103 protein-coding genes and 2 riboswitches (1 of these 105 only partly in view) are annotated in these 115,029 nt (G+C 71.1%); of the genes, 64 read left to right on the forward strand and 39 right to left on the reverse strand.

Features of this window, described 5'->3' with window-relative positions; genetic code table 11:
- Window positions 1–399: hypothetical protein (locus ABZT17_RS08745; RefSeq protein ID WP_356345503.1), on the reverse strand; the 399-nt coding region annotated here is incomplete at its 3' end.
- A gap of 145 nt (window positions 400–544) precedes the next feature.
- On the opposite strand from ABZT17_RS08745, the gene ABZT17_RS08750 reads away from it, so the two are divergent.
- The 7 genes from ABZT17_RS08750 (at window position 545) to ABZT17_RS08780 (ending at window position 9,971) form a co-directional block, all read left to right on the forward strand.
- Window positions 545–1,165 carry a heme-copper oxidase subunit III gene (locus tag ABZT17_RS08750; RefSeq protein ID WP_356345505.1) on the forward strand — a complete coding sequence of 207 codons (621 nt, stop codon included), beginning with the start codon at window positions 545–547 and terminating at the stop codon, window positions 1,163–1,165.
- 80 nt (window positions 1,166–1,245) lie between these two features.
- Complete coding sequence (locus ABZT17_RS08755) at window positions 1,246–2,055, forward strand: c-type cytochrome (RefSeq protein WP_356345508.1); 810 nt, start codon at window positions 1,246–1,248, stop codon at window positions 2,053–2,055.
- Window positions 2,052–3,107, forward strand: coding sequence for a Rieske 2Fe-2S domain-containing protein (locus ABZT17_RS08760; protein ID WP_356345511.1), 1,056 nt, complete (start codon window positions 2,052–2,054; stop codon window positions 3,105–3,107). Before ABZT17_RS08755 ends, ABZT17_RS08760 begins: the two co-directional genes overlap by 4 nt.
- Window positions 3,104–4,738, forward strand: a complete 1,635-nt coding sequence (locus ABZT17_RS08765; RefSeq protein WP_356345514.1) for a cytochrome bc complex cytochrome b subunit — start codon at window positions 3,104–3,106, stop codon at window positions 4,736–4,738. The genes ABZT17_RS08760 and ABZT17_RS08765 overlap by 4 nt, the downstream gene beginning before the upstream one ends.
- Before the next feature lie 138 nt (window positions 4,739–4,876).
- Window positions 4,877–5,941 (forward strand): anthranilate phosphoribosyltransferase, encoded by a 1,065-nt coding sequence (trpD, locus tag ABZT17_RS08770; protein WP_356345516.1) that lies wholly within the window; start codon window positions 4,877–4,879, stop codon window positions 5,939–5,941.
- Window positions 5,942–6,015: 74 nt separating this feature from the next.
- A riboswitch (SAM riboswitch) is annotated at window positions 6,016–6,132 on the forward strand.
- A 127-nt stretch (window positions 6,133–6,259) separates the two neighbouring features.
- A complete protein-coding gene (locus ABZT17_RS08775; RefSeq protein WP_356345518.1) occupies window positions 6,260–7,621 on the forward strand; it encodes an aminotransferase class V-fold PLP-dependent enzyme in 1,362 nt (453 codons plus the stop codon).
- 67 nt (window positions 7,622–7,688) lie between these two features.
- A complete protein-coding gene (locus ABZT17_RS08780) occupies window positions 7,689–9,971 on the forward strand; it encodes a serine/threonine-protein kinase (protein ID WP_356345520.1) in 2,283 nt (760 codons plus the stop codon).
- Between the two features lie 7 nt (window positions 9,972–9,978).
- Here the strand turns inward: ABZT17_RS08780 and ABZT17_RS08785 are convergent, their stop codons facing one another.
- Both ABZT17_RS08785 and ABZT17_RS08790 read right to left on the reverse strand, forming a co-directional pair.
- Window positions 9,979–10,260 (reverse strand): Lrp/AsnC ligand binding domain-containing protein, encoded by a 282-nt coding sequence (locus ABZT17_RS08785; protein ID WP_020137395.1) that lies wholly within the window; start codon window positions 10,258–10,260, stop codon window positions 9,979–9,981.
- Window positions 10,257–10,991, reverse strand: a complete 735-nt coding sequence (locus ABZT17_RS08790) for a rhomboid family intramembrane serine protease (protein ID WP_356345523.1) — start codon at window positions 10,989–10,991, stop codon at window positions 10,257–10,259. The genes ABZT17_RS08785 and ABZT17_RS08790 overlap by 4 nt, the downstream gene beginning before the upstream one ends.
- Window positions 10,992–11,147: 156 nt before the next feature.
- Here ABZT17_RS08790 and ABZT17_RS08795 point away from each other — a divergent pair, with 156 nt between their 5' ends.
- The 5 genes from ABZT17_RS08795 to ABZT17_RS08815 all read left to right on the forward strand — a co-directional run bounded on the left by ABZT17_RS08795 (window position 11,148) and on the right by ABZT17_RS08815 (window position 16,660).
- Complete coding sequence (locus ABZT17_RS08795) at window positions 11,148–11,387, forward strand: hypothetical protein (protein ID WP_356345526.1); 240 nt, start codon at window positions 11,148–11,150, stop codon at window positions 11,385–11,387.
- 36 nt (window positions 11,388–11,423) lie between these two features.
- Window positions 11,424–12,767 carry an NYN domain-containing protein gene (locus tag ABZT17_RS08800; protein WP_356345529.1) on the forward strand — a complete coding sequence of 448 codons (1,344 nt, stop codon included), beginning with the start codon at window positions 11,424–11,426 and terminating at the stop codon, window positions 12,765–12,767.
- A gap of 210 nt (window positions 12,768–12,977) precedes the next feature.
- Entirely contained in the window at window positions 12,978–14,012 is a 1,035-nt protein-coding gene (locus tag ABZT17_RS08805; RefSeq protein WP_356345532.1) for an NlpC/P60 family protein, read from the forward strand.
- Window positions 14,013–14,426: 414 nt separating this feature from the next.
- Window positions 14,427–15,434, forward strand: a complete 1,008-nt coding sequence (locus ABZT17_RS08810; RefSeq protein WP_356345534.1) for an NlpC/P60 family protein — start codon at window positions 14,427–14,429, stop codon at window positions 15,432–15,434.
- Window positions 15,435–15,466: 32 nt separating this feature from the next.
- A complete protein-coding gene (locus ABZT17_RS08815; protein WP_356345536.1) occupies window positions 15,467–16,660 on the forward strand; it encodes a hypothetical protein in 1,194 nt (397 codons plus the stop codon).
- Here ABZT17_RS08815 and ABZT17_RS08820 read toward each other — a convergent pair.
- A complete protein-coding gene (locus ABZT17_RS08820; protein ID WP_356345538.1) occupies window positions 16,648–17,178 on the reverse strand; it encodes a PadR family transcriptional regulator in 531 nt (176 codons plus the stop codon). The two genes, ABZT17_RS08815 and ABZT17_RS08820, sit on opposite strands and share 13 nt — an antisense overlap.
- Window positions 17,179–17,284: 106 nt before the next feature.
- Between ABZT17_RS08820 and ABZT17_RS08825 the strand changes: the two genes are divergently transcribed.
- Window positions 17,285–18,643 carry an MATE family efflux transporter gene (locus ABZT17_RS08825; protein WP_356345542.1) on the forward strand — a complete coding sequence of 453 codons (1,359 nt, stop codon included), beginning with the start codon at window positions 17,285–17,287 and terminating at the stop codon, window positions 18,641–18,643.
- Here the strand turns inward: ABZT17_RS08825 and ABZT17_RS08830 are convergent.
- Window positions 18,604–19,839 (reverse strand): glycosyltransferase 87 family protein, encoded by a 1,236-nt coding sequence (locus tag ABZT17_RS08830; RefSeq protein ID WP_356345545.1) that lies wholly within the window; start codon window positions 19,837–19,839, stop codon window positions 18,604–18,606. The two genes, ABZT17_RS08825 and ABZT17_RS08830, sit on opposite strands and share 40 nt — an antisense overlap.
- Window positions 19,840–19,991: 152 nt before the next feature.
- Here ABZT17_RS08830 and ABZT17_RS08835 point away from each other — a divergent pair, with 152 nt between their 5' ends.
- Together ABZT17_RS08835 and ABZT17_RS08840 are read left to right on the forward strand one after the other, a co-directional pair.
- Entirely contained in the window at window positions 19,992–21,134 is a 1,143-nt protein-coding gene (locus ABZT17_RS08835) for a glycosyltransferase family 4 protein (RefSeq protein WP_356345548.1), read from the forward strand.
- Window positions 21,135–21,217: 83 nt separating this feature from the next.
- Window positions 21,218–22,801, forward strand: a complete 1,584-nt coding sequence (locus tag ABZT17_RS08840; RefSeq protein ID WP_356345551.1) for a GMC oxidoreductase — start codon at window positions 21,218–21,220, stop codon at window positions 22,799–22,801.
- Between the two features lie 13 nt (window positions 22,802–22,814).
- Here the strand turns inward: ABZT17_RS08840 and ABZT17_RS08845 are convergent, their stop codons facing one another.
- The gene (locus ABZT17_RS08845) at window positions 22,815–24,611 is read right to left on the reverse strand and encodes an AMP-dependent synthetase/ligase (RefSeq protein WP_356345553.1); all 1,797 of its coding nucleotides are present in this window, start codon (window positions 24,609–24,611) and stop codon (window positions 22,815–22,817) included.
- 295 nt (window positions 24,612–24,906) lie between these two features.
- Here ABZT17_RS08845 and ABZT17_RS08850 point away from each other — a divergent pair, with 295 nt between their 5' ends.
- From ABZT17_RS08850 to ABZT17_RS08875, 6 genes are all read left to right on the forward strand, one after another.
- Window positions 24,907–25,725: a metallophosphoesterase gene (locus ABZT17_RS08850; protein WP_356345555.1), complete on the forward strand. Its 819-nt coding sequence runs from the start codon at window positions 24,907–24,909 to the stop codon at window positions 25,723–25,725.
- 92 nt (window positions 25,726–25,817) lie between these two features.
- Window positions 25,818–26,258 carry an SRPBCC family protein gene (locus ABZT17_RS08855; RefSeq protein ID WP_356345558.1) on the forward strand — a complete coding sequence of 147 codons (441 nt, stop codon included), beginning with the start codon at window positions 25,818–25,820 and terminating at the stop codon, window positions 26,256–26,258.
- Window positions 26,259–26,364: 106 nt separating this feature from the next.
- On the forward strand, window positions 26,365–27,534 hold the full coding sequence (locus ABZT17_RS08860; RefSeq protein ID WP_356345560.1) for an ArsA-related P-loop ATPase: 1,170 nt from the start codon (window positions 26,365–26,367) through the stop codon (window positions 27,532–27,534).
- 57 nt (window positions 27,535–27,591) lie between these two features.
- Window positions 27,592–28,095: a DUF5304 domain-containing protein gene (locus tag ABZT17_RS08865; protein WP_356345563.1), complete on the forward strand. Its 504-nt coding sequence runs from the start codon at window positions 27,592–27,594 to the stop codon at window positions 28,093–28,095.
- A gap of 108 nt (window positions 28,096–28,203) precedes the next feature.
- Window positions 28,204–29,157, forward strand: coding sequence for an ROK family glucokinase (locus ABZT17_RS08870; protein ID WP_356345565.1), 954 nt, complete (start codon window positions 28,204–28,206; stop codon window positions 29,155–29,157).
- Window positions 29,158–29,308: 151 nt separating this feature from the next.
- Window positions 29,309–30,031, forward strand: a complete 723-nt coding sequence (locus tag ABZT17_RS08875) for an endonuclease/exonuclease/phosphatase family protein (protein WP_356345568.1) — start codon at window positions 29,309–29,311, stop codon at window positions 30,029–30,031.
- On the opposite strand, the gene ABZT17_RS08880 is transcribed toward ABZT17_RS08875, so the two are convergent.
- The 4 genes from ABZT17_RS08880 to ABZT17_RS08895 all read right to left on the reverse strand — a co-directional run bounded on the left by ABZT17_RS08880 (window position 30,028) and on the right by ABZT17_RS08895 (window position 33,180).
- On the reverse strand, window positions 30,028–31,023 hold the full coding sequence (locus tag ABZT17_RS08880; protein WP_356345571.1) for a CU044_5270 family protein: 996 nt from the start codon (window positions 31,021–31,023) through the stop codon (window positions 30,028–30,030). The two genes, ABZT17_RS08875 and ABZT17_RS08880, sit on opposite strands and share 4 nt — an antisense overlap.
- Window positions 31,016–31,636 carry an RNA polymerase sigma factor gene (locus ABZT17_RS08885; RefSeq protein WP_356345573.1) on the reverse strand — a complete coding sequence of 207 codons (621 nt, stop codon included), beginning with the start codon at window positions 31,634–31,636 and terminating at the stop codon, window positions 31,016–31,018. Before ABZT17_RS08885 ends, ABZT17_RS08880 begins: the two co-directional genes overlap by 8 nt.
- A 193-nt stretch (window positions 31,637–31,829) precedes the next feature.
- Window positions 31,830–32,408 (reverse strand): hypothetical protein, encoded by a 579-nt coding sequence (locus ABZT17_RS08890; protein WP_356345577.1) that lies wholly within the window; start codon window positions 32,406–32,408, stop codon window positions 31,830–31,832.
- Window positions 32,401–33,180 (reverse strand): alpha/beta fold hydrolase, encoded by a 780-nt coding sequence (locus tag ABZT17_RS08895; RefSeq protein ID WP_356345855.1) that lies wholly within the window; start codon window positions 33,178–33,180, stop codon window positions 32,401–32,403. The genes ABZT17_RS08890 and ABZT17_RS08895 overlap by 8 nt, the downstream gene beginning before the upstream one ends.
- Window positions 33,181–33,371: 191 nt before the next feature.
- Between ABZT17_RS08895 and ABZT17_RS08900 the strand changes: the two genes are divergently transcribed.
- The 4 genes from ABZT17_RS08900 to ABZT17_RS08915 all read left to right on the forward strand — a co-directional run bounded on the left by ABZT17_RS08900 (window position 33,372) and on the right by ABZT17_RS08915 (window position 37,211).
- On the forward strand, window positions 33,372–34,136 hold the full coding sequence (locus ABZT17_RS08900) for a 1-acyl-sn-glycerol-3-phosphate acyltransferase (RefSeq protein WP_356345579.1): 765 nt from the start codon (window positions 33,372–33,374) through the stop codon (window positions 34,134–34,136).
- Window positions 34,137–34,184: 48 nt separating this feature from the next.
- The gene (locus tag ABZT17_RS08905) at window positions 34,185–35,399 is read left to right on the forward strand and encodes a DUF5931 domain-containing protein (protein ID WP_356345582.1); all 1,215 of its coding nucleotides are present in this window, start codon (window positions 34,185–34,187) and stop codon (window positions 35,397–35,399) included.
- On the forward strand, window positions 35,396–36,073 hold the full coding sequence (locus tag ABZT17_RS08910) for a response regulator transcription factor (protein ID WP_356345584.1): 678 nt from the start codon (window positions 35,396–35,398) through the stop codon (window positions 36,071–36,073). The genes ABZT17_RS08905 and ABZT17_RS08910 overlap by 4 nt, the downstream gene beginning before the upstream one ends.
- Window positions 36,074–36,182: 109 nt before the next feature.
- Complete coding sequence (locus tag ABZT17_RS08915; protein WP_356345587.1) at window positions 36,183–37,211, forward strand: 6-phosphofructokinase; 1,029 nt, start codon at window positions 36,183–36,185, stop codon at window positions 37,209–37,211.
- 34 nt (window positions 37,212–37,245) lie between these two features.
- Here the strand turns inward: ABZT17_RS08915 and ABZT17_RS08920 are convergent, their stop codons facing one another.
- Both ABZT17_RS08920 and ABZT17_RS08925 read right to left on the reverse strand, forming a co-directional pair.
- Window positions 37,246–39,102: an anthranilate synthase family protein gene (locus ABZT17_RS08920; protein WP_356345589.1), complete on the reverse strand. Its 1,857-nt coding sequence runs from the start codon at window positions 39,100–39,102 to the stop codon at window positions 37,246–37,248.
- Window positions 39,103–39,213: 111 nt separating this feature from the next.
- Window positions 39,214–39,270 (reverse strand): trp operon leader peptide, encoded by a 57-nt coding sequence (locus tag ABZT17_RS08925; protein WP_071528813.1) that lies wholly within the window; start codon window positions 39,268–39,270, stop codon window positions 39,214–39,216.
- Between the two features lie 96 nt (window positions 39,271–39,366).
- Between ABZT17_RS08925 and ABZT17_RS08930 the strand changes: the two genes are divergently transcribed.
- Together ABZT17_RS08930 and ABZT17_RS08935 are read left to right on the forward strand one after the other, a co-directional pair.
- Entirely contained in the window at window positions 39,367–40,719 is a 1,353-nt protein-coding gene (locus ABZT17_RS08930; RefSeq protein WP_356345591.1) for a class II 3-deoxy-7-phosphoheptulonate synthase, read from the forward strand.
- Between the two features lie 134 nt (window positions 40,720–40,853).
- Window positions 40,854–41,096 (forward strand): (2Fe-2S)-binding protein, encoded by a 243-nt coding sequence (locus tag ABZT17_RS08935; protein ID WP_356345594.1) that lies wholly within the window; start codon window positions 40,854–40,856, stop codon window positions 41,094–41,096.
- Here ABZT17_RS08935 and bfr read toward each other — a convergent pair.
- Window positions 41,093–41,572: a bacterioferritin gene (gene bfr, locus ABZT17_RS08940; RefSeq protein WP_356345596.1), complete on the reverse strand. Its 480-nt coding sequence runs from the start codon at window positions 41,570–41,572 to the stop codon at window positions 41,093–41,095. The genes ABZT17_RS08935 and bfr overlap by 4 nt on opposite strands.
- A 174-nt stretch (window positions 41,573–41,746) precedes the next feature.
- On the opposite strand from bfr, the gene ABZT17_RS08945 reads away from it, so the two are divergent.
- Window positions 41,747–42,394, forward strand: coding sequence for a sulfite oxidase-like oxidoreductase (locus tag ABZT17_RS08945; RefSeq protein WP_356345599.1), 648 nt, complete (start codon window positions 41,747–41,749; stop codon window positions 42,392–42,394).
- A gap of 41 nt (window positions 42,395–42,435) precedes the next feature.
- Here ABZT17_RS08945 and ABZT17_RS08950 read toward each other — a convergent pair whose 3' ends face one another.
- The 6 genes from ABZT17_RS08950 to thiO form a co-directional block, all read right to left on the reverse strand.
- On the reverse strand, window positions 42,436–42,939 hold the full coding sequence (locus ABZT17_RS08950) for a DUF4396 domain-containing protein (protein WP_356345601.1): 504 nt from the start codon (window positions 42,937–42,939) through the stop codon (window positions 42,436–42,438).
- A gap of 76 nt (window positions 42,940–43,015) precedes the next feature.
- Window positions 43,016–43,894, reverse strand: coding sequence for a deoxyribonuclease IV (locus ABZT17_RS08955; RefSeq protein ID WP_356345603.1), 879 nt, complete (start codon window positions 43,892–43,894; stop codon window positions 43,016–43,018).
- 54 nt (window positions 43,895–43,948) lie between these two features.
- Window positions 43,949–45,880 (reverse strand): Stk1 family PASTA domain-containing Ser/Thr kinase, encoded by a 1,932-nt coding sequence (pknB, locus tag ABZT17_RS08960; RefSeq protein WP_356345605.1) that lies wholly within the window; start codon window positions 45,878–45,880, stop codon window positions 43,949–43,951.
- A gap of 118 nt (window positions 45,881–45,998) precedes the next feature.
- Window positions 45,999–46,793: a thiazole synthase gene (locus tag ABZT17_RS08965; RefSeq protein ID WP_356345608.1), complete on the reverse strand. Its 795-nt coding sequence runs from the start codon at window positions 46,791–46,793 to the stop codon at window positions 45,999–46,001.
- A gap of 3 nt (window positions 46,794–46,796) precedes the next feature.
- Window positions 46,797–46,997 carry a sulfur carrier protein ThiS gene (gene thiS / locus ABZT17_RS08970; protein ID WP_356345611.1) on the reverse strand — a complete coding sequence of 67 codons (201 nt, stop codon included), beginning with the start codon at window positions 46,995–46,997 and terminating at the stop codon, window positions 46,797–46,799.
- Complete coding sequence (gene thiO, locus ABZT17_RS08975) at window positions 46,994–48,148, reverse strand: glycine oxidase ThiO (RefSeq protein WP_356345614.1); 1,155 nt, start codon at window positions 48,146–48,148, stop codon at window positions 46,994–46,996. The genes thiS and thiO overlap by 4 nt, the downstream gene beginning before the upstream one ends.
- Window positions 48,146–48,257, reverse strand: a riboswitch (TPP riboswitch). (Overlaps the previous gene by 3 nt.)
- 168 nt (window positions 48,258–48,425) lie before the next feature.
- Here thiO and ABZT17_RS08980 point away from each other — a divergent pair.
- From ABZT17_RS08980 to ABZT17_RS09000, 5 genes are all read left to right on the forward strand, one after another.
- Window positions 48,426–49,622, forward strand: coding sequence for an FAD-dependent oxidoreductase (locus tag ABZT17_RS08980; RefSeq protein ID WP_356345857.1), 1,197 nt, complete (start codon window positions 48,426–48,428; stop codon window positions 49,620–49,622).
- 64 nt (window positions 49,623–49,686) lie between these two features.
- Window positions 49,687–50,058 (forward strand): Rv2175c family DNA-binding protein, encoded by a 372-nt coding sequence (locus tag ABZT17_RS08985; RefSeq protein ID WP_356345617.1) that lies wholly within the window; start codon window positions 49,687–49,689, stop codon window positions 50,056–50,058.
- Window positions 50,059–50,227: 169 nt separating this feature from the next.
- Complete coding sequence (gene thiE, locus ABZT17_RS08990) at window positions 50,228–50,881, forward strand: thiamine phosphate synthase (protein ID WP_356345620.1); 654 nt, start codon at window positions 50,228–50,230, stop codon at window positions 50,879–50,881.
- Window positions 50,882–50,998: 117 nt separating this feature from the next.
- Window positions 50,999–51,922 carry a methylenetetrahydrofolate reductase [NAD(P)H] gene (gene metF, locus ABZT17_RS08995; protein WP_356345622.1) on the forward strand — a complete coding sequence of 308 codons (924 nt, stop codon included), beginning with the start codon at window positions 50,999–51,001 and terminating at the stop codon, window positions 51,920–51,922.
- Between the two features lie 56 nt (window positions 51,923–51,978).
- Entirely contained in the window at window positions 51,979–52,974 is a 996-nt protein-coding gene (locus ABZT17_RS09000) for a hypothetical protein (RefSeq protein WP_356345625.1), read from the forward strand.
- Window positions 52,975–53,000: 26 nt separating this feature from the next.
- Here the strand turns inward: ABZT17_RS09000 and ABZT17_RS09005 are convergent, their stop codons facing one another.
- From ABZT17_RS09005 to ABZT17_RS09025, 5 genes are all read right to left on the reverse strand, one after another.
- Complete coding sequence (locus ABZT17_RS09005) at window positions 53,001–54,509, reverse strand: NAD(P)/FAD-dependent oxidoreductase (protein WP_356345628.1); 1,509 nt, start codon at window positions 54,507–54,509, stop codon at window positions 53,001–53,003.
- Between the two features lie 35 nt (window positions 54,510–54,544).
- A complete protein-coding gene (locus ABZT17_RS09010) occupies window positions 54,545–55,165 on the reverse strand; it encodes a DUF4126 domain-containing protein (protein ID WP_356345630.1) in 621 nt (206 codons plus the stop codon).
- A 412-nt stretch (window positions 55,166–55,577) separates the two neighbouring features.
- Window positions 55,578–56,207 (reverse strand): TetR/AcrR family transcriptional regulator, encoded by a 630-nt coding sequence (locus ABZT17_RS09015; RefSeq protein WP_356345633.1) that lies wholly within the window; start codon window positions 56,205–56,207, stop codon window positions 55,578–55,580.
- A 47-nt stretch (window positions 56,208–56,254) separates the two neighbouring features.
- Entirely contained in the window at window positions 56,255–58,339 is a 2,085-nt protein-coding gene (locus ABZT17_RS09020) for a YhgE/Pip domain-containing protein (protein WP_356345635.1), read from the reverse strand.
- Window positions 58,311–59,045, reverse strand: a complete 735-nt coding sequence (locus tag ABZT17_RS09025) for an ATP-binding cassette domain-containing protein (RefSeq protein WP_356345638.1) — start codon at window positions 59,043–59,045, stop codon at window positions 58,311–58,313. Before ABZT17_RS09025 ends, ABZT17_RS09020 begins: the two co-directional genes overlap by 29 nt.
- A 180-nt stretch (window positions 59,046–59,225) precedes the next feature.
- Here ABZT17_RS09025 and ABZT17_RS09030 point away from each other — a divergent pair, with 180 nt between their 5' ends.
- The 3 genes from ABZT17_RS09030 to ABZT17_RS09040 all read left to right on the forward strand — a co-directional run bounded on the left by ABZT17_RS09030 (window position 59,226) and on the right by ABZT17_RS09040 (window position 61,492).
- Entirely contained in the window at window positions 59,226–59,792 is a 567-nt protein-coding gene (locus tag ABZT17_RS09030; protein WP_356345640.1) for an SAV_6107 family HEPN domain-containing protein, read from the forward strand.
- A 260-nt stretch (window positions 59,793–60,052) separates the two neighbouring features.
- Window positions 60,053–60,823, forward strand: coding sequence for a methyltransferase (locus ABZT17_RS09035; protein ID WP_356345643.1), 771 nt, complete (start codon window positions 60,053–60,055; stop codon window positions 60,821–60,823).
- 276 nt (window positions 60,824–61,099) lie between these two features.
- Window positions 61,100–61,492, forward strand: a complete 393-nt coding sequence (locus ABZT17_RS09040; RefSeq protein ID WP_356345645.1) for a DUF3040 domain-containing protein — start codon at window positions 61,100–61,102, stop codon at window positions 61,490–61,492.
- A gap of 95 nt (window positions 61,493–61,587) precedes the next feature.
- Here ABZT17_RS09040 and ABZT17_RS09045 read toward each other — a convergent pair whose 3' ends face one another.
- From ABZT17_RS09045 to ABZT17_RS09060, 4 genes are all read right to left on the reverse strand, one after another.
- Entirely contained in the window at window positions 61,588–64,095 is a 2,508-nt protein-coding gene (locus ABZT17_RS09045) for a DUF3488 and transglutaminase-like domain-containing protein (RefSeq protein WP_356345648.1), read from the reverse strand.
- Complete coding sequence (locus ABZT17_RS09050) at window positions 64,092–65,474, reverse strand: DUF58 domain-containing protein (RefSeq protein WP_356345651.1); 1,383 nt, start codon at window positions 65,472–65,474, stop codon at window positions 64,092–64,094. Before ABZT17_RS09050 ends, ABZT17_RS09045 begins: the two co-directional genes overlap by 4 nt.
- Window positions 65,474–66,514, reverse strand: coding sequence for a MoxR family ATPase (locus ABZT17_RS09055; protein ID WP_356345654.1), 1,041 nt, complete (start codon window positions 66,512–66,514; stop codon window positions 65,474–65,476). Before ABZT17_RS09055 ends, ABZT17_RS09050 begins: the two co-directional genes overlap by 1 nt.
- Before the next feature lie 257 nt (window positions 66,515–66,771).
- Window positions 66,772–67,317, reverse strand: a complete 546-nt coding sequence (locus tag ABZT17_RS09060; RefSeq protein WP_356345656.1) for a carbonic anhydrase — start codon at window positions 67,315–67,317, stop codon at window positions 66,772–66,774.
- 419 nt (window positions 67,318–67,736) lie between these two features.
- Between ABZT17_RS09060 and rsmH the strand changes: the two genes are divergently transcribed.
- The 16 genes from rsmH (at window position 67,737) to ABZT17_RS09140 (ending at window position 85,556) form a co-directional block, all read left to right on the forward strand.
- Entirely contained in the window at window positions 67,737–68,693 is a 957-nt protein-coding gene (gene rsmH / locus ABZT17_RS09065; protein WP_356345658.1) for a 16S rRNA (cytosine(1402)-N(4))-methyltransferase RsmH, read from the forward strand.
- A gap of 75 nt (window positions 68,694–68,768) precedes the next feature.
- Window positions 68,769–69,317 carry a septum formation initiator family protein gene (locus ABZT17_RS09070; RefSeq protein ID WP_356345661.1) on the forward strand — a complete coding sequence of 183 codons (549 nt, stop codon included), beginning with the start codon at window positions 68,769–68,771 and terminating at the stop codon, window positions 69,315–69,317.
- A gap of 5 nt (window positions 69,318–69,322) precedes the next feature.
- Complete coding sequence (locus ABZT17_RS09075) at window positions 69,323–71,275, forward strand: penicillin-binding protein 2 (RefSeq protein WP_356345663.1); 1,953 nt, start codon at window positions 69,323–69,325, stop codon at window positions 71,273–71,275.
- Window positions 71,276–71,436: 161 nt separating this feature from the next.
- The gene (locus ABZT17_RS09080; protein ID WP_356345665.1) at window positions 71,437–72,966 is read left to right on the forward strand and encodes a UDP-N-acetylmuramoyl-L-alanyl-D-glutamate--2,6-diaminopimelate ligase; all 1,530 of its coding nucleotides are present in this window, start codon (window positions 71,437–71,439) and stop codon (window positions 72,964–72,966) included.
- Window positions 72,967–72,970: 4 nt separating this feature from the next.
- Entirely contained in the window at window positions 72,971–74,386 is a 1,416-nt protein-coding gene (gene murF, locus ABZT17_RS09085) for a UDP-N-acetylmuramoyl-tripeptide--D-alanyl-D-alanine ligase (RefSeq protein ID WP_356345667.1), read from the forward strand.
- The gene (mraY, locus tag ABZT17_RS09090) at window positions 74,383–75,456 is read left to right on the forward strand and encodes a phospho-N-acetylmuramoyl-pentapeptide-transferase (RefSeq protein ID WP_356345670.1); all 1,074 of its coding nucleotides are present in this window, start codon (window positions 74,383–74,385) and stop codon (window positions 75,454–75,456) included. The genes murF and mraY overlap by 4 nt, the downstream gene beginning before the upstream one ends.
- Window positions 75,438–76,871, forward strand: coding sequence for a UDP-N-acetylmuramoyl-L-alanine--D-glutamate ligase (gene murD, locus ABZT17_RS09095; protein ID WP_356345673.1), 1,434 nt, complete (start codon window positions 75,438–75,440; stop codon window positions 76,869–76,871). Before mraY ends, murD begins: the two co-directional genes overlap by 19 nt.
- Before the next feature lie 20 nt (window positions 76,872–76,891).
- The gene (gene ftsW, locus ABZT17_RS09100) at window positions 76,892–78,253 is read left to right on the forward strand and encodes a putative lipid II flippase FtsW (protein ID WP_356345675.1); all 1,362 of its coding nucleotides are present in this window, start codon (window positions 76,892–76,894) and stop codon (window positions 78,251–78,253) included.
- A 6-nt stretch (window positions 78,254–78,259) separates the two neighbouring features.
- Complete coding sequence (gene murG / locus ABZT17_RS09105; protein ID WP_356345678.1) at window positions 78,260–79,357, forward strand: undecaprenyldiphospho-muramoylpentapeptide beta-N-acetylglucosaminyltransferase; 1,098 nt, start codon at window positions 78,260–78,262, stop codon at window positions 79,355–79,357.
- A gap of 35 nt (window positions 79,358–79,392) precedes the next feature.
- Window positions 79,393–80,202: an FtsQ-type POTRA domain-containing protein gene (locus tag ABZT17_RS09110; protein ID WP_356345680.1), complete on the forward strand. Its 810-nt coding sequence runs from the start codon at window positions 79,393–79,395 to the stop codon at window positions 80,200–80,202.
- Window positions 80,203–80,479: 277 nt separating this feature from the next.
- Window positions 80,480–81,676, forward strand: coding sequence for a cell division protein FtsZ (gene ftsZ, locus ABZT17_RS09115; protein WP_356345683.1), 1,197 nt, complete (start codon window positions 80,480–80,482; stop codon window positions 81,674–81,676).
- The gene (gene pgeF / locus ABZT17_RS09120) at window positions 81,673–82,401 is read left to right on the forward strand and encodes a peptidoglycan editing factor PgeF (protein WP_356345686.1); all 729 of its coding nucleotides are present in this window, start codon (window positions 81,673–81,675) and stop codon (window positions 82,399–82,401) included. The genes ftsZ and pgeF overlap by 4 nt, the downstream gene beginning before the upstream one ends.
- Before the next feature lie 4 nt (window positions 82,402–82,405).
- Window positions 82,406–83,125: a YggS family pyridoxal phosphate-dependent enzyme gene (locus tag ABZT17_RS09125; RefSeq protein WP_356345689.1), complete on the forward strand. Its 720-nt coding sequence runs from the start codon at window positions 82,406–82,408 to the stop codon at window positions 83,123–83,125.
- A 128-nt stretch (window positions 83,126–83,253) separates the two neighbouring features.
- Entirely contained in the window at window positions 83,254–83,895 is a 642-nt protein-coding gene (sepF, locus tag ABZT17_RS09130; RefSeq protein WP_356345691.1) for a cell division protein SepF, read from the forward strand.
- Window positions 83,896–83,944: 49 nt separating this feature from the next.
- Window positions 83,945–84,235 carry a YggT family protein gene (locus ABZT17_RS09135; RefSeq protein WP_356345693.1) on the forward strand — a complete coding sequence of 97 codons (291 nt, stop codon included), beginning with the start codon at window positions 83,945–83,947 and terminating at the stop codon, window positions 84,233–84,235.
- Window positions 84,236–84,287: 52 nt separating this feature from the next.
- Window positions 84,288–85,556, forward strand: coding sequence for a DivIVA domain-containing protein (locus ABZT17_RS09140; RefSeq protein WP_356345696.1), 1,269 nt, complete (start codon window positions 84,288–84,290; stop codon window positions 85,554–85,556).
- A gap of 195 nt (window positions 85,557–85,751) precedes the next feature.
- Here the strand turns inward: ABZT17_RS09140 and ileS are convergent, their stop codons facing one another.
- Window positions 85,752–88,889, reverse strand: a complete 3,138-nt coding sequence (ileS, locus tag ABZT17_RS09145; protein ID WP_356345699.1) for an isoleucine--tRNA ligase — start codon at window positions 88,887–88,889, stop codon at window positions 85,752–85,754.
- 591 nt (window positions 88,890–89,480) lie between these two features.
- On the opposite strand from ileS, the gene ABZT17_RS09150 reads away from it, so the two are divergent.
- From ABZT17_RS09150 to ABZT17_RS09175, 6 genes are all read left to right on the forward strand, one after another.
- Complete coding sequence (locus ABZT17_RS09150; protein ID WP_356345700.1) at window positions 89,481–91,568, forward strand: TraR/DksA family transcriptional regulator; 2,088 nt, start codon at window positions 89,481–89,483, stop codon at window positions 91,566–91,568.
- A gap of 61 nt (window positions 91,569–91,629) precedes the next feature.
- The gene (gene lspA / locus ABZT17_RS09155) at window positions 91,630–92,205 is read left to right on the forward strand and encodes a signal peptidase II (RefSeq protein WP_356345703.1); all 576 of its coding nucleotides are present in this window, start codon (window positions 91,630–91,632) and stop codon (window positions 92,203–92,205) included.
- 74 nt (window positions 92,206–92,279) lie between these two features.
- Complete coding sequence (locus ABZT17_RS09160) at window positions 92,280–93,224, forward strand: RluA family pseudouridine synthase (protein ID WP_356345705.1); 945 nt, start codon at window positions 92,280–92,282, stop codon at window positions 93,222–93,224.
- A complete protein-coding gene (locus ABZT17_RS09165; protein ID WP_356345707.1) occupies window positions 93,221–93,694 on the forward strand; it encodes a GNAT family N-acetyltransferase in 474 nt (157 codons plus the stop codon). The genes ABZT17_RS09160 and ABZT17_RS09165 overlap by 4 nt, the downstream gene beginning before the upstream one ends.
- 109 nt (window positions 93,695–93,803) lie before the next feature.
- The gene (locus ABZT17_RS09170) at window positions 93,804–95,390 is read left to right on the forward strand and encodes a Na+/H+ antiporter (protein ID WP_356345710.1); all 1,587 of its coding nucleotides are present in this window, start codon (window positions 93,804–93,806) and stop codon (window positions 95,388–95,390) included.
- Between the two features lie 57 nt (window positions 95,391–95,447).
- Entirely contained in the window at window positions 95,448–96,188 is a 741-nt protein-coding gene (locus ABZT17_RS09175; protein ID WP_356345713.1) for an SDR family oxidoreductase, read from the forward strand.
- 4 nt (window positions 96,189–96,192) lie between these two features.
- On the opposite strand, the gene ABZT17_RS09180 is transcribed toward ABZT17_RS09175, so the two are convergent.
- On the reverse strand, window positions 96,193–97,308 hold the full coding sequence (locus tag ABZT17_RS09180) for a mechanosensitive ion channel domain-containing protein (protein WP_356345717.1): 1,116 nt from the start codon (window positions 97,306–97,308) through the stop codon (window positions 96,193–96,195).
- Window positions 97,309–97,415: 107 nt separating this feature from the next.
- On the opposite strand from ABZT17_RS09180, the gene ABZT17_RS09185 reads away from it, so the two are divergent.
- Window positions 97,416–97,985, forward strand: a complete 570-nt coding sequence (locus tag ABZT17_RS09185) for a dienelactone hydrolase family protein (RefSeq protein ID WP_356345719.1) — start codon at window positions 97,416–97,418, stop codon at window positions 97,983–97,985.
- Window positions 97,986–97,991: 6 nt separating this feature from the next.
- On the opposite strand, the gene ABZT17_RS09190 is transcribed toward ABZT17_RS09185, so the two are convergent.
- The 4 genes from ABZT17_RS09190 to ABZT17_RS09205 all read right to left on the reverse strand — a co-directional run bounded on the left by ABZT17_RS09190 (window position 97,992) and on the right by ABZT17_RS09205 (window position 102,776).
- The gene (locus ABZT17_RS09190; protein WP_356345722.1) at window positions 97,992–99,653 is read right to left on the reverse strand and encodes an alkaline phosphatase D family protein; all 1,662 of its coding nucleotides are present in this window, start codon (window positions 99,651–99,653) and stop codon (window positions 97,992–97,994) included.
- Window positions 99,654–99,733: 80 nt separating this feature from the next.
- Window positions 99,734–100,576, reverse strand: coding sequence for a thioredoxin domain-containing protein (locus ABZT17_RS09195; protein WP_356345725.1), 843 nt, complete (start codon window positions 100,574–100,576; stop codon window positions 99,734–99,736).
- Between the two features lie 114 nt (window positions 100,577–100,690).
- The gene (locus ABZT17_RS09200; RefSeq protein WP_356345727.1) at window positions 100,691–101,383 is read right to left on the reverse strand and encodes a hypothetical protein; all 693 of its coding nucleotides are present in this window, start codon (window positions 101,381–101,383) and stop codon (window positions 100,691–100,693) included.
- Between the two features lie 67 nt (window positions 101,384–101,450).
- Window positions 101,451–102,776: a DUF2252 domain-containing protein gene (locus ABZT17_RS09205; RefSeq protein WP_356345730.1), complete on the reverse strand. Its 1,326-nt coding sequence runs from the start codon at window positions 102,774–102,776 to the stop codon at window positions 101,451–101,453.
- A gap of 205 nt (window positions 102,777–102,981) precedes the next feature.
- Between ABZT17_RS09205 and dnaE the strand changes: the two genes are divergently transcribed.
- A complete protein-coding gene (dnaE, locus tag ABZT17_RS09210) occupies window positions 102,982–106,521 on the forward strand; it encodes a DNA polymerase III subunit alpha (protein WP_356345732.1) in 3,540 nt (1,179 codons plus the stop codon).
- A 91-nt stretch (window positions 106,522–106,612) separates the two neighbouring features.
- On the opposite strand, the gene ABZT17_RS09215 is transcribed toward dnaE, so the two are convergent.
- Complete coding sequence (locus tag ABZT17_RS09215) at window positions 106,613–106,777, reverse strand: hypothetical protein (protein ID WP_356345736.1); 165 nt, start codon at window positions 106,775–106,777, stop codon at window positions 106,613–106,615.
- Window positions 106,778–107,013: 236 nt separating this feature from the next.
- On the opposite strand from ABZT17_RS09215, the gene ABZT17_RS09220 reads away from it, so the two are divergent.
- The 4 genes from ABZT17_RS09220 (at window position 107,014) to ABZT17_RS09235 (ending at window position 111,037) form a co-directional block, all read left to right on the forward strand.
- Window positions 107,014–108,228 carry an NYN domain-containing protein gene (locus tag ABZT17_RS09220; RefSeq protein ID WP_356345738.1) on the forward strand — a complete coding sequence of 405 codons (1,215 nt, stop codon included), beginning with the start codon at window positions 107,014–107,016 and terminating at the stop codon, window positions 108,226–108,228.
- 122 nt (window positions 108,229–108,350) lie between these two features.
- Window positions 108,351–109,322 carry an ABC transporter ATP-binding protein gene (locus tag ABZT17_RS09225; protein ID WP_356345859.1) on the forward strand — a complete coding sequence of 324 codons (972 nt, stop codon included), beginning with the start codon at window positions 108,351–108,353 and terminating at the stop codon, window positions 109,320–109,322.
- 163 nt (window positions 109,323–109,485) lie between these two features.
- Window positions 109,486–110,310, forward strand: coding sequence for an ABC transporter permease (locus ABZT17_RS09230; RefSeq protein WP_356345741.1), 825 nt, complete (start codon window positions 109,486–109,488; stop codon window positions 110,308–110,310).
- A 34-nt stretch (window positions 110,311–110,344) separates the two neighbouring features.
- Window positions 110,345–111,037: an AAA family ATPase gene (locus tag ABZT17_RS09235; protein ID WP_356345743.1), complete on the forward strand. Its 693-nt coding sequence runs from the start codon at window positions 110,345–110,347 to the stop codon at window positions 111,035–111,037.
- 324 nt (window positions 111,038–111,361) lie between these two features.
- Here the strand turns inward: ABZT17_RS09235 and ybaK are convergent, their stop codons facing one another.
- From ybaK to ABZT17_RS09255, 4 genes are all read right to left on the reverse strand, one after another.
- Entirely contained in the window at window positions 111,362–111,862 is a 501-nt protein-coding gene (gene ybaK / locus ABZT17_RS09240; RefSeq protein WP_356345747.1) for a Cys-tRNA(Pro) deacylase, read from the reverse strand.
- Window positions 111,863–111,882: 20 nt separating this feature from the next.
- Complete coding sequence (locus tag ABZT17_RS09245; RefSeq protein WP_356345750.1) at window positions 111,883–112,623, reverse strand: LON peptidase substrate-binding domain-containing protein; 741 nt, start codon at window positions 112,621–112,623, stop codon at window positions 111,883–111,885.
- 11 nt (window positions 112,624–112,634) lie between these two features.
- On the reverse strand, window positions 112,635–113,699 hold the full coding sequence (locus tag ABZT17_RS09250) for a hypothetical protein (RefSeq protein ID WP_356345752.1): 1,065 nt from the start codon (window positions 113,697–113,699) through the stop codon (window positions 112,635–112,637).
- 146 nt (window positions 113,700–113,845) lie between these two features.
- A protein-coding gene (locus ABZT17_RS09255; RefSeq protein ID WP_356345754.1) for an oxidoreductase crosses the window boundary here: on the reverse strand, window positions 113,846–115,029 show its 3' portion. It continues 406 nt past the right edge of the window; 1,184 of the gene's 1,590 nt are visible here — the last part of the coding sequence; its start codon lies beyond the right edge, outside the window; the stop codon is at window positions 113,846–113,848.

Consider the following 115,029-nt stretch of genomic DNA (forward strand, 5'->3'; position numbering starts at 1 on the left):
GCTCTGCTGGAGGCTCTTCTTGCGCAGCAGGGAGGCCAGTGCCGAGGCGAACTCCACCGGGTCCACCGGGTGCGTCACCGCCGCGTCCGCACGGCTCCAGGTCGCCAGCCACGCGTCCTGGGGCCGCCCGATCAGCAGCAGCACCGGCGGGCAGTTGAAGACCTCGTCCTTGATCTGGCGGCAGACCCCCATGCCGCCCATCGGCACGGCCTCGCCGTCCAGGACGCAGACATCGATGCCGCCCTTGTCCAGCTCCGTCAGGACGGCGGCGGGTGTCGCGCACTCCACGAACTCCACCACCGGCGTGTCCGGGGCGGGCCTGCGCCCGGTGGCCAGCCGAACCTGCTCGCGAGTGTTGGAGTCGTCGCTGTAGACCAGCACCGTGGCGGTCGGCTGCATTGTTCCTCCGAGACGTCAGCGTCGTACGGAAAGGCTTGTTGCGCCGGATGTTACTCCGTTCAACACCACGTCAACACCGGTATGGACGGGAGCAACACTCCGAACGGCACCCCCCGGAGTGAGGGCGGGATAAGCGACCGACATAATGTCGGTCGTGGCGACAGCAACGACAGTAGAAACCGGGCACGCGCACCCGTCGGTCAACCGGCCGAACCTCACCAGCGTCGGAACCATCATCTGGCTGAGTTCCGAGCTGATGTTCTTCGCGGCCCTCTTCGCGATGTACTTCACCCTGCGATCGGTGACCGGTCCGGATCACTGGAAGGAGATGGCGAGCCATCTCAACCTTCCGTTCTCCGCGACCAACACCACGATCCTGGTGCTCTCCTCCCTCACCTGCCAGCTCGGCGTGTTCGCCGCCGAGCGCGGGGACGTGAAGAAGCTCCGGGGCTGGTTCATCGTCACGTTCGTGATGGGTGCGATCTTCATCGGCGGTCAGATCTACGAGTACACGGAGCTGGTGAAGAAGGACGGGCTGTCCCTGTCCTCCGACCCGTACGGCTCGGTGTTCTACCTGACCACCGGGTTCCACGGCATGCACGTGACGGGCGGCCTCATCGCCTTCCTGTTCGTCCTCGGCCGCACCTACGCGGCGAAGAGGTTCACCCACGAACAGGCGACCGCGGCCATCGTCGTGTCCTACTACTGGCACTTCGTCGACGTCGTGTGGATCGGCCTCTTCGCCACGATCTACCTGATCAAGTAGCCGGGCCTGGTCCCGCGTGCGCCCTCGGGGCGCACAACCCACAAGCATCGACGCAGAAGATCCTGACACCGGGGTAATCCGTGAAAAAGCTCTCCGCACGACGACGCCATCCGCTGGCGGCGGTCGTCGTCCTACTCCTCGCGCTGGCGGCCACCGGGGGGCTGTACACCGCGTTCGCGCCCGCGAGCAAGGCGCAGGCCGATGACACCGCCCAGTCTCTCGCCATCACCGAGGGCAAGAAGCTCTACTCCGTGGGCTGCGCCAGCTGCCACGGAACCGGCGGTCAGGGCACCACCGACGGTCCGAGCCTCGTCGGCGTGGGCGCCGCGGCCGTCGACTTCCAGGTCGGCACCGGCCGTATGCCGGCCCAGCAGCCGGGTGCGCAGATCCCGCGCAAGAAGGTCATCTACTCGCAGGCCGAGATCGACCAGCTCGCCGCGTACATCTCCTCTCTGGGTGCCGGCCCGTCCGTCCCGACGAAGGCGCAGTACGGCCCCGACGGTGCCGACATCGCCAAGGGCGGCGAGCTGTTCCGCACCAACTGCGCGCAGTGCCACAATTTCACCGGCAAGGGTGGCGCGCTGACGCACGGCAAGTTCGCGCCGAGCCTCGAGGGCGTCGACCCCAAGCACATCTACGAGGCCATGCAGACCGGCCCGCAGAACATGCCGTCGTTCCCCGACACCACGCTGTCGGAGCAGAACAAGAAGGACATCATCGCGTACCTGAACGCGGTCAACGGTGACGACACCGAGAGCCCCGGCGGCCTTGAGCTGGGCGGACTCGGCCCGGTCTCCGAGGGCCTGTTCGCCTGGATCTTCGGACTCGGCGCGCTGATCGCGGTCGCCGTCTGGGTCGCCGCTCGGACCGCAAAGGCCAAGAAGTCATGAGTAGCCAAGACATTCCAGAAGAGAACCTGCCCGCAGAGCAGGACGCGCACGGCGCGGTCGGCGTCGCGGACGAGAAGAACCCGTTCGCCGACCCTGGACTGCCGCCGCACGAGCACCGGGTGCAGGACATCGACGAGCGGGCCGCCCGGCGGTCCGAGCGCACGGTGGCCATGCTGTTCACGGTGTCGATGCTGGCCACGGTCGGCTTCATCGCCTCCTACGTGGGGATCCCGCACGACAAGGCGATCTTCGTCTTCCCGATCGGGCACATCAACGCGCTGAACTTCGCGCTCGGCCTGACCCTGGGTCTCGCCCTGTTCGCGATCGGCGCGGGCGCGGTCCACTGGGCCCGCACCCTGATGTCCGACGTGGAGATCGCCGACGAGCGTCACCCGATCGAGGCGTCGCCCGAGGTCAAGGCCAAGGTCATGGCCGACTTCAAGCAGGGCGCCAAGGAGTCCGCGCTCGGCCGCCGCAAGCTGATCCGCAACACGATGTTCGGCGCGCTGGCCCTGTTCCCGCTCTCCGGCGTCATGCTGCTGCGCGACCTCGGCCCGCTGCCGGGGACCAAGCTCCGCCACACGCTGTGGTCCAAGGGCAAGCTGCTCGTCAACATGAACACGAACCTGCCGCTGCGTCCCTCGGACGTCGCGGTCGGCTCGCTCACCTTCGCCAAGCCCGAGGGCCTGGAGGAGCACGACGAGAACTTCCAGACCGAGATCGCCAAGGCGGCCCTGATGATCGTCCGGCTGCAGCCGGACAACATCAAGGACAAGCGCGAGCTCGAGTGGTCGCATGAGGGCATCGTCGCGTTCTCCAAGATCTGCACCCACGTCGGTTGCCCGATCTCGCTGTACGAGCAGCAGACGCACCACGTGCTGTGCCCCTGCCACCAGTCCACCTTCGACCTCTCCGACGGTGCCCGAGTGATCTTCGGCCCCGCCGGTCACGCTCTGCCGCAGCTGCGGATCAGCGTGAACGACGAGGGCTACCTCGAGGCGCTCGGCGACTTCGAAGAGCCCGTCGGTCCTGCATTCTGGGAGCGCGGATGAGTACCAACACCGAAACCGAGGCACGGCGCGGCAAAGCGCCGGCCGGCGAGCGCGTCGCCGACTGGGCCGACGGCCGGCTGGGGATCTACGGCCTGGCCAAGTCCAACATGCGCAAGATCTTCCCCGACCACTGGTCGTTCATGTTGGGCGAGGTCTGCCTCTACAGCTTCATCATCATCATCCTCACGGGTGTGTATCTGACGTTGTTCTTCCACCCGTCGATGAACGAGGTGGTGTACCACGGCAGCTACATCCCGCTGCAGGGCCAGATGATGTCCGAGGCGTTCAACTCGACCCTGCACATCTCCTTCGACGTGCGCGGTGGTCTGCTGATCCGGCAGATCCACCACTGGGCCGCGCTGATCTTCCTGGCGGGCATGTTCGTGCACATGATGCGCGTGTTCTTCACGGGCGCGTTCCGCAAGCCGCGTGAGGTCAACTGGATCTTCGGCTTCCTGCTGTTCGTCCTGGGCATGTTCACCGGCTTCACCGGTTACTCGCTCCCGGACGACCTGCTCTCCGGCACCGGTGTCCGTTTCATGGAGGGCGCGATCCTGTCCGTGCCGGTGGTCGGCACGTACCTGTCGTTCTTCCTCTTCGGCGGCGAGTTCCCGGGCGGCGACTTCGTGGCCCGCTTCTACTCGGTCCACATCCTGCTGCTGCCGGGCATCATGCTCGGCCTGCTGGTCGGCCACCTGATCCTGGTCTTCTACCACAAGCACACGCAGTTCGCCGGCCCCGGAAAGACGAACAACAACGTCGTCGGCATGCCCCTGCTGCCCGTGTACATGGCGAAGGCGGGCGGCTTCTTCTTCCTGGTCTTCGGCGTCATCGCGGCCATCGCGGCGATCGCCTCGATCAACCCGATCTGGGCCATGGGCCCGTACCGACCGGACATGGTGTCCACCGGCGCCCAGCCCGACTGGTACATGGGCTTCTCCGAGGGCCTGATCCGTGTCATGCCGGGCTGGGAGATCAACCTCTGGGGTCACACGCTCGTCCTGGGCGTGTTCATCCCGCTGATGATCTTCCCGCTGGTCCTGGTCGCGATCGCGGTCTACCCGTTCATCGAGTCCTGGGTCACCGGCGACAGGCGGGAGCACCACATCCTGGACCGCCCGCGCAACGCCCCGACGCGTACCGCGTTCGGTGCCGCGTGGATCTCCTGGTACTTCGTGCTCCTGGTCGGTGGCGGCAACGACATCTGGGCCACGCACTTCCACCTGTCGATCAACGCGATCACCTGGTTCGTCCGGGTCGCCTTCTTCGTCGTGCCGGTGCTGGTGTTCGTCGCCACCAAGCGGATCTGCCTCGGTCTGCAGCGCCGCGACAAGGACAAGGTGCTGCACGGCCGTGAGTCGGGCATCATCAAGCGCCTGCCGCACGGTGAGTTCATCGAGGTCCACGAGCCGCTCAGCCAGGAGGCCCTGCACACCCTCACGGCGCACGAGCAGTACAAGCCGGCCGAGATCGGCCCGACGGTCGACGAGAACGGCGTCGAGCGCAAGGTCAAGGGCTCCGAGAAGCTGCGCGCCAAGCTCAGCGAGGCGTACTACGGCGAGGAGTCCCAGATTCCGAAGCCGACCGTCGAGGAGTACAAGGAGATCACGAGCGGCCACGGCCACCACTGATCGCTGCGCTCGCCACAGCGCACCACAAGGGCCCCGTCCGGTGTTCGGACGGGGCCCTTGCCCGTGCCCTGAGCTGGATAGGGTGGGGACGCGCACACGGGATGCGCATTCTCTTCTACGACACCCAGGAGCGGCCGTATGAGCGCTGTGACCCCCGCTGGAGGCGACACCGCGGCGGCCCGTTCCTGGCCCGGGCTGCTGAACGGCCTGCTCGACGGCCGTGACCTCAGTGCCGACGACACGGCCTGGGCGATGGACCTGATCATGCGCGGCGAGGCGACCGACGCGCAGATCGCCGGCTTCGCGGTGGCCCTCAGGGCCAAGGGCGAGACGGTCGAGGAGATCACCGGTCTGGTCCGGACGATGTACGAGCACGCCAATGTGATCGAGGTGCCCGGCCGGACCGTCGACATCGTCGGCACGGGCGGTGACGGCGCCAAGACCGTCAACATCTCCACGATGTCGTCGATCGTCATCGCCGGCACCGGCGCGAAGGTCGTCAAGCACGGCAACCGGGCCGCGTCCTCCGCCTCCGGCGCCTCGGACGTGCTGGAGAAGCTCGGGGTCAATCTGAACCTCACGCCCCAGCGGGTCGCGGAGGTCGCCGAGGAAGCCGGCATCACCTTCTGCTTCGCCATCAAGTTCCATCCGGCGCTGCGTCATGTGGCCGCCGCCCGCGGCCAGTTGGGCATCCGCACCACCTTCAACGCGCTCGGCCCGCTCACCAACCCCGCCAGGGTGAAGGCGCAGGCGGTGGGCGTCGCCGATCCACGCCTGGCACCGCTCATCGCCGGTGTCCTGGCCGAGCGCGGCAACTCCTCCCTCGTCTTCCGCGGCGACGACGGCTTCGACGAGCTGACGACCACCGCCACGTCCCGGGTGTGGATCGTCCGCGACGGCAAGGTCACCGAGGAGTCCTTCGACCCGCGGGACGTCGGCATCGAGCTGGTGCCGGTGGAGGCGCTGCGGGGCGCCGACCCCTCGTACAACGCGGAGGTCGCGCTGCGTCTGCTGGACGGCGAGAGGGGCCCGGTCCGTGACGCCGTACTCCTGAACTCGGCGGCGGCTCTCGTGGCCCTCGACCCGGGGACCGGGACGCTGGCCGAGCAGCTCGGGGCCGGTATGGCGAAGGCGGCCGAGTCGATCGACTCCGGGGCGGCCAAGCGGGCGCTGGAGCGCTGGGTGGCGGCCAGCAACAAGTAGCCGTCGGTGGCCGCGGTCCCGTAATCCGGACACGAGTTGCGGGACCGCGATCACTTCACGTACGTTCCTTGTCAGGTCATGAGTGACAGTCATGAGGCCCCGGCCGACTGTCCGGCAACCCTCCGTCCGTGGCGGGGTGCCCCGGGTGAAGACCAGGCCGTAGGCAGCGAGGTCTACGGCAAGCGCGGGCCCCTCTCGAAACCAGGGGTCCTGGTCGTTCGAGGGAGTCTTCCGTGAGCAAGCGAATGCGATAGGGCCGCCGAGCCCCGCCTCTGCGTACCCCTTCTCACCCTCTTTCTTGCCGTACGGGAGTTCCCCATGTCTGTCTCCACCGCTGCCTCCACCCGCACCATTTGTTCCCCGCTGCCCGTTCTGGGCCGGGATGTCACCGTCCCGCTCGTCACGGGCGGCGAAGTCACCTACGCGGCCCTCGACTACGCGGCCAGCGCCCCCGCCCTGCAGCGCGTCTGGGACGACGTGGCCGCGTACGCCCCGTACTACGGCAGCGTCCACCGCGGCGCCGGCTACCTCTCCCAGCTCTCCACCGACCTGTTCGAGAACGCCCGCAGGACGGTCACCGAGTTCCTCGACTGCCGCCCCGACGACCAGCTGGTCTTCACCCGGTCGACCACCGACTCGCTGAACCTCCTCGCCGCCGCGCTCCCGGCCGGCTGCCAGGTCTTCGTCTTCGAGACCGAGCACCACGCCTCCCTGCTGCCCTGGAAGGACGCCCGGGTCACCTACCTCGACGCCCCGCGCACCCCGGAGCAGGCCGTCGAGACCCTGGAGCAGGCACTCGCCGCCCGTGACCCGCACGGCCCCGCCCTGGTCTGTGTCACCGGCGCCTCCAACGTCACCGGCGAGCTGTGGCCGGTGCGCGAGCTGGCCGCCGCCGCCCACGCGCACGGCGCCCGGATCGTCCTGGACGCCGCCCAGCTGGCCCCGCACCACCCCGTCTCCGTCCGTGACCTGGACGTCGACTGGGTCGCCTTCTCCGGCCACAAGCTGTACGCGCCCTTCGGCTCCGGTGTCCTGGCCGGCCGCGCCGACTGGCTGCGCGCGGCCGACCCCTACCTCGCGGGCGGCGGCGCCAGCCGCAAGGTCACCCGGCGCGAGGACGGGGGAGTGGACGTGGAGTGGCACGAGAGCGCGGCCCGCCACGAGGCCGGCTCCCCGAACGTCATCGGTGCCTACTCCATCGCCTCGGCCTGCAAGGCCCTCACCGAGGCCGGCTTCGACACGCTCGTCGCCCGCGAGCGGCATCTGATCCAGAAGGTGCGGGCGGGCCTGGCCGAGGTCCCGGAGGTGCGCGTCCTGTCCCTCTTCGGCGACGACGCCCCGCGCGTCGGTGTGATCTCCTTCGTCGTCGAGGGCTGGAACAGCTCGCACTTCGCCGCCGCCCTCTCCGCCGAGTACGGCATCGGCGTCCGCGACGGCCTCTTCTGCGCCCACCCGCTGGTCAGGACCCTGCTGGGCTCCGACCCGCAGACCCAGGGCGAGTGCGGTGCCCCCGAGGCGGCGCCCGGCGAGAAGTCCCTCAACGCCATCCGCGTGAGCTTCGGCGCCGGCACCCCCGACGAGCACGTGGAGCGGTTCGTGAACGCCGTCAAGGAGCTGGTGGCGGATGGCGCGAAGTGGCGCTACCGGACCGAGGACGGCCGCTGCGTCCCGGCGGTCTGACCCGCCGTACGTCTTCTGACGTATACGCTCCCCCTCGGCAGCCGGACGCTTGACAGGGGGAGCACGGGTGGAGGCGCTGCGCGCGAGGGATCCGCGGCGGATCGGACCGTACGAGGTACTGGGCAGACTCGGTGCGGGCGGCATGGGCGAGGTGTACCTCGCCGAGGCGCGGGGAGGTCCCCGGCTGGCCGTGAAGGTGGTGCGGGCCGAGCACGCGGAGGACCGCACCTTCCGGGCCAGGTTCCGCCAGGAGGTACGGGCCGCGCAGTCCATCGGCGGGGCGGGCACCTACACCGCCCGGGTCGTCGACGCAGACACCGAGGCCGAACGGCCGTGGATGGCGACGGAGTTCGTCGACGGGCCGAACCTGCGGGACGCCGTCCTCGACCACGGCGCCCTGCCCGAGCGGGCGGTACGGCTGCTCGCCGGCGCCCTCGGCGAGGCACTCGCCGCGATCCACGCCAAGGGGATGATCCACCGGGACCTGAAGCCCTCCAACATCCTGCTGGCACCGGACGGCCCACGGGTCATCGACTTCGGGATCGTACGGGCCCTGGAGGCGACCGCGCTGACCAACACCGGGGCGGTCGTCGGCTCGGTCGGCTATGTCTCGCCCGAGCAGATCCGCAACGGCGCCGAGGTCGGCCCGCCCAGCGACGTCTTCTCCCTCGGCGCGGTGCTCGCCTACGCCGCCGCGGGCCGCGAGCCCTTCGGCGAGGGCCAGGACTCGGTGATCCTGCTCCGCATCCTGACCCGCGACTTCGACCTGTCGGGCGTCCCGGAGAGCGTCCGCGGACTGGCCGAGGCCTGTCTGCGGGAAGACCCCGCCGACCGGCCGACCCCGGCCGGGGTGGCCGAGTCCGCCGGCCACACCGCGGCCGCCCTGCGCGAGAACCTGCTCCCGGGCTGGTACACCACGCCCGCGCCACCCGCGCCGGACCCCGCCGAGGACACCACGGCGACGCCCGCGCCGGGCCCCGCGCCGGCCACCGAGCGCTGGCTCCCGGAGCACCGCTCGACCGAGCGCCACAGCCGGGTCGAATACCCCGCCCCGACGACCGTCACCGACGCGGCGGCTCCCCGCCCCGCGGCGGACGGCCCGGCCCCGATCACCGTGACGGACCTGGCGGACGGCGGCGCCCCGGACGTCGGAACTCCCTCGCGCCGGGGCCTGTTGAGGCTCCTGGTGGGGGGTGCCGTCGTGGGCGCGGGGGTCGGGACCGGGGGGTGGCTGTGGCTGCGGGACCAGAACGGCGGGGCACGGTCGGGGTCGGCCGGTGATCCGCCCGGGACGTCCGTGTCGACGTCCCGCTCGCCCTCCGCGTCACTGCCCGCCGGGGTGAGCTGGACGTATGGCGTGGGCGGGCTCGGTGGGCGCGCGGGCGGGCGGCACGGGGCGTGTGTGGCGCTGTCGCCCGCCGGAGACCTGGTGTACATCGGGGGCGCGGACGGTTCGCTGCACGCCGTGACGCCCGCCGGGAAGAAGCTGTGGTCCGTCGACCTGGGCGGCCCGGTGATGCCGCCGCTGGCCACCGCCGACGGGGCGTACTGCCTGCTGGAGAACGGGGGCGAGGCGGCGTCGAAGCTGTGCGCGGTCGGACCGGACGGAAAGGTCCGCTGGACCAGGAAGATCACCGGATCCGGCGGCAGCCAGTTCCCCGTGGCCGCGGGTGACCTGGTGCTGGTCGCGAGCGGTACGGCGGACGCGGGCGCCGTACGGGCCTACACCGCCGGGGGCGACGTCCGCTGGTCGGCGCAGACGACCTTCGGGCCCACCAGCGAGCCGACGGTGGCGGGCGGTGTGGCGTACGTCGGCACGTTCGGCAACGTCGTCGACGCCCTCGACGTGAAGGACGGTAACCGGCTCTGGTCGGCTCCGGTCGGCGGCGACGCCGGCCGTCCGACCCTGGTCGGCCGCATCCTGCTGGTGGGGGCGAGCGGCGAGATCCCCCTGCACGGCGTCAACCTCAGCGGGACGACCGTCTGGAACGCCGACAACGAGGACGCGGGCGGCCGGCGGTACTTCACCTGTGTCCGCCTCGGTGATCTCGCGGTCACCACCGACCAGGGCCGGCTCGCCGCGATCGACCCCTCGAACGGGAGGACGAGGTGGGCCTTCGACGGCTCACCGGCCGGATCGGACCACAGCGACCCCGCCGTCGCCGGGAACCACGTCTACGTCCGCCTGGGCGGCGCCCTCCACGTGCTGGACCAGACCGGCAAGCAGCGCCACAGGCTCGCCCTGGGCGACCTCGGCTCCGAGGACGGCGTCCACAGCCCCGTGGTCCACGGCGAGCGCGTCTACATGGCGACCGCCGAGGGGATCGCCGCCCTGGACGTGAGCGGCTAGGGCAGCCCTAGCTGTCCAGGCCGATCGCGAACGCTGCCTCCAGGTCGTGCTGGGAGTACGTGCGGAAGGCGACGTGTGTGTCCGTGGCCTCGACGCCCGGGATCTTGCTGATGCTGCCCGGGATGACCTCCGCGAGGTCCTCGTGCTGCTTCACCCGGACCATGGCGATCAGGTCGTAGGTCCCCGTGACGGAGAAGACCTCGCTGACGGACTCCAGCGCGGCGATGCGCTCCGCGATCTCGGGGATCCGGTCCACGCTGGTCTTGATGAGGACGATCGCGGTGATCACGGCTGGTTCTCTCCCTCGGGGGCCGGAGCTGGGGCGGGCCTCACTCTAGTCGTACGGCGGAGACGGGCCCACGCGAAGGCGAAGCCCAGGCCGAAGCCCACCAGGTGGGCCAGATAGGCCACGCCGGGGCCCTGGGGCGCCCGCCCGGCCGCCAGCCACTGCAGGGACGCCCAGAACGGCAGCACCACCCACGCGGGGAACCGCAGCGGGAGGAAGAAGAGGAACGGGAGCAGGCTTGTCACCCTGGCCCCGGGGAAAAGGTAGAGAAAGGCGCCCAGGACCCCGGAGATCGCCCCGGAGGCGCCGACCAGCGACTGCTCGGAGGCGGAGTTGGCGGCCGCGTACCCCAGCAGGGCCAGGTAGCCGCAGCCGACGTAGAAGAGGGTGAACCGGACGCGGCCCATCCGTTCCTCGGTCATCACGCCGAAGACATAGAGGAAGAGCATGTTGCCCAGCAGGTGCACCCAGCTGCCGTGCACGAAGAGGGCCGTGAGGGGGGTCAGTGCGGCACCGGGGGAGCCCTCGAAGAGCTCGGCGGGGACCACGCCCCAGCGGTGGAAGTACGCGCGCTGGGCGGCGAGGAGCGCGTCTTTGGAGCCGTAGGCCGGGTTCAGGCCGGCGGCGGGGCCGACGACGAAGATCAGACAGCACAGGGCGATCAGTGCGTAGGTCACGGGCGCCGAGGGGCGCCGGATCGCGTTGCCGAGGGTCACGCTCCAGTTGCCGATCATGAACACAGAGCATGACGTAACAGGACGCAAGCGAACAGACCGCCTCGCCGCCATGGACGGACGGGCGGCGAGTCACCGCCAGGCCGTAGGGTTACGGCCACACGCTCCAGGGAAGCTGGCGCGTCACGGACACTGGATGGAAAGAGCACAGTCACGATGACGGTTCCCCTGCCGACCGACACGACGCGCTGGCGCTGCACGCTCTGCGGCAACCTCACGCGTTTCGACGTGACGCGCTCCTCGAAGGTCGTCGAGTACGTCCACCTCGACCTGGCCGGAGAGCCGAAGGTGGAGGAGCGCGAGGTGGTCAGTGAGACCATCGAGTCGGTGCGCTGCCGCTGGTGCAACGCGGTCGATCAGGTGGAACTCGTGGACAGGCCGGGCGCCGACTCCTGACAGGGGCGGCCCCGCACAGGTGATGGGGTGTGACGGATGGTGGAGACACAAGGCGGGGGGCCGGGCGACGGCGCCGCCGAGGTCCTCGACCGTCCGCTGCCCGACGGCGTGCGCAGACGGGTCGTGCAGATCGTCTCCGACGGTTTCGGCGGGCTGACCGTCGCCGAACTGCCCGCACAGCTCAGGCAGTACGCCCGCTTCGCCCCCAACCGGCGGGCCAAGTTCGCCGGGAACGCGATGGCTTCGGCGTTGGAGAGCGATCCGCTGTTCCGGCAGCGCATCGGGGAGAAGCTGAGAGAGGCCCAGCCGGAACTCGCCGGCGCCCTCGACTCCGGCTCGCCGCCCCCGGCCGCGGATCCGCTCGACGTGGCGGCCGCGGCCTATGTGCTGCGGCCCACCGGCTGGGTGAAGCTCGTGACCGCGGCCGGCGAGGAGGCCCAGCGGGCCGACGCCGAGCGGGCCGACGAGGAGAGCCGGGCCGAGCTGGAGCGGCTGCGCGAGGAGCTCACCGCCGCCCGGGACCAGACACGCGCCGAGACCGAGCGGCTGCGGCTGGAGCTGGAGTCCGCGAAGAAGGAAGCCGAATCGCTTCACCGCAAGCTGCGCGCGGCCCTCAGTGACGTCAAGCGGGGCGAGGCCGCCCTGCGCAAGATCCAGGGCGAGATCGAGGCCGTGCGTGCCGAGGGGCAGGCGCAGGTGTCCGCCGCGGAGAGCGAGACCCGGCGGCTCAAGGGGCGGCTCGGGGAGGCCGAGGCCGCCCTGGAGGCCACGCGCAAAGCAGCGCGGGAGGGGCGCAGTGTCGAGGACATGCGCGTCCGTCTGCTTCTGGACACCGTTCTTGACGCGGCGCAGGGGCTGAGGCGTGAACTCGCCCTGCCGCCGGTGTCCGTGCGGCCCGCGGAAACCGTGGACGCGGTCGAACCGGGACGAATGACCCCGAAGGACATCGCCGCGCGGGCGCTCTCCGAGCACGACCCCGCCGTCCTCGACCAGCTGCTCGCCCTGCCCCAGGCCCACTTGGTGGTCGACGGCTACAACGTCACCAAGACCGGCTATCCCCAGATGCCCCTGGAGAAGCAGCGCCTGAGGCTCCTCGGCCAGCTCTCGCAGCTCGCCGCGCAGACCGGCGCCGAGGTCACCTGTGTCTTCGACGGGGCCGAGCTGGCCGCGCCGGTGCTGCTGGCGCCGCCGCGGGGCGTGCGGGTGCTGTTCTCCAAACCGGGCGTCACCGCCGACGAGTTGATCCGTCAGCTGGTGCGGGCCGAGCCGCCGGGACGGCCGGTCATCGTCGCCTCGACCGACCGTGAGGTGGCCGACGGGGTGGCCCGGGCGGGCGCCCGCCCGGTCGCGTCTGCCATGCTTCTCAAGCGGCTGTCCTGAAGAGCGAAGTTGCGGGTTGAATGCCCGAATTGCTGGGATCGTCACGCAACGTAGTGTCAATCGCGCATCACTGCATGTGAGTTGTGTGTAAAGAATGCATGGTGTGACGAGATTTTGCTCCTGAGGATTTGAACTGATCACGAGTAGGTCACTAGGGTCTGGGCTCGAACCTCCGAGCGGGTGATCACTCAAAAGAAGGAGTTCACCTCCGTGGCGTCCCACCGTCGACCCAAGCAGCCGAGCCGTACGCGCGTGACCGTGCTGACCACCGCCGCTGCTGCCGCCGTTGCCTTCAGTGCCCAGGCCGCCAACGCGGCGCCGAGCGAGAAGCCCTCCAAGGACGAGGTCAAGGCGAAGGTCGACGCCCTCTACGAGCAGGCCGAGCAGGCCACCGAGAAGCTCGACGGCGCCAAGTCGAAGCAGGAGAAGCTCCAGAAGGAGATCTCCACCATCCAGGACAACGTGGCCCGCGGTCAGCAGGACCTGAACGAGCTGCGTGACTCCATAGGCCTCGCGGCCGCCGCCCAGTACCGCACCGGCAACATCGACTCCTCCGTCCAGCTGTTCCTGTCGTCGAACCCCGACGACTACCTGGACAAGGCGTCCACCATGGACCAGCTCAGCGCCCAGCAGGTCGAGGCGCTGAAGAAGATCCAGGAGAAGCAGCGCGAACTGGCCCAGGAGCGCGCCGAGGCCGCCGACAAGCTCAGCGACCTCTCCGCCACCCGCGCCGAACTCGCCAAGCAGAAGCAGGCCGTCCAGGCCAAGCTCGCCTCCGCGCAGAAGCTGCTCAACTCCCTGACCGCCGCCGAGCGGGCCGCCCTCGCCGCCGCCGACGCCCGCGCCAGCCGCGGTGCCAGTGCGCGCGTGGACCTGGGCGACGTCCCCGCCGCCTCCAGCCGGGCCGCCGCCGCCTTCGCCTGGGCGCAGAACCAGCTCGGCAAGCCGTACAGCTTCGGCGCCTCCGGCCCCAACTCCTTCGACTGCTCCGGCCTCACCTCGAAGGCCTACGCGGCGGCCGGTGTCACCATCCCGCGCACCTCCGAGGCCCAGGCCAACGCCGGCACCCGCATCTACAGCGAGAGCGACCTCAAGGTCGGCGACCTCGTCCTCTTCTACGGCGACCTGCACCACGTCGGCCTCTACGCGGGCAACGGCATGATCCTGCACGCCCCCCGCACCGGCACCGTCGTGCGCTACGAGTCGATCAACAACATGCCGTTCCAGTTCGGCGTGCGGATCTGACCCCGTACCCTCCGCGACGCGCCACCGCACGACGCCCGAACGGGCGAATCACGACAACTCCAGCTGACCCCGCGCCCCGCCGATGACCTGCGTCAGAGGCGGGGCGTCACGTTTCCGCGGCGGTGGAGGTCTTTGGCGGTCGCCCGGTCGTATGGCTAGCATCACCGCGTTCGGTGACCGAGTCGTCGGACCTACCGCCGGACGGGCGGGAAGTCACGCCTGCGGAGGCCGCGTAGGACCAGCCCACACGGGTTGGCGGCGGCCTGTGAAACAGGAACCCGTGGTGGCACCGCCGTGCGGTGCGGACCGGAATCCTCCGTCTTCGGGCGGGGGAGGGCGTCAATGGCTGGCGCGTTTCCCCCTGCGCCCGGGGGAGACCGTCGGCGTCCGACAACGGAAGGGGTGCCGTTTCCTGTGGGGTCTCATCGCCGTCTCGCACCGTCCGGGTTCAACCGGGGCGCCGGCACCGCCCTGGGCGTCCTGTCCGCCGCGGTCGCCGCCCTCGGCGCCGTACCGGCGCACGCCGAGCCGCACACCGACACCAAGGCCGAGGTGGACCGTCTCTACGAGGAGGCCGAGAACGCGACGGAGGCCTACGACAAGGCCGACGAGACCGCCTCCGCCCTGCGCCGCCAGATCGGTGACGCCCAGGACCACATCGCCCGCCAGCAGCAGCGCGTCAACTCCATGCGCAAGTCACTCGGTTCGCTGGCCGGCGCCCAGTACCGCGCGGGCGGTATCGACCCGACCATCGCGCTGCTGTTCTCCGACGACCCCGCCGACTACCTCGACAAGGCCTCCGTCCTGGACCGCATCACCGCCCACCAGGCCGACGAGCTCCACGACCTCCAGTCCGCGATGCGCGAACTCGCCCAGGAGCGCGCGGAGGCCACCGGCAAGCTCACCGAGCTGGAGCGGAGCCGCGAGGCGGTCGAGAGTCACAAGAGGACGGTCGAGAAGAAGCTCGCCAGGGCACGGCAGCTGCTCAACTCCATGCCGTTCGCGGAGCGCGCCGCCTACGACCGTGCCTCCCGCTCCGGCGACCTCCCCGACCTCACCGGCGTCGTCCCGCCCGACGCCCGCGCGGCCGCCGCCATCGCCGCCGCCCGCTCCGCGCTGGGCAAGCCGTACGTGTGGGGCGCCACCGGCCCCTCCGGCTTCGACTGCTCCGGCCTGATGCAGTGGTCGTACGCCCATGCCGGCGTCCATCTCCCGCGCACCTCGCAGGAGCAGCGCTACGCCGGCCACCAGGTCCCGCTCTCCCAGGCCCAGCCCGGCGACCTGGTCGTCTACCGGTCCGACGCCAGCCATGTCGCCATGTACGTGGGCAACGGTCAGGTGATCCACGCGCCCTACCCGGGCGCCCCGGTGCGCTACGACCCGGTCGGCATGATGCCGGTCTCGTCCGTCACCCGCCCCTGACCGGACGGGCATATCGGCCTTACGATCGGGAAGTGGCTGGTCGCGGGCGGGTGTCGGGGTGCCGGGTGGTGGCGCTCGTCGTGCTGCTCCTGGCTGCCCTGGTCTCCTGCGGCGGCAGGTCCGCGACCGCCACCGGCCGGGCCGATCTGCAGCGCCTGCTCGACCGGCGCTCCACCGCCGTGCTCGACCGCGACCGGGCGTCCTTCGTGCGGACGGGCGCGCTCAGCTGGTTCGAGAACCTGCGCGGAGTGCCCCTCGCCGCCTGGTCCTACCGTGTCACCGCCCTGCACCGCACCGGCGACGGGGCCACCGCCGACGCCGAGTTGCGCTACCGCCTCCAGGGCTACGACCGCGCGCCCGTCACCGTGGGCCGCACGCTCGCCCTGTCGTGGAACGCCGACGGGCGGTGGTACGTCGACTCGGACACACCGGCCAGGAAGTCCGCCCAACAGCTGTGGGACCAGGGCGAGGTGACCGTCGTCCGCGGAAAGCACAGCCTGGTCCTCGGCACCGGCCAGTCCAGCGAGGAACTGCACATGTACGCCGACCTCGCGGACCGCGCCGTGCCGGCCGTGTCGGGCGCCTGGGGCAGCGACTGGGCCCGGCATGTCGTCGTCCAGGTGCCGAGGACGCTGGAGGGCATGGCGGGACTGCTCGGCTCACCCGCCTCCCAGTACCGGGGCATCGCGGCCGTCACCACGGGCGAGGTCGGCGGCCCGGCCGACGCGCCCGCCGACCGGATCATCGTCAACCCGGACGCCTACGCGGTCCTCGGCACCCTCGGCAAACAGGTCGTCCTCACCCACGAGACGACGCATGTGGCCACCCGCGCCCACACCACCCCGGCCACCCCGCTCTGGCTCTCCGAGGGCTACGCCGACTGGATCGGCTATCTCGGCACCGGCCGCACCCCCGCCCAGGCCGCCCCGGAACTGGCCCGCGCGGTCACCGCGGGACGCGCCCCCACCGCCCTCCCCACCGACCAGGACTTCGGGTTCAGCGGCGACGCGACGAAGCTGGCGCAGGCCTACGAGGGCGGCTGGCTGGCCTGCCGGCTGATCGCCGACCGCTGGGGCGAGGCACGGCTCGGGGAGTTCTACCGGGCCGTCGGCGACCACAGGACCCGGGCCGGGTCGGTGGAGAACGCGATGTCGAAGGTGCTCGGGACGACACCGGAGAAGTTCACCGAGCAGTGGCGGGAGTACCTCCAGGCTCAACTGGGCTGATCCAGAAGCGCGATGGCCTCCCGCAGCCACGCCCGCTCCGCCTCGCCGGTCGCCCGCGCCACCCGCAGCATGCCCTCCCGGAAGATGTCCTCGGCCGCCTCCGCGCTGACGGGCTTCTCGCCGTCGTAGAAGAAGCTCGACGGGGTCTGGAGGAACTCCAGCCGGCGGCGCAGCACGGCCGCCTGTTCCCGTCGGTCGGGGAGGTGCCGCAGGAAGGCCAGGACCGTGTTGAAGCGGACCTGGTCGGTGATCTCCGCCTGCTTGGGGTGGCGCAGACGGGACAGCAGATCCTCGCGGCCCAGGTCGGTGAGGGAGAGGATGCGGCGCGGGGCGGCGCTCGCGCCGGGCTCGGTGTGCTGGTCGAGCTTGCCGGCGGAGATCAGACGAGTGATCGCCGGGTAGAGGGCGCCGTCGCTGACCGGGCGGACATGGCCGCTGAGGGCCTTGATGCGCTCCTTCAACTCGTAGCCGTGCAGGGGCTGTTCGGCGAGGAAGCCGAGGATCGAGAGCTCCAGCAACGTTCTCTCCCTTGTGGGTGCGGTCCTCCCATGGTACCTCTTATCGAGCTACCTCTATTCGAGGTAGCCCGTATTGAGGTAACTCGTATCGAGGGAGTCGGTTCTCGTGCACGCTCATCGCCGGCAGCTGATCGCGCTCGCCCGCCCCGTCTACTTCTCGCTCCTGGCCACCGTCGCGGCCGGGATCATCAACACGGTCTGGGTCTCCCGGCTCGGCGGCGCGGCCGTGGCCGCCGTGGCGGTCGCGACCAACGCCGAGAACGTCCTGCTCGGCGTCTCGCTGGTCTTCGCCTCCGGTACGACGGTGCTGGTCGCGCACGCCAGGGGCGCGCGAGATCCCGGAGCGGTGCGGGCGGCCGTGCGCGGGGGGTGGGCGCTGTACGGGGTCGTGACGCCCGTGGTCGTCTTGGCCGGGTCGGCGCTGCGCGAGCCGCTGGCGCGACTGGTGCTGGGCGCGGACGACGGGCCGGCCGTTCCGCTCGCCGTCGCCTACTTCACGATCTCCCTTCCCGGTATCGCCGTCTTCTTCGCCCAGAATCTCGTCGACGGCATCCTCAAGGGCGCCGGCGACACCAGGACCCCGATGCGGCTGGCGCTGCTGGCGAACGGGCTGATCCTGGTCTGCGACCCGTTCCTGATCCAGGTGTACGGGGTGCGGGGCGCCGCCGTCTCGACGGTGCTGTGCCGGTGCGTGGCCCTGGCGGCGGGGATCGTCGTCCTGAGGCGGAACACCTTGCTGCGTACGGCGGTCGCGGTCCGGGCGAGCGAGAGCACCGGCCGGGCCCTGCGGCGGACGCTGACGACCGGGCTGCCCATGTCGGCCGACTTCACCGTGCGGCAGGGCGGGGCGCTCGTGCTGGTCGCCGTGGTGGCGCGGCTGGGGGTGACGGCGGTGGCCGCGTACTCGATCGCGTACAAGGTCATGTACGTGGCCACCATGGCGTTCTACTCGGTACGGCAGGCCGCCTCTATCCACACCGCGCACACCCGGGGCGCGGGGAGACGGGGATCCCCGGCGTCGGCCGAAGCGGGAAGCGGGGGAGAGCTGCGGGCGATCGGGCGGCAGGCGGTGCTGGTGTCCGGGGCGGCCGGGGTGGTGGCCGTGGTGCTGCTGGGGGTGACGGCGCCCTGGGTGATGGACGCCTTCGGCGCCGGGCCCGAGGTCGCCCACGCGGGTGTGGTGTTCCTGCGCTGTGTGGGGCCGTATCTGCTGCTGATGGCCTGCTTCATCGCGCTGGGCGGGGTCTTCGAGGGGAGCCGGGGAGCGCCGGTGCTGCTGCGGGTGACCGTCCTCGGCACGGCCGTCCAACTGCCGCTCGCCCACCTGCTGTCGGGGCTCGGTCTGCCCGGGGTGTGTCTGGCGCTGGCGCTCGCCATGGCAGTGCAGTGCGCCGCCCTGGGGGTGCTGTTCCGGCGGGCGGGGCGTCAGGAGGAGGCCGAGGTCTCCTTGGCGCGGGTCGCCTGAGCGGGGACCGTGGGGACCGGTTCGCGGGAGACCGTGGACCGCCAGAGCTCCACGGCGCCGAGCACGGCGGCGAGGACCAGGAAGCCGTTGCGCAGGGTCAGGAGGGTGATGCCGAGGGTGTCGCTCGCGACGACGTCCGCGAAGTAGACCGGGAACTCCAGCACCGTCAGGAAGCAGGCCAGTACGACCAGCGCGGCCGGCAGTCTCATCCGGCTGCCGCGGAAGCACAGGCAGACGGCGGCCGTGCCGACCAGCCACACCATGTACTGGGGACTGATCACCCGGCTGGTGACGGTGAACATCAGGACGGCGACGAAGGCCGCGTCCGCGAGGGTGTTCGGCAGGAAGCGGGTCGCCATCAGCCGCCACAGCAGCAGCCAGCCGAAGGCGACGCCGGTGAGGAACAGCGCGGCGGAGCTGATGACGCTCACCCAGGGACCGAGGAACTCGATCGAGCCGTAGTTCAGCAGCACCTGTCCCTGCCAGCCGAACCGGCGGGCCGTGTGGATGACCAGCGCGCCCAGCGACTCGACCTCGGTGCCCCGGTGGCGCTGGAACGTCAGGAACTCGAAGGCGCCCGGCATGAACAGCGCGAACAGCACCGCGACCCCGGCGGCGGTCCCCGCGGCCCAGCCCCAGGCGCCCCGCTTCCGGGCGCCGAGCAGCAGCAGCGCCGGCCACACCTTCAGCATCGCCCCGAAGCCGACCAGGACCCCCATCACCCGCGGATGCCGGGCGCCGGCGAGCAGCGCGGCCACGGCCACTGCGGTCACCATCAGGTCGTACCGCGCGTACACCGTCGGCCCGAGCAGTGGGACCGCCACCACCCACACCCAGGCCCCGCGCAGTGTCTTGCCGGGGCGCAGGCCCGCGTACCCGAGGAGGGAGAGGACCACCAGGTCGGCGACGCACGCCAGCACGTAGAAGGCCGACGGGTAGGACAGGAACCCCAGCAGCGCCGGCGAGAGGATCGCGAGGGCGGCGGCGGGCGGGTACTGCCAGGTGACGTCCCCGACGGGGAAGGTGCCGGTGCGCAGCACCTCGTACCAGCCCTGGTAGATGATCGAGACGTCGGTCGTCACGTCCGGGCCCGGGAAGACCCACACCTTGAAGACGAACAGCAGCAGCACGAGCCTGGTCAGGCCCCAGGTCACCAGCAGCCCCGCGAGAGACCGCCTCGCACCCGCAATGTCCACCTGAGCCCCTGCCTGCCGCTGTCTGGCTTTCGGTCTTGAGGGGAACATGATGTCCTGCCCAGCTGTGTATCTGCCATAAACGTGGCCGGTCGCACGTGTGCGGACGGGGCGCACGGGCCCGGGGACCCGCCCTTTGGATAGGGTCGGCGGCGATGCACAAGACCCTGATCGTGACGAACGACTTCCCGCCCCGCCCCGGCGGTATCCAGGCGTTCCTGCACAATATGGCGCTGCGGCTCGACCCCGAGCGGCTCGTCGTCTACGCGTCGACCTGGAAGCGGGGCAAGGAGGGCGTCGAGGCGACCGCCGCCTTCGACGCCGAGCAGCCCTTCACGGTCGTACGCGACCGTACGACGATGCTGCTGCCCACGCCGGCGGCCACGCGTACGGCGGTCGGGCTGCTGCGGGAGCACGGCTGTACGTCGGTGTGGTTCGGGGCGGCGGCCCCGCTCGGTCTGATGGCGCCCGCGCTGCGGAGGGCCGGCGCCGAGCGGCTGGTGGCCACGACCCACGGTCATGAGGCCGGGTGGGCCCAGCTGCCCGCCGCGCGGCAGCTGCTGCGGCGGATCGGGGAGTCCACGGACACGATCACCTACCTCGGCGAGTACACCCGCTCGCGGATCGCCGCCGCCCTGACGCCTCGGGCCGCCGAGCGGATGGTGCAACTGCCGCCGGGCGTGGACGAGAAGACCTTCCACCCCGGGTCGGGCGGCGACGGGATCCGGGCGCGGCTCGGGCTGACGGACCGGCCGGTGGTCGTGTGCGTGTCCCGGCTGGTGCCGCGCAAGGGGCAGGACACCCTCATCCTCGCGATGCCCCGCGTGCTGGCCGCCGAGCCGGAGGCGGTGCTGCTGATCGTCGGCGGCGGGCCCTACGAGGGCGAACTGCGCAAGCTGGCGCGCGAGACCGGTGTCGCCGACTCCGTGCGCTTCACCGGCGCCGTCCCCTGGTCCGAGCTGCCCGCCCACTACGGCGCCGGAGACGTGTTCGCCATGCCCTGCCGGACCCGCCGGGGCGGGCTCGACGTCGAGGGCCTCGGCATCGTCTATCTGGAGGCGTCGGCGACGGGCCTGCCGGTCGTGGCCGGCGACTCCGGCGGCGCCCCCGACGCCGTCCTGGACGGCGAGACCGGCTGGGTGGTCCGCGGCGGCTCCCCCGAGGAGACGGCCGAACGGATCACGGTCCTCCTCGCCGACCCTGAACTCAGGCGACGCATGGGGGAGCGGGGACGCGAGTGGGTGGAAGAGAAGTGGCGCTGGGACTTGTTGGCGGAAAAGTTGAAGACGTTGCTATAGCCGGAGGCCGATAATCCGCCGATGCTGCGCGCATGACAGTGAAACTGACGCAGCATCAGCTGACGAGACGTCAAATACTGGGCATGATCGCCCTGCAGAGCGCGGCGGCGGCCGGGCTCACCCGGATCGGTCTGCAGTCGGCTCAGGCGGCGGAGGAAGCGGCCTCCGTCGACAACGCGCCCGCCATCGTGATCGGTTCGGGGTACGGCGGTGCCGTCGCCGCCCTCCGGCTCGGTCAGGCCGGCATCCGCACGCTCGTCCTGGAGATGGGGCAGCTGTGGAACACCCCCGGCGCCGACGGCAAGATCTTCTGCAACACCGCCAACCCCGACCAGCGCTCCATGTGGTTCAAGTCCCGCACCGAGGCCCCGCTGGCCACCTTCATGTGGCTGGACGTCGTCAACAAGAACATCACCCCCTACCCGGGCGTCCTGGACCGCGTGCACTACGCCAACATGTCCGTGTACGTCGGACGCGGGGTCGGCGGCGGCTCCCTGGTCAACGGCGGTATGGCGGTCACCCCGCTCCAGTCGTACTTCACCGAGCAGTTCCCGACCGTGGACGCCACCGAGATGTACAACACGTACTTCCCGCGCGCCCGCGCCATGCTCGGCGTCAACACCATCGACCCGGCCTGGTTCGAGTCGACCGAGTGGTACCAGTTCGCCCGCACGTCACGGAAGGCCGCCGACAACACCGGCCTCAAGACGACCTTCGTGCCGAACGTCTACGACTTCGGCTACATGCAGCGCGAGGCGGCCGGCACCGCCACCAAGTCGGCGCTCGCGCAGGAGGTCATCTACGGCAACAACTACGGCAAGAAGAGCCTCGACAAGACCTATCTGGCGTCCGCGCTCGGCACCGGGAACGTCACCATCAACACGATGGAGCGGGTCAGGGCCATCAGACAGGCGAGCGACGGGAGCTGGCTGCTGACAGCCGACCGGATCGACGTCACCGGCGCGGTCGTGGCGACCAAGACGTACAGCTGCACGTACCTGTTCCTCGGCGGCGGCAGCCTCGGCACCACCGAACTCCTCGTCCGGGCCAGGGACACGGGCGCGCTGCCCGCCCTCAACGCCAGTGTCGGCGCCGGCTGGGGCCCCAACGGCAACACCATGCTGGGCCGCGCCAACCACATCTGGGACACCACCGGCGCCAACCAGTCGACCATGCCGGTCATGGGCATCGACGACTGGGCCAACGCCGACAACCCGGTCTTCGCCGAGATCGCCCCGCTGCCCATCGGCTTCGAGACCTGGGTGAGCCTGTACCTGGCGATCACCAAGAACCCCGAACGGGCCGCCTTCACCTACGACTCCGCGAGCGACGGGGTGAAACTGGGCTGGACCGCGGCCCAGAGCGCGGTCTCGGTCGCCATGGCCAAGAAGCTGTTCGACCGGATCAACTCGGCGAACTCCACCATCTACCGCTACGACCTGTTCGGCTCGTCCAGCAAGGTCTTCGCCGACGACTTCTGCTACCACCCGCTCGGCGGCTGTGTGCTGGGCAAGGCGACCGACAACTACGGCCGGGTGAAGGGGTATTCGAAGCTCTATGTCACCGACGGCTCACTGGTGCCGGGCAACATCGGCGTGAACCCGTTCGTCACCATCACCGCGCTCGCCGAGCGCACGATGACCCGGGTTCTCGCCGAGGACACCTGACCCAAGTGCCGTTCTACTTCTGGTAGATGGCCTCGATCTCGTCCGCGTAGTCCTTCGCCACCACATTGCGCTTGAGCTTCAGCGACGGCGTCAGGTGGCCCGACTCCTCCGTGAACTGGGAGGACAGAATGCGGAACTTCCGCACCGATTCCGCTTTCGACACCGCGGCGTTGCCGTCGTCGACCGCGTCCTGGATCGCAGCGAGCAGATCCGGGTCCTGGCGCAGCGACGCCGCGGTGACACCCGCGGGCTTGCCGTGCTCGGCGGCCCAGCGGCCCAGGAACTCCTCGTCGATGGTGACCAGCGCGCCCACGAACGGCCGCCCGTCGCCCACCACCATGCACTCCGCGACCAGCGCGTGCGCGCGGATGCGGTCCTCGATCACGGCCGGGGCGACGTTCTTGCCGCCCGCGGTGACGATGATCTCCTTCTTGCGGCCGGTGATCCTGAGATAGCCGTCCTCGTCGAGGGTGCCGATGTCACCGGTGTGGAACCAGCCGTCCCGCAGCGCCTCCGCCGTGGCGGCCTCGTTGTTCCAGTAGCCCTTGAACAGGTGCTCGCCGTGCAGCAGCACCTCGCCGTCGTCCGCGATCCGGATCACCGAGCCCGGCAGCGGCTGCCCGACCGTGCCGATCTTGGTCCGGTCCCAGGGGTTGAAGGCGGTCGCCGCACAGGACTCCGTCAGGCCGTAGCCCTCCAGGACCGTGAAGCCGATGCCGCGGAAGAAGTGACCCAGCCGCTCGCCCAGCGGCGCGCCGCCGGAGATGGCGTACTCGCCCCGGCCGCCCAGCACCGCGCGCAGCTTGCTGTAGACCAGCTTGTCGAAGGTCCGGTACTTGAGCTTCAGGCCGAGCGACGGGCCCGAGGGCGAGTCCAGCGCCCTGCTGTACGCGATCGCGGTGTCCGCGGCCTTGTCGAAGATCTTGCCCTTGCCGTCCGCCTGCGCCTTCGCGCGCGCCGAGTTGTAGACCTTCTCGAAGACCCGCGGGACGCCCAGGATCAGCGTCGGCCGGAAGGACGCCAGCTCGTCGGTGAGGTTCTTGATGTCCGGGACCATGCCCAGCTTGATCGGCGCCATCATCGGCGCGATCTGCACGAGCCGGCCGAAGACGTGCGCGAGCGGCAGGAAGAGCAGGACCGAGCAGTCACCGGTGCGGAACAGGGGACGCAGCCGCTCCACGATGTTGCCGCACTCGGCGAAGAAGCTGCGGTGGGTGAGCACACAGCCCTTGGGGCGGCCGGTGGTGCCCGAGGTGTAGACGATCGTCGCCGGGTCGTCGGCCCTCGCCTGCGAGCTGCGCTCGTCGACGGTCGCGTCGGAGACGTCCTTGCCGAGGCGCCCGAGCTCCTCGACCCCGCCACCCTCGATCTGCCACACGTGCTTGAGCTGCGGCAGCCGGTCACGCACCGACTCCACGGCGGCCGCATGGGTGTCCAGCTCCACGACGATCGCACGGGCACCGGAGTCCGCGAGGATCCACTCCACCTGCTCCGGCGAGCTGGTCTCGTACACCGGCACGGTCACCGCGCCCGCGCTCCAGATCGCGAAGTCCAGCAGCGTCCACTCGTAGCGCGTCCGGGACATCAGGCCCACCCGGTCGCCCGGCTGGACACCGGAGGCGATGAGACCCTTGGCCGCCGCGTGCACCTCGGCCAGGAAGGCCGTGGCCGTCACGTCCTGCCAGGAACCGCCCACCTTGCGGGCGATGACGGCCACATCGGGATGCTGCGCGGCGTTTCTACGGACGATGTCGGTGAGATTGCCGTCCGCAGGGACCTCGTACAAAGCCGGAAGGCTGAACTCGCGCAAGACTGCTGCTCCTCATAGGGCGCCGGCGCCACGACGTTGTGTGATGCGACGGTCGGTCCAAGGCTCGGGCAGGTACTCAGGCAATCGGTCGTTGAATTCCTGAGCACGACTGGACTGCCCGGACGTTACCCGCCGGTATGGCTTCTTCGACAGGGGGTCCCGGCGAGATGTTCGCTGCGTCACACAGATTGGTGTTCCTCGCCGTACCGTAGTCCACCCACTAACTGACTGGCCAGTAACCGCAGGTCCGTCCGGCACTGTTCACGTACACCGCACACGCTTACCCTTGATCGTCATGGCATCCACACCACCCGGTAACCGCACCACGCGCGTCCACGTGGTCAGCGACGTCCACGGCAACGCCCGTGACCTGGCCCGTGCCGGCGAGGGTGCCGATGCCCTGATCTGCCTGGGTGACCTGGTCCTTTTCCTCGACTACGCCGACCACTCGCGCGGCATCTTCCCCGATCTGTTCGGCGCGGCGAACGCCGACCGGCTTGTCGAACTGCGCACCGCCCGCCGCTTCGAGGAGGCCCGCGACTTCGGCGCCGAACTGTGGGCGGGCATCGGCGGCGACCGCCGCGCGGCCATCGAGAAGGCGGTGCGCAGACAGTACGCAGAGATGTTCGCGGCCTTTCCGACACCGACGTACGCGACCTACGGCAATGTCGATATGCCGCCACTCTGGCCCGAGTACGCCGGCCCCGGCACGACCGTGCTGGACGGCGAGCGGGTGGAGATCGGTGGCTGGGTCTTCGGCTTCGTGGGCGGCGGCCTGCGGACCCCGATGCGCACGCCGTACGAGATCAGCGACGAGGAGTACGCGGCGAAGATCGAGGCCGTGGGCGAGGTCGACGTGCTGTGCACCCACATCCCCCCGGAGGTGCCCGAGCTGGTCTACGACACCGTCGCGCGCCGCTTCGAACGGGGCAGCGTGGCCCTGCTGGAGGCGATCCGGCGGACCCGGCCCCGGTACGCGCTGTTCGGCCATGTCCACCAGCCGCTGGTACGGCGGATGCGGATCGGGGCCACCGAGTGTGTGAACGTGGGGCACTTCGCGGGGTCCGGCAAACCCTGGGCGCTGGAATGGGCGGTGAACGCCGGTAGGGGGTGAAGTCGGGCGCCGACGTGCGCGGTAGCCTTCACGCTGCACGCACGTGCGCACGACGACCCCTGTACCGGCCCGCATCTGGAGGAGCCACGGCGATGGCGGAACACACCAGCTCGAGCATCACCATCGAGGCGGCACCGGCCGATGTCATGGGGGTGATCGCCGACTTCGCGCGCTACCCGGACTGGACCGGGGAGGTGAAGGAGGCGGAGGTTCTCCAGACCGACGGCCAGGGTCGCGCCGAGCAGGTCCGTCTGGTGATGGACGCGGGTGCGATCAAGGACGACCAGGTGCTGGCGTACACCTGGACCGGGGAGAACGAGGTCTCCTGGACGCTGGTGAAGTCGCAGATGCTGCGGTCGCTGGACGGGGCGTACATCCTGAAGGCGGTGGGGGACGGGGCGACCGAGGTCGTCTACCAGCTCACCGTGGACGTCAAGATCCCGATGCTGGGGATGATCAAGCGCAAGGCCGAGAAGGTCATCATCGACCGGGCGCTGGCCGGGTTGAAGAAGCGGGTCGAGGCGGGGGAGTAGGGGTTCGTCGCCGGACGCGGGTGCGTCGGGGCCGGTCACGTCCCACGGCGCAGCCGCTCGGTCACCGCCCGCGCCCCTCGGCCGGTGTGAGTTACCGTTCACCGTCATGCGCACCATCCTGATCATCGGGCCCGGCGGCAGTGGTCGTACCACCGTCGCCGCCGCCACCGCCCTGGACGCCGCCCGTGCGGGCACCCGCACCCTGGTGCTCAGTGCCGATCGCACCGACACCCTCGGTGCGGCGCTCGGTGCGGCCACCGGCCCGGCGCCCGTCGCGGTCGCCCCGAACCTGACCGCCTGGCGGCCGGACGCCGCCGCCGGTTTCCGGGACGATCTCACCGCCTTCCAGGAACGCGCGGCGAACGTCCTCGACCTCCTCGGTGCCTCCCGGCTGGACGCCGAAGAGGTCACTCCGCTCCCCGGGGCCGAGGAGCTGACCCTCCTGCGTGCGCTGCGGGACGCCGCTCTCGCCGAGTCGCACGAGCTGCTGGTCGTTGATCTGCCGCCCACCTCTCAGGCCCTCGCGCTGCTCTCGCTGCCCGAGGAACTGCGCCGGTATCTGCGCCGGTTGCTGCCCCCTGAGCGGCAGGCCGCCCGCGCGCTGCGGCCCGTTCTCGGGCGCCTGGCCGGGGTGCCCATGCCGTCCGAGTGGCTCTACGAGACCGCCGCCCGGTGGGACTTGGAGCTGGGGGCCGTGGAAGCGGTGCTCGCCGATCGGGGCACCGTGGTGCGGCTGGTCGCGGAGCCGGGCCCCGCCGGGGCCGACGCCGTACGCGACGCCACGCTCGGCCTCGCCCTGCGGGGGCTGCGGACCGATGTCCTCGTCGCCAACCGGGTGCTGCCCGAGTCGGCCGCCGACGGATGGCTCGCGGGGCCCGTCGCCCAGCAGCGCAAGGTGCTGGAGGAGTGGCAGGAGTCGTACGCCATACGGCCTCTGCACCACCTCGGGCGTGATCCGCGAGGTGCGGACGACCTCGCCGTCCTTCCCGTCCCCGGCGTCAACGACATGACGTCCACCGTCGAGTGGCCGGTCCTCGACAGGCTCGCCGAGGACGGGGTACTCGTCTGGAACCTCCCGCTGCCCGGCGCGATACGCGATGACCTCGACCTGATCCGGCGCGGGGACGAGCTCGTCGTCTCGGTCGGTGCCTTCCGGCGGATCGTCGGCCTCCCCTCGGTCCTGCGCCGGTGCACGGTGGAAGGGGCCGCCCTGCGCGACGGGGTGCTGCGGATCCGGTTCGCGCCGGACCGGGACCTCTGGCCGGAGAGGCGGTGAACGACGTACGCCCATTCGGGTAACGTCGTAGGGACGAACCGTAGTCAGGAGTCCGTCATGAGCGAAGAGCTCCGTCCGTCGGATGCCGGTGAGAACGAAGCCGTCGGCGAGGAGCGGGCCACCGACGCCGACGCCTGGGCGACGGCCGCCGCCGAGGACCTCGCCGCGGAGAAGGCCCGCCGTCGCGCCCAGTACGGCCCGCCCAAGGGTTCGGCCGCCGAGGAGCTGCGCAAGCTGGTCGACGCCGTCTCGGAGAAGCTGTCGACGATCCAGTCGCCACTGCTCGGCGCGGTCGCCGGGCCGGCCGCGCAGCAGGTGGTGAGACAGGTCGTCCAGCAGGCGAAGGCGGCGGTCGAGCCGGTCGTGGAACGCAACCCGGATGTCTTCGACCACCTGGCGGCCGCGGGCAACGAACTGCTCGCCGCCTACCGCTCCGCCGTCCAGGCCCAGGAACAGCGCTGGACGAGCCGCCCGACCGACCTGCACAAGGATCTCGACGAGAGCCAGGACCGCGACCGCGGCGAGGGCACCGGGCCCGGGCAGCGCATCGATCTGGACTGACGTCCCAGGTGGCGGCCGGGCCCGTCCGCCGTACGGACGACGGGAACCCGGCCCCAGGGCCTCGGGTACGGTTGGCCGTAGCGGGGCTCGACCGAAACTGAGGGATTCATGGGACTCACCATCGGCGTCGACATCGGCGGTACCAAGATCGCGGCCGGTGTGGTCGACGAGGAAGGCAAGATCCTCTCGACCCACAAGGTGCCGACCCCGGGTACGCCCGAGGCGATCGTGGACGCCATCGCCTCCGCCGTGGAGGGCGCGCGCGCCGGGCACGAGATCGTCGGCGTGGGCATCGGCGCCGCCGGTTATGTGAACCGGCAGCGTTCGGAGGTCTACTTCGCGCCCAACATCGACTGGCGCAACGAACCGCTCCAGGAGAAGGTCCAGGCCCGCGTCGGCCTCCCAGTCGTCGTGGAGAACGACGCCAACGCGGCCGCATGGGGCGAGTACCGGTTCGGCGCCGGCAAGGGCCACCGCAACGTCATCTGCATCACCCTCGGCACCGGCCTCGGCGGCGGCATCATCATCGGCAACAAGCTGCGCCGCGGCCACTTCGGCGTCGCCGCCGAGTTCGGCCACATCCGTATGGTCCCGGACGGGCTGCTCTGCGGCTGCGGCTCGCAGGGCTGCTGGGAGCAGTACGCCTCCGGGCGCGCCCTGGTCAGATACGCCAAGCAGCGTGCCAACGCGACCCCCGAGAACGCCGAGATCCTGCTCGGCCTCGGTGACGGCAGCCCCGAGGGCATCGAGGGCAAGCACATCTCCATGGCCGCCCGTCAGGGCGACCCGGTAGCCGTCGACTCCTACCGCGAACTCGCCCGCTGGGCCGGCGCCGGCCTCGCCGACCTCGCCTCGCTCTTCGACCCCTCCGCCTTCATCGTCGGCGGCGGCCTCTCCGACGAGGGTGAACTGGTCCTCGACCCCATCCGCAAGTCCTACAAGCGCTGGCTGGTGGGCGGTAACTGGCGCCCGGTGGCCGACGTCATCGCCGCCCAGCTGGGCAACAAGGCGGGTCTCGTCGGAGCGGCGGACCTGGCGCGAGAGCCCGATCCGATCATGTGACGGCCCTTTTCGGGACACGGTGACCCGCACGCCCTGAAGGGGCGCGGGGCTGTGACATCAGCGGCTCCGCCGCGGGGCGCGACCGGCTGTACACGACCGCCGGTCGCGCACTCGCCTCGCGCCCCCGCCCATGGGGCGTACATTGATCCACATGGAGCCCGACGACCCCGCTCTCGTCCGAGTCCTCAGCTACAACATCCGCTCGATGCGAGACGACACCGATGCGCTCGCCCGGGTCATCCGCGCCTGCGAACCGGACCTGGTCCTGATCCAGGAAGCACCCCGTTTCTTCCGCTGGCGCAAGAAACTCGCCCGTCTCGCCCACGCCGCCGACCTGGTGATCCTCACCGGCGGCGGTACGGCGGCGGGCCCCGCCATCCTCTGCGATCTGCGCACCACGGTCGAACGCACCGAGGACGTCCTTCTCCCCCTCACCCCGGGCCAACACCGCCGAGGCTTCGCGACCGCGGTCGTCCGCTTCGGCAGCGCCCGCCTCGGCGTCCTCAGCTGCCATCTCTCCCTCGACGAGGACGAGCGCTACGAGCAGTCCGGCATGCTCCTCGACCGTCTCGCCGGCTTCGGCCTGGACCACGCGGTCGCCGGCGGTGACCTCAACGACCGCCCGGACGGCCGCAGTTTCCGCCGGCTGGCCGAGAACCTCCAGGACTGCTGGGCCACCCGGCCGCAGGGCGCCGAGCACACCTGGATCCGGGACGCCCCGCACCGCCGTATCGACGCGATCTTCGCCACCAAGGGCATCGAGGTGCTCGGCTGCGGGGTCCCCACCGACCTGCCCGGCGTCACCGACGCGGACCTGAGGGCGGCCACGGACCACCTCCCGGTCCTGGCCACCCTCAGGATCCCCGCCGCCTAGCTCTCGGTGGACGGTCGGACCTTCACCTTGTCGACGATCGCCCAGCTGTCCAGGTACGACAGCTGGATGTACGTCTTCATCGCCTTGCCGTCGCCGGAGGTGCGCGTGTTCCTGAAGCCGAGGAACGCGTAGGTCTTCGGGTCGAAGATCATCGTGCCGAGGCTCGGCCGTCCGCTGTAGGTGACGCCGATGCCCACCCGGCCGCGGGCGTCCTTCACGTGCGGCGTCACCATGTTCCCGGGGATCTTCCCCAGCGCCTCGTACGCGGCCGCCCGCAGCCCGGGCGGCATGACCGGGACGCGGTACAGCAGCCCTTCGAGGAAGAAGTTGATCATGGGCCAGGCGTCGTCCGTGATGGGCGTGGAGTCGTCCGTCGACGGATGGGTCGGGTTGCGCATGGCCAGGAGCAGCTTGTCGGGGTCCGTGGGCAGCTTCGACAGCCGCGACCAGTCCTGCGTCGGCCACACGCTCTCGTTCTTCTTCGGCGGGGGCGACCACCACCCCTTGCCGATCTCCATCACCCAGGACGGCTTCGACTGGTCGACCGACACCCAGTTCTCGTCCACATACGACCTGGTGACGCCGGTGCCCACCTCCGTCTCCTTGATGATCTCCCTGGTGTAGATGTACTGGTCGGCGCGCGGGGCGACCTGCCGCTCGTGCGCCCGCTGGTAGGCGGCCGCCTTCGTCAGCACGGTCCGCGCGCTCATGTTCCGCATGGCGGGCGCGCTGCCGGCGGGCGGCGTCGCCACCCTCCTCGTGGACTCGTCGTCGTGCACGGCGACCACGACGGTCCCGGCGACCGCGGCGGCCACCAGACCGGTCAGCGCGATACGGAGAACCGGGCGTCGGCGTCGTACCGCCACCGGCGTCGCCTCCTTCTGCGCCGCCCGCAGCAGCCGGGCCCTGACCCGGGCACGGGTCCTCTCGTCGAGCGGGGGTGCCCCCGCGTCGAAGTCCCTCAGTTCGCGCAGTTCGTCGATGTCACGCATGGGCGTCCGCCTCTCGGAAAGCTGTCGGATCGGTGCCGCCCAGTGCTTCGCGCAGTCTGCTGCGGGCCCGGTGCAACCGCGATCTGACCGTGCCGACCGGCACCCCCAGCGCCAGGGCCGCCTCCTCGTAGTCGAGGCCGGCCCAGGCCACCAGGAGCACCACATCGCGCTGCCGGGCGGACAGCCCGGCCAACGCGGCCGCCAGGTCCCGGCGCACCCCCACGGCACCGGCCCTGGCGACCGCGCGCTCGGCGACCGGTTCCTCGTGCTCGACCGGTGCCGGGACCCTGGCGAGCGCCTTGAAGCGGCGTGCCTCGGCCCGGCGGTGCCGGCCCACGAGGTTGGTCGCGATGCCGAACAGCCACGGACGGGCGTCGGCACGCGTGAGGTCGTAGGTCTCGCGTCTCTGGAAGGCGGTGACGAAGGTCTCCGCCATCAGGTCCTCCGCCGCCTCCGGACCGAGCCGTCGCGCCGCGTACCGGTGCACGGCGTCGGCGTGGCGGTCGTAGAGCGCGGCGAACGCCTCGGGCTCCTCCCGGGACCGCTCGATCACGCGGGCGTCACTCTCCCCGCGATCCTCCGCGCGGGTGCCGACGCCCGGTCCGACGGTCATCGGGGCTCCTCTCGTTCGTCCGAACGCCTCGAAGGCTTGGGCTTGTCGCTGCTTGTCACCCGTCCTTCGCCGCAACCGCCGATCGAGTTCCATCCCGTCCCGTCCGGGGCCCGTCCGCTCCGGACGCACGAGGGCCCGCCCGGGTGTTCCGGGCGGGCCCTCGGGAGGTGTCCGGTGAGGTGCCGAGGCGGCGTCAGACCACCGCGCCCCGACCCGGGTCGCCGTCCTCGTCCTCGTCCGTGCGCATCCGCATCACCAGCGTGGCGAAGCCGCCGAGGAAGCCGCCGACGCCGAGCGTGGCCAGCCACCAGGTCATGTCCCAGCCGAGGACCACGGCCAGCAGCAGCAGGATCGGGCCGCCGACCACGCCCAGCCAGGCGAACTTCGCGGTGGTGTCGGCGGCGGGCAGCGGGGGCGGCTCCGGCGGTTCGAAGTGGCCCTCGTCGTCCTCGTCGTAGTCGTCCTCGGAGGGCTCGGGGGTCGAGTAGTCGCGCGGTCCGCCGACGCCCGGGGCGAAGGAGACCGAGCCCCCCAGGGGCTTCGCCGGCTTCTCCTCCCGGGGTTTTTCCTCCTTCGGCGCCGGCTGCTCGTCGTTGGTCTCGGGCTCCAGCAGCGCCAGGTCCTCCACCGACTTGAACGGCTTCGTGCCCGGTGGGTCCGCCGGCTCCTCGCCGTACCCGGCGACGATCGCCGCCCACGCGGCGTCCTCGTCGAAGGGGACGCCCTGCTCCTCCGGTTCGCGGTCCTCGCGATCCGAACCGTGCTCAGCCACCTGCGGCCGTCCCTTCCTTGCCGACACCGGTTGCGAGCCGGCCGATGAACGAGAGGCTCTCCTCGAAGATCCGGTCCGCGTCGTGGTCCAACGTCGCGACGTGGTAGCTCTGTTCCAGCAGGATCTCGCGGACGTCCCGGGACGAGACCCGGCCCAGGATGCGCGCCGAGTCGACCGGCGGCACCACATGGTCCTGCGGGCTGTGCAGAAGCAGCAGCGGCTGGGTGACCTGGGGCAGCTCGCGGTCGACGATCCGGAAGAAGGTCCGCAGGGAGTGCGCCGCGTGCAGGGGCACCTTGTCGTAGCCCACCTCGACGCCGCCCTCCTTCGCGATGTCGCTGGCGATGCCGGGCGCCGTCCGCACGAAGTGGCGGGCCACCGGAAGGGCGTACGCGGACAGGCCGTGCACCTTGTTCGCCGGGTTGACGACCACGACACCGCTGATCGCGTCCCCGTGCTTGGCGGCCAGCCGCAGGGCGAGGGCGCCGCCCATGGACAGACCGGCCACGAAGACCCGCTCGCAGCGGTCGACGAGCGCGCGCAGCTCCCGGTCCACCTCCGCGTACCAGTCCTGCCAGCCGGTGAGCTGCATGTCCTCCCAGCGGGTGCCGTGGCCCGGCAGCAGGGGCAGCGAGACCGTCAGGCCGCGCTCGGCGAGGTACTCCGCCCAGGGGCGCAGCGACTGGGGCGAACCGGTGAAGCCGTGGCAGAGGAGGACACCGGTCTCCCCGCCCTCGTGGCGGAACGGCTCGGCTCCAGGAAGGACCGGCACCATCGGTCTCCTGTTCATGAGAGTGGCGGTTCATGAGCGGGACTCCACGAGCGCACGCGACTTCATGAGCGTGACGTGAAGTCCAGGTTGTGCTTCACCGTACGCGACGGCACTGACACCGACCAGGGTCGTCGGCTCCTTTGACAGCGGGCCGGGTTAAGGTCTGATCGACGGAAACTGGAGGCACACGGGTGTTGTACGGCGCGATGAAGGTCGCTATCGGCGGACCGCTGAAGGTCACCTTCAGGCCCTGGGTGGAGGGCCTCGAGAACATTCCCGCCGAGGGCGCCGCGATCCTGGCGAGCAACCACCTCTCCTTCTCGGACTCGTTCTTCCTGCCCGCGGTCCTGGACCGCAAGGTGACATTCATCGCCAAGGCGGAGTACTTCACCACGCCCGGGGTGAAGGGCCGGCTGACGGCCGCGTTCTTCAAGGGCGTCGGCCAGCTCCCGGTGGACCGCTCCGGCGCGCGCGGCGCGGGTGAGGCGGCGATCAAGAGCGGCCTGGAGGTCCTGGAGCGCGGCGAGCTGTTCGGCATCTACCCCGAGGGCACCCGCTCGCCCGACGGGCGCCTCTACCGGGGCAAGCCCGGCGGACTCGCGCGCGTGGCGCTCGCCTCCGGCGCGCCGGTCATCCCGGTCGCCATGATCGACACGGAGAAGATCCAGCCGCCGGGCAAGGTGATGCCCAAGCTCATGCGGCCCGGCATCCGCATCGGCAAGGCCCTGGATTTCAGCCGCTACCAGGGCATGGAGCACGACCGCTTCGTGCTGCGCGCGGTGACCGACGAGGTCATGTACGAGATCATGAAGCTCTCCGGCCAGGAGTACGTCGACATGTACGCGACCGCCGCCAAGCGGAGGATCGCGGACGCGGCGAAGGCCGAGAAGGAACAGGCCAAGGAACAGGCCAAGGAGCAGGCGGAACAGGCCAAGAAGGAGAACTCCGGGGCCTAGGCTGTCGGTTCGAGGGGGCGAGGGGCCGGAAGCTGGGGGGTGGGGTACGTGCCGAAGCGTGAGCGCGTCATCCGTATGTCGGTCGAGCAGCCGCTGTGGCGTGCGCTGTCCGCGTACCGGGTGCTCACCATGCTGTACGCGGTCGGCCTGTTCGCCACCGCCTACGACGAGTACGACCACGCGAGCGTGGCCATCGGCTACTACGGCGTCCTGTTCGTCTGGACGCTCGCCACCCTGCCCCGCGTCCAGAGCGCGGCAGCCTGCACCAAGCGCTTCCTCACCGCCGACCTCGCCATCGCGCTCACCGGCATCCTCCTGACCCCGCTCGCCGCCAACGAGCAGCACATCCAGAGCGGCGGCCCGACCCTGCCGTCGATATGGACCGCCGGCTCGGTCCTCGCCTTCGCCATCAAGGGCGGCTGGCGCTGGGCCGCCTTCGCCTCCACCCCGGTCGCCGCCGCCAACCTCATCGAGCGCGGCGCCCCGGCCCGCGACACCGTCCACAACGTCATCCTGGTCTGGGTCGCCTCCATCGCCATCGGCTACGTCGTCGAGGTCGCCCGCGCCTCCGAGCGCACCCTCGCCCGCGCCCTGGAGATCGAGGCCGCGACCAGGGAGCGGGAGCGGCTCGCCCGGGACATCCACGACGGGGTGCTGCAGGTGCTGGCCATGGTGCAGCGCCGGGGCGCGGTCATCGGTGGTGAGGCGGGCGAGCTGGGCCGTATGGCCGGGGAGCAGGAGGTCGCCCTGCGCACACTGGTCTCCGGCGGTCTGGTGCCCGTCTCACGGGCCTCGGAGGACGCGTCCGAGGGCGCGGTCGTCCGGGCCGTCGACGAGCCCTCGTACGACGAGGACGCGCCCGTGGACCTGCGGGCGCTGCTCGCGCCCCACGCCGCCGCGAAGGTCAGCTTCGCCGAGCCCGGTGCGCCCGTGCTGCTGTCCGCGCCCGCCGCGAAGGAGCTGGCCGCGGCCGTCGGCGCCGCCCTGGACAACGTGCGCAGACACGCCGGCGACGACGCGCGCGCGTGGATCCTCGTCGAGGACGAGCCCGGCGAGGTCGTGGTGACCGTACGGGACGACGGCCCCGGCATCCCCGAGGGGCGGCTCGCCCAGGCCGAGGGGGAGGGGCGGCTCGGCGTGGCCCTCTCCATCCGGGGCCGGCTGCGGGACCTCGGCGGCAGCGCCGAGCTGATCTCGGTGCCCGGGCAGGGCACGGAGGTCGAACTGAAGGTACCGAAGGACGCGAAGGCGGGGCATCGATGAGTGAGCAGCAGGGCCCGATCAAGGTCATGGTGGTCGACGACCACCCCATGTGGCGCGACGCGGTCGCCCGTGACCTGACCGAGTCCGGCTTCGACGTGGTCGCCACCGCGGGCGACGGCGACCAGGCCGTACGCCGCGCCAGGGCCGCGGGCCCCGACGTCCTCGTCCTCGACCTGAACCTGCCGCTGAAGCCCGGCGTCCAGGTCTGCAAGGAACTGGTCGGCCACAACCCGGCGTTGAGGGTCCTGGTGCTGTCCGCGAGCGGCGAGCACGCGGATGTGCTGGAGGCCGTGAAGTCGGGCGCGACCGGCTATCTGCTGAAGTCGGCGTCGACCGAGGAGCTGCTGGACGCGGTGCGCCGCACGGCCGTCGGCGACCCGGTGTTCACGCCGGGCCTGGCCGGGCTGGTCCTCGGTGAGTACCGCCGTCTCGCCTCCGAGCCCGCGCCCGCCGCCGGTACCGACGAGCCGGGGGCCCCGCAGCTCACCGACCGTGAGACCGAGGTGCTGCGCCTGGTCGCCAAGGGCCTGAGCTACAAGCAGATCGCCGAACGCCTGGTCATCTCCCACCGGACGGTCCAGAACCACGTCCAGAACACCCTCGGCAAGCTCCAGCTGCACAACCGGGTGGAACTCGTTCGGTACGCCATAGAGCGCGGGCTTGACGACGAGTAAACCAACGTCCCGATGATTCACCGGAATTGCCCTTCCCGCCCATCCCTCTGTGACCTGGATCACCATTAGCGTGGCTGCAACCAGGCAAACGCGGCGAAGGGACATTTCCATGCGGGTCGGAGTACTGACCGGAGGCGGCGACTGCCCCGGACTCAACGCCGTCATCCGGGGCATCGTCCGCAAGGGCGTGCAGGAGTACGGCTACGACTTCGTCGGCTACCGGGACGGCTGGCGCGGACCGCTCGACGGCGACACCGTCCGCCTCGACATCCCCGCGGTGCGCGGCATCCTGCCCCGCGGCGGCACCATCCTCGGCTCCTCGCGCACCAATCCGCTCAAGCAGGAGAACGGCATCCGCCGCATCAAGGAGAACCTCGCCAAGCAGGAGGTCGACGCGCTCATCGCGATCGGCGGCGAGGACACCCTGGGCGTGGCGGCGCGCCTCACCGACGAGTACGGCGTGCCCGTCGTCGGTGTACCGAAGACGATCGACAACGACCTCTCCGCCACCGACTACACCTTCGGCTTCGACACCGCGGTCGGCATCGCCACCGAGGCCATCGACCGGCTGCACACCACCGCCGAGTCCCATATGCGGGTCCTGGTCTGCGAGGTGATGGGCCGTCACGCCGGCTGGATCGCCCTGCACTCCGGGCTCGCGGGCGGCGCCAACGTCATCCTCATCCCGGAACAGCGCTTCGACCTCGACCAGGTGTGCGCCTGGATCACCTCCCGCTTCAAGGCGTCGTACGCCCCCATCGTGGTCGTCGCCGAGGGCGCCATGCCGAAGGACGGCGATGTGGTCCTCAAGGACGAGTCGCTGGACTCCTTCGGGCATGTGCGCCTCTCCGGAGTCGGCGAGTGGCTGGCCAAGGAGATCGAGAAGCGCACCGGCAAGGAGGCCCGCACCACCGTCCTCGGGCACATCCAGCGGGGCGGCACCCCGAGCGCCTTCGACCGGTGGCTCGCCACCCGCTTCGGTCTGCACGCCATCGACGCCGTCCGCGAGGGCGACTTCGGCAAGATGGTCGCCCTGCGCGGCACGGACATCGTCCGCGTGCCGATCTCGGAGGCCACGTCCAAGCTGAAGACGGTGGACCCGGAGCTGTACGCGGAGGTCGGGGTCTTCTTCGGCTGATCCAAACCGAGCCGAAGCCGATCCGAAAAGGCGCCTAGACGGTCGTGTTCCGCAGCTGTCCGATCAGCTCCCGCACGACCGTGGCGCCGTCCAGCGTCAGGACCGACTCCGGGTGGAACTGCACACCGGCGAACCCGGGGCCTCGCAGGGCGTGCACCTCACCGTTGCCGGCCCGGCTCAACTCGATGCCGTGGGCGGCGAGTTCGGTGCGCGACTCGTCGTCGCAGCGGGCCACGAAACTGTTGTAGAAACCGACGGTCTCGGGCCGTCCGAACAGGTCGATCGTCGTCTGCGCGCCCTGGTAGGGCACTTCCTTCCGTACGATCTCCAGGCCCAGCTCGGCCGCGATCAGCTCGTGCCCGAGGCAGACGCCCAGCACACCGTGCCGGTGGCCCCGGACCACCTCGGCGGTCAGCTCCCGCAGGAACCGCATCTTCGGGTCGTCCAGGTCGGACGGGTCACCGGGACCGGGGCCGAGCACCAGGGGCCCCTCGTGGGCGAGGGCGGCCTCCCGCAGCCCCGGCTCGTCATAGCGCCGGACGGTGACCTCCAGCCCGCCCGAGCGCAGCACATGCGCGAGCATCGAGGTGAAGGTGTCCTCCCCGTCGACCACCAGGGCATGCCCCTGGAGTTCGTACGACCGCTCCTGCATTCGCAGCCAGAACGGCGCGAGCGAGGCCCGGCGCCCGTCGAGCGCGGCACGCACGCGTGGGTCGTCGGCGAGCCGTACGCGCGCGTGCGTGCCGCGCGGCCGGGACGGCCGTACGCCCAGAGCCGCCAGCACACCGGCCGCCTTCGCGTGGGTCTCGGCCACCTCGCTCGCCGGGTCGCTGCCCCGCACCAGCGTCGCGCCGACCGGCACCCGCAGATGTCCCTCGGCGGAGATGTCGGCGGTGCGGATCAGGATGGGGGAGTCGAGGGTCTGCGCCCCGCCGCCGTCGCGGCCGAGCAGGGCGAGCGCGCCCGCGTAGTAGCCCCGTCCGCCGACCTCGTGCCGCTCGATGACCCGGCAGGCGTTCTGCACGGGCGAGCCGGTGACGGTCGCCGCGAACATGGTCTCCTTCAGGACCTCGCGCACGTCCAGGGACGACTTCCCGCGCAACTCGTACTCGGTGTGCGCGAGATGGGCCATCTCCATCAGCCGCGGGCCGATCACCACCCCGCCCATGTCGCCGACCGTGCACATCATCTTGAGCTCCTCGTCGACGACCATCGACAGCTCCTCGATCTCCTTGCCGTCGGCGAGGAAGTCGAGCAGGTGCTCGGGGGTGGGCCCTTCGGCGGGATATCGGTAGGTCCCGCTGATCGGGTTCATGACGACCGTGCCGCCGGACATCCGCACATGCACCTCGGGGCTCGCCCCGACCAGCGTCCGCTCCCCGGTGTGCACCACGAACGTCCAGTACGCGCCCCGCTCACCCTCCAGCAGCCGCCGGAACAGCGCGAGGGCGTCCGCGCGGGAGAACCCCGGGATCTCACCCTCGTACGTCCGCCGGATCACGAAGTTGGCGCCCTCGCCCCGCCCGATCTCCTCGCGCAGCACCCGGCCGACGATCTCGCCGTACTCCTCGTCCTCGACGTCGAAGCCGCCGTTCTCGACGCGGACGTCATGGGCGGGGAGCTGTCCGAGGACCTCGTCCAGGGGCAGCGTGCGGGTCTCCTGCGGGGTCAGCACCATGAGCGGCGTCCCGTCGTCCCGGACGTCGAAACCGCGCTCGCGGATCTGCCGGAACGGGATGAGCGCGAGGCCCTCGTCGGGGAGGTCGGCGAGGCGCTCGCAGGTGGAGACCGGGCCGATCAGCAGCTCGACCGTGCGCTCGTCGTGGCCCGGCGAGCGGCGGCGGAGCAGGGCGAAGGGGCGATCGTCGTGCAGGAGCTGGGTGAGATCCATGGGTCCTCTTCCGTCGGTGTCGAGCGATGTCGATGCCGGACGAGGAACGGACCCCGGAAACGCCGAAGGCCGCCCTCGGGCGGCCTTCGCGAAGTCCTGTGTGCGCGCGAGTCAGTGGGCCGCCGGATGAGCGGTCCACCACCAGTTCTGGGTCGAATGCGCGAACATGGCGGGCACTCTACCCCATGTCCGTCCGCTGATCGCGCCGTCTCACCAGTCGAGCCGGGCGAAAATCGGGCGACACGACCCCGTAATGTTTACGGGGTGACCGTGAACGCTAAGACCAGCGCGAGCGCTGGCAACACCTGGCGAGACCTGCCCGCGGCGCAGCAGCCCGAGTACCCCGACACCGAGGCTCTGCGCGCAGTCGTTGCGGACCTCGAGTCGTATCCGCCGCTCGTCTTCGCGGGCGAGTGCGACCAGCTGCGCGCCCGGATGGCGGCCGTCGCCAAGGGAGAGGCGTTCCTCCTCCAGGGTGGCGACTGCGCCGAGGCCTTCGACGCCGTGTCGGCCGACCATATCCGCAACAAGCTGAAGACGCTGCTCCAGATGGGCGCCGTGCTGACGTACGCCGCGTCCGTCCCCGTGGTGAAGGTCGGCCGGATCGCCGGCCAGTACTCCAAGCCGCGTTCCAAGCCGACCGAGACCCGCGACGGCGTGACACTGCCGACCTACCGCGGCGACTCCGTCAACGGTTTCGACTTCACCGAAGAGGCCCGTATCCCGGACCCCGAGCGGCTGAAGCGGATGTACCACGCCTCCGCCTCCACGCTGAACCTGGTGCGCGCCTTCACCACCGGCGGCTACGCCGACCTGCGCCAGGTGCACGCCTGGAACCAGGACTTCGTGAAGTCGTCCCCGTCCGGCCAGCGCTACGAGCAGCTGGCCCGCGAGATCGACAACGCGCTGAACTTCATGCGGGCCTGCGGCACCGACCCGGAGGAGTTCAAGACCGTCGAGTTCTACTCCTCGCACGAGGCACTGCTGCTCGACTACGAGTCCGCCCTGACCAGGGTCGACTCCCGCACGGGCAAGCTGTACGACGTCTCCGGGCACATGGTGTGGATCGGCGAGCGCACCCGGCAGCTGGACCACGCGCACATCGAGTTCGCCTCGAAGATCCGCAACCCGATCGGCATCAAGCTCGGCCCGTCGACCACGGCCGAGGAAGCGCTGCAGTACATCGAGCGCCTCGACCCCGACCGTGAGCCGGGGCGGCTGACCTTCATCGTCCGCATGGGCGCCGACAAGGTCCGCGACAAGCTGCCCGAGCTGGTCGAGAAGGTCACCGCGTCCGGTGCGACGGTGGCCTGGGTGACCGACCCGATGCACGGCAACACCTTCGAGGCGGCCTCGGGCCACAAGACCCGCCGCTTCGACGACGTGCTCGACGAGGTCAAGGGCTTCTTCGAGGTCCACAAGGGCCTCGGCACCCACCCGGGCGGCATCCATGTCGAGCTCACCGGTGACGATGTCACCGAGTGCGTGGGCGGCGGCGACGAGATCTTCGTCGACGATCTGCACCAGCGCTACGAGACGGCCTGCGACCCGCGCCTGAACCGCAGCCAGTCCCTCGACCTGGCGTTCCTCGTCGCGGAGATGTACAGGGACCAGTAAGGGTTTCGGCTGTTACAGGGACATGCGGTGGGGCGCGGATCACATGCGATCCGCGCCCCACCGCACTTTTGCGGGCACCGAGTGCCGGGTAAGGTTAGGTTAGCCTTATTGATCTCGGCGGGAGGTGAGTCCGCGTGTACGTCTGCAGCTGCTTCGGTGTGACCGAGGCGCAGATCCAGCAGCACGCGGACGACGGCGCCTGCACACCCCGCCAGGTCGCCTCCGCCTGCAAGGCCGGCACGGACTGCGGCTCGTGCGTCCGTCGTATCCAGGCGATCCTCGGCCGTGGGAACTGCCCGCGCCGGGAGCTCGCCGACCAGGGCCGACCGGTTCTGTCCGCGCTGGACGGCATGGAGGGCCTGGACGAGGCCGCCTAGCTCTCCGGCTGCTCGATCAGCTGGGCGATGTACAGCGCCTCACCGAGCTTCTCCAGCAGCTCCAGCTGGGTGTCGAGATAGTCGATGTGGTGCTCCTCGTCCGCGAGGATCGACTCGAAGATGTTCGCGGACGTGATGTCGCCCTTGCCGCGCATGACCTCGACGCCCCGCCTGAGGCGGTCGATCGCCTCGACCTCGATCTGCCGGTCGGCCTCGAACATCTCCTTGACGGTCTGCCCCACGCGCACATGGAAGAGGCGCTGGTAGTTCGGCAGGCCCTCCAGGAAGAGGATCCGGTCGGTGAGCACCTCCGCGTGCTTCATCTCGTCGAACGACTCGTGGCGGGTGTACTTCGCGAGCTTGGTCCAGCCGAAGTTCTCCTGCATCTTCGCGTGCAGGAAGTACTGGTTGATCGCGGTCAGCTCGCCGGTGAGCTGCTCGTTGAGGAATTCGATGACCTCGGGGTCGCCCTGCATCGCAGAGGCTCCTTCCGACCGGGGGAACGGGCAGGTTGCGCCGCATGATTGCATCGGGGAGGAAGATCGTCCAGTAAGTCTTCACTTAGTAAGTAAGTGCATGCTCAGTCGCAATTGCCCTGGTTTGGGTGGCGCGGGTGAGGTGCACCGGTCCGGGTCTGTCAGGATGGAGTCATGGGTCAGCCGAGGGAAGGTGAATCGGGAGAACGCGATTCGACAGGAGCGGCTCAGCCCGGGCTTCCGCCAGGTCAGCGGCTCCAGCGCGGCTGGCCGGTGACGCATTACGGACCCGTCCCCAAGTTCCGCCCCGAGCGCTGGGAGTTCCGGGTCTTCGGCGCCACCGCGGACGGCGAGAAGCGCTGCTGGAACCACGAGGAGTTCACCGCGCTGCCGTACACCTCCGTCGTCGCCGATCTGCACTGCGTCACCAAGTTCAGCATGCTCGGCGCCGAGTGGGGCGGTATCCCGGCCCGTACGATCCTGGAGATCGTGCCGCCCGCGCCCGCCGTCACCCATGTGATGGTCTGGGCGGAGTACGGATTCAGCTCGAACCTCCGCCTCTCGGACTTCGCCTCCGAGCGCACCCTCTTCGCCACCCACAAGGACGGCGAACTGCTCACCGCGGAGCACGGCTTCCCGCTGCGCCTGGTCGTCCCTCATCTGTATGCCTGGAAGGGCCCCAAATGGGTCCGTGGCATCGAGTACATGACCGCCGACCGCCGAGGCTTCTGGGAGGAGCGCGGCTACCACAACATCGGCGACCCCTGGAAGGAGCAGCGCTACTCCTACCAGGAGGGGCCCGGGGAGGGCCCCGAGCTCTGACCCCCGCTCCGGCCCTGCCCCCTGGCCCTCGGCCCCGGCCCTCAGTGGTACTCGTGCACCACGGCATGTCCCTTGCCGCGGCCGATCATCCACTTGTTGACGGGGGTCGTGACCACGAAGGCGATCACCAGTGAGATCGCGAGCGAGCCCCAGAACAGCAGGTCGCCGAGCTGGGCGTCCATCGCGTCGGGCCACAGCACGATCACGCCGTTGTCGATCAGCTCCATCACCGCGATGGACAGCGTGTCCGCGGCCAGCGCCACCCGGAACGCGGCACGGAAGCCGACGCCGGCCCTCAGTACGCCGCGCAGGGTGAGCGAGTACCCGAAGAAGAAGGCCAGCACGATCGCCAGGACGGTCGTCGCGAGGTTGCCCCAGCCGAACGCGGTGCCGATCACCATGCCCAGCACCTCGCCGATGGCGCAGCCGGTGAGGCAGTGCAGGGTGGCCTGGGCGGCCATGGCCCAGCTCGCGCCGGCCTGATGGTGGCCATGGTGTGCGTGTGCTTCGTGAGCCGTGTGTGTTTCGTGCGCCTCGTGCTGCATGAGTGCCCCCAACGTCAGGTAACGGTTGCTGCACCGAGCAGAAACCGTATACCCCCTGGGGGTATTCCGGAACAGGTCAGGAATCGCGCAGTTTCTTCAGCCGCTCCACGTCCGCCGCATGCCCCTCCTTGCCGCCGGGCGTCTCGATGACCAGCGGTACGCCCTCCGTCGCGGGGTGGGTCATCAGCGCCCGGAACGGGTCCTCGCCGATGTGACCGGAGCCGATGTTCTCGTGCCGGTCCTTGTGCGCGCCGACCACGTCCTTGGAGTCGTTGGCGTGGATCAGCCTCAGCCGTCCCGCACCGACCGTGTCCACCAGGAGGTCGAGGGTCTGGTGCATGCCGCTGGGCCCGGTCAGATCGTGCCCGGCGGCGAAGATGTGGCAGGTGTCCAGGCAGACCCCGAGCATCGGGTGGGCGTCCAGCGCCTCGAAGTACGGCCCGAAGTCCCAGGTCCGCGAGCAGAGCGAGGCGCCCTGGCCGGCCGTCGACTCCAGCAGCAGGAACGGGTCGTCGTCGTGGGTGAGTTCGTCCAGCAGCGGCAGCATGTGCTCGCGCACCTGCTTCAGCGCCACGGCACGCTCCCGGCCGCCGGTCGCGCTGCCCGTGTGCACGACCACGCCGAGCGCCCCGATCTCCCGCCCCCGGCGCAGCGAGTGCCGCAGCGACTCCACCGACCTCTCCACGGTCGCCTCGGTGTGCGAGCCGAAGTTGATCAGATACGGCGCGTGCACATACACCGGGATCGACTCGGCCGCGCACGCCGCCCGGAACTCCTCGTCCTGCCGCGGATTCCCCGCCGGTGTGGCCCAGCCGCGCGGGTTGGCGACGAAGACCTGCACGGTCTCGGCCCGCAGCTCGCGGGCGTAGGTCAGACCGACGGAGTTCAGCCCGCCGGCCACGGGGACATGACCGCCGACGGGATTGCGCGAGGGGAACGGGTGCTGGCTCTTCACCCGTTCAGGGTGTCATGCGTCCCGACCCGCTCCGGCACCGTGCCCGGGGGCCCCTCAGCGGATCTTGATCGTGATCGTCGATCCCTCGGGCGCCGTCCGGCCGCCCTTCACGGACTGGCTCCTGACGGTGTCGCCGAAGAGCCCGAGCAGGCCGCGGTCCTCTTCGACCTTGAAGCCGGCGCCCTCCAGCGCCGTGTGCGCGTCCTCCACGCTGTCGCCGGTGACGTCCGGGACCTCCACCATGACCGGGCCCTTGGAGAGCGTCAGCGTCACCGTGTCGCCCTCGGCGGCCCGGCCGTGGCCCTGCGGGGTCTGCGCGGCGACCTGGCCCTCGTCGTACGGGGAGTTGACCCGGGTGGCGGCGATCTCCACCGTGAGACCCGCGCCCTCCAGGTCGGACCTCGCGGCCGACAGGTCCTCGCCGGTGACGTCCGGGACGTCCACCGCGCTGCCCTTGCTGACGGTCAGCGCGATCGCCGAGCCCGCGTGCCGTTCGGTGCCCGCCCCCGGGGCCGTCGACAGGACCGAGCCCTTGGGCACCTCGTCGCTGAACTCCCGGGTGACCATGCCCGGTTCGAGGCCGCTCTTCTTCAGCCGGTCCCGCGCCTCGGCCAGCGTCCGGCCCGTCAGGTCGGGCACCTGTACGGTCTCGGGACCGTCGGAGAGGGTGATCGACACGCGCGCGTTGTCCCGGATACGGGTGCCGGGTTCGGGGTCGGAGCTGATGACCGTGCCCCGCGCGACCGTGTCGCTGTAGGCGTGCCTGACCGTGCCGAGGTCGAGACCGGCCTCGCCCAGCTGCTTCTTCGCCTGCGCCTGGGTCTTCGCCAGGACCGGCGGGACCTTGGTGAACTGGCCGGAGTTGATGTACCACACGCCGGTGCCGACGCCGAGGATCAGCAGGACGGCGACGACGATCGCGAGCGGGCCGCGCCGGGCACGCGCGCCACGCCGGCGCGGCGGCAGGGGCGGGGGGCTCTCCAGGCGGCTGGTGCGCAGCACCTCGGCCGGTCCGGCACCGCCGACCGGCACCCCGCGCGGCACCGTCAAGGAGCGCGGGATGACGCTCGTGCGGTCCTCGGAGATGCTCCGCCGGTCCGCCCCGAGCGCCTGCGGCGGCTCGGCGTCCAGCTGGTCCGGGCTGAGGGCGGAGTGCACCTCGCGGGCGTGCGCGAGGAGGGCCACCGCGTCGTACGGGCGGATGGCGGGGTTGCGGGCGGTGGCCGAGGCGACCAGCTCGTCCAGCTCGTACGGCAGCCCCGGGACGACCGCGGACGGGGGTGGGACGTCCTCGTGCAGGTGCTTGTAGAGCACCACGGCCGGGGAGTCCCCGTCATGCGGACGGTCACCGGTCAGCATCTCGTACAGGACGACACCGCACGCGTACACGTCGACACGGGCGTCGGCGGCGCCGGGCTGCTCGATCTGCTCGGGGGCGAGATAGGAGACCGTGCCGAGAACGGCCCCGGTGGTGCTGGTGACGGTGTCCACGGAGCGCACCAGCCCGAAGTCGGCGACCTTCACCCGGCCGTCGTCCCCTATCAGCACGTTCTCCGGCTTCATGTCCCGGTGCACGAACCCGGCCCGGTGGGCGGCGCCCAGCGCGGCGAGCACCGGCTCCAGGATGTCCAGGGCGGCGCGCGGCTGCAGCGCCCCGCGCTCGCGCAGCACGTCACGCAGGGTGCACCCGGCGATGTACTCCATGGCGAGATAGACGTACGACCCGTCGGTGCCCTGGTCGAAGACCTGTACCACGTTCGGGTGCGCCAGGCGGGCGACGGACTTCGCCTCCCGGATGAACCGGTCGACGAAGGTGGCGTCGGCGGCGAGCCCGGGGTGCATCACCTTCAGGGCGAGCACACGGTCGAGGCGGGTGTCCAGGGCCCGGTAGACCGTGGCCATGCCGCCGACCGCGATCCGCGCGTCCACGCGATAGCGGCCGTCGAGCACCTGCCCGACCAGGGGGTCCTGAAGGGTCGTATCCACGCAGGTGAGTGTACGAGCCGTGACTGACAGGGCTGCCGGTTCGGGTGAGATCGGGGCGGGACTGCAGCCGAGCTGTGACGGACCTCGCATCCGCGGCCGGATCTCGTCGAACGCGCGTTCAGAACGCCGGGCGCTCCGGATCCAGGTGGGCACGCCCCTTGTGCGGCGAGGACGCCTCGGCGAAATGCCGGCGCGGAATCCGTCCCGCCCGGTAGGCCAGCCGTCCCGCCTCCACGGCGTGCCTCATCGCCTCCGCCATCAGCTGCGGCTGCTGCGCCCGGGTGACCGCCGAGGCGAGCATCACACCCGCGCACCCCAGCTCCATCGCGAGCGCCGCGTCCGACGCCGTGCCGGCGCCCGCGTCCAGGATCACCGGCACGCGCGCGTGCTCGGTGATCAGCTGGAAGTTGTGCGGATTGCGGATGCCGAGCCCGGACCCGATGGGTGAGCCCAGCGGCATGATCGCCGCGCAGCCCACGTCCTCCAGCTTCCGGGCCAGCACCGGGTCGTCGTTCGTGTACGGCAGCACCGTGAAACCGTCGTCGACCAGGGTCTCGGCGGCGTCCAGCAGCTCGATCGGGTCGGGCAGCAGGGTGCGCTCGTCGGCGATGACCTCCAGCTTGACCAGATCGGTGCCCAGCGCCTCCCGCGCGAGACGGGCGGTGAGGACGGCCTCGCCGGCGGTGAAGCAGCCGGCCGTGTTCGGCAGCACCCGGATGCCGAGCCGGTCGAGGACGGACAGCACGGAACCGTGCACCGACGGGTCCACCCGGCGCATGGCGACCGTGGTCAGCTCGGTGCCGGACTCGACGAGCGCCCGCTCCAGCACCTCCAGGCTGGGGGCGCCGCCGGTGCCCATGATCAGGCGGGACGTGAAGGACGTACCGCCGAGGACGAAGGGGTCGTCGGCCATGGGTCAGCCTCCTTGGACGGCGGTCAGGACCTCGACGCGGTCCCCCTCGGAGAGGGGTGTCGCGGGCCACTGGGCGCGCGGGACGACGGTCTCGTTCAGGGCGGCGGCCACTCCGGAGGGAGCCGGGGTCAGGGCGCGCACGACGGTGTCGAGGGCCGTGCCGGGGGCGAACTCCCGCGCCTGACCGTTGACGGAGATGTTCATGCCGGCTGCTCCACGCGGGTGAAGCGCCTCGGGGTGAACGGGCGGGCCACCTCCGGGAGGTCACCGGTGGCCAGGGCGTGCGCCAGGGCGTCGCCGGTGACCGGGGTGAGCAGCACGCCGTTGCGGTAGTGGCCGGTGGCCAGCAGCAGGCCGTCCAGCCCGCTCGGGCCGAGCAGGGGCGCGTTGTCGGGGGAGCCCGGGCGCAGCCCGGCCCGGGTCTCCGTCAGGGGCAGCTCGGTGATGCCAGGGACCAGCTCGTGCGCGTCGCGCAGCAGCTCGTACACCCCGCCCGCGGTGACCGTGGTGTCCCAGCCCAGCTCCTCGCTGGTCGCGCCGATCACCAGCTCGCCGTTCTCGCGCGGCACCAGGTAGACATGGCTGCCCCGGACCACCGCGCGCACGGTACGGCTCAGGAAGGGCGCGTGGCGCTTCGGCACGGTCAGCCGCAGCACCTGCCCCTTCACGGGCCGTACGGGCGGCAGGACGTCGTCCGGGACGCCCGGCAGCCGCCCGCTGAGGCTCCCCGCGGCCAGTACCACCTGGCCCGCGCCCAGCTCGGTGCCGTCGGCCGTGGTGACACCCGCGGCCCGGTCCCGTACGACCTCGAAACGCTCGGCCCACACCCGGTGGAAGACGACCCCCGCCCGTTCGCACGCGGCCACGAGCGCGCCCGCCAGGCGCCGCGGGTCGATCTGGTGGTCGCCGTCGGCCCTGAGCCCCCCGCGCACGCCCGGCGCGAGCATCGGCTCCAGGCGCCGGCAGTCGCGCCCGGACAACCACTCGGACTCCAGCCCCGACTGCCGCTGCAGCGCGTGCAGTTCGCGCAGATGGGCGCGGTCGTCGGCGTCCAGGGCGACGGCGAGGGTGCCGCACCGCCGGTAGCCGAGGTCGTGGCCGGTGGCGTCGGTGAGCTCGGCCGCGAAGTCGGGGTAGCGACGGGCCGAGGCGAGGTTCAGACCGAGCAGGGTCTGCTCGCCGTAGTGCAGCTCCGTGACGGCGGCGAGCATCCCGGCGGCCACCCGGGCGGCCCCGCCGCCCGGCTCCGGGTCCACGACGGCGGTGGCGAACCCGCGCTGCGCGGCCCGCCACGCCGTGACCAGGCCGATGATCCCGCCCCCGACGACGAGGACGTCTGACGTACGTGACGACATGGGCGTCCAGCCCCTCCCTTCGCCGGCATGACCCGGATCAGGTTCGTACGGTCGGAGGCCGCCAGCCTCCCTCTCAGCCCGGTGCGTCCGGGCTCCCGCGAGTGCTTGTACGTCGGCCACCCTAGCCCGAGCCCCGACGCTCGGTAAGGGAGCCTCCGGCCGCCTCGTCGCTCACCGGCGGTGTGCAACAGCTCACGGAGCACGACCCCTGACTGACAATTTGTCAGTTGTCTATGGTGATCAGGTGAGCGAGCAGACGACGCAGTCTCAGCGGCGGGTGGTCGTGGTCGGCGCGGGCATGGCCGGCGTACAGACCGCGGTGGCCCTGCGCGAACAGGGCTTCCAGGGCACCGTCACCCTGATCGGCGCCGAGCCCCACCAGCCGTACGACCGGCCACCGCTGTCCAAGGCCGTCCTGCTCGGCAAGTCGGAGGGCTCCGCCTTCGACGTCGACTTCGAGGCGCTCGGCATCGAACTGCGGCTGGGGCGCGAGGTGCTGGGCGTGCGCCCCGGCGAGCACGAACTGGACACCGAGGCCGGACCGGTCCCGTACGAGGTCCTGGTCCTCGCCACCGGCGCCGAACCCATCATGCTGCCCGGCGCCGAGGGGGTGCCCGGCGTCCATCTGCTGCGCACCCTGGACGACGCCGAGCGGCTGCGGCCCGTGCTCGCCCGGCAGCACGACATCGTGGTCGTCGGCGCGGGCTGGATCGGCGCCGAGTTCGCCACCGCCGCGCGCGAGGCGGGCTGCGCGGTGACCGTGGTGGAGGCCGCCGACCGGCCGCTTGCGGGCGCCCTGCCCGCCGAGGTGGCCGCGCCCATGGCCGCCTGGTACGACGACGCGGGCGCCGTGCTGCGCACCCGCGCGCGCGTGGAGCGCGTCGAACCCGGCGCGGTCGTCCTCGACGACGGCACGCGCGTGCCCGCGGGCGCCGTGGTGGTCGGCATCGGCGCCCGCCCCGCGACCGCCTGGCTGGCCGGTTCCGGCATCGCCCTCGGGGCCCACCGCGAGGTCGTGGCCGACGACCGTCTGCGCACCTCGGCACCGGACGTCTACGCGGTCGGCGACTGCGCCTCCTTCCCCTCGGGCCGGTACGGCGAGCGGCTGCTGGTCCACCACTGGGACAACGCCCTCCAGGGCCCGCGCACGGTCGCGGCGAACATCATCGGCGAGGCCACGGGGGAGCTCCCGGTGGTCTACGACCCCGTCCCGTACTTCTGGTCCGAGCAGTTCGGCCGCTTCGTCCAGTACGCCGGCCACCACGCGTCCGCCGACCGGACCGTCTGGCGCGGTGAGCCGTCCGGACCCGCCTGGTCGGTCTGCTGGCTGCGCGAGAACCGCCTGGTCGCTCTGCTGGCGGTGGGCCGGCCGCGCGACCTGGCCCAGGGACGGCGGCTGATCGAGGCCGGCACCGCGATGGACGCGGAACTGCTGGCGGACCCGGCGAGGCCTCTGAAATCGGTCACGGCGTGACACTTCCCCCCTGGTCGGACGGTCCCGACTTCCGACTGTCAGTGCCGGATGGCAGGCTTGTCCCGTGACCGAGATTGACGCAAAGATCGATGCTCTCGTCCCCGCCTGGCTCACCGTGCCCGACATCGCCGAGCTGCTCGGCATCGACGTGGTGCGTGTGCGGCAGCTGATCAAGGAGGGTCAGCTCATCGCCGTACGCCGTGGTGAGAACCGCGCGCTGCACGTCCCCGCCGCCTTCATCGACGGGGCCGAGCAGAAGGTCGTCAAGGGCCTGACCGGCACCCTGACGCTCCTGCGGGACGACGGCTTCACCGACGAAGAGATGCTGGAATGGCTCTTCACCCCCGACGAGAGCCTGCCCGGCACCCCCGCCCAGGCCCTCAGCGAGAATCGCGGCACGGAGGTGAAGCGCCGGGCCCAGGCGCTCGCCGTCTGATCGCAGCGGCCTGATCCGAACACCGTCCGGAGTACGGGCCGTGGCCGGCGCCGCCACGGCCGCGGTCGACCGCGGCCCGCCGAGCCACGCCCGTGGTTCACCACGGCCCGGTCGCGGCCGACCGCACCGGTCCGCGGCCCGTACACCACCGACACCGGGGGACACCCGTATGCCCGCCACCACCGACGCCCGCGCGCGGCTCGCCGACGCCCGGCTCTATCTCTGCACGGACGCCCGCAGGAGCCGGGGCGACCTGCCGGAGTTCCTGGACGCCGTCCTGGCGGGCGGTGTCGACATCGTGCAGCTGCGCGACAAGGGCATGGAGGCGGCCGAGGAGCTGGAGCACCTGAAGGTCCTCGCCGACGCCTGCGCCCGCCACGGCAGGCTGCTCGCCGTCAACGACCGCGCGGACGTCGCCCACGCGGCCGGCGCCGACGTACTCCACCTGGGCCAGGGCGACCTGCCGGTCCCCGCGGCCCGCGCGATCCTCGGCGACGACGTCCTGATAGGCCGCTCCACCCATGCGGAGGCGGAGGCCGCCGAGGCCGCCGCCCAGCAGGGCGTGGACTACTTCTGCACCGGTCCCTGCTGGCCCACCCCCACCAAGCCCGGCCGTCACGCACCTGGTCTCGACCTGGTCCGCTTCACCGCCGCCCTGGGCACCGGCCGCCCCTGGTTCGCCATCGGCGGCATCGACCTCGGCAACCTCGACGAGGTGCTGGAGGCCGGCGCCCGCCGCGTCGTGGTCGTCCGCGCGATCACCGAGGCGGCCGACCCGGGCGGGGCGGCCGCGGAGTTCGCGAAGCGGCTGCGGGGCGCATAGCGGCCCCGCGAGCGCATAACGGGCACGGTTGTCCGATGGGTGGACAACAGCTCGACAAATCGGGCAAATTTCCAGAGTCCGGTTGGGGGACCGCCAGCCCCTGACTAACCTGCGGGTATGGCCCTAGGAACCGCATCCACCAGGACTGATCGCGCACGCACCGTGCGCGACATGCTCACCACGGGCAAGACGACGTACTCCTTCGAGTTCTCGGCACCGAAAACCCCCAAGGGCGAGCGGAACCTGTGGAGCGCCCTGCGCAGGGTCGAGGCGGTCGCCCCCGACTTCGTCTCCGTGACCTACGGCGCCGGCGGCTCCACCCGCGCGGGCACGGTCAAGGAGACCCAGCAGATCGTCGCGGACACCACGCTGACGCCGGTCGCCCACCTCACGGCGGTCAACCACTCCATCGCCGAACTCCGCAACATCATCGGCCAGTACGCGGACGCCGGTATCCGCAACATCCTCGCCGTGCGCGGCGACCCGCCCGGCGACCCCATGGGCGAGTGGGTGGCCCACCCCAAGGGACTGACCTATGCCGCCGAGCTCGTGCGGCTCATCAAGGAGTCGGGGGACTTCTGCGTCGGCGTCGCGGCCTTCCCGGAGATGCACCCGCGCTCCGACGAATGGGACGCGGACGTCGCCCACTTCGTCGACAAGTGCCGGGCCGGCGCCGACTACGCCATCACCCAGATGTTCTTCCAGCCGGAGTCGTACCTGCGCCTGCGCGACCGGGTGGCCGCCGCCGCGTGCGAGACCCCGGTCATCCCCGAGGTGATGCCGGTCACCAGTGTGCGGATGCTGGAGCGGTTGCCGCAGCTCAGCAACGCGCGGATCCCGTCCGTCCTGAAAGAGCGGATCCTCACAGCAAAAGACGATCCGGCCGCTGTACGCTCCATTGGCATCGAATTCGCCACGGAGTTCTGCGCACGGCTGCTGGCCGAGGGAGTGCCCGGACTGCACTTCATCACGCTCAACAACTCCACGGCTACGCTGGAAATCTACGAGAACCTGGGCCTGCACCACCCGCCGCAGGCCTAGACCGGCCGCACGGATATACGACACACTGCGTAGCGGCGACTGGGAGAGGGGCGTACATGGGCTGGACGGTCCTCTACATCGCGTTCGGCATCGTCGCGCTGTGGCTGCTCGGCGAGGTGCTGTTGCAGTACAAGGCGCGACTGCGCTGGCGGCTGCTGGCCTTCGTCGGCTTCCTCGGCGTGGTGCTGGGCGTCCTCATTCCCTCGGTGATCGTCATCGGCCTGGGCGCGGCGGCGTTCGCCGTCGGGCAGACGTACGTCACCCTGTCGTTCCGCCGCGGCTTCTCGGCGGGCTGGGCGGTCAAGCGCCCCGAGGGCGAGGGCATCGGCGGCCTGGGTCTGGGCGTCGGCGGCAAGAGCCGCCGCGGCAGGGCGGAGCACCAGGACCCGAGCCTGGAGGTCTCCGACCTGGAGACCGCGGGCCCGGACGCCGACTACGGCGACGAGCGGCCCTTCGGCCAGGACAGGGTGTCCTACGGCGCGGACGACGACTACGACCGCGACGACGTCTTCACCCCCTCCCGTCCGGGCCAGGCCACGGCGGCCGAGACCACCTCGGTCTACGAGCCGCAGCCCATGCCCGACGACACCGGCTCCTACGGCATATACAGCGACACCTCGTACAACGCCGCGGCCGACCCGTCCTACGCGGGCGCGGGCCAGCCCCAGGACCAGTACGCGACGGCCGCCCAGGGCGCCGACCAGACGTACGGCTACGACTACTCCGGCTACAACCAGCAGCAGTACGGCTACGACGCCACCGGCCAGCAGCAGTACGCCGCCTACTCCGACCCGTACATCGGCACCCAGACCTACGGCGGCGGCTACGACGCCTACGGTCAGTACGGCCAGCAGGGTTACGGCCAGGACCAGTACGGCACCGGCACCTACGGCGGCGAGACCCCGGCCGGCGGGGTCTGGGTCCCGCAGCAGCGTACCGACGAGACCTACGGCGGCGAACTCCCGCAGGAGCAGCAGTACCCGTACCAGGACAACGGCCAGGGACAGAACCAGGGCCACGGGTACGACGAGCAGCAGCAGTACCGCTTCTGAGGGCCGGCGGCCTCAGCGCCCGTTTCTCACCGGGAGCCCCTGAACTCCGGCCCTTCCACGATCAGTCCGGTCACCAGCGCGCCCGACATGCCGGCGTGCGGGAGACCGCCGCCGGGGTGCGACCAGCCGCCGGCGGTGAAGAGGCCGGGGAGCGCGGTGCGGTTGGACGGGTGCAGGGTGCCCTCCGGGCCGGCCAGCGAAGGCGAGGGGACGGCACCGCCGAGGGCGCCGGTCTCCAGCTCCGTGTGCAGGGGAGTGCGCACCTCCCGCCACAGCGTCCGCTCGCGCAGCCCGGGCACCGCACGCTCGGCCGCGGTCACCATCCGGTCCGCGAAGGCGTCGGCGGCGCCGGGAGCGGCCCAGTCGTGATCCGTCCCGGAGGCCACCGTCGCCGTCAGCACCATGGACTCGTGCTCGGCGTCGGGGCGCAGGGCCGGGTCGTCCGGGCGGTCGACGCGGACCGTGGGCCGGTCGGGGGTGTGCCCGTGCCGGAACAGGTCGAGTTCACCCTCGGCGTCGTCGGAGTGCACCACCGTGCGGTGCACCGCCCCCGCCTCCCGGGCGCCGCGCAGCGCGAGGCACACCACGACCCGGCCCGGGTGCCGGTCCTCGACGTCGGGCGCGAGGTCCTTCGGCCCGTACAACTCCCGTCCGGGCACGAGCCCGCGCAGCCGCCAGGGGCCCGCGCCGACGACCGTGTCGGCCTCCTGGGAGGTGCCCCCAGCCAGTTCCAGCCCCGCCGCGCGCCCGTCCTTCTCCAGGACCCCGGTGACCTCCGCCCCGAAGACGAACTCCACCCTCCGCGCCAGGCACCGCTCGTACACCGCCCGCGCCAGCTCCCGGATCCCGCCCCGCACATACCAGGTGCCGAAGGCGTGCTCCATGTACGCCAGCACCGCCGCGCTCGCCGGAGCGACGCCGGGGTCCACGCCGTGCGCGAGGGCGTACCCGTCCAGCAGGGCCGCCAGCCTGGGGTCGCGCAGCTCCCAGGCACCGATCTCGTGCAGCGTCACCGCTCTCCGTGTGCGCAGCAGCCGCTTCATCGGCACCGCGGGGTACGGGTCCCGATCCGCCAGCTCCGACCAGTTCGGCCACAGGGGCTCCTCCAGCAGGGGGCGGCGGGTGCGGTCCCAGGCCTCGCGGGCCCGGACCAGGAAGTCGCCCCAGCGCTCGCCCGCGCCTGCCCCCAGCGCCTCCTCCAGGGCGGCGACGACGCCCGCGCGCGAGGCGTTCGGCAGCGCCACCTCGGTGCCGTCCGCGAGGACATGCCGTGAGGACGGGTCGACCTGGACCAGCTCGACGCACTCCTCCAGGGGCTGCTTGCCGGTCTTGAGGAACAGATCGCGCCAGACCGCGGGCAGGGTCAGCAGCCCGGGACCGGTGTCGAAGCCGAACCCGTCCCGCTCGAACCGGCGCACGGCACCGCCGTAGGTCTCCGTACGCTCGTACACCGTCACCCGGTGGCCCGCGACGGCCAGCCGGGCGGCAGCCGCCATGGCGCCCATCCCGGCGCCGATCACCGCAATCCGTCCCATGCCCGCGACCTTATCGACCGCCACTGACAGTCACGTCAGGGGAGGCCCGCGGGCGGCTGTCCGATCCGTGTGGCGAGCCGGCGTTCCGCACGCCGTTCGGCCCTGCGCCGCAGGAACCGTCTGATCCGGGAGACCAGGAAGACCAGCACCACCAGCCCGGTCACCAGCAGCGCGCCCGCGATCGCGGCGGCCGCACCGGGGTGGAACATCGCGAACGTCACGATCCCACCGACGCCCAGGTCCTCGGCGAAGTTGATGATCACATTGCTGAACGGTTCCGGGGAGGTGTTCACCGCCATCCGCGTCCCGGCCTTGACGGCATGGCTGGCCAGCGCCGTCGAACCGCCGACCAGCCCCGCGACCACGTCGTTGAGCGAGCCGCTGTGACCGGCGAGCAGCGCGCCGACCCAGGCGCCCGCGACCGGCCGGACCACCGTGTGCACCGAGTCCCACACGGAGTCCACGTACGGGATCTTGTCCGCGACCGCCTCGCACAGGTACAGGACGCCCGCGACGACGAGGACCTCGGGGCGCTGCAGCGCGGACGGGACGTCGTCGCTCACCCCGGTCGCGCCGAAGACACCGAGGAGCAGCACCACCGCGTACGCGTTGACGCCGCTGGCCCAGCCACTGGTGCTGTGCCTTCTGGGGGACAAACCCCCAGACCCCCGGCAAGAGGGAGTACCGACACGGAGGCGATGGTAACCACCCGGCAACGGAGCGGTCTGGGGGTGAGTGCCCAGAGCTGAGTATCCGTACCTAGGGAGTGAGTTGAGTACGCGCGCGGATGGGGGGCGACCTGCGCGAACGGGAGAGTGGTCACACGGAAAGGGGCACGGCTCCGGCACCGGCGACACGGGGCGCCGGAACGGAGCCGCCCGCGATCCGCTCCTTCCGCCGGCCGCGGTCGGCGGGAGCGAGGCACGGGGGAACCCGGGGGAACGACCGAGAACGGGGGTCCCGACGGGGGGACACGGGGGAAGCAACAACGGGGGAGCACGAGAAGGCGCCGGTTCGAGGTGGCCCGCGGGGGACGCGGCCACGACGGACCGGCGCTTTCGTGTGCGCTCAGCGGTCGCCGCTCACCCGCCCCTGGAGCAGCCGGGACAGGGCCGCGTGGACGTCGTCCAGGGAGCGCTCGGGCTGGAAGGACTGCCAGTCCAGGGCGGCCACCAGGACCATGCCGACCAGTGCGGAGGCGGTCAGCGGGACATCGATCTCGTCGCTGAACTCGCCGTTGTCCACGCCCTCCCGCAGTACGCCCTCGACGACCGCGACGGCCTGCTGCCTGACCACCATCAGCGTGGACTGCCAGGCCCGGTTGGTGCGCCACAGCTCGGCCACGTAGAGCTGGGTGAAGGCCGGATAGCGGTCGATGAAGACGAGGCCGGCCCGGATCATCGCGTCCAGGGCGTCGACCTTGCCGCCGCCGTCCCGCTCCGTCTGCTCGGCCGCCTCCCTCAAGGAGGCGGTGAGGAGCCCCACACCGTGCCGCAGCAGCTCCTCGAAGAGGACGGACTTGCTCGCGAAGTTGTAGTAGACCGTGCCCTTGGCGACTCCGGCCCGCTCGGCGATCTCGTCCACCGTGGTGGCGGAGAAGCCCTGCTCGGCGATGAGCGTGACGGCGGCCTCGTAGAGCTTCTGCCGGGTGGCCTCGCGGCGGGTGCCGCCGCCCGGCGTGGTGCTGCTGCTTTCCATGGTCCTGATTCTCACAGGAGCCGTCCCTTCGGAAGTCACCCTCGCGCTCACAGGCTCAGCTCCGGGTGGAGCCGGTCCAGCGTCCACACCTGGCGTCGGCGGGCCGCCACCGCGGTCAGCGCCAGGGCGCCCGCGGTGAAGGCGACGAGCACCACGCACGCGTGCCACACCGGGCCGAGCCCGCCGCCCGTGATGAGCCTTCTGAGGGCCTCCACGATGTAGCTCATCGGCAGGAAGGGATGGATCGCGTTGAAGAACTCCGGGCTGGTCTGCACGGGGTAGGTGCCGCCCGCGGACGTCAACTGGAGCATCAGGAGGGCGAGTACGAGGATGCGGCCCGCCGCTCCGAAGCGCGCGTTGAGCCATTGGACGATGGCCGCGAAGCACGCCGCCACCAGGAACAGGAAGCCGATCGTGCCCGCCGCCCGGGTCATCTGGAGACCGATCGCCCAGTGCAGCACCGACATCAGGGCCACCGTCTGCAGGACGCCGACGGCCACCACCGGCAGCCAGCCCGCGAGCGCGATCCGCCAGGCCGGGGCGCTCGTGGCGAGCGCGCGCCGGTTCATCGGCGTGATCAGCATGTACGCCACCATCGCGCCCACCCACAGGGACAGCGGGATGAAGTACGGGGCGAAGCCGGTGCCGTAGTTGGGCGCCTTGTGCAGGTCCCTGGAGACCAGCTGGACCGGGTCGGCCATCACCTGGGTGCGCCGGTCGCGGTCCTGCTTGTCGTAGTCGGGGATCTTGCCCGCTCCGTCGTGCAGCCCGCCCGCCAGCTTCCCGGAGCCGTCGGCGAGCTTGTACATGCCGCCGTTCAGGGTCTCCGCTCCGGTCGTCAGCTTGCCGACGCCCGTGTTCAGGGCCGACGCGCCGCCACTGGCCGTGTCGAGGCCCGAGTGGAGCTTCACGGCTCCCGCGGCGACCTTCCCGGCACCGTCGTTCAACTTGTTGATCTTGGCGACGGCGTCGGCGAGGTCCTCGGAGAGGTGCGGCGCGTGGTCGGCGAGCGCCTGGGCCTGCGTCTGGAGGGTCGCGAGACTGGCGTCGAGCTTCTTCAGATCGCCGTGCTGGTCGGCGATCAGCCTGTTGAGGTCGTCGGCGATCGTCGCCACGTCGGCCGCGGCGGTCCTGGCCTTCTTCAGGTCGGCGCAGGCCGCGTCCGGCAGCGGCGCGTTCTCGCAGCGCGCCCGGTAGATCGCGTTCAGGGCGTCGGAGGCGGCGTGCGCGCCCTTGGCGGCGGCCGGCGCGGTCTTCACCAGGGTGTCGAGGTTGCCGCGGATGCCCTTGGCGGAGTCGGCGACCAGCCGGGCGGTGTCCCCGATGGTCTTCTCGTTGTCCTTGAGGAAGGGGCCGGCCTTCTTGTCGAGCGCGTTGACCTTGTCCGCGAGCGCCCGGGTGCCGTCGGCGACCTGCTGGGAACCGTCCGCGAGGTCGCCGGCGCCCTTGTCGAGCCTCGCCACCCCCTTGGCCAGTCTGCCGCTGCCGCTCCGGGCCTGCTTCAGCCCGTCGGCGAGGTCCGCGGAGCCCTTCTTCGCCTTGCCGATGCCGCCCTTGAGCTGGTCGGCGCCGTTCGCGGCCCGCACGGTCGCCCCGTGGATGTCGGAGAAGGAGATGAAGATCCTGTCCAGGAAGGACCGCGAGGCCTTGGTGGACGCGGCCGTGCGGACCTCGTTGAAGACCGTCCGCGAGATCTGGCCGACGATGTAGTTGTTCGCGTCGTTCGTACGCACCTGGAGCGCGCCGGTCTCGGGGGAGTCGCCGGAGCTGGAGGCGATCTTCTCGCTGAAGTCGGCCGGCATGGTGAGCGACAGGTAGTACGTGCCGTCCTCCACGCCCGCGCGTGCCTGTGCGGCACTCACCTCGTGCCAGTCGAAGGTGTCGCTCCTGCGCAGCGCCTCGGTGAGGTCGTCGCCCGCCGAGAGCCGCTGCCCGCCGACGTGCGCCCCCTTGTCGTCGTTGACGAGCGCCACCGGGATCCGGTCGAGCCGACCGTAGGGGTCCCAGAACGACCACAGGTACAGCGCGCCGTACAGCAGCGGAAGCACCAGCAGCGCCACGAGCGCCGCGCGGGGCAGCTTCCCCCTGCCGAAGCGCCTGAGTTCAAGGGCGGCCAGTCTCGGCGATCGCATCGGCCTTCTCCTTTCCGGCAGTCGGTGAGGTCGCCACGACGACGGTGTCGTCCGGAGCCTCGCTGCACACCGCGACGACCGTTGTGCCGCCCTCGGCGACCGACCTCAACAGCGCCCAGGCCTGGGTCCGTTCGGCGTCCGAGAGCTTGAGGTCGGCGTCGTCGACACCGAGCAGCCGCGGCCGGCCGATGAGCGCCAGGGCGATCGACAGCCGCAGCGCCTCCAGCCGCTCCAGATCGCGTACGGCCGTCCGGGAGCCCTTGGGCAGGGACGCGAGGTCCAGCCCGGCGGCGGCGAGCGCGGAGTCGATCCGCAGCTTCGCCTCGGCCGCGCGCTCGGCACGCGGGCGCAGCAGGCCGCGCAGCGAGTCCCCGAACCGCCGCTGCAGCAGCGCCCGTTCGCGCAGGTGCTCCCCGACGGTCAGCGCGGGGTCGAGGTCGGTGACCCCGGCGACGTTGGCGACCGCGCTGACGCGCCGTACGGCCGCCGGCTGCTTCGGCAGCCGGGCCGGGCCGATGCTCGCCGTCCCCTCGGTCGCCCTCATCCGGCCGGTGAGCGCGAGCAGCAGACAGGTGCGCCCGGATCCGGACGGCCCCTCGACCGCGATCAGCGTGCCGGGTGCCGCCTCGACGGAGACGTCCCGGAACGCCCAACCGCGAGGGCCCTGAAGGCCGAGGCCCTCGGCTGTGACGCCCACTGCGTCCACAGTTCCCCCTGAGATGAACGGAGTTGATTTGAACTGACTGGTCAGTGCAAAAACTAACGCGAACTTTCGATCGAAGCAAAAGTCCAGGTCAGAACGGATTGTCAGTGGCATACCGCACGATGGGCACATACGGCGTCCCGTATCGGGGCATGCCGTCACGCAGACGACAGGAGGTTCGTCATGGCCAGCTATCACACGGCAGCCGCCCGCCGGCGCCGCGCCACCGGCCCTGCCCCCTCACTGACCGGACCGGCGAGCGACGTCCACCCGGTGCTGCGCCGGGCCGCCGCCCCGCCCGCCGCCCTCGACCTGCTCGCCCAGGCCCGCGCCGGACTGGACGAGGCGGCCGTCCTGGAGACGCCCAACGAGCGCTACGCCACGGCCCATCTCGCCGCCCTGCGCACCGCGGCCGCCGTCCTCGCCGCGCGAGGCCGCCCGGAGACCTCCGAGCGACGCCGGGCCAGGATCCGAAGCGCCTGGGAAGTGCTCCCCGAGATCGCGCCCGAACTCACCGAGTGGAGCGCGCTGTTCGCCTCCGGAGCCCGGCGCCGCGCCCGGGCCGAGGCCGGCATCCAGGGCGCGGCGACCCGCCGGGACGCCGACGACCTCATACGTGACGTCGCGATGTTCCTCCGCCTCGTCGAGCGCATGCTGGTCCTCCAGCCGGTTCTGCCCCAGCCCCGCCAGGACACGGACCACCCGGAAGCGGGCCCGGCCCCGGACCGCGACTTACCGGACACGGGATGAGCGACCCGCCGCCGCAGGGGTCCCGGCGCCCGGGCGTTCCGGGAGCGCGGCCGTTCCGGGGGTGCGAGGTCGGTCGGGCGGCCGGACGAGTCGTCCGCCGTGCGAGACGTTTCGCGGGGCGGGCCCCGTGATGAGCTGCCGGAGCTGCGCAGGCAATAGGGTGGAGGGCGCCTGAAGCCTTCCCTCCGTGTTCCGGCCAGGGAGGCAGACCGTTCGCTCCGCCGTGCAACAGGCGGTGCCGCGCCGAGGAGTCAACTGCCGTGTCGGACCCCACGCGCCCCCGCGCCTCCCTCCGTACCGCCGTGGTCTGGGAGGTCCTCCAGGACGCCCTCGACCGCCGGGTCAAGGCCGCGGGCCGGCAGGTGCTGGACGTCCTCGACACCGGAGGCGGCAGCGGCAACTTCGCGGTGCCCCTGGCCCGCCTCGGCCACCAGGTCACCGTGGTCGATCCCAGCCCCAACGCGCTGTTCGCACTGGAGCGCCGTGCCGCGGAGGCCGGCGTCGCCGACCGTGTCCGGGGTGTCCAGGGCGACGCCCACGGCCTCTTCGACGTGGTCGAGCGCGGCGGCTACGACGTCGTGCTGTGCCACGGCGTCCTGGAGTACGTCGACGACCCGGCGGAGGGGCTGCGCAACGCGGTCGCCGCGCTGAGGTCCGAGGGCGTCCTCAGCCTGCTCGCCGCGGGCCTCGGCGGAGCCGTGCTCGCACGGGCCCTCGCCGGGCACTTCAAGGAGGCCCGGCAGGCCCTCGGCGACCCGGACGGCCGCTGGGGCGACGGCGACCCCGTGCCGCGCCGCTTCACCGCCGACCAGCTCACCGCGCTGGTCGAGGGCGCGGGCCTGAAGGCCGCCGCCGTGCACGGCGTCCGCGTCTTCGCCGACCTCGTCCCCGGAGTCCTGGTGGACACCGAGCCCGGCGCCCTGGAGGCGCTGCTCAAGCTGGAGGAGGCGGCGGCCGAACTCCCCGCCTTCCACTCCGTCGCCACCCAGCTCCATGTGCTCGGTGAGACACAGGGGGCCGCGGAGGCCTGAGCCTCCTGTCGGGGCGAGCCGCTGATCAGCGCGTTGGCGGCGCATGGAGTACGCCACAGGCCCCCCGTTCGGGGCCCGGGAGCCGTATGATCGAGGGAGATCACCCGGCATGACGGGCCGGTCGCTGGGGAATGGAAGATTCAGCGAACCGGGACGGCCATGGCGGAATCCGGTTGGCCAATTGGCGCAGAGGGGCGGGTTTCACGGGGGCGATTCCCTGCCTATCCTGAAGGGACCCCCGGGTCGCCCCGGCGACTGCACGATGAGGAGGACTCCGTGCCGCTCTCGGAGCACGAGCAGCGCATGCTCGAGCAGATGGAGCGAGCGCTGTACGCCGAAGATCCCAAGTTCGCGTCGGCGCTCGAGGGAAGCGGGCTGCGTACGTACACCCGGCGGCGGGTCTACCAGGCGGTCGCGGGCTTCCTCGTGGGTATCGCGCTCCTCATGGCTGGAATGGTGGCCAAGCAGGTCTGGCTCAGCGTGGTGGGCTTCCTCGTCATGCTGGGTTGTGCGGTGCTCGCCGTGACCGGTTGGCGCAAGGCCCCCAAGCCGGGTGAACAGCCCGCCGCGGGCGCCCCGCACGCGCGCCGGCAGGCTCGGCAGAAGCGCTCCATGATGGACCGCATCGAGCAGCGCTGGCAGCGCCGCAGGGACGAGCAGGGCCACTAGAACAGGGCTCAGCGCTCCCCATGACGGATCGAGGGGGTGACCACCCGGTGGGTGGTCACCCCCTCACACATGCCCGAGACCCGGCGTCCGGGCCCTCAGCCGCCCTGCTGGCTCGACGGGCGCGGGCGCCGCACCAGGCTCGTCCAGCGGTCCGCCGTACGGGACTTGAAGGCCGTCCAGCGGTCCATCACGTCCCAGAGGGCACGGACCGCCGAGCGCGGCGCGACGACCGCCCGCACGCGCGTGGTCCAGCTGACGCGGGACCGCAGCGCCGCCCGCAGCCTGCGCACGTCGTCGGGCAGCCCGGGCACCGACTGCGGCTGCGGTGCGAACAGCACCTGCTCCACCGCGCTCGCGACCCGGTGCACCGACTCCGCCGTCGAACCGTCCAGCTGTCCGAGCCGCACGATCCGCGCCGCCGCCTTGCGCGGGGTCAGCGCGTCGTCCGGCGGGATGCCGTAGTCCCAGGCGGTGTCGGTCAGCTCCCGCCACACCGCGAGGACGTGCACGGCGGCCACCTCCGCGGCGTACCGGGCGTCCGCCTCGACGGCCGTGCCGACCACCGTCAGGGAGACGTCGTCCGTGGTCGCCGCGCCGCGTTCGGCACGGCTTCTCGCGGCCGGGACACCCAGGCCGGTGTGCTGGGCCGAGGCCAGCCGCACCGAGCGCCGGCGCACCCGCCACAGCATGGGCAGCAGCGGTACGGCGACCACCAGCAGGCCCAGCAGCGCCCACAGCGCGATCTGGTACCAGGGCGGGCCGCTGTCGCCGGGCTTGGCCGTGCCGACCGAGAGAGCGCCGCTGCACGCCGCGTCCCGCTTGTCGGCCTGCGCGCAACTCGTGCTCGCGGACGGCGCCGTCGACGCGTTCGAGCCGGCCGACTCAGTGGGCCGCGGCACGTCGGGAAGGCTGTTGCCCGGGGTGTCCGTCTGTGTGTACGAGGGCGCCACGCCACGGTTCGGGGTCGGCTCGAAGCGGGTCCAGCCCACGCCCTCGAAGTAGAGCTCGGGCCAGGCGTGGGCGTCCTTCAGGCCCACCGACACCGACTGGTCCGACTGCGGGGCACCCGGGGCGAAGCCCACCGCGACCCGGGCCGGGATGCCCAGGCTGCGGGCCATCGCCGCCATCGCGAAGGAGAAGTGGACGCAGAAGCCCTCCTTCTCCTTCAGGAACTTGGCGATCGCGTCCGGGCCGGTGCCGACCTGGACCTGGGTGCTGTACTGGAAGCCACCGGTCAGCGTGAACCAGTCCTGGAGCTTGACCGCCTGTTCGTAGTGGCTCGTGGCACCCGCGGTGACCTCGCGGGCGGTCTTCGCCACCACGGCGGGCACCGACTTGGGCAGCTTGGTGTACTCGTCCTTGAGCGCCTTGGGCGGCTCCGGCGCGTCGGCCAGCTGCTCCGCCGTCGGCTGCACATCGAGGCTCTTGACCAGATAGGTCTTGCCGCGGGTGGTCTGGCCGTGGTCGCCGACCAGCGTCATCCCCACCGGCTCGTAGCGCCACTTGCCGCCGACCTGGACCCCGCTGGGCGGGTAAGGCATCGGCAGCCAGTCCTGGGCGTACCAGTCGGCGGCCGAGATCCGGGTCTCGATCTCGGCGCGCTTGACGTCCGCGCCGAGGCCGATCGGGGTCGGGAACCGGTCCGGGACACCGGTGACATGCCGCTTGGACGGCTTCCAGGTGCTGCCGTCGAAGTCGTCCAGGGACACGATCCGCAGATACAGGTCCCCGACATCGCTGCTGTTGGTCTTGAGGGACATGACCTGGCGGTCCTCGTCCACGTTCAGACTGTCGCGCAGCGAGACCAGGGGGTTGACCGCGGAGATCGTGCCCCCGTTGCCGTTCCCCGCGCCGATGCCGGTGCCGGCGCCGTCCAGGAGGCCGCCGCTCATCGAGGGCAGCACGGCCGGCACCACCAGGGCGAGGCCCAGCGCGAGCACGCCTATGCGCCGCCCGGTGCGGATCGGCGCCACCGGGCCGGGCTCCCCGCCCGGAGTGCGCGGTGCCCCGCCGAACACCCGCCCCCACTGCGAGAGTCGGTCCCGGCCCTCGGCGAGCAGCAGCATCAGATAGCCGCCCGCCGCGACCAGGAACCACAGCCAGTCGGCGCCGCCGTCGGAGAGCCCCGCGGCGACCGAGTACAGCGCCAGCAGCGGAAGACCCGCCGGGGCGGCGCTGCGGAAGGTCACCGCGAGGGTGTCCACGGCGAGCCCGATGACCATGACCCCGCCGAACAGCATCAGCCGGATGCCGTCGGACTCCAGGGGCGCCGGGATCGCGTACCGCGCTATGTCGTCGCCGCCCTGCTGGAACAGGTCGGCGAAGTGCCTCAGGGCCTCAGGACCCGGGACGATCCCGGCGACGGCCTGCTGCCGGGCGAAGACCAGGGTGAGCATCAGCAGGGTGACCAGCGCCTGCGCCGCCACCGTCAGCGGCCGGGCCAGCGGCACCCGCCGGGTCGCCGCACCCACACCCGTCTGCACGCCCAGCATCACGGCGACCTGGAGGATCCAGGAGGCCGGGGTGACCAGGGGCAGCAGGGCGCAGGACGCCATCAGCGTGGCCGCCCAGGCGCACAGCGCCAGTCGTGCCCGTCCGCTCATGACCCCGCCCCCTCACCGCTCGTCCCGCCGGTCCCGCCGGTGACCGTCAGCCCCGCGCGCTCACGGTCCGCCTGCCGCCACAGCTCGTGCAGCGAGGCGCCGCGCGGCACGCTCAGGACCGTCCAGCCGGCCTCCCGCAGCATCCGCAGCCGCTCCTCACGCCGGTCCAACGGCCCGGGCACATCGGTGGGTTCCCGCACCCACACGTCACTGTCCAGCAGGAAGGCGACCGCGCCCCCGCTGCGCTGGCGCATCTTGGCGACCACCGTGGCCTGCTCCTCGTCGAGGTCGCCGAAGAAGGCCACCAGCAGCCCCTCGTTGCCGCCGCGCAGCACGTCGTAGGCGCGCGACAGACCCGCGCCGTCCGAGTGGTCGATCACCGCGAGGGTGTCCATCATCAGTCCCGCCGAGTCGGCGGTCTCCTGGCTGGCGCCCGCGAACCCCTCGGCGCCCTCACCGGGCACGGAGGTGCCGGTGTCCGTCAGCAGGCGTACGGAGAAGCCCCTCTCCAGCATGTGCATCAGCACCGACGCCGTGCCCGAGACGGCCCACTCGAAGGCGGAGTCGGGTCCCGCGCCCTGGAAGGCGAGGCCCCGGGTGTCCAGCAGCACCGTGCACCGGGCGCGCTGGGGCTGCTCCTCGCGGCGCACCATCAGCTCGCCGTAGCGGGCGGTGGAGCGCCAGTGGACGCGCCGCAGATCGTCGCCGTAGCGGTAGCCGCGCGGGATCACGTCGTCCTCGCCGGCCAGCGCCAGCGAGCGCTGCCGCCCGTCGCCGTACCCCTTCGACTCGCCGTTGAGGCGCACCGGCGGCAGCGCCTCCACGCGCGGGATCACTGTCAGGGTGTCGTACGAGGAGAAGGACCGGGTCAGCTCGCACATCCCGAACGGGTCGGTCAGGCGCAGCTGCAGCGGGCCCAGTGGATAGCGGCCGCGCAGATCGGAGCGGACGCGGTAGGAGACCTCGCGGCGGCCGCCCGGCTCGACCCGGTCGAGGACGAAGCGGGGGCGCGGGCCGAGGACGTAGGGCACCCGGTCCTGGAGCATCAGCAGGCCGGTGGGCAGCCGCGAGACGTTGTCCATCCGTAGATGGACGCGGGCCTCGCTGCCCGCCGGGACGCGCGCCGGGGCCAGCCGGCGGCTGCCGGCCACCCGGTAGCGGGTGCGGTAGAGGAAGCCCGCGCAGACCAGGGGCAGCGCGGCGAGCAGCAGGCCGACCCGCAGCAGGTCGCTCTGGCCGAGGACGTAGGAGCAGATCGCGGCCGCGATGCCGGCGGCCAGGAAGGAGCGGCCCCGGGTGGTCAGGCCCGCCAGGGTGGTGCGGATGCCGCCCTTCTCGCCCCGGTCGGCATCCGCGGGCCCGCTGGGCCCGGAGGTCATCACAGCCTCCGCGGCGGCTGCTGGCCGTACGACGGCGTGCCGGGGCCGAGGGAGCCGAAACCGCCCTGCTGCTGGGGCGCCGCCGGTACGGCGGTGCGCTGCAGGATCTCCTGCACGACCTGCTCGGAGGTGCGGCGGTTGAGCTGGGCCTGGGCGGTGGGCAGCAGACGGTGGGCCAGGACGGCGACGGCGAGCGCCTGCACGTCGTCCGGCAGGGCGTACTCCCTTCCGCTCAGGGCGGCGGAGGCCTTCGCCGCGCGCAGCAGGTGCAGCGTCGCGCGCGGGGAGGCGCCGAGTCTGAGGTCCGGGTGGTTGCGGGTGGCGGAGACCAGGTCCACCGCGTACCGCCGTACCGCGTCGGCGACATGGACGCCCCGCACGGCCTCGATCAGCTTCACGATGTCGTGGGCGTGCGCCACCGGCTGGAGGTCCTCCAGGGGGGAGGCCCCGCCGTGGACGTCGAGCATCTGCAGCTCGGCCTCCACGCTGGGGTAGCCCACCGAGACCCGGGCCATGAAGCGGTCGCGCTGTGCTTCGGGCAGCGGGTAGGTGCCCTCCATCTCGACCGGGTTCTGCGTGGCCACCACCATGAAGGGGCTGGGCAGTTCATAGGTCTGTCCGTCGATGGTGACCTGGCGCTCCTCCATGGACTCCAGGAGCGCCGACTGGGTCTTCGGCGAAGCGCGGTTGATCTCGTCGCCGATCACGATCTGCGCGAAGATCGCGCCCGGTTTGAACTCGAAGTCCCGGCGCTGCTGGTCCCAGATGGACACACCGGTGATGTCCGAGGGCAGCAGGTCGGGCGTGAACTGGATGCGTCGCACCGAACAGTCGATGGACTTGGCCAAGGTCTTGGCCAGCATGGTCTTGCCCACGCCGGGGACGTCCTCGATCAGAAGATGTCCCTCGGCGAGCAGTACGGTCAGCGAAAGCCGTACGACCTCGGGCTTGCCCTCGATCACTCCTTCCACCGAACTGCGGACCCGCTCCACAGTGGCAGTCAGATCTGTAAGGCTCGCTCGATCGTCATAGGTCGTCACCCGGCCCTCCTCGGCCCGTTCTTTCTCCGGGCCGACGCTTGCTGTGCGGACCGGCCCACCCCGAATCACGGACACCACGCGTGAAAAGTTCCGCACGGCGCCTCACCCGCATTCTTGCTGCCGTTACCGATTCGTGTCACTCGACTGTGGACAAGTGGCCGCGATATGTCGGGTTTTACGGTGCTTGGGGTCCAGCATGCGCGGGTTCCGCGGAAAACGAGAGGGGCCGGAGCCGGTCACGGCGGGGAAGGCCGCGGCTACGCAGGGTCGACCTCGCGCAGCAGACCCGTCTTCACGTCGAAGACGAAACCGCGCACATCGTCGGTGTGCAGCAGGAACGGAGAGGTGCGCACCCGCTGCATGGACTGGCGGACGTCCTGGTCGACGTCCCGGAAGGCCTCCACGGCCCAGGCGGGGCGCTGGCCGACCTCCATCTCCAGCTCGGTGCGGAAGTCCTCGGTGATCGCCTCCAGACCGCAGCCGGTGTGGTGGATCAGCACGATGCTCCGGGTGCCGAGCTTGCGCTGGCTGATGGTGAGGGAGCGGATCACGTCGTCGGTGACCACGCCGCCCGCGTTGCGGATGGTATGGCAGTCGCCGAGTTCCAGGCCGAGTGCGGCGTGCAGGTCGAGTCGGGCGTCCATGCAGGCCACGACCGCGACGTGCAGAACGGGGCGGGCGTCCATACCCGGGTCGGTGAAGGCGGCGGCGTACTGTTCGTTCGCGTCGACGAGACGGTCGGTGACGGTGCCGCCGTGTATGGCGCCTTCGGGCTCGGTGGAAACGGATGCAGAAGTCGTCATGGCTATGACGGTACTGGTCACAGGTGACGCGGTCTGCGTGTGAGAGCGGGAAAAGAGCGTCATCACGGTCCTCTTGTGAGGTAACCCACATGGGTTGTGGTAGTGAAGCCGATAGGGGGATTTTCCCCGGTTTGCCGCTTCACACGCACCTTGAGCCGCGACGCGCAGGCCGGTTGATTGACCGCGAGACAGCGTGGACTAAAGTGACGCGAAGCGGGAGGCGAGGCTCTCCCTGCTGGACTGAAACCCCGGAGGCCCGGCGATTTTCCGGGTTCTCCCCACGTGCGCGGCGCGTACGTACGGCTCGGCCTCCTCCCGCTCCCGGCCGGCTGACGCCTCCGGCGCCGGCAGGCCTCCCCTTCCTCGAGCGGGCGGGGACCCGGCGGTGCGTACGCCCGCGCCGGACCTGAGAGGGCCCCTTGAGCCAGAGTCGACACGTCCCGGTGATGCTCCAGCGGTGCCTGGACCTGTTGGCCCCCGCCCTGGAGCGGCCCGGAGCGGTCGTCGTCGACTGCACGCTCGGGCTGGGAGGGCACAGCGAGGCCCTGCTGACCCGGTTCCCGGAGGCCCGGCTGGTCGCCCTCGACCGCGACAAGGAGGCCCTGCGGCTGTCCGGGGAGCGCCTCGCCCCCTTCGGCGAGCGCGCGAGCCTGGTGCACGCGGTCTACGACGAGCTCCCGGACGTGCTCGACCGGCTCGGCATCGCGCGCGTGCAGGGCGTCCTGTTCGACCTCGGTGTCTCCTCCATGCAGCTCGACGAGGCCGACCGCGGCTTCGCCTACGCCCAGGACGCCCCGCTCGACATGCGGATGGACCAGACGACCGGCGTCAGCGCGGCCGAGGTCCTCAACACCTACCCGGCCGGTGAACTCGTCCGGATCCTGCGCGCCTACGGCGAGGAGAAGCAGGCCAAGCGGATCGTCGGCGCGATCGTGCGCGAGCGCGACAAGGAGCCGTTCAGCAACAGCGCGCGGCTCGTCGAGCTGATCCGGGACGCGCTGCCGCAGGCCGCCAAGCGCACCGGCGGCAACCCGGCCAAGCGCACCTTCCAGGCGCTGCGCATCGAGGTCAACGGCGAGCTGTCCGTCCTGGAGCGGGCGATCCCGGCGGCCGTGAAGGCCCTGGCCGTGGGCGGACGGATCGCCGTGCTGTCGTACCACTCGCTGGAGGACCGGCTGGTCAAGCAGGTCTTGGCGGCGGGCGCGGCCAACACGGCGCCTCCCGGGCTGCCGATCGTGCCCGAGCGCTACCAGCCCCGGCTCAAGCTGCTCACGCGCGGTGCCGAACTTCCCACCGAGGAAGAGGTCGCCGAGAACCGGCGGGCGGCACCGGCGCGACTGCGCGGGGCCGAGCGCATCAGGGAGGACGCCGAGTGAGCGGGTTTTTCGAACGGACCGGGGAGTGAGCGGGTTGGGACGACCGGCGGACTCACCGGGCGAACTGGGGGCCGTGTGAGCAGGAAACCCGAACTGAGGGGGCGGGCGGCCCGCCTCGCACGTCTCTTCCCCGGCCCCCAGGGCCGTGGCCAGGCCGCCCGCACCCCGTTCGTCCTCCTCGTCGTCCTCCTGCTCGGCGGCGGCCTGATCGGGCTCCTGGTGCTGAACTCGGCGCTCAGCGAAGGCTCGTTCAAGATGGACGACCTCCAGAAGGACACCAAGAACCTCACCGACGAGGAACAGGCGCTCCAGCGGGACATCGACGCCTACTCCGCCCCGCAGGCCCTCCAGCGCCGCGCCCACGAGCTGGGCATGGTCCCCGGCGGCGACCCCGCCTTCCTGAACCCCGACGGCACCGTGAAGGGCGTTCCCTCGGCCGCCGCCCAGCAGTCCGCCGTACAGGCCCCGCTGGTCCTGCGCCCGCCGGAGACCATCACCCACCCGCCCGTCACCCCGGCCGCGGCCGGCCCCACGTCCACCCCGGCCGGCTCCGGCGCCACCGCCACGAGCCCCACCCCCGCGGCCGTTCCCACACCCACCCCGACCACGACCCCCGGCAGGTGACGGAAGTGTCCGACAGGGAACCGCCGCGCCGACGTGTGCCAGGCCCCGCGCGTCCCGTCCGCCCCGCCGCGGGTCAGCGGCGCCCGGGCAGCGGCGCCCGCCCGGCGGCCCGCCGCCCGGCACCGGCCCGTCCCGCCGCCTCCAAGCCCCTGCGTCTGGGCAGCCCCCGCCCCCGGCTGCGCATGGTCGCGCTCGCGCTCACCCTCGTACTGATCGCCTTCGTGGTACGGCTGCTCCAGGTCCAGGCCGTGGACGCGAGCACCTACACCGCGAGGGCCGACCAGAACCGTTACGTCGGCCAGATCCTGCCCGCGGAGCGCGGCGGCATCACCGACCGCGACGGCGTGGCCCTGGCGACCAGCGTGGACGCCTACGACCTCACGGCCGACCCGACGATGTTCACCCGCAAGCAGCTCAAGATCGACGACGGCCCCGAGCAGGCGGCCGCGCTCCTCGCGCCGATCCTCGGCGTCGACCAGGACTCGCTCGTGCGCAAGCTCCGCCCGAAGAACAAGGCGCTGCGCTATGTGCTGCTGGCCGGCCGCCAGACCCCCCAGGTCTGGTCGCAGATCAAGGACCTGAAGGCCGCGCTGGCCAAGAAGTCGGACACCGCCAATGTCCTTGCCGGCGTCTTCTCCACCCCCAGCAGCAAGCGCGTGTACCCCAACGGCGACCTCGCCGCCGGGATACTGGGCTGGGTCAACGCCGACGGCAAGGGCGGCGGCGGTCTTGAGCAGGAGCTGGACAAGGAGCTCGCCGGCAAGGACGGCAAGATCCGCTACGCCCAGTCCGGCGGGCGGCTGGTGCCCACCGTCGGTTCCACGGAGACCCCCGCGGTACCCGGCAGCGACGTCGAGCTCACCATCGACCGTGACATCCAGTGGGCCGCCCAGAGCGCCATCACCGATCAGGTGAAGAAGTCCGGGGCGGACCGCGGCTACGTGATAGTGCAGGACACCCGGACCGGCCAGATCCTCGCCATGGCCAACTCGCCCGGCTTCGACCCGAACGACCTCTCCAAGGCGAACGGGAACGCCCTGCACAACTGGGCCGTCGAGGACGCCTACGAGCCCGGTTCGACCGCCAAGATCATGTCGATGGCCGCCGTACTGCAGGAGAACGTCGCCACCCCGCTGACGCATGTCGTCGTGCCCAACCGGCTGCACCGCGGCGACCGTCTCTTCAAGGACGACATCGACCACGCGACCTGGAACCTCACGCTCAACGGCGTGCTCGCCAAGTCCAGCAACATCGGCACCATCGAGGCCACCGGCCAGCTCGGCAAAACGCAGGCGCAGGCCAACCGGGTCCTGTACTCCTACCTGCGCAAGTTCGGACTCGGCAGCTACAGCGGACTCGACTTCCCGGGCGAGACCAAGGGCATCCTCGCCCCGCCCGACAAGTGGTCGACCTCGCAGCAGTACACGATTCCTTTCGGCCAGGGCGTGTCCATCAACGCGATGCAGGCGGCCTCCGTCTACTCGACGATCGCCAACGGCGGCGTCCGTGTCGAACCCACGCTCGTGCGCGGCACGAAGGGACCGGACGGACGCTTCACCCCGGCCCCGCAGCCCGAGAGGACAAGGGTCGTCAGCGCCAGGACGGCGAAGACGCTCGCCCAGATGCTGGAGTCGGTCGTGGACGACCAGGAGGGGACGGGCACCAAGGCGCGCATCCCCGGCTACCGGGTCGCGGGCAAGACGGGTACGGCCAACCGCGTGGATCCGGCCACCGGCAAGTACCGCGGATACACGTCGTCGTTCGCCGGATTCGCCCCCGCCGACAACCCGAGGGTCACCGTCTACTGCGCCATCCAGAACGCCACCAAGGGCAGTTACTTCGGCGGCCAGATCTGCGGACCCATCTTCAAGGAGGTGATGGAGTTCGCACTGAAGACCCTGCAGGTCCCGCCCACGGGCGCCAAGCCCGCGAACCTGCCCGTGACCTTCACGCCCTGATCAGCGCAACCAGCCAGGAACGCTCCGTGACCATGATCACTTCAGACTCCGGCGACCCGGGCACGCCCGGCCCCTCGCTTCGCTCCCAGGCGGGTGGGCCCGGTACGCTCACCGCCGTGCCACACGCTGATCAGTCCCAAACCACCCAGAAGGGCGCATCCGTGACATACCCCGGGCCGCCCAGGCCGGTGCGGGTCTCCGCGACACCCCTCGCGGAGCTCGCCGAACAGCTGGGTGTCCCCGCGCCGGACACCTCCGAGGACACCGCGGGGGTCACGGGCATCACCCATGACTCGCGCGCCGTCCGCCCCGGCGATCTGTACGCCGCCCTCCCGGGCGCCCGGCTGCACGGCGCCGACTTCGTCACCCAGGCCGCCGGCCTCGGCGCGGTCGCGGTGCTGACGGACCCGGCAGGCGCCGAGCGTGCGGCGGCCACCGGCCTGCCGGTCCTGGTCACCCAGGACCCGCGCGGGCGGATGGGCGAACTGGCGGCCACCATCTACGGCCACCCGGGCCGCGACCTGCTCCAGATCGGCATCACCGGCACCTCCGGCAAGACCACCACCGCCTACCTCGTCGAGGGCGGTCTGAAGACCAAGAGCAACACCGGTCTCATCGGCACGGTCGAGACGCGCATCGGCGACGAGCGCATCAAGTCCGAGCGCACCACCCCCGAAGCCACCGATCTGCAGGCCCTGTTCGCGGTGATGCGCGAGCGTGGGGTCGAGGCGGTCGCCATGGAGGTCTCCAGCCACGCGCTGGTCCTCGGCCGGGTCGACGGCTGTGTCTTCGACATCGGCGTCTTCACCAACCTCAGCCCGGAACACATGGAGTTCCACTCCGACATGGAGGACTACTTCCGGGCCAAGGCGCGGCTGTTCACGCCGGAACGCAGCAGGCTCGGCATCGTGAACCTCGACGACGAGTACGGCCGCAGGCTGGTCCAGGAGGCGGGCGTACCGATCGTCACCTTCTCCGCCGAGGGCCACCCGGACGCCGACTGGCGCGCCCAGGACGTGCGGATCGGCCCGATGGACTCGACGTTCCTCGTGACCGGCCCCGAGGGCGAGCGGATCGAGGCCAGGGCGCCGCTGCCGGGCGGCTTCAACGTGGCCAACACCCTCGCCGCGATCGTCGCCCTGGCCGCCGCGGGCCTCGACCCGCAGGCCGCCGCCGACGGCATCGCGGCCGTCCCGGGCGTGCCGGGCCGCCTGGAGCGCGTGGACGCCGGGCAGCCGTATCTCGCGGTGGTGGACTACGCCCACAAGACCGACGCCGTCGAATCGGTCCTGCGCGCCCTGCGCAAGGTCACCGAGGGCAGGCTGCACGTCGTGCTCGGCTGCGGCGGCGACCGGGACCGGACCAAGCGGGCGCCGATGGGCGCCGCCGCGGCCCGCCTCGCCGACACCGCCGTACTGACCTCGGACAACCCCCGCTCCGAGGACCCCCTCGCGATCCTTGCAACCATGCTCGAGGGCGCCGCGTCCGTACCAGCACACGAACGCGGCGAGGTCCAGGTCTTCGAGGACCGGGCCGCCGCGATCGCCGCAGCCGTCGCCCGAGCGCGGCCCAAGGACACCGTGCTGGTCGCGGGCAAGGGGCACGAGCAGGGCCAGGACATCGCCGGGGTGGTCCGTCCGTTCGACGACCGCCAGGTGCTTCGAGAAGCCATCCAGAAGACCCAGGGATGAACTTGTGATCGCCCTCTCTCTCGCCGAGATCGCCTCAGTCGTCGGCGGGCAGACGCACGACATACCGGATCCGTCCGTCCAGGTCACCGGGCCCACGGTCATCGACTCACGGCGGGTGGGGGACGGCAGCCTGTTCGCCGCCTTCGTGGGCGAACACGCCGACGGCCACGACTACGCGAAGAAGGCCGTCGAGGCGGGAGCGGTCGCCGTGCTGGCGCAGCGTCCGGTCGGCGTCCCCGCGATCGTCGTGGACGACGTCCAGACGGCCCTCGGCTCCCTCGCCCGTCATGTCGTACGACGTCTCGGGGCGACCCTGGTCGCCCTCACCGGGTCCGCGGGCAAGACCAGCACCAAGGACCTGATCGCGCAGGTGCTGCGGACCAAGGCGCCGACGGTGTTCACGCCCGGCTCGCTCAACAACGAGATCGGGCTGCCGCTGACCGCCCTGTCCGCCACCGAGGAGACGAAGTTCCTCGTGCTGGAGATGGGCGCCCGGGGCATCGGGCACATCCGGTACCTGACCGAGCTGACCCCGCCGAGGATCGGACTCGTGCTCAACGTCGGCACCGCCCACATCGGCGAGTTCGGCGGCCGCGAGCAGATCGCGCAGGCCAAGGGCGAACTCGTGGAGGCGCTGCCCTCGGCCCAGGACGGCGGCACCGCGGTCCTCAACGCGGACGACCCCCTCGTACGGGCCATGGCGTCCCGTACGAAGGCGAAGGTGATCCTTTTCGGAGAGTCCGGCGAAGCGGACGTACGTGCCGAGAACGTACGACTCACGGACACGGGACAGCCCGCCTTCAGGCTCCACACACCCTCCGGTGCAAGCGACGTGACCATGCGCCTGTACGGTGAGCACCACGTGTCGAACGCGCTCGCCGCGGCCGCCGTCGCCCATGAGCTGGGCATGTCCGCGGAAGAGATCGCCACCGCGCTCTCCGAGGCGGGCTCCCTCTCCCGCTGGCGGATGGAGGTCACCGAGCGCCCGGACGGCGTGACCATCGTCAACGACGCCTACAACGCCAACCCCGAGTCCATGCGGGCCGCTCTGCGCGCGCTCGCGGCCATGGGCAACGGGAAGCGGACCTGGGCGGTGCTCGGCAAGATGGCCGAGCTCGGGGACGAGGCGCTCGCCGAGCACGACGCGGTCGGACGGCTCGCCGTCCGGCTCAATGTCGGCAAGCTCGTCGCGGTCGGGGGCAGGGAAGCGTCCTGGCTGCAACTGGGCGCATATAACGAGGGTTCGTGGGGTGAGGAGTCGGTGCACGTGTCCGACGCACAGGCGGCGGTCGACCTGTTGCGCAGCGAGTTGCGCCCGGGGGACGTCGTCCTCGTGAAGGCGTCCCGGTCGGTGGGGTTGGAGAGCGTGGCGCAGGCGCTGCTCGAGACCGGTGCCGAGGGCGGGGCTGATGCCCGATGATGAAGCAGATCCTCTTCTCGGGCGTCATCGGTCTGTTCCTGACGCTGGTCGGCACCCCGCTGCTGATCAAGCTCCTCGCCCGCAAGGGCTACGGCCAGTACATCCGTGACGACGGCCCGCGCGAGCACGCCAGCAAGCGCGGTACGCCGACCATGGGCGGTATCGCCTTCATCCTGGCGACCGTGGCCGCGTACTTCCTCTCCAAGGTCATCACCGGCTACCCGCCGAGCTACTCGGGCCTGCTGGTGCTCGGTCTGATGTGCGGTATGGGCCTGGTCGGCTTCCTGGACGACTACATCAAGATCGTCAAGCGCCGCTCGCTGGGCCTGCGGGCCAAGGCGAAGATGGCCGGCCAGCTGATCGTCGGCATCTCCTTCGCCGTGCTCGCCCTGCAGTTCCAGGACTCCCGCGGCAACGCCCCGGCCTCCACCAAGCTGTCGTTCATCACGGACTTCGGCTGGACCATCGGCCCGGTCCTGTTCGTGGTCTGGGCGCTGTTCATGATCCTCGCCATGTCGAACGGCGTGAACCTGACGGACGGTCTGGACGGCCTCGCCACCGGCGCCTCCGTCCTCGTCTTCGGCGCCTACACGTTCATCGGCGTCTGGCAGTTCCAGGAGTCCTGCGCCAACGCGCAGACCCTGACCAACCCCAACGCCTGCTACGAGGTGCGCGACCCGCTGGACCTCGCGGTCATCGCCTCCGCGCTGATGGGCGCCTGCCTCGGCTTCCTGTGGTGGAACACCTCGCCGGCCAAGATCTTCATGGGCGACACCGGTTCGCTCGCGCTCGGCGGTGTCCTCACCGGCCTGGCCATCCTCTCCCGCACGGAGCTGCTGGTGGCCATCATGGGCGGTCTGTTCGTCCTCATCACCATGTCGGTGGTCATCCAGGTCGGCTCCTTCCGGCTCACCGGGAAACGCGTCTTCCGGATGGCGCCACTCCAGCACCACTTCGAACTCAAGGGCTGGTCCGAGGTACTTGTGGTGGTCCGCTTCTGGATCATCCAGGGCATCTGCGTGATCGTCGGCCTCGGCCTCTTCTACGCGGGATGGGCAGCGGACAAGTGACCGACCGGCAGGGGCTCTCGCTGGAGGGCAAGCACGTCACCGTCGCCGGGCTCGGCGTCTCCGGCATCCCGGCGGCCAAGGTGCTGCACGCGCGCGGGGCGATCGTCACGGTCGTCAACGACGGCGACGACGCACGCGCGCGTGAACAGGCCGCGGAGCTGGAGGCGCTGGGCGTCACGGTGCGCCTCGGTGACGGGGCGACCCTGCCGGAGGGCACCGAGCTGATCGTCACAGCGCCCGGCTGGAAGCCGGACAAGCCGCTGTTCGTCGCGGCCCGCGAGGCCGGTGTCGACATCTGGGGCGACGTCGAACTCGCCTGGCGCCTCAGGGGCCCCGACGCGGCCCCCTGGCTGGCCGTCACCGGCACCAACGGCAAGACCACCACCGTCCAGATGCTGGCGTCGATCCTGAAGGCGGCGGGCCTGCGCACGGCGGCCGTCGGCAACATCGGCGTCTCCGTGCTGGACGCGGTGCTCGGCGACGAGCCGTACGACGTCCTCGCCGTGGAGTTGTCGAGCTATCAGCTCCACTGGGCGCCCTCCCTGCGGGCGCACTCGGCGGCGGTGCTCAACCTCGCCCCCGACCACCTCGACTGGCACGGCTCCATGGAGGCCTACGCGCGCGACAAGGGCCGTATCTACGAGGGCAATCACGTCGCCTGTGTCTACAACGTCGCCGACAAGGCCACCGAGGACCTGGTGCGCGAGGCCGACGTCGAGGAGGGCTGCCGGGCCGTCGGGTTCACCCTCGGCACCCCGGGCCCCTCCCAACTCGGCGTCGTGGACGGCATCCTGGTCGACCGCGCCTTCGTGGAGAACCGGCAGAAGAACGCCCAGGAGCTCGCCGAGATCTCCGACGTGAATCCACCGGCCCCGCACAACATCGCCAACGCCCTTGCGGCGGCGGCCCTCGCGCGTGCGTTCGGGGTGCCCCCCAAGGCCGTACGCGACGGGCTCAGGAACTTCACTCCGGACGCGCACCGCATCGCGCATGTGGCCGACATCGACGGAGTCGCCTACATCGACGACTCCAAGGCCACCAACACCCACGCGGCGGAAGCCTCGTTGGCGGCGTACGAGTCCATCGTCTGGATCGCGGGCGGGCTCGCCAAGGGCGCCACCTTCGACGAGCTGGTCGCCAAGTCGGCAAAGCGACTTCGCGGTGTCGTGCTCATCGGCAAGGACCGCGCGCTGATCCGGGAAGCCCTGACGCGACACGCGCCGGAAGTACCCGTCGTCGACCTCGACCGGACCGACACTGGGGCGATGCTCGCGGCGGTCCGGGAGGCCCGGCGGCTCGCCGTCGAAGGCGACACGGTGCTGCTGGCACCGGCCTGCGCCTCGATGGACATGTTCACCAACTACAACAAGCGCGGTGACGCGTTCGCGGAGGCGGTTCGCGAACTCGGCGCCTGACCGAGGCAGCGGAGGCGCCGATGCCCAGTAGCCGTACCGGACGTCCGCCCGTGCAGCGGGCCGTCAGACGTCCCGCCGCTCCCCGCTCGCCGCGCGACAACCCCGTGCGGCGGGCGTACCTCAACGCCAAGCGGGCCTGGGACCGGCCGCTGACCGCGTACTACCTGATCGCCGGCGGCTCCCTGCTGATCACCGTGCTCGGTCTGGTGATGGTCTACTCGGCCTCCCAGATCACCGCGCTGCAGATGTCGTTGCCCGGCTCGTACTTCTTCCGCAAACAGTTGCTCGCGGCCGTGATCGGCGGTGTGCTGCTGCTGATCGCGTCCCGGATGCCGGTGAAGCTGCACCGGGCCCTGGCGTACCCGATCCTGGCCGGTGCCGTCTTCCTGATGGCCCTGGTGCAGGTGCCGGGGATAGGGATGTCGGTCAACGGCAACCAGAACTGGATCTCGCTCGGCGGTTCCTTCCAGATCCAGCCCAGTGAGTTCGGCAAGCTCGCCCTCGTGCTGTGGAGCGCCGACCTGCTCGCCCGCAAGCAGGACAGGAACCTGCTGAACCAGTGGAAGCACATGCTGGTGCCGCTCGTCCCGGTCGCCTTCCTGCTGCTCGGGCTGATCATGCTCGGCGGCGACATGGGCACGGCGATCATCCTCACGGCGATCCTCTTCGGGCTGCTGTGGCTGGCGGGAGCCCCCACGCGGCTGTTCGTCGGGGTGCTGTCGATCGCAGCCACCCTCGGTTTCGTCCTCATCAAGACCAGCCCGAACCGCATGGCCAGGCTCGCCTGCATCGGCGCCACCCAGCCCAAGACGGGCGTCGCCGACTGCTGGCAGGCCGTGCACGGCATCTACGCGCTCGCCTCCGGCGGAATCTTCGGCTCCGGGCTGGGCGCGAGTGTGGAAAAATGGGGCCAACTCCCGGAAGCCCACACGGACTTCATCTTCGCCGTCACCGGTGAGGAACTGGGCCTCGCGGGGACGCTGTCGGTGCTCGCCCTCTTCGCGGCTCTAGGCTATGCGGGTATCCGCGTGGCCGGCCGCACGGAGGACCCCTTCGTCAGGTATGCCGCGGGAGGCGTGACCACCTGGGTCACGGCTCAGGCCGTGATCAACATCGGTGCGGTGCTCGGCCTGCTGCCGATCGCCGGTGTCCCGCTCCCGCTGTTCTCCTACGGGGGATCCGCCCTGCTGCCGACCATGTTCGCCATCGGACTGCTGATCGCCTTCGCGCGTGACGAGCCCGGTGCGCGGGCGGCGCTTTCGATGCGGCAACCCCGCTTTGGTAGAAAGCGGGCGGGAGGCGCCGCTTCGGCACGGGGGCCTCGGAGATGGAACACGATGCGACGGCGTGCGCCTCAGGCGCGGCCGTCCGGAGAGCGGTGAATTTCGGTGCATGTCGTACTCGCCGGTGGGGGGACCGCCGGCCACATCGAGCCCGCGCTCGCCCTCGCGGACGCCCTGCGCAGGCAGGACCCGACCGTGGGGATCACGGCCCTGGGCACGGAGCGGGGCCTGGAGACCACGCTCGTCCCGCAGCGTGGCTACGAGCTCGCACTCATCCCGGCCGTCCCGCTGCCCCGTAAGCCCACGCCCGAGCTGATCACCGTCCCGGGCCGGCTGCGCGGCACGATCAAGGCGACCGAGCAGATCCTGGAGCGCACCAAGGCGGACGCCGTCGTCGGCTTCGGCGGCTATGTCGCCCTGCCCGGCTATCTCGCCGCCAAGCGCCTCGGCGTGCCGATCATCATCCATGAGGCCAACGCGCGCCCCGGTCTCGCCAACAAGATCGGCTCGCGCTACGCCGCCAAGGTCGCCGTATCCACCCCGGACAGCAAGCTGCGCGACGCCCGCTACATCGGCATCCCGCTGCGCCGCACCATCGCCACCCTCGACCGGGCCGCCGCCCGCCCCGAGGCCCGCGCGATGTTCGGGCTCGACCCCAACCTGCCGACGCTGCTGGTCTCCGGCGGCTCGCAGGGCGCCCGGCGCCTCAACGAGGTCGTCCAGCAGGTGGCCCCCTGGCTGCAGCAGGCCGGCATCCAGATCCTGCACGCGGTCGGTCCCAAGAACGAACTGCCGCATGTACAGCAGATGCCGGGAATGCCCCCCTACATCCCGGTAAGTTACCTGGACCGGATGGACCTCGCGTACGCCGCGGCCGACATGATGCTCTGCCGCGCGGGCGCGATGACCGTCGCCGAACTCTCCGCCGTCGGACTCCCGGCCGCCTATGTCCCGCTGCCCATCGGCAACGGCGAACAGCGGCTGAACGCCCAGCCGGTGGTGAAGGCCGGCGGCGGACTGCTGGTCGACGACGCGGAACTCACGCCCGACTGGGTGCGGGGCAACGTCCTGCCCGTGCTCGCCGACCCGCACCGGCTGTACGAGATGTCCCGCGCCGCCGCCGAGTTCGGCCGGCGGGACGCCGACGACCTGCTCGTCGGCATGGTGTACGAGGCGATCGCCGCCGGCCGTGCACACCGCTAGGAACGGTTTTCCCATGTGAGCGAAGGGCAGGAAGCGTGGCCGGACCGACCACCGCGGAAGACCGCGGTGAACGCCAGCAGGAGTCGTCCGGCCCGCCTCTCGCCCGGCGGTTGAGGCCGCCACGCCTTCAGCTTCGCCTTCGTACGATCATCATCCTCGGTGTCACGCTCGTCCTCCTCGGCGTGGGCTCCGTCTGGTTGTTGTACGGATCCCAGTGGCTGCGCGTTGAACGCGTATCGGTTTCCGGTACCGACGTGCTGACGCCGACGCAGGTGCGGGAGGCCGCCGAAGTGCCCGTCGGGGCACCGATGATTTCCATCGACACCGATGCGATCGAGACACGTCTACGGGCAAAACTGCCCCGAATCGACACGGTTGACGTAGTCCGTTCCTGGCCCCATGGAATCGGTCTGAAAGTGGTTGAACGTACTCCGGTTCTCCTTGTCCAAAAGGGCGGAAACTTCATCGAAGTGGACCGGGGCGGTGTCCGTTTCGCCATGGTTTCTCAGGCCCCCCAAGGCGTTCCGGGACTTCAATTGCGGCCCGCCTCCTCCGGCTCCGCCGCCGCGAGCCTGCGCCGCTTCGGCGAGGACCGCCTGGTGCGGGAGGCGGTACGGGTCGCCGGTGCGCTCCCGGCCGCGGTCAGGCACATGACGCGGACCGTCAAGGTGCGTTCCTACGACGACATCTCGCTGGAGTTGAACGGCGGACGGACGGTCGACTGGGGGAGTTCCGAACAGGGTGCGCTGAAGGCCCGTACGCTCACCGCTCTCATGAAAGCGGCGCCGGATGCGCGGCACTTCGACGTCTCGGTTCCCACCGCCCCTGCGTCATCAGGGAGTTGACGCACATCAGCGCAGGCCAGCACCCTGGTTGGGCACCGCTATGGCTGATCACATAGGGTGAAAAGAAAAACGGGAGGTTCGGCGTGTTCGTTGAACGTGCGCCACTTGTCGACTTAGTGTCCTGTTCGGAAGAGTCCAGCGAACAGTCACACTGGTAACCCTAAACTTCAACGTTAGGGTTCGGGTCGGCGATACGGACCGTCCCATTCGGCATCAGTCGTCGGATCGCATCTCCCGCGAAGCGACGACACGTAACTCGAGGCGAGAGGCCTTCGACGTGGCAGCACCGCAGAACTACCTCGCAGTCATCAAAGTCATCGGTGTCGGCGGCGGTGGTGTCAATGCCATCAACCGGATGATCGAGGTCGGTCTCAAGGGCGTCGAGTTCATCGCCATCAACACCGACGCGCAGGCGCTGTTGATGAGCGACGCCGACGTCAAGCTCGACGTCGGCCGCGAACTCACCCGCGGACTCGGCGCCGGAGCCAACCCGGCCGTGGGCCGCAAGGCCGCCGAGGACCACCGCGAGGAGATCGAGGAGGTCCTCAAGGGGGCCGACATGGTCTTCGTGACGGCCGGCGAGGGCGGCGGCACCGGCACCGGCGGCGCGCCCGTCGTGGCCAACATCGCCCGCTCGCTGGGCGCGCTCACCATCGGCGTGGTCACCCGCCCCTTCACCTTCGAGGGCCGGCGCCGCGCCAACCAGGCCGAGGACGGCATCGCCGAGCTGCGCGAGGAGGTCGACACCCTCATCGTCATCCCGAACGACCGGCTGCTGTCCATCTCCGACCGCCAGGTCTCGGTGCTCGACGCCTTCAAGTCCGCCGACCAGGTCCTGCTCTCCGGTGTCCAGGGCATCACCGACCTGATCACCACACCCGGTCTGATCAACCTCGACTTCGCCGACGTGAAGTCCGTGATGTCCGAGGCCGGTTCGGCCCTCATGGGCATCGGCTCGGCCCGCGGCGACGACCGCGCGGTGGCCGCGGCCGAGATGGCGATCTCCTCGCCGCTCCTGGAGGCGTCCATCGACGGCGCCCGTGGCGTGCTGCTCTCCATCTCCGGCGGCTCCGACCTCGGTCTGTTCGAGATCAACGAGGCGGCCCAGCTGGTCAGCGAGGCCGCCCACCCCGAGGCCAACATCATCTTCGGTGCGGTCATCGACGACGCCCTCGGCGACGAGGTCCGGGTCACGGTCATCGCGGCCGGCTTCGACGGGGGCCAGCCCCCGGCCCGCCGGGAGACCGTGATGGGTTCGTCCTCGGCCTCCGCCCGCCGCGACGAGCCCACTCCGGTACGGCAGTCCGACTCCCGCCCGTCCTTCGGCTCGCTCGGCAGCGTCACGCCGAAGGAGGACCCGCAGCCCGCTCCCGAGCCGGCCGCCGACCTCCCGGTCGCCCCGCCGGTCCCGCCGTCGCGCAGCTACACCGACAGCGCGGCCGAGGAGCTGGACGTGCCGGACTTCCTGAAGTGATAGGACGGCGCGACACCGTGAGCGGCGCGCACTTCGCCTTCACCGACCGGTGGGGTGGGGTGAGCGCCGTTCCGTACGAGGAGCTCAACCTCGGCGGAGCGGTCGGCGACGACCCCGGCGCCGTACGGACCAATCGCGAGCTGGCGGCCAAGTCCCTGGGTCTCGGCCCGGACCGGGTCGTCTGGATGAACCAGGTGCACGGCAAGGAGGTCGCCGTGGTCGACGGACCGTGGGGCGAGCGTCCGGTGCCCGAGGTCGACGCCGTCGTCACGGCGCGGCGGGGTCTTGCGCTCGCCGTGCTCACCGCCGACTGCACACCCGTTCTGCTCGCCGACCCCGTCGCCGGGGTCGTCGCCGCGGCCCACGCGGGCCGGCCCGGCATGATCGCCGGTGTCGTCCCGGCCGCGCTACGCGCGATGACCGAGCTCGGCGCCGACCCGGCCCGGATCGTCGCCCGCACCGGCCCCGCCGTCTGCGGCCGGTGCTACGAGGTGCCGGAGGCGATGCGGGCCGACGTGGCGGGCATCGAGCCGGCCGCGTACTCCGAGACGAGCTGGGGTACGCCCGCGGTGGATGTGACCGCCGGGGTGCACGCGCAGCTCGAACGGTTCGGGGTGCGCGACCGGGAGCAGTCGCCGGTGTGCACGCTGGAGTCGGCCGATCACTTCTCGTACCGCCGCGATCGCACCACGGGGCGACTCGCGGGATATGTCTGGCTGGACTGAGGACATGACGGACCGTAAGGACGAACTCGCCGAAAACCTGGCGAAGGTGGAGCGTCGTATCGCCGACGCGTGCGCGGCGGCCGGGCGGGCGCCGGAGGAGGTGACCCTGATCGTGGTCACCAAGACCTACCCGGCGAGCGATGTGAGGGTCCTGTCGGAGCTCGGTGTGCGGCACGTGGCCGAGAACAAGGACCAGGACGCCGCCCCCAAGGCGGCCGAGTGCGCGGACCTGCCCCTGACTTGGCATTTCGTCGGTCAACTGCAGACCAACAAGGTTCGTTCCGTGGTCGGTTACGCCGACCTTGTGCAGTCGGTCGACCGACCCCGGCTCGTCACCGCGCTGTCCAGGGAGGCGGTGCGGCAGGAGCGCGAGCTCGGCTGTCTGATCCAGGTCGCGCTCGACGCGGACGAGAGCGGGCGTGGCGAGCGCGGGGGCGTGGGCCCCGAGGGAATCGAAGAGTTGGGCGAGTCGATCGCGGCGGCGCCGGGGCTCCGGCTGGACGGACTGATGACCGTCGCACCGCTCACCGGCCCCTATGCGGGACGTGAACCGGCAGCGTTCGAGCGGTTGATGGATTTGTCGACCGACCTGCGCCGAGCCCATCCGGCTGCGAACATGGTCTCGGCAGGGATGAGTGCGGACCTCGAACAGGCCGTGGCGGCCGGAGCGACACATGTACGCGTCGGCACCGCGGTACTCGGAGTCCGCGCGAGGCTCGGGTAACGTCGCCAGGAAGTCGGACCACAGCAGAAAATATGGTCAATGCCGCCGAAGGCGGGCGCAACGACCTCGTGGATCGCGGGCACTTGGCAGTCGTCAGCCGATCCACCACAGAGCGGAGGACTCAGAGCATGGCCGGCGCGATGCGCAAGATGGCGGTCTACCTCGGCCTCGTGGAGGACGATGGGTACGACGGCCGGGGTTTCGACCCCGATGACGAATTCGAGCCCGAACTGGACCCGGAACCCGAGCGGGACCACCGACGGCACGAGCCGTCGCACCAGGCACATGTCGCACATCAGTCCCAAAGGGACGAAGAGGTGCGAATCGTGCAACCGTCCGCTCCGCGCGAACCGGTGGCCCGTTCCGCTTCGCTACCCGCGGAATCCGGCCGTCCGGCGCGCATCGCACCCGTGGCGTCCATCACACAAGAACGCGCAAGCCTGGAGAAGAACGCACCGGTGATCATGCCCAAGGTCGTGTCCGAACGAGAGCCTTACCGGATCACCACACTTCACCCGCGGACCTACAACGAGGCCCGTACCATCGGGGAACACTTCCGTGAGGGCACCCCGGTGATCATGAATCTGACTGAGATGGACGACACAGACGCGAAGCGACTTGTCGACTTTGCGGCCGGTTTGGTGTTTGGTCTTCACGGCAGCATCGAGCGGGTGACGCAGAAGGTGTTCCTGTTGTCGCCTGCTAACGTCGATGTCACGGCGGAGGACAAGGCCCGTATCGCAGAGGGTGGGTTCTTCAACCAGAGCTGAAAGCACCACCGGAACAGAGCAGGAAACAGGGGAGAGGGAAGCACAGACCATGAGCGTGTTCGCGCAGGTGATCTACATCGCGCTGATGGTGTTCCTTGTCGTGCTGATCTTCCGGCTCGTCATGGACTACGTGTTCCAGTTCGCCCGCTCATGGCAACCCGGCAAGGCGATGGTGGTCGTTCTGGAGGCCACCTACACTGTCACCGACCCACCGCTCAAGCTTCTGCGGCGGTTCATCCCGCCGCTGCGCCTCGGGGGCGTGGCGCTCGACCTGTCCTTCTTCGTACTGATGATCATCGTCTACATCCTCATCACCATCACGCAGAACTTCGTGAGGTGACTGTGGACGATACGGTCTTGCCGACTGCCGATGACTACGTTGAGGTGAAGAGATGCCGTTGACCCCCGAGGACGTGCGGAACAAGCAGTTCACGACCGTCCGCCTCCGAGAAGGCTATGACGAGGACGAGGTCGATGCCTTCCTCGACGAGGTCGAAGCCGAACTGACCCGCCTGCTCCGCGAGAACGAGGACCTGCGCGCCAAACTGGCCGCGGCCACGCGTGCCGCTGCCCAGAATCAGCAGAACATGCGCAAGCCTCCGGAGGGCCCCGGCGGTCCCGGTCCGGACCAGCAGCAGGGCATGCCCCCGCAGGGCATGCGAGGCCCCGGCGCCCCCGTGCCGGCCGGCATATCGGGCCCGCCGCAGCAGCAGATGGGCGGCCCCATGGGTGGCCCGCCCCAGCTGCCGAGCGGTGCGCCGCAGCTGCCCGCCGGCCCCAGCGGCGGCCCGGGTGGCCCGCAGGGACCCGGTCCGATGGGTCAGGGCCCGATGGGTCAGGGCCCGATGCAGGGACAGATGGGCCAGGGCCCTATGCAGGGTCAGATGGGTCAGGGCCCTATGCAGGGTCAGATGGGCCAGGGTCCGATGGGTGGCCCCATGGGCGGCCCGATGGGTCAGGGCACCATGGGCGGCCAGCCCATGCAGCAGCAGATGGGCGGCCCGATGGGTGGCCCCATGGGCGGCCCGATGGGTGGTCCGATGGGCGGCCCCGGTCAGGGCCCCGGTGGCGACAGTGCCGCCCGAGTCCTCTCGCTGGCGCAGCAGACCGCCGACCAGGCGATCGCCGAGGCCCGCTCCGAGGCCAACAAGATCGTCGGCGAGGCGCGTTCGCGTGCCGAGGGGCTCGAGCGTGACGCCCGTGCCAAGGCCGACGCCCTCGAGCGGGACGCGCAGGAAAAGCACCGCGTCGCGATGGGCTCCCTGGAGTCCGCCCGCGCCACGCTGGAGCGCAAGGTCGAGGATCTGCGCGGCTTCGAGCGCGAGTACCGCACCCGCCTGAAGTCGTACCTGGAGTCGCAGCTGCGTCAGCTGGAGACCCAGGCCGACGACTCGCTGGCTCCGCCGCGGACTCCCGCCACCGCGTCCCTCCCGCCGTCCCCGGCGCCCTCCATGGCCCCGGCCGGCGCGAGCGCCCCGTCCTACGGCGCCAACCAGGGCATGGGCGCTCCCGCGCCCGCCGCTCCGTCCTACGGCGGCCAGCAGCAGATGACCCCGGCCATGACCCAGCCAATGGCTCCGGTCCGCCCCCAGGGCCCCGGCCCCATGGGTCAGGCCCCCTCGCCGATGCGCGGGTTCCTGATCGACGAGGACGACAACTGAGGGCCGCGGCACGGTGAGTAGTACGCCATAGGCGTCGGCAGCGTTCAAAGGGGCGAGCCCCGGACATCGGTCCGGGGCTCGCCCCTTTTACGCGGGTTGACCGGCCCGCCCCGACGGGCGCGGGGCCGGTCGACATGCGGCTTCCACCGCCTGCGCACGACCGGCCCCGCGACCCGCAGCCGCATGCGGCGGGAATCACACCTTCCGGAGGCGGAACGAGAGCGACAGCCCCTCGTCGGTGAAGGGGGCACCGTAGGAGTCGTCCGCCTCGCCCTGGCCGAAGTCCGTGGCGAGGACCTCGTCGGCGATCAGACCGGTGTGCTCGGACAGGGCCGCGACGACGGCCGGGTCCGTGGACGTCCACCGCAACGCGATCCGGTCGGCCACATCCAGGCCGCTGTTCTTGCGGGCCTCCTGGATCAGCCGGATCGCGTCACGGGCGAGGCCGGCCTGGCGCAGCTCCTCGGTGATCTCCAGATCCAGGGCCACCGTCGCCCCGGAGTCCGACGCCACCGACCACCCCTCACGCGGGGTCTCTGTGATGATCACCTCATCCGGAGCGAGAGCGATCGTCTCACCGTCGACCTCCACCGACGCCGTGCCCTCGCGCAGCGCCAGCGACAGCGCCGCCGCGTCCGCGTTCGCGACGGCCTTCGCCACGTCCTGGACCCGCTTGCCGAACCGCTTGCCCAGGGCGCGGAAGTTGGCCTTGGCGGTCGTGTCGACCAGGCTGCCGCCGACCTCCGAGAGGGACGCGAGCGCGCTCACGTTCAGCTCCTCCGTGATCTGCGCGTGCAGCTCGGTGTCGAGGGACTCGAAGCCCGCCGCGGCGATCAGCGCACGGGACAGCGGCTGACGCGTCTTGACGCCCGACTCCGCGCGCGTGGCACGGCCGAGCTCCACGAGCCGCCGTACCAGGACCATCTGCTGGGAGAGCTCGGGGTCGATCGCCGTCAGGTCCGCCTCGGGCCACGAGGACAGGTGCACCGACTCCGGGGCGCCCGGGGTCACCGGCGCGATCAGGTCCTGCCACACCCGCTCGGTGATGAACGGGGTGAGCGGGGCCATCAGCTGGGTGACCGTCTGGACGACCTCGTGCAGGGTGCGCAGCGCCGCCTTGTCGCCCTGCCAGAAGCGGCGACGGGAGCGGCGGACGTACCAGTTGGACAGGTCGTCGACGAACGCCGAGAGCAGCTTGCCGGCGCGCTGGGTGTCGTACGCCTCCAGAGCCTGCGTCACCTGGTCGGTGAGCGCGTGGAGTTCGGACAGCAGCCAGCGGTCCAGGAGCGGACGGTCGGCCGGGGCCGGATCGGCCTCGCTGGGCGCCCAGCCGGAGGTGCGGGCGTACAGGGCCTGGAAGGCGACCGTGTTCCAGTAGGTGAGGAGCGTCTTGCGGACGACCTCCTGGATCGTGCCGTGACCCACCCGGCGCGCCGCCCACGGCGAACCGCCAGCCGCCATGAACCAGCGCACCGCGTCCGCGCCGTGCTGGTCCATCAGCGGGATCGGCTGCAGGATGTTGCCCAGGTGCTTGGACATCTTGCGGCCGTCCTCGGCGAGGATGTGACCGAGACAGACCACGTTCTCGTACGACGACTTGTCGAAGACCAGCGTGCCGACGGCCATCAGCGTGTAGAACCAGCCGCGGGTCTGGTCGATCGCCTCGGAGATGAACTGCGCCGGATACCGGCTCTCGAACAACTCCTTGTTCTTGTACGGGTATCCCCACTGCGCGAACGGCATCGAACCCGAGTCGTACCAGGCGTCGATGACCTCCGGCACGCGCGCGGCCGTCTTCCGGCACTTCGGGCAGGCGAAGGTGACGTCGTCGATGTACGGGCGGTGCGGGTCCAGTTCGGACTGGTCCGTGCCGGTCAGCTCGGTGAGCTCGGCGCGGGAGCCGACCACGGTGAGGTGGTCTTCCTCGCAGCGCCAGATCGGCAGGGGGGTGCCCCAGTAGCGGTTGCGGGACAGCGCCCAGTCGATGTTGTTGTTCAGCCAGTCGCCGTACCGGCCGTGCTTGACCGTGTCCGGGAACCAGTTGGTGTTCTCGTTCTCCTGGAGGAGGCGGTCCTTGATGGCGGTGGTGCGGATGTACCAGGACGGCTGCGCGTAGTAGAGGAGCGCGGTGTGGCAGCGCCAGCAGTGCGGGTAGCTGTGCTCGTACGGGATGTGCCGGAAGAGGAGGCCGCGCTGCTGGAGGTCCTCGGTGAGCTGTTCGTCCGCCTTCTTGAAGAAGACACCGCCGACCAGCGGGACGTCCTCCTCGAAGGTGCCGTCCGGGCGCACCGGGTTCACCACCGGCAGGCCGTACGCGCGGCAGACCTTGAGGTCGTCCTCACCGAAGGCGGGGGACTGGTGGACCAGACCCGTGCCGTCCTCGGTCGTGACGTACTCGGCGTTCACCACGTAGTGCGCCGGCTCCGGGAACTCCACGAGCTCGAACGGACGTTGATACGTCCAGCGCTCCATCTCGGCGCCGGTGAAGGACTCGCCGGTGGTCTCCCAGCCCTCGCCCAGCGCCTTGCCGACGAGGGGCTCGGCGACGACGAGCTTCTCGGTGCCGTCGGTGGCGACGACATAGGTGACCTCGGGGTGCGCGGCGACCGCGGTGTTGGACACCAGCGTCCACGGGGTCGTCGTCCACACCAGGAGCGCGGCCTGGCCGGCCAGCGGACCGGAGGTGAGCGGGAAACGGACGTACACGGACGGGTCGACGACCGTCTCGTAGCCCTGCGCCAGCTCGTGGTCGGACAGGCCGGTGCCGCAGCGGGGGCACCAGGGCGCGACGCGGTGGTCCTGGACCAGCAGGCCCTTGTTGAAGATCTCCTTGAGCGACCACCAGACGGACTCGATGTACTCCGGGTCCATGGTGCGGTAGGGGTCGTTCAGATCGGTCCAGTACCCCATGCGGGTCGTGAGCGCCTCGAAGGCGTCGGTGTGGCGGGTCACCGACTCCCGGCACTTGGCGTTGAACTCGGCGATGCCGTACGCCTCGATGTCCTGCTTGCCGCTGAAGCCGAGCTCCTTCTCGACCGCGAGCTCCACCGGCAGGCCGTGACAGTCCCAGCCGGCCTTGCGGGCCACGTGGTAGCCGCGCATGGTGCGGAATCGGGGGAAGACGTCCTTGAAGACGCGGGCCTCGATGTGGTGGGCGCCGGGCATGCCGTTGGCGGTGGGCGGGCCCTCGTAGAACACCCATTCGGGGCGGCCCTCGGACTGCTCCAGGGTCTTGGCGAAGATCTTCTGCTCGCGCCAGAAGTCGAGCACGGCGTGCTCGAGCGCGGGCAGGTCGACCTGGGCGGGCACCTGGCGGTACGTCGGCGTTGTCATCAGCGAGCTTCCTCCGGCGGACTTGCTGCCTTCCGTCCGGAGGGACGAGAGCTGTCTTCTGTACGCCGCTTTCGGCGCGCTCCCGCGGTACCACCCTCCTTGGCTCCCCGGTGCGCCCTGTGCTCCGGTGAGCCCCCTCATTGGGGTCGCGATGCCGGGTCTACTTGCCTTCGCGGGCGTTCTTCCGGCGGCTCCGGGGTGATCTTCACGTCGCGCTCGCCCCCGGGCTTCCACCGTCCCCGGGTCGCTCTGGGCTGCGTACGCCGCTACTCGTCCCCATCCACGCTTCTCGCTCCGCCCAGTGTACGGCGCCGCACGGACAGCGGCCGACCGCTTTTCGGGGCCCGGGGGGAGGGGGCGTCGCGGGGGTGGGGATGCCCCGAATGGAGCGGTACGCGTGTTCGGATTCTGGGACGCACGGTCCGGCGGATTATGCCGCGACGAGCTGGGCACAACGGATGCAGGCTTGCGGAGCGGCGTGCGCGAGCCGGGCGAATCGGGCGGTGTGCCCCGTTGCCGCGGGGCTCAAGTCGATTTATCGTCCCAGCACGATTCGCGTGCAAGATCACAATATGTGAAGGGGCCGCGGCCATGGTGGCGAAGAAGACCGCCGTACAGCAGTCGGCGTCCGGCAGGTCCACCCGTGCCTCCGGCGGTGCGGCCAAGGATGTGAGCGGCAAGAAGAGCGCCCGGGCCGGCGCCGCCGCGGGTGCCGGGGGGTCGGCACGGGCGGCGAAGGCCACCAAGCCGGTGAAGACGGTCCGGGCGACCTCCACGACGCCGGCCAAGGCGACGGGGTCCAGAGCGGCCCCGCAGAAGAAGCCCGCCGAGACCGACGGACCCGCCAGAAGCTCGGCCGAGCAGGCGGCGGGCAGGACGGCAGCGGGCAGGAAGACGGCGGGTAGGCAGACGGCGGGCAGGCAGACGGCGGCTGAGAAGCCGTCGGGTACGCCGTCGGGGGCCAAGAAGTCGGCGAGCGGGAGGGCTGCCGCGCAGGCGGTGGCGGCGAACGAGGCGGCCGCTGGGGCGGCGGCGGCCAAGGGGGCTGTGGGGAAGGCGGTGGTGGCGAAGGAGGCGGCCACCGAGGCGATGGCGGCCAAGAGGGCTGCCGGTGAGGCGGTGGCGGCGAAGGCGGCGGGTACGAGGACGGTGAGCAGGAGGGCCGCCGCGAAGGCGACGGCGGCGAAGGAGATGGCCACCGAAGCGATGGCCGCTGAGAAGGCGGCCGTCCGGGAGGCGGCCACCAGGGAAACCACCGCCAAGAAGGCTGCTGCGAAGGAGTTGGTCAGCAAGACAGCCGCGGCCAAGGGGGCGGCCGGCAAGGAGGCGGCCGGTAAGAGGGCCGCGGCCAAGAAGGGCGCCGCGAAGAAGGCGGCCACCAAGGGGGCGGCCACCAAGGAGGCGGCCACCAAGGAGGCGGCCACCAAGGAGGCGCCGACCAAGGCCGCGGCCAAGAAGGGAGCCGCGCAAAAGCCGGCTGCCGGTGAGGGGGTGGCCGAGAAGGCGGCCTCCGAGGCGATGGCGGCGCAGAAGGCGGCCCGGAAGAAGGCTGCCACCAAGGCCACGGCCAAGAAGGCAGCCGCGAAGAAGGTGGCTCAGGAGGAGCCGGCCGCGCGAAGGGCGGTCACAAAGAAGTCGGCTGCAGGTGAGGCGGTGGCCGAGAAGCCGGCCTCCGAGGCGGCGGTGGCCGGGAAGGTTGCGGCCAAGGAGATGCCTGGCGGGGGGGTGGCCGGGAAGGTTACGGCCAAGGTGGCGCCTGCCGGGAAGGCGGCGGCGAAGAAGGCGGGAGCCAAGGAGGCGCCTGCCAAGAAGGCGGTCGGGAAGGCGGCGTCCCAGAGGGCGCCTGCCGGGAAGGTGGCCGGGAAGGCGCCTGCCAAGGAGGCGCCTGCCAAGGAGGCGGCGGCCAAGGTGGCGCCTGCCAAGAAGGCGGCGCTCAAGAAGACGGTGGCCAAGAAGGCCGTTGGTGAGGAGGCCGTTGGTGAGGAGGCGGTCGTCAGGGGGGCGGTTGGGGAGGAGTCTGTTTCGGAAGGGGGAGTCGGGGAGGAGGCGGTCTCCGGTGGGGCCGTCGTAGAGGGAGGTGCCGCGGGAGCGGGTGGCGTCGGGCGGGGCGCGGCTCGTACCAGGGCGGCGAAGAAGAGCAGGAGCACGGCCAACAAGGCGGGCGCGGCGCAGGCCGCGGAGCAGACGGGAGCCACGACGGTGGTTGCGAAGAAGACTCCTGGCACGGCCACGGCGGCGCAGAACGCCGTACCCAAGGCACGGGTCGCCGCGGCGGTGGAGCCCGGCGAGCTCGCCGTACGCCCCGGCGAGGACCCCTGGACCCCGGAGGAGGTCGAGGAGGCGCGGGCCGAGCTGCAGTCGGAGGCGCTGCGGCTGCGCGCCGAGATCACCTCGTCCGAGGACGCCCTCCAGGGCCTGATGCGGGACTCCGGGGACGGCGCCGGCGACGACCAGGCGGACACCGGCACCAAGAACATCACGCGCGAGCACGAGCTGGCCCTCGCGGCCAACGCGCGCGAGATGCTCACCCAGACCGAGCACGCCCTGGTACGCCTCGACGAGGGCACGTACGGTCTGTGCGAGAACTGCGGGAACCCGATCGGCAAGGCCCGTATGCAGGCGTTCCCGCGGGCCACCCTGTGCGTGGAGTGCAAGCAGAAGCAGGAACGCCGGTACTGAGGGCGTACACGCGCGTGCCGTACCCTCGTCCTCAGTCAGGTACCTAGGTTGAGGGACTCACGTGGCAGAGGCGGAGCGCATCATCGGTACGCCGGATACCCCAGAGGCGGCGGGGACCGGGCCGGAGCAGGACGCGGTCGTACGGCCCAGGGGCAAGCGCCGTATCGCCGTGCTGTTCACGGTCGCCGCCTTCGCGTACCTCCTCGACCTCGGCAGCAAGCTGCTCGTGGTCGCCAAGCTGGAGCACCACGCGCCGATCAAGATCATCGGCGACTGGCTGAAGTTCGAGGCGATCCGCAACGCGGGCGCCGCCTTCGGCTTCGGCGAGGCCTTCACCGTGATCTTCACCGTGATCGCGGCGGCCGTGATCGTGGTGATCGCCCGCCTCGCCCGCAAGCTGTACAGCCTGCCCTGGGCGATCGCGCTCGGCCTGTTGCTCGGTGGCGCGCTCGGCAACCTCACCGACCGGATCTTCCGTTCGCCGGGCGTCTTCGAGGGCGCGGTGGTCGACTTCATCGCCCCCAAGGGCTTCGCGGTCTTCAACCTGGCCGACTCGGCGATCGTGTGCGGCGGCATCCTGATCGTGCTGCTGTCCTTCAAGGGCCTGGACCCGGACGGCACCGTCCACAAGGACTGAGCCCGGGTTCTTCGCGAACCGGGTTTTCCACAGGCTCGTTCGGGGCCGTCGGCGGTGTCCGTCATACTCGACGGGTGAGCACGATTCCCGAGATCCGTACCCTGCCCGTGCCCGACGGACTGGAGGGCGAGCGCGTCGACGCCGCCATCTCCCGTATGTTCGGCTTCTCCCGCACCAAGGCCGCGGAACTCGCCGCGGCGGGGAAGGTCTCGGTCGACGGCTCGGTGGTCGGGAAGTCCGAGCGGGTGCACGGCGGCGCCTGGCTCGAGGTCGAGATGCCGCAGGCGCCCGCGCCCGTGCAGATCGTCGCGGAGCCCGTCGAGGGCATGGAGATCGTCCACGACGACGATGACGTGGTCGTGATCGTCAAGCCGGTCGGCGTGGCCGCGCACCCCTCCCCGGGCTGGACCGGGACGACGGTCATCGGCGGTCTCGCGGCGGCCGGCTACCGCATCTCCACCTCCGGCGCGGCCGAGCGCCAGGGCATCGTGCACCGCCTCGACGTCGGCACCTCCGGCCTCATGGTGGTCGCCAAGTCGGAGCGGGCGTACACCTCGCTGAAGCGGCAGTTCAAGGAGCGCACGGTCGACAAGCGCTACCACACGCTGGTGCAGGGCCATCCGGACCCGACCAGCGGCACCATCGACGCGCCCATCGGCCGCCACCCGAACCACGACTACAAGTGGGCGGTCACCGCCGACGGCAAGCCCTCCGTCACGCACTACGACCTCATCGAGGCGTTCCGCGCCGCCTCACTGCTGGACGTGAAGCTGGAGACCGGCCGTACCCACCAGATCCGCGTCCACATGGCCGCCCACCGCCACCCCTGCGTCGGCGACCTCACCTACGGCGCCGACCCGACCCTCGCCAAGCGGCTGCATCTGACCCGCCAGTGGCTGCACGCCGTACGGCTCGGCTTCGAGCACCCCGGGGACGGCGAGTGGGTGGAGTTCGAGAGCGACTACCCGGCCGACCTGCAGAAGGCGCTGGACCAGGTCCGCGAGGAGACATACGGATGACCGGCACGCACGCGTACGACGTACGGGTCGCCGAGGACCCCGCCGACCGGGAGCTGTGCTTCGGGGTGCGCAAGGAGGTCTTCGTGGGCGAGCAGGGAGTGCCGGAGGACCTGGAGTACGACGAGTACGACGCCCTGGCGGTGCATGTGCTGGCCGTGCGCGACGACGGGGTGGTGCTGGGCACCGGGCGGCTGCTGCACGGGGAGGTGGCCGCGTCGAAGGTCGGCGGAGACCTGTCGGTGGGCTCGCTGGGACGGCTCGCGGTCGCCAAGGAGGCACGCGGGCTGGGCGTCGGCGTGGCCCTGGTGCGGGCCATCGAGGACGCGGCACGCGCGCGTGGGCTCGCCGCGGTGGATCTGCACGCGCAGACGCACGCGCTGGGGTTCTACGAGCGGCTCGGCTACGAGGCCTATGGACCGGAGTACCTGGAGGCGGGGATCCCGCACCGGGCGATGCGGCGGTCTCTGTAGCCGACGCAGGCGGTCGCCGCGGGCCTGGGGGCCGGGACAGCGGCGACGGGTGGCACGTGGCAGGCTGGACGGGGTGTTCTTGATCGCCTAGACCGCCGGAGCGCTGACCGTGGATCAGTTGGCCCTGTTGTTCGTGTTGTTGCTCGGGGCCGTGGTGAGTGTCCCGGTGGGGGACCGGTTCGGACTGCCGGCGCCGGTGCTGATGACCCTGCTCGGGGTCGTGCTGGCGGTGGCCGACTTCGTGCCCGATGTCAATGTGCCGCCGGATCTGATCCTGCCCCTGCTGCTGCCGCCGTTGCTGTACGCGGCGGTGCGGCGGACCTCCTGGCGGCAGTTCGCGGCGAACCGGCGGCCGATCTTCCTGCTGGCGGTGGCGCTGGTCTTCGTGACCACCCTGTGCGTGGCCGTCGTGGCGAACGCCGTCGTGCCGGGGCTGCCCGTGGCGGCCGCGGTGGCGCTGGGGGCGCTGGTCGCACCGCCCGACCCGGTCGCCGCGACGGCGGTCGCCGGACAGCTCGGGCTGCCGCGCCGGCTGGTCTCCATCCTGGAGGGCGAGGGTCTCTTCAACGACGTGACGGCGATCGTGCTGTACCACGTGGCGGTCGCCGCCGCCGTCAGCGGTGACTTCCACGCCGGGCGGGCCGCGCTCGACCTGGTGCTGTCCGCCGTCGTCGCCGTCGCGACCGGCGTCGCCCTCGGCTGGGGCGCCAACAGGCTCCTCGATCTGCTGGGCGACGCGACCCTCCAGGTCGGCCTGACCCTGCTGGTGCCGTACGCGTCGTACGTCCTCGCCGAGGAGCTGCACGGCTCCGGTGTGCTCGCCGTGCTCACCACCGCGTTGTTCCTCGCCGAGTACGCCACCGACCCCGACGACGTGCTCACGCGGCTCGCCGGTCACACCTTCTGGGACATCGTCGACACGCTCGTCACGGGCGTGGCCTTCGGGCTGATCGGCCTGGAGCTGCACAACGCCATCAGGACGGCGTCCGGGCGCTGGGGCGAGCTTCTGGGCTGGTCCGGGGCGATCGTGGGCGTGGTGGTCGTCGTACGGCTGGCGTGGCTGCTGCCGGCGACCTGGCTCACCAAGCGGCTGCACGCGCGGCGCGACTGGGACGAGGAGATCCCGATGAGCTGGCGGGAGACCGTCGTCATGTGGTGGTCGGGGATGCGGGGCGTGGCCTCGGTGGCGCTGGCGCTGGCGATTCCGCTGAAGACGGACGACGGGTCGGCCTTCCCCGACCGCGACGAGATCGTGTTCATCGCCTTCGGGGTGATCATGGGGACGCTGGTGCTGCAGGGGCTGACCCTGCCGTGGCTGGTGAGGAAGCTCGGGGTGCAGGCGGACACGGAACGCGAGAAGGCGTTCGAGAAGGAGCTGGCGCTGCGGGCGGCGAAGGCGGCCAAGGCGCGGCTGCGGGAGATCGAGGAGGTCGAGGAGCTGCCGGAGGAGCTGTCCGAGCAGATGCTGCGGCGGGCCTTCGAGATCGGCGTGCGGATCAGCCCGGAGATGGGGGAGGAGGAGCGGCGGGAGGCGCATGAGATGCGGGTGCGGCGGCTCAAGCGGATGCGGCGGATCCAGGGGGAGTTGCTGAGCGCGGCCCGGCACGAGGTGCTGGCGGCGCGGAGCGAGCCGGGGGCTGATCCCGAGGTGGTGGACCGGGTACTGCGGCATCTGGATGTGCGCAGCTTGCGGTGATCTTGCGATCGTGTGAACCGCGACGCCCCACGACCGGTGGGTTTGTAGAGTCGACGCATGGCTCGCAATGTGGTGATCAGTGGTGGCGGTACGGGGATCGGGCTCGCGGCGGCTCAGGTGTTCGCCGCGGAAGGGGATCGGGTCCTGCTGATCGGACGGCGGGCCGAGGTGCTGCGGAAGGCCGGGGTGCCCGGGGCGTCGACCTGTGCGGCCGATCTCAGTGACACGGCCGAAGTGCGCGGTGTCGCCGACTTCGTGGCGCGGGAGTTCGGGACGGTGGACGTCCTGATCCACGGCGCCGGGGGCAACGGCCGACTGGAGCCACCGGCCGGGAGCGACGACCCGTTGGAGCGGGTCGCGTACGACTGGACGGTGAACTTCCGGATCAACACCCTCACCGCGGCGCTGCTCACCGCGGCGCTCAAGGACCGGCTGGCCTCTCCCGGCGGGCGGGTGCTGTTCGTCAGCTCCATCGCCGCTTACCGGGGGTCAGGAAGCGGCGCGTACGGGGGCGCCAAGGCCGCGCTGCACCCGTACGCGCACGATCTGGCGCGGGAGTTGGGGCCGCGGGGCATCACCGCGAACGTGGTCGCGCCCGGGTACATCGAGGACACCGAGTTCTTCGGGCCGCGGATCGACCCGGCGCGGCGCGAGCGGCTCGTCGACGACACGTTGGACAAGCGCGCCGGCACGCCCGGCGACGTGGCCGCGACCCTGCACTGGCTCGCGTCACCGGGCGCGGGGCACATCACCTCGCAGGTGATCCAGGTCAACGGCGGTGCCCAGCGCGGGCAGTGAGGGCTCAGCCCCGGCCCGTCCTCGGAGTCTCGGGCGCCCTGCGGACCGCGCCGTCCGGGGAGCCGTCCGGGGAGGTGCGGCGGCCCGGCGGCAGGGTCGCGTCCGCGGTGTTGACCCGGGGCAGGGCCGAGGCATGGCGCTCGGTCAGCCAGCGGATCATCTGTTCGCGGACCGTGACCCGTACCGTCCAGATGTCGTCCGCGTCCTTCGCCGTCACCAGGGCGCGGACCTGGATGGTGTTCGGGGTCGAGTCGGTGACCGCGAGACCGTAGTCGCGGCCGTCCCAGGCCGGGCACTCGCGCAGGATGTCGCGGAGCTTCTCGCGCATCGCCTCGATCGGCGCCGAGTGGTCCAGGTGCCAGTAGACGATGCCGGTCATCTGCGGGGTGCCGCGCGACCAGTTCTCGAAGGGCTTCGAGGTGAAGTACGAGACCGGCATGGTGATCCGGCGCTCGTCCCACGTCCGTACGGTCAGGAAGGTCAGGGTGATCTCCTCGACCGTGCCCCACTCGCCGTCCACCACGACGGTGTCGCCGAGGCGCACCATGTCGCCGAAGGCGATCTGCAGTCCGGCGAACATGTTGCTGAGCGTCGACTGGGCGGCCACACCGGCGACGATGCCCAGCACACCGGCCGAGGCCAGCAGCGAGGCGCCCGCGGCGCGCATCGCCGGGAAGGTCAGCAGCATCGCGGCCACCGCGACCACACCGACGATCGCCGTGACCACCCGCATGATCAGCGACACCTGGGTGCGCACCCGGCGGACCCGGGCCGCGTCGTGGTGGGCGCGCGCGTAGCGGGTGTACGTCGACTCGACGATCGCGGCCGCGATCCGCACCACCAGCCAGGCGGTGGCCCCGATCAGGACCAGCGTCAGCGCCTGGCCGATGCCGACCCGGTGGTCGTGGAGCAGGCGCGCCTGGTCGTACGACCCTCTCAGCATCGCCGCGCAGAGCACGAGTTGGTAGGGCACGCGACCACGGCGCAGCAGACCCCACAGCGGGGTCTCGCTGTGCCGTTCGTCGGCCTTGCGCAGCAGCAGGTCGGTGAGCCAGCCGATGGCCAGCGTGAGCACGACCGAGCCGCCGATCACGATCAGCGGGCGGAGTACGTTCTCCATGCCTGCGAACCTAACCGGCTGAGGGGGGTCATGAACATGTGACTTCGGACAGGAACGGGGTACGGCCGCCGGAGGGCGTTGTCGGTCCCGGCTGGCACCATGGCCTCATGAACATCATGCTCTTTCACTCGACCTACGGCCTGCGGCCCGCGGTGCGCCAGGCCGCGGACCGGCTGCGCGGCGCCGGGCACGAGGTGTGGACCCCGGACCTCTTCGAGGGGCGTACGTTCGAGACGGTCGAGGAGGGCATGGCGTTCAACGAGGAGATCGGCAAGGACGAGCTGCTGAAGAGAGCGGTGCTGGCCGCGGCGCCCTACTCGGAGCGAGGGCTGGTGTACGCCGGGTTCTCGCTCGGCGCCTCCGTCGCGCAGACCCTCGCCCTCGGCGACGAGAGGGCGCGCGGGCTGCTGCTTCTGCACGGCACGTCGGACATCGCCGCCAACGCCTCGGTGGACGAGCTGCCGGTCCAGCTCCATGTGGCCGAGCCCGACCCGTTCGAGACGGACGACTGGCTGAGCGCCTGGTACCTGCAGATCGGCAGAGCCGGCGCGGACGTCGAGATCTACAGATACGCGGGCGCCGGGCACCTGTACACCGACCCCGGGCTCCCGGACTACGACGAGGAGGCGGCCGAGGCCACCTGGCGGGTGGCGCTCGGCTTCCTCGACAGCCTGTAGCGGGGGCTACACGGGGTCGTAGGTCCGCTCGACCTTCTGGGTGCCCGTGCGGGTGCGGTACGAGCGCTCCCAGGACGAGGTGGCGTTCTTGTCCGTGCGGTCGGACAGGACGTAGTAGTCCATCTGCGCGCGGTCGGCGGTGATGTCCAGGACGCCGTAGCCGTGCCGGTCGGTGTCGACCCAGTGGACATGGCGGTTGGCGGCCCTGATGACCGGCGCGGCGAGCGCGGAGACCGTGCCCTCCGGGACCTTCACGATGTCGTCGAGGTTGTCGGAGGTCACCGAGGTGACGACGAACTCCGTGGCGGCGGAGGCGGACAGGGGGTAGGTGCCGGCGTCGACCGGGACGTCGTTGGCCCACGCCATGTGGATGTCACCGGTCAGGAAGACGGTGTTGCGGATCGCGTTCGAGGTGAGGTGGGCCAGCAGTTCACGGCGGTCGTCGGTGTAGCCGTCCCACTGGTCGGTGTTCAGGGCGAGGCCGTCCTGCGGGAGGCTCAGCAGCTTCGCCAGCGGCTTGAGCAGGTCCGCGGTGAGCGAGCCGATGACGAACGGCGCGATCATCACCGAGTTGCCGACCAGGCGCCAGGTGGTGTCGGAGGCCTTCAACCCGGCCTTGAGCCAGTCGAGTTGGGCGCGCCCCGTGATGGTGCGGTCCGGGTCGTCGACCGAGCCGGAGCCGGTGGACGCCTGCTGGGAGCGGAAGGAGCGCAGGTCGAGCAGGGACAGGTCGGCGAGCTTGCCGAAGCGCAGCCGGCGGTAGGTGGTGCCCGCGATCGCCGGGCGCACCGGCATCCACTCGAAGTAGGCCTGCTTGGCGGCCGCCTTGCGGTCGCTCCAGGTGCCCTCGGCGCCCTCGGTGTGGTTGACCGCGCCGCCGGACCAGGCGTTGTCGGCGAACTCGTGGTCGTCCCAGATCGCCACGACCGGTGCCTTGGCGTGCAGCGCCTGAAGATCCGGGTCGGTCTTGTACTTGCCGTGCCGGGTGCGGTAGTCGGCGAGCGTGATGATCTCGTTGGCCGGCGCGTGCGGCCGTACGACCGTGCCGCGGGCCGCGTACTCACCGGACTTGTACTCGTAGACGTAGTCGCCGAGATGGAGCCAGGCGTCCAGGTCGCCGCGGGCCGCGAGATGGCGGTACGAGGCGAAGTAGCCGCCCTCCCAGTTGGCGCAGGAGACCACGCCGAAGCGCAGGCCGGACACGGCGGCGTCCGCCGCGGGCGCGGTGCGGGTGCGCGCCGCCGGGGAGTCCGTGCCGCCGGCCGAGAAGCGGAACCAGTAGTCGGTGGCCGGGGCGAGACCGCGGATGTCCGCCTTGACGGTGTGGTCGGAGGCGGCCGTCGCCGTGGTCGAGCCCTTGGCGACGATCGTCGTGAACGCCTTGTCCCGGGCGACGACCCAGCTCACCTCGGTGTCCGGGCCGAGCCCCGAGCCGGGTACGGCCTCGGAGACGGGCGTGACCCGGGTCCACAGCAGCACGCCGTCGGGCAGCGGATCGCCGGAGGCCACGCCGTGCAGGAACTGCGGTGTCTCGGCGGCCGCCCGGGCCGGCAGCGCGGCGGCGAGCGGGCCGGCCAGGACAGCGGTGGCCGCCGCGGCCTTGACGACCGTACGGCGGCGCGGGGCAAGCGAGTTGGAGCCGTCGTCGGCTCTGAATCGACTGGTCACGAGCGACCAGGTTACTGACCGGTATCAACGAGAGCGGGCGAACTCGCAAAAGTTCGCCCGCTCTTCCACTGGACGTCGGTTCAGGCCTTGAGGGCCGCGTCGATCACCTGGTTGAACTGAGCCACCGTCATCGGCGGGTTGTCCTGGCTGTCGACGGTCAGCTTCTTGCCGTCCATGACGAAGCTGGGGGTGCCGGTGACACCGTCCTTGTTGGTGTCCCAGGTCTTCGACATGGCGAGCGCCCAGGCGTCGTACTTGCCGCTCCTGACCGCGTTCTGGAACGCCGTGTTGTCCTTCAGGGCCGGGACCGTCTGGGCGACCTTGATGAGGTAGTCGTCGCTCTTGAACTTGTCGGTCGACTCGTCCGGGTGCCACTTCTTCGAGTACAGCGCGGTCTTGTACTCCAGGAAGGCCTCGTCGCTGACGTTCAGCGCGGCGCCCATCGCGGCCATCGCGGTCTTGGAGCCCTCGCCGCGCGAGCCGATCTGGCCCTTGCCGAGGGCGTCGCCGTCGAGGAAGGTGCCGCCGATGTACTGGATCTTGAACTTGCCGTCGTCGATGTCCTTCTTGACGGTCGAGCCGACGGTCTGCTCGAACTGGGCGCAGATCGGGCAGCGCGGGTCCTCGTAGACCTTGAGGGTCTTCTTGGCGCTCGCCTTGCCGATGACGACGGTCGTGCCGTCGGTGCCCGTGGTGTTGGCCGGGGCGACGACCTTCTCGTCCTTCACGGCCTCCCAGTGACCGGGCTTGTTGGCCTGGACGACGGCGTAGCCTATGCCGCCGGCCGCCGCGAGGACGGCGACGACCGAGGCGGCCACGATGATCTGCCGCTTGGCCTTGGCCTTCTTGGCCTGGCGCTCGCGCTCGGCGCGCAGCCGCTCACGGGCCGCCGTCTTCGCCGCCGCGCTGTTCCGCTTGCTCATATTGGTTTTCTCCATAGGGGACGCGCACACGTCGTACGCGGGATACGTGTGGGGGTGGGAACGCGCCCACCGCTGCGGGGCGCGCTCAGGGCTCTTCGGAGCGACGGACGCCGGTCAGACGAGCGGGACCGGGCACGGCGGGCCCCGCCGCCCCAGGGAGTGCACGAGCAGCCGGTCGCGGACCACCGGGGCGGGCGCGTCGGGGCGGCGTACGCCGTCCACCGCGGGCACCGGCCGTACGGCCACCGCGGCGACGGCCAGCAGCAGCGGACGGAAGGTCGTCGCGGTCAGCGCGCGCAGCAGCTGGGCCAGGGCCCGCTCCCCGCGGCGCAGCCAGACGGCCGCGAGCAGGCCGACACCGATGTGGGCGCCCAGCAGCAGCCAGGCGGTGCCCGGGGTGGCGCGGGCGAGCAGGTCCGAGAGGCGGTCGGTGCCGGTGCCGGTGACCCGGGTCAGCGGGACGCCGACCTGGGTGTCGCTGCCGCACAGCAGGTCCCAGCCGACGGAGCGCAGCGGCCCGGTGACGGGGCCGCCCGCGCGGCCGTAGCAGACGTGCTGGCCGGTGGTGAGGATCGTGTCGGAGGCCAGCTCCAGCGGGATCAGCAGACCGGCGATCGGCCCGAAGCCGCGCTCGCGGCCGGCCAGCGCGTAGGAGACCGCGAACACGGTGACGGCGACGGCGGCCACCGTGTTCAGCGGCAGCGGGACCCGGGACAGCAGCACGTGCGACGCGGTGCTGAGCGTCACGACCAAGGCCGTGAACAGCGCCGCGCGGAGCGCTCTGAGTCGGGTCCCGGATATGTCCATGGTGTGCAGAGTGTGTCACGGGCTCCGGTAAGGGACCCCTAAAACCTGCCTGTGAGAGTGCGGACCGTTAGAGACCCGGAATCCGGCCGTTGCGGAACAGGTCCACGAAGATCTGGTGGTCGCTTCGCGCGCGTGCGCCGTAACCGTGCGCGAAGTCGGTGAGCAGGCCCGCGAAGCCGTCCTCGTCCGCCGCGATCGCCGCGTCGATGGCCCGCTCGGTGGAGAACGGCACCAGTGACTCGCCCGAGGTGTCGTCCGCCGCCGCGTGCATGGTGGCCGTGGCCCGCCCCAGGTCGGCGACGACGGTCGCGATCTCCTCCGGGTCGTCGATGTCGCCCCAGTCCAGGTCGACCGCGTACGGCGACACCTCGGCGACCAGCTGTCCCGCGCCGTCCAGCTCGGTCCAGCCCAGCCACGGGTCCGCGTGCTGCTGCAGGGCGCGCTGGGAGATCACCGTGCGGTGGCCCTCGTGCACGAAGTAGTCCCGGATCGCCGGGTCGGTGATGTGCCGGGAGACCGCCGGGGTCTGGGCCTGCTTGATGTAGATCACGACGTCGTTCTCCAGGGCGTCGCTGTGGCCCTCCAGGAGGATGTTGTACGACGGCAGACCGGCCGAACCGATACCGATGCCCCGGCGTCCGACCACGTCCTTCACCCGGTAGGAGTCCGGGCGGGCCAGGGACGAGTCCGGCAGGGTCTCCAGATAGCCGTCGAAGGCCGCGAGGACCTTGTAGCGGGTGGCCGCGTCCAGCTCGATGGAGCCACCGCCCGGGGCGAAGCGGCGCTCGAAGTCACGGATCTCCGTCATCGAGTCCAGCAGCTCGAAGCGGGTCAGCGAGCGGGCCGCGCGCAGGGCGCCCAGAAGCGGGCCCTCGGCGGTGTCCAGGGTGAACGGCGGCACCTCGTCGCTCTTCGCGCCGGTCGCCAGCGCGTGGATCCGCTCGCGGTACGCGCCCGCGTACACCTCCACCAGCTCGCTGATCTGCCCGTCGCTGAGCGCCTTCGCGTACCCGATCAGCGCGATCGAGGCGGCGAAGCGCTTCAGGTCCCAGGTGAAGGGGCCGACGTAGGCCTCGTCGAAGTCGTTGACGTTGAAGATCAGCCGGCCGTTGGAGTCCATGTACGTGCCGAAGTTCTCCGCGTGCAGGTCGCCGTGGATCCACACGCGCGAGGTGCGCTCGTCGAGGTACGGGCCGCCGCGCCGCTCGGCGGCGAGGTCGTGGTAGAAGAGGCACGCCGTGCCCCGGTAGAACGCGAACGCGGAGGCCGCCATCTTGCGGAACTTCACGCGGAACGCGGCCGGGTCGGCGGCCAGGAGCCGGCCGAAGGCGGTGTCGAAGACGGCGAGGATCTCGTCGCCGCGCTGCTCGTCGTTGAGCCGGGGTACCGACATCGCGGGGTGCCTCCTGGTGCATGGATGTGTACGACAGCGTTTCTGTCGTGTCCAACGGGCGAGGGGCCGCGGAAGTGCCCGCGACCCTCGCTGTGAAGGTACGCGGGGCTGCCGTCGGATTGTCAGTCCCGCGGCATAGACTTCGACGCTGACCCCAGGACTGTCCGCCAGCCCGTCGTCCAGCGTTTCCCTTGGAGGCCCGACCGTGTCAAAGCCGCCGTTCACGCACCTGCACGTCCACACCCAGTACTCGCTGCTGGACGGTGCCGCGCGGCTCAAGGACATGTTCGACGCGTGCAACGAGATGGGCATGACGCATATCGCCATGTCCGACCACGGCAACCTCCACGGGGCGTACGACTTCTTCCATTCCGCGAAGAAGGCCGGGGTCACCCCGATCATCGGGATCGAGGCGTATGTCGCCCCCGAGTCGCGGCGCAACAAGCGGAAGATCCAGTGGGGCCAGCCGCACCAGAAGAAGGACGACGTCTCCGGTTCCGGTGGTTACACCCACAAGACGATGTGGGCCGTGAACAAGACGGGTCTGCACAACCTCTTCCGGCTCTCCTCGGACGCGTACGCCGAGGGCTGGCTGCAGAAGTGGCCCCGGATGGACAAGGAGACCATCTCCCAGTGGTCCGAGGGGATCGTCGCCTCCACCGGCTGCCCCTCCGGCGAACTCCAGACCCGGCTGCGCCTGGGACAGTACGACGAGGCACTGAAGGCGGCCGCCGACTACCAGGACATCTTCGGCAAGGACCGCTACTTCCTGGAGCTGATGGACCACGGCATCGACATCGAGCACCGGGTCCGCGACGGCCTCCTGGAGATCGGCAGGAAGCTCGGCATCCCGCCCCTGGTGACGAACGACTCGCACTACACGTACGCGCACGAGGCGACCGCCCACGACGCCCTGCTGTGCATCCAGACCGGCAAGAACCTCTCCGACCCGGACCGCTTCAAGTTCGACGGCACCGGCTACTACCTGAAGTCCACGGACGAGATGTACGCCATCGACTCCTCGGACGCCTGGCAGGAGGGCTGTGCCAACACCCTCCTGGTCGCCGAGATGGTCGACACCGACGGCATGTTCGAGGCCAGGAACCTCATGCCGAAGTTCGAGATCCCCGAGGGCTACACCGAGGTCACCTGGTTCCGCGAGGAGACCATGCGCGGCATGCACCGCCGCTTCCCGGACGGCATCCCGGACGACCGTATGAAGCAGGTCGAGTACGAGATGGACACCATCATCTCGATGGGCTTCCCGGGCTACTTCCTCGTCGTCGCCGACTTCATCATGTGGGCCAAGAGCCAGGGCATCGCGGTCGGCCCCGGCCGAGGCTCCGCGGCCGGTTCGATCGTCGCCTACGCCATGGGCATCACCGACCTCGACCCGATCCCGCACGGTCTGATCTTCGAGCGGTTCCTCAACCCCGAGCGCATCTCGATGCCCGACGTCGACATCGACTTCGACGAGCGCAGGCGCGTCGAGGTGATCCGGTACGTGACCGAGAAGTACGGCGCCGACAAGGTCGCCATGATCGGCACCTACGGCAAGATCAAGGCCAAGAACGCGATCAAGGACTCCGCGCGCGTGCTGGGCTACCCGTACGCGATGGGCGACCGCCTCACCAAGGCGATGCCCGCCGACGTCCTCGGCAAGGGCATCGACCTCGACGGCATCACCAACCCGAGCCACCCCCGCTACAACGAGGCGGGCGAGATCCGGGGCATGTACGAGAACGAACCGGACGTCAAGAAGGTCATCGACACCGCCAAGGGCGTGGAGGGCCTGGTCCGGCAGATGGGTGTGCACGCCGCCGGCGTGATCATGTCCAGCGAGCCCATCGTCGACCACGCCCCGGTCTGGGTGCGGCACACCGACGGCGTGACCATCACCCAGTGGGACTACCCGAGCTGTGAGTCGCTCGGCCTGCTGAAGATGGACTTCCTCGGCCTGCGCAACCTGACGATCATGGACGACGCCGTCAAGATGGTGAAGTCCAACAAGGGCATCGACCTGGACCTGCTGGCCCTGCCGCTCGACGACCCGAAGACCTTCGAACTGCTCCAGCGCGGTGACACCCTGGGCGTCTTCCAGTTCGACGGCGGCCCCATGCGCTCCCTGCTGCGCCTGATGAAGCCCGACAACTTCGAGGACATCTCCGCCGTCTCCGCGCTGTACCGTCCGGGCCCGATGGGCATGGACTCGCACACCAACTACGCCCTGCGCAAGAACAAGCTCCAGGAGATCACCCCGATCCACCCCGAGCTGGAGGAGCCCCTCAGGGAGGTCCTGGACGTCACCTACGGCCTGATCGTGTACCAGGAGCAGGTGCAGAAGGCCGCGCAGATCATCGCCGGGTACTCGCTCGGCGAGGCCGACATCCTCCGCCGTGTGATGGGCAAGAAGAAGCCCGAGGAACTGGCGAAGAACTTCACCATCTTCCAGGCCGGCGCCCAGAAGAACGGCTACAGCGACGAGGCGATCAAGGCCCTGTGGGACGTGCTGGTCCCGTTCGCCGGCTACGCGTTCAACAAGGCGCACTCGGCCGCGTACGGCCTGGTCTCGTACTGGACCGCCTATCTCAAGGCCAACCACCCCGCCGAGTACATGGCCGGTCTGCTCACCTCGGTCAAGGACGACAAGGACAAGTCGGCCGTCTATCTGAACGAGTGCCGGCGCATGGGCATCAAGGTGCTCCCGCCGAACGTCAACGAGTCGGTGCACAACTTCGCCGCCCAGGGCGACGACGTGATCCTCTTCGGCCTGGAGGCCGTCCGCAACGTCGGTACGAACGTGGTGGAGTCGATCATCAGGAGCCGCAAGGCCAAGGGCAAGTACGCCTCCTTCCCCGACTACCTCGACAAGGTCGAGGCCGTCGCCTGCAACAAGCGCACCACGGAGTCGCTGATCAAGGCGGGCGCCTTCGACTCCCTGGGGCACACCCGCAAGGGCCTCACCGCGCACTTCGACTCCATGATCGACAACGTGGTCGCGGTCAAGCGCAAGGAGGCCGAGGGGCAGTTCGACCTCTTCGGCGGGATGGGTGACGAGGGCTCCGACGAGCCGGGCTTCGGCCTCGACGTGGAGTTCACCCCCGAGGAGTGGGACAAGACCTATCTGCTCGCCCAGGAGCGGGAGATGCTCGGTCTCTATGTCTCCGACCACCCGCTCTTCGGCCTGGAGCACGTGCTGTCCGACAAGGCCGACGCGGGCATCGCCCAGCTCACCGGCGGTGAGCACGCCGACGGGGCCGTGGTGACCATCGGAGGCATCATCTCCGGCCTCCAGCGCAAGATGACCAAGCAGGGCAACGCCTGGGCGATCGCCACCGTCGAGGACCTCGCCGGCTCCATCGAGTGCATGTTCTTCCCGGCGACGTACCAGCTGGTGTCGACCCAACTCGTCGAGGACGCCGTGGTCTTCGTCAAGGGCCGCCTCGACAAGCGCGAGGACGTGCCCCGGCTGGTCGCGATGGAGCTCCAGGTCCCCGATCTGTCCAACGCGGGCACCAACGCGCCGGTGATCCTCACCATCCCGGTCACCCGGGTCACCCCGCCGATGGTCAACCGCCTCGGTGAGATCCTCAGCCACCACAAGGGTGAGAGCGAGGTCCGCATCAAGCTCCAGGGCCCGACCAAGACGACCGTGCTACGGCTCGACCGGCACCGGGTGAAGCCGGACCCGGCGCTCTTCGGTGACCTGAAGGTACTGCTGGGCCCGTCCTGCCTGGCGGGTTGACCTCGCCGCGCCGCTCGCGCGAAGAGGGCGTACCCGTGGACCGGGTACGCCCTCTCTGTGTGCCTGGGTCTCAACAACCCTTATGCAGATGTCAGTTGTGACCGAAGCTCTTCTGCCGCCCCTTGCGGGCCATGTCGCCCGGGGTGACCTGCGTGGCACGCTGCTCGGCCTGCGCCTCCATCGAGGTCTGCTCGGCCTGCTGCTGACCGCGCTCGGTCTGCGGCTGCTTGCGGTTCTGCTTCTTGTTCTTGGCCATGGTGATCTGCCTCCTGTGGGGGATCTAGGGGCCAGGGCCGGGATCAGATTCACATAGGCTGACAAAGAACGCATTTCGGATAATTACCGTCCGTTACAGGGCTTGTCGGAGCGCGCGGGCGGCGGACGGGCCTCGAAACGCCACGCCGAAGATCGAGTTCGGACCGTTAACACCTGCGCGGTCGGGCAGACTCGAAGGAAGCCCGAAGCAAACCTCCCGGAAAGAGGGTGGATCGCGTGGACCGCTGCATCGTCCTGGTGGACGCCGGGTATCTGCTGGGTGCCGCCGCGAGTCTCCTCGCCGGGGAGCCCTCCCGCTCCCGCATCACCGTCGACCACGCCGCCCTCATCCAGGGCCTGCGCGAACGCGCCGAGTCGGACACCGAACGGCCGCTGCTGCGCATCTACTGGTTCGACGGCGCCCCCGACCGCGTCCCACAGCCCGAGCACCGCCGGCTGCGGGTGATGCCCCGGGTCACGGTCCGGCTCGGCGCCCTGACCCGCAGCGACGGACGCTGGGCGCAGAAGGGCGTCGACGCCGCCATGCACGCCGAGCTGACCGAGCTGGCCAGGAACCGCGCCTGCTCCGACATCGTCCTCGTCACCGGCGACGGCGATCTGCTGCCGGGCATGATGGCCGCCAAGGAGCACGGGGTCGCCGTACACCTGTGGGCCGTGCAGGCGGCCGACGGGGACTACAACCAGTCCGAGGACCTGGTCGCCGAGGCGGACGAGCGGCGGGTGCTCGACCGTACCTGGATCACCAAGGCCGTACGGGCCAAGGAGCTCGGCGGGATCTGTGCGCCGTCACCCGTGCCGCGGCCCGAGATCGCCGCGATCCTGTCGGCGCCGCTGCCGGACGCACCGCTCTCGGCGGCGCCCGAGCGGGCCGTCGAGGACGGCGAGCACGCGCCCGCGATCGCCGGCTCCGAGAACGGCACACAGGAGCGTGTGCCCGCGCCCAAGGGCGTCCCCACGCCCAAGGACCTCGCCGCCCTGCGCGCGCCGGGCGTCCAGCCCGCCCAGCACCCCGCCAACGCGACCCTGCGCTGGTCCTCCGACAAGGGCTGGGTCGACCGGCCGCCCGCCGAGCCCGCCGAGGCCGCCTCCATGCCGACGCTGGCGCAGCTGACCACGGCGGAGCAGCGGTGGGCCGACCGGGAGGAGGACATCACCACGGTCGGCGGTGATCCGTACGAGGTCGGACAGGTGTTCGCGCGGCGATGGATGGAGCGGCTGGGGGACCAGAGTCATCTGCAGAAGCTGTCCGGGATGTATCCGCGCATCCCGCACCGGATCGACGGCGAGCTGCTGCGGTACGCGGCGCGCTTCGGACTGCTGGCCCACAAGGACGACCAGATCGACGAACACGACCGTTACGCCATTCGGGCCGGTTTCTGGCGGGAGATCGACGTGCGCACGGCGGCGGAGCACGCGTCCGCAGGGGAGTAGTTCTTTACCGGCGGATTTGTGGTTGTGGACCTCCCCGAGACCGGGCGGGGCCTTCGGACCACGTACCCTCGTGCCTTGTGAGTACGCGCGCGGCACAGGCACTTCGGCACGGTGGCGATGTCGTGTGCGCGGTGCGCGGGCTGACCAAGACCTATCCGGCGGTGCGGGGACGGCGCGGCGCGCCGGGGGCCCCCGCGGTCCGGGCCACCGACGACGTGCGCCTCGACATCCGCCGCGGTGAGATCTTCGGGCTCCTCGGGCCCAACGGCGCCGGCAAGTCCACCCTCGTACGGCAGCTGACCGGGCTGATGCGGCCCGATGCCGGGCGCGTGGAGATCCTCGGACACGACATCGTCAAGCACCCCGAGCGGGCCTCCCGGATCCTCGCCTACCTGGGGCAGGAGTCCACCGCCCTGGACGAGCTGACCGTGTCGCTGGCCGTCGAGACGACCGGGCGGCTGCGCGGCCTGGAGGCGCGCCAGGCACGCGGTGAGCGGGACGCCGTACTCGAGGAACTCGGTCTCACGGTCCTTGCCGGGCGGGCGCTCAAGAAGCTGTCCGGCGGACAGCGGCGGCTGGCGTGTCTCGCCGCCGCGCTGGTCGGGGAGCGACCGCTGCTGGTGCTGGACGAGCCGACCACCGGGATGGACCCCGTGGCGCGGCGTGCCGTGTGGGCCGCGGTCGACCGGCGGCGGGCCGAGCGGGGGACGACGGTTCTTCTCGTCACCCACAACGTGATCGAGGCCGAGACCGTGCTGGACCGGGTCGCCGTGCTCGACCAGGGGCGGGTGATCGCCTGTGACACGCCCGCCGGCCTCAAGGAGCAGGTGGCCGGGGAGGTGCGGGTCGAGCTGGTGTGGCGCGAGACGGCGCCGCTGCACGTCCCCGAGGTCGCCGCGCTGCGCGAACGGGCCGTGGAGGCCGGGCGGCGCTGGACGCTGCGGCTCGTGCCCGAGGAGGCGCGCGCGGTCGTCGCCACGGTCACCGGCGGGGCCGCCTTCGCGGCGCTGGACGACTTCACGCTGGCCACGCCCAGCCTGGAGGACGTGTATCTGGCGCTGGGCGGGGCGGCGCGCGGGCTGGTGAAGGCGTGAGCGTGAGGGGCGTGAGCGTGAGCGGGATGTCCGCCGGGACCGTACAAGGTGTCGTGTCCCTACGGACGGCCGTGCCGGGTCGGATGGCCGTGTCCGTGCAGGGACGGGAGAGCGCGTCCGTGGGGGACGGCGTGCGCGCCGCAGGGAAGGAGCGCAGCTCGTCGTGAGTGTCGTACCCGCCGAGATGCTGCCCGGTGCCGCGGCCGAGGAGGCCGACGGTGCGCCGGGCGAGGAGGAACTCGGACCGAGGGCCCGGATGTGGCCGTCGCTCGTCGCCGTGTACCGCGCGCAGCTGTCGCGGGCCCGCGTCGCGCGGATACCGCTGCTGTTCGTGGCGACCTTCCAGTCGGTCGGCATCATGATCATGCTGCGCGGGGTCGTGGACGCGGGTGGCGACGACGCCCGGTTCGTGGTCGCCGGAGGGTCCGTGCTGGTCGTGGCCTTCGTCGGGCTGAACCTGCTCGCCCAGTACTTCGGACAGCTGCGGGGCAACGGGGGGCTCGACCACTACGCGACGCTGCCGGTGCCGCCCGCGGCGGTGGTGCTGGGGGCGGCGGGGGCGTACGCGTCCTTCACCGTGCCCGGGACCGTGGTGACCGCGATCTTCGGGAGCGTGCTGTTCGGGCTGCCGCTGGCGCATCTGTGGGTGCTGCTCGCCGTGATCCCGCTCGCGGGAGCGGCGCTGTCGGGACTGGGGGCGGCGCTGGGGCTGCTCGCGCCGCGGCCCGAACTGGCGACCCTGCTGGGGCAGCTGGGCATGTCGGTGGCCCTGCTGCTCGGAGTGCTGCCGGCCGACCGGATGCCGGAGCTCGTGCGGTTCGCCCGGGATCTGCTGCCGTCGACCTACGGCGTGGAGGCTTTCGCACGGACCTTCGGACCGCATCCCGACTGGGCGTTCGTCGTCGGTGACCTGGCCGTCTGCGCCGGGGTGGGCGTCGCCTCGCTGACCGTCGCCACCTGGGCGTACCGTCGGGCGGCCGTCCGGTGACGCGCCGCACAGGCGGGCCTGGCACGATGTCAGGGTGACCGCACCGTTGACTCCGCCACCGCCTCCGCATGAACAGTCCTCGCAGAACGCGTGGCAGCCGCCGGCTGCCGGGTATGCGCCTCCCGCCGCGCGCGACGCGGCCTGGGACGGTACGTACGGACAGGACGGGCCCGGGATGAAGACCGAAGTGCGGGACGCCGCCGTGATCACGGTGGCCGTGGCGCTCGGTGGGGTGCTGCTCGGGGTGCTGTGGTGGTGGCTGGCGCCGCATGTGCCGCTGGTCGGGGACGTCGTGGACAAGAGCTGGGTCGTCTATCTCGCCGACAGCGAGGGGGAGCAGGCGGTCGGGGTGGACGGAACGTTCACGCTGCTCGCGCTGGGGTTCGGTGCGGTGAGCGCGCTGGGCGTGTTCTTCTGGCGGCGGCGTGGGGGTGTGCCGCTCGTGGTGGCGCTGGGGGTCGGGGGGCTGCTCGGGTCTCTGCTGGCCTGGCGGCTGGGTGTGTGGCTCGGTCCCGCGCAGGATGTGATCGCGCATGCCAAGCAGGTGGGGAAGGGGGTCACCTTCTCGGCGCCGCTGAAGCTGGGGGCGAAGGGGGCGGTGCTGGCGTGGTCGCTGGCGGCGCTGCTGGTGCATCTGGGGTTGACGGCGCTGTTCGGTCCCCGGGATCCGGATCCGTACCAGCAGGGGCCCGCGCAGCAGGATCCCTACGGCGCCCCACTCCCGTAGACCGGTTTCTCGCCCCCACCGCCCTTACCCGTCCCATCCCCAGGGGCTGCCGCCCCTTCGACCCCGCGCCCTGGGGGCTGCTGCCCCAGACCCCCGCCATCGGCCTGAACGGCCTCGTCCTCAAACTCCCCCGGAGGGGGCACCCCCAGACGGGCTGAATCACACGGACCGGCGTTTGAGGGTGCGGTTTCCTTCGATGGGTGGGAGGTCAGGACGGGCGGTGGCCGTGGTTGGAGCGGCCCTTCTTGACGCGCCACTTGCGCTTGCGGGTTCTCTTCGACATGTCTCTCGTTCTTAACCGAGCGAGAGACCGGCGTCGAGGGGTCACGCGCGGCCGATGGGGGCCACCACCGCTTCGGTGAGCTTCGTGAGGTCCTCGGGGGAGAGTTCGACCTCCAGGCCGCGGCGGCCCGCCGAGACGCAGATCGTGGGGTGGGCGGAGGCGGAGGCGTCCAGGACCGTGGGGAGTTTCTTCCGCTGGCCGAGGGGGGAGATGCCGCCCCGGACGTAGCCCGTGGTGCGTTCGGCGAGGGTGGGGTCGGCCATCGCCGCTCGTTTCCCGCCCACCGCGGTGGCCAGCGACTTGAGGTCCAGGGTGCCCGCCACCGGGACCACGGCCACGGTCAGCGTGCCGTCCACGTCCGCCACGAGTGTCTTGAAGACGCGCTCCGGGGACACCCCCATCGCCTCCGCCGCCTCCTCGCCGTACGAGGGGTGCGCGGGGTCGTGGTCGTAGGCGTGGATCGTGAAGGGCACGCCCGCCGCCGTGAGGGCCACCGTCGCCGGTGTGCCGCCCTGCTGCTGTTTCTTCGACTTCTTCGCCATCCCGGCCTTCACAAGTGATGTCAGTTGAGGCTCGTCCGGCCGCGCGTCAGGTCCGACGCGGGCAGTGACGGCAGGCTACGGATGATGGCCGTCTCGGAGCGAAGGAGTTTCAGCTCGTCGCGGAGCCGGGACGCGGTGTCGGGAGCCTGGAGGAGGCGTTGTTTGGTGGGGGTGTCCAGCATCATCGCCGCCGCGACCAGGTAGGAGACCACCGCCGGTTCGTCGGGGAGGTCGGCGCCCGTGGACAGCGACCGCTCCCGCGCGCCCGCCAGGCGCTTCTGGTACTGGCGGAAGGCCCGCAGCACCCCCTCGGCGAGCGCGCCCGCCTCGTCGCCCCGTTCCTCCGGGAGCTCCTCGAGTTCGGCCGTGAGATAGGGGCCCGAGGCATCCAGGGAGACGACGCGGACACGGGTGGTTCCCGTCGCCAGGACCTCGTACGTGCCGTCCTCCCGCTCGCGGATCGTCGCCGCGTCCGCCACACAGCCCACGCCGTGGAACGACTTCAGCGGATCGGTCCCGAAGCCGGCCGCCGGGCCGCGCTCCGGCACCGCCGTGGGATCCGGCATGCCGGGCGCGCTCGGCGCCACCTCGTGGCCGTCGCGGATCGCCACGACGGCGAACCGGCGCGGTTCCTCCTCGGGGGTCTTGAGCAGGTCGCGCATCATGGCGCGATAGCGCTCCTCGAAGACGTTCAGCGGGAGCACCAACCCCGGGAACAGCACCGAGTTCAGGGGGAAGAGCGGGAGACGGACGATGGTCACGGCGCAAGAGCCTAATGGTCGGCGGAGCGGGCGCGTCCGCCATGGTCACCGAGCGGCTCCCGAGGGGGCGGTTCCAGAGCCTCCGAGCAGTGGCCGACGACGTCCGCGCGCATCTTCAGGAAGAGGGCCAGCGGGTCGTCCGACAGGTGGTCCCACGGGAAGGACGTGGCGTACGGGCCGATCAGCCGCAGTTGGGCGAGCGCGTCCTGCCGGCGCTCCAGGCGCACGAGGACGTACACCAGTTTGTTACGTATCTCGGCCGGCCAGGGCGTCGCCGCCGGGAAGCGGGCCGAGAGGGCGATCGCCCGGTCGGCCGCCGCCTCCAGCCGCTCGCGCGGCACCTGGCTGTCGGCGCCGCCGGTCAGACAGGCGAAGGCCGCCCGGGACGGCAGCGCCTGCAGGAGCGAGTCGTCCTGGGCGTCCTGGGCGGCCCGGTCGGCGAAGTCGAAGCACTCGCGGTACGAGCCCTTCCAGGAGGCCGCCAGATAGCGCAGGGCGGCCGTGTGGCAGCCGTAGTGGTGCGGGGCGCGGCGCAGTGCCGCCTCCCAGAGCTCGCCGAAGTACTTGTGGCCCGCGCCCGCGCCGCGCGCGTGGTCCAGCGCGATCCGCCACGGCACCGGGTCGCGGTCGTCGCCCCGCGCCGCGGCCGTGATCATCGGGCTCACCTCGCGCAGCAGCTCAGCGCGCGCCGGGGAGTCCCAGGCGCGGTCCACCGCGAGCTGGGCACGCAGCAGCAGGACGTCCGGGTCGTGGGGCGTGTCCGCGTACCACTGCTCCAGCCACTCGACGCGTGAGCGCGCGAAGGCCGTCAGCCGTCTGGCGTAGCGGTCGCGGTACTCCCACTCGCCGCGCGCGCGGGTGCCGGTCAGCAGCGCGGACACCGGGCCGTACTCGCCGCGCGCGGCGGCGACCAGCGCGGGGCCGAGCCGGTCGTCGGGCGCGTCGAGCAGGACCTCGTCGTCGGCCGGCAGGCCGAAGGCGTCCGCGGGCGGCGCGGAGGCGGCGGGGTGCTGAGCGGTCCGGGGGGTCCGGGCCGCGCGGCTGAAGGGGTGCAGCAGTGCCATGGTGTCGACCATTGAAAGGCCGCAGGTCAGGGGTGCGCCAGCGGGAAGGGGCAACTCATCGAAAGTTGTACGCCCGGCAGTCAAGACACCGTAAAGGTCCTATGTGCAACAACTGTCCGGCATATGGAGATCCCGTGATGATCGGATCCGGGCGGTGATCAGTTGCGGCGCAGCAGCCGCGTCGCCCCGGCCGCCACCGTGGTCGCCAGCACCCAGCCCAGCAGGATCATCATCGCGGCCAGCCACTGCCAGCCACCGCGCAGCTGCCAGACCCCGACCTGCCCCAGATCGATGACCGGCAGCAGCAGGTCCAGCGCGAACAGCGCCGGGTTCCACGGCGGATGCGCCCCCGGCTGCAGCGGCGGATGACTCGCGTGCGCGAAGGCCAGCGAGCCCGCCGCCCACAGCACCGCCATCCACACCGCGGCCCGCCCCGGCCGGTATCCGTAGGCCACCGTCCAGTCCTGCGCGTATCCCCACAGCTTCGCGGCGACCGGCAGGCTCTCCCGGCGCCGGCGCTGCTTGGCCAGCAGCACCTCGCGCGCGTCCTCGTCCTCACCGCCCGCCCGCAGCACGGCGGCCAGGCGCTCGTACGGCTCCGGGTTGTACTCGGCGGTCGCCGCGGCCACCCACTCCAGCCGCTCCTCCAGCGGGAAAGGCCCCTGCGGTACGAGGTTCTCGTACTGGAAACCGCCCATGTGCAGGTTGCCCGGGGCCGGCCAGGCGCTCGACCGGTCGATCAGGTTGACCACCCGTGCCCCCGACAGGACGACCTTGCCGCGCTGCGGCTTCTCGCCGAGGAACCGCAGTTCCGGTGTCTGGACGCGGCGCAGCGACAGCTCCTGGTCGTCGGTGAAGGCGAACCGCGCCCGCTCCAGGTCGACCGCGTCCCCGAACCGGCCGTCGTCCAGGCGCACCCCGCCCTGGGCCTCGAACCGCTGGATGCGCGTCCCGCGCGCGGGTGTCGCCCCGCTCAGCATCGACGCCCCGACGCCGGCCGGGGTCAGATAGAGCGTGCGCCCGACGGTCAGCTGGGGCGCGTTCAGCGCGAGCCGGCCGTACGGGTTGGCGAGGCGCGCCCCGCGCAGGCTCAGCGACACACCGACCTTGGCGCTGCGCAGGCTCAGCTCGCCCTCCGACTCCAGCAGCTCGGCCTGGAGGTCCTGGCCGACCGTCATGCCGTCGGCGGCGATGGAGCGCCCGGAGCGGTCCCGGCGGACGATCGCCTGGTTGAGCATCAGATCCGTGCCGATGTGCGCGTCGGTGAGCCGGACACCGTTGTGGAACCGGCAGCGCGGCAGATGCAGATCGCCCTCCGTGTGCACCCGGGCCGCCTCCAGCC

Origin of the sequence: Streptomyces sp. NPDC005648 (assembly GCF_040605395.1) — a bacterium.
Classification (GTDB): domain Bacteria; phylum Actinomycetota; class Actinomycetes; order Streptomycetales; family Streptomycetaceae; genus Streptomyces.

Coding starts and splice junctions, on each gene's coding strand:
- ABZT17_RS08750 (WP_356345505.1), top strand. CDS start 545: ATGTCGGTCGTGGCGACAGCAACGACAGTAGAAACCGGGCACGCGCAC.
- ABZT17_RS08760 (WP_356345511.1), top strand. CDS start 2,052: ATGAGTAGCCAAGACATTCCAGAAGAGAACCTGCCCGCAGAGCAGGAC.
- ABZT17_RS08765 (WP_356345514.1), top strand. CDS start 3,104: ATGAGTACCAACACCGAAACCGAGGCACGGCGCGGCAAAGCGCCGGCC.
- trpD (WP_356345516.1), top strand. CDS start 4,877: ATGAGCGCTGTGACCCCCGCTGGAGGCGACACCGCGGCGGCCCGTTCC.
- ABZT17_RS08775 (WP_356345518.1), top strand. CDS start 6,260: ATGTCTGTCTCCACCGCTGCCTCCACCCGCACCATTTGTTCCCCGCTG.
- ABZT17_RS08790 (WP_356345523.1), bottom strand. CDS start 10,991: ATGATCGGCAACTGGAGCGTGACCCTCGGCAACGCGATCCGGCGCCCC.
- ABZT17_RS08795 (WP_356345526.1), top strand. CDS start 11,148: ATGACGGTTCCCCTGCCGACCGACACGACGCGCTGGCGCTGCACGCTC.
- ABZT17_RS08800 (WP_356345529.1), top strand. CDS start 11,424: ATGGTGGAGACACAAGGCGGGGGGCCGGGCGACGGCGCCGCCGAGGTC.
- ABZT17_RS08835 (WP_356345548.1), top strand. CDS start 19,992: ATGCACAAGACCCTGATCGTGACGAACGACTTCCCGCCCCGCCCCGGC.
- ABZT17_RS08840 (WP_356345551.1), top strand. CDS start 21,218: ATGATCGCCCTGCAGAGCGCGGCGGCGGCCGGGCTCACCCGGATCGGT.
- ABZT17_RS08850 (WP_356345555.1), top strand. CDS start 24,907: ATGGCATCCACACCACCCGGTAACCGCACCACGCGCGTCCACGTGGTC.
- ABZT17_RS08855 (WP_356345558.1), top strand. CDS start 25,818: ATGGCGGAACACACCAGCTCGAGCATCACCATCGAGGCGGCACCGGCC.
- ABZT17_RS08860 (WP_356345560.1), top strand. CDS start 26,365: ATGCGCACCATCCTGATCATCGGGCCCGGCGGCAGTGGTCGTACCACC.
- ABZT17_RS08865 (WP_356345563.1), top strand. CDS start 27,592: ATGAGCGAAGAGCTCCGTCCGTCGGATGCCGGTGAGAACGAAGCCGTC.
- ABZT17_RS08870 (WP_356345565.1), top strand. CDS start 28,204: ATGGGACTCACCATCGGCGTCGACATCGGCGGTACCAAGATCGCGGCC.
- ABZT17_RS08875 (WP_356345568.1), top strand. CDS start 29,309: ATGGAGCCCGACGACCCCGCTCTCGTCCGAGTCCTCAGCTACAACATC.
- ABZT17_RS08880 (WP_356345571.1), bottom strand. CDS start 31,023: ATGCGTGACATCGACGAACTGCGCGAACTGAGGGACTTCGACGCGGGG.
- ABZT17_RS08885 (WP_356345573.1), bottom strand. CDS start 31,636: ATGACCGTCGGACCGGGCGTCGGCACCCGCGCGGAGGATCGCGGGGAG.
- ABZT17_RS08910 (WP_356345584.1), top strand. CDS start 35,396: ATGAGTGAGCAGCAGGGCCCGATCAAGGTCATGGTGGTCGACGACCAC.
- ABZT17_RS08915 (WP_356345587.1), top strand. CDS start 36,183: ATGCGGGTCGGAGTACTGACCGGAGGCGGCGACTGCCCCGGACTCAAC.
- ABZT17_RS08920 (WP_356345589.1), bottom strand. CDS start 39,102: ATGGATCTCACCCAGCTCCTGCACGACGATCGCCCCTTCGCCCTGCTC.
- bfr (WP_356345596.1), bottom strand. CDS start 41,572: ATGCAGGGCGACCCCGAGGTCATCGAATTCCTCAACGAGCAGCTCACC.
- ABZT17_RS08945 (WP_356345599.1), top strand. CDS start 41,747: ATGGGTCAGCCGAGGGAAGGTGAATCGGGAGAACGCGATTCGACAGGA.
- ABZT17_RS08950 (WP_356345601.1), bottom strand. CDS start 42,939: ATGCAGCACGAGGCGCACGAAACACACACGGCTCACGAAGCACACGCA.
- ABZT17_RS08965 (WP_356345608.1), bottom strand. CDS start 46,793: ATGGCCGACGACCCCTTCGTCCTCGGCGGTACGTCCTTCACGTCCCGC.
- thiS (WP_356345611.1), bottom strand. CDS start 46,997: ATGAACATCTCCGTCAACGGTCAGGCGCGGGAGTTCGCCCCCGGCACG.
- thiO (WP_356345614.1), bottom strand. CDS start 48,148: ATGTCGTCACGTACGTCAGACGTCCTCGTCGTCGGGGGCGGGATCATC.
- thiE (WP_356345620.1), top strand. CDS start 50,228: ATGCCCGCCACCACCGACGCCCGCGCGCGGCTCGCCGACGCCCGGCTC.
- metF (WP_356345622.1), top strand. CDS start 50,999: ATGGCCCTAGGAACCGCATCCACCAGGACTGATCGCGCACGCACCGTG.
- ABZT17_RS09000 (WP_356345625.1), top strand. CDS start 51,979: ATGGGCTGGACGGTCCTCTACATCGCGTTCGGCATCGTCGCGCTGTGG.
- ABZT17_RS09005 (WP_356345628.1), bottom strand. CDS start 54,509: ATGGGACGGATTGCGGTGATCGGCGCCGGGATGGGCGCCATGGCGGCT.
- ABZT17_RS09015 (WP_356345633.1), bottom strand. CDS start 56,207: ATGGAAAGCAGCAGCACCACGCCGGGCGGCGGCACCCGCCGCGAGGCC.
- ABZT17_RS09020 (WP_356345635.1), bottom strand. CDS start 58,339: ATGCGATCGCCGAGACTGGCCGCCCTTGAACTCAGGCGCTTCGGCAGG.
- ABZT17_RS09030 (WP_356345640.1), top strand. CDS start 59,226: ATGGCCAGCTATCACACGGCAGCCGCCCGCCGGCGCCGCGCCACCGGC.
- ABZT17_RS09045 (WP_356345648.1), bottom strand. CDS start 64,095: ATGAGCGGACGGGCACGACTGGCGCTGTGCGCCTGGGCGGCCACGCTG.
- ABZT17_RS09050 (WP_356345651.1), bottom strand. CDS start 65,474: ATGACCTCCGGGCCCAGCGGGCCCGCGGATGCCGACCGGGGCGAGAAG.
- ABZT17_RS09060 (WP_356345656.1), bottom strand. CDS start 67,317: ATGACGACTTCTGCATCCGTTTCCACCGAGCCCGAAGGCGCCATACAC.
- mraY (WP_356345670.1), top strand. CDS start 74,383: ATGATGAAGCAGATCCTCTTCTCGGGCGTCATCGGTCTGTTCCTGACG.
- murD (WP_356345673.1), top strand. CDS start 75,438: ATGGGCAGCGGACAAGTGACCGACCGGCAGGGGCTCTCGCTGGAGGGC.
- ftsW (WP_356345675.1), top strand. CDS start 76,892: ATGCCCAGTAGCCGTACCGGACGTCCGCCCGTGCAGCGGGCCGTCAGA.
- ABZT17_RS09125 (WP_356345689.1), top strand. CDS start 82,406: ATGACGGACCGTAAGGACGAACTCGCCGAAAACCTGGCGAAGGTGGAG.
- sepF (WP_356345691.1), top strand. CDS start 83,254: ATGGCCGGCGCGATGCGCAAGATGGCGGTCTACCTCGGCCTCGTGGAG.
- ABZT17_RS09135 (WP_356345693.1), top strand. CDS start 83,945: ATGAGCGTGTTCGCGCAGGTGATCTACATCGCGCTGATGGTGTTCCTT.
- ABZT17_RS09140 (WP_356345696.1), top strand. CDS start 84,288: ATGCCGTTGACCCCCGAGGACGTGCGGAACAAGCAGTTCACGACCGTC.
- ileS (WP_356345699.1), bottom strand. CDS start 88,889: ATGACAACGCCGACGTACCGCCAGGTGCCCGCCCAGGTCGACCTGCCC.
- ABZT17_RS09150 (WP_356345700.1), top strand. CDS start 89,481: ATGGTGGCGAAGAAGACCGCCGTACAGCAGTCGGCGTCCGGCAGGTCC.
- ABZT17_RS09165 (WP_356345707.1), top strand. CDS start 93,221: ATGACCGGCACGCACGCGTACGACGTACGGGTCGCCGAGGACCCCGCC.
- ABZT17_RS09175 (WP_356345713.1), top strand. CDS start 95,448: ATGGCTCGCAATGTGGTGATCAGTGGTGGCGGTACGGGGATCGGGCTC.
- ABZT17_RS09180 (WP_356345717.1), bottom strand. CDS start 97,308: ATGGAGAACGTACTCCGCCCGCTGATCGTGATCGGCGGCTCGGTCGTG.
- ABZT17_RS09185 (WP_356345719.1), top strand. CDS start 97,416: ATGAACATCATGCTCTTTCACTCGACCTACGGCCTGCGGCCCGCGGTG.
- ABZT17_RS09195 (WP_356345725.1), bottom strand. CDS start 100,576: ATGAGCAAGCGGAACAGCGCGGCGGCGAAGACGGCGGCCCGTGAGCGG.
- ABZT17_RS09200 (WP_356345727.1), bottom strand. CDS start 101,383: ATGGACATATCCGGGACCCGACTCAGAGCGCTCCGCGCGGCGCTGTTC.
- ABZT17_RS09205 (WP_356345730.1), bottom strand. CDS start 102,776: ATGTCGGTACCCCGGCTCAACGACGAGCAGCGCGGCGACGAGATCCTC.
- ABZT17_RS09215 (WP_356345736.1), bottom strand. CDS start 106,777: ATGGCCAAGAACAAGAAGCAGAACCGCAAGCAGCCGCAGACCGAGCGC.
- ybaK (WP_356345747.1), bottom strand. CDS start 111,862: ATGGCGAAGAAGTCGAAGAAACAGCAGCAGGGCGGCACACCGGCGACG.
- ABZT17_RS09250 (WP_356345752.1), bottom strand. CDS start 113,699: ATGGTCGACACCATGGCACTGCTGCACCCCTTCAGCCGCGCGGCCCGG.